The organism is Dyella flava (assembly GCF_016904955.1).
In the GTDB taxonomy this organism is placed as follows: domain Bacteria; phylum Pseudomonadota; class Gammaproteobacteria; order Xanthomonadales; family Rhodanobacteraceae; genus Dyella_B; species Dyella_B flava.
Map to the genome: position 1 here is coordinate 57,672 of NZ_JADIKE010000032.1, position 115,343 is coordinate 173,014.

The 115,343-nt window shown below is 60.8% G+C and carries 92 protein-coding genes and 3 pseudogenes (2 of these 95 cut by a window edge); 43 read left to right on the top strand and 52 right to left on the bottom strand.

The window, feature by feature from the left end:
* Nucleotides 1–876: the 3' portion of a UDP-3-O-acyl-N-acetylglucosamine deacetylase gene (gene lpxC / locus ISP19_RS07660; protein ID WP_204680780.1), read on the top strand. 39 nt of this gene lie to the left of the window's left edge; the window shows 876 of its 915 coding nt (coding positions 40–915); its start codon lies off the left edge, out of view; its stop codon occupies nucleotides 874–876.
* Between the two features lie 204 nt (nucleotides 877–1,080).
* Here lpxC and ISP19_RS07665 read toward each other — a convergent pair whose 3' ends face one another.
* Entirely contained in the window at nucleotides 1,081–1,560 is a 480-nt protein-coding gene (locus ISP19_RS07665) for a DciA family protein (protein ID WP_204680781.1), read from the bottom strand.
* Between the two features lie 28 nt (nucleotides 1,561–1,588).
* Here ISP19_RS07665 and ISP19_RS07670 point away from each other — a divergent pair, with 28 nt between their 5' ends.
* Nucleotides 1,589–2,521, top strand: coding sequence for a M23 family metallopeptidase (locus ISP19_RS07670; RefSeq protein WP_204680782.1), 933 nt, complete (start codon nucleotides 1,589–1,591; stop codon nucleotides 2,519–2,521).
* A 187-nt stretch (nucleotides 2,522–2,708) separates the two neighbouring features.
* Nucleotides 2,709–5,432: a preprotein translocase subunit SecA gene (gene secA, locus ISP19_RS07675; protein WP_204680783.1), complete on the top strand. Its 2,724-nt coding sequence runs from the start codon at nucleotides 2,709–2,711 to the stop codon at nucleotides 5,430–5,432.
* A gap of 64 nt (nucleotides 5,433–5,496) precedes the next feature.
* Here the strand turns inward: secA and ISP19_RS07680 are convergent, their stop codons facing one another.
* The 6 genes from ISP19_RS07680 to ISP19_RS07705 form a co-directional block, all read right to left on the bottom strand.
* On the bottom strand, nucleotides 5,497–6,348 hold the full coding sequence (locus ISP19_RS07680) for a symmetrical bis(5'-nucleosyl)-tetraphosphatase (RefSeq protein ID WP_204680784.1): 852 nt from the start codon (nucleotides 6,346–6,348) through the stop codon (nucleotides 5,497–5,499).
* A 52-nt stretch (nucleotides 6,349–6,400) separates the two neighbouring features.
* Nucleotides 6,401–6,784, bottom strand: coding sequence for a Co2+/Mg2+ efflux protein ApaG (apaG, locus tag ISP19_RS07685; protein WP_204680785.1), 384 nt, complete (start codon nucleotides 6,782–6,784; stop codon nucleotides 6,401–6,403).
* Nucleotides 6,785–6,858: 74 nt separating this feature from the next.
* Complete coding sequence (gene rsmA / locus ISP19_RS07690; RefSeq protein WP_204680786.1) at nucleotides 6,859–7,647, bottom strand: 16S rRNA (adenine(1518)-N(6)/adenine(1519)-N(6))-dimethyltransferase RsmA; 789 nt, start codon at nucleotides 7,645–7,647, stop codon at nucleotides 6,859–6,861.
* A 4-nt stretch (nucleotides 7,648–7,651) separates the two neighbouring features.
* Nucleotides 7,652–8,656: a 4-hydroxythreonine-4-phosphate dehydrogenase PdxA gene (pdxA, locus tag ISP19_RS07695; protein ID WP_204680787.1), complete on the bottom strand. Its 1,005-nt coding sequence runs from the start codon at nucleotides 8,654–8,656 to the stop codon at nucleotides 7,652–7,654.
* A gap of 25 nt (nucleotides 8,657–8,681) precedes the next feature.
* Nucleotides 8,682–10,046, bottom strand: coding sequence for a peptidylprolyl isomerase (locus ISP19_RS07700; protein WP_204680788.1), 1,365 nt, complete (start codon nucleotides 10,044–10,046; stop codon nucleotides 8,682–8,684).
* Nucleotides 10,047–10,152: 106 nt separating this feature from the next.
* Nucleotides 10,153–12,636, bottom strand: a complete 2,484-nt coding sequence (locus ISP19_RS07705; RefSeq protein WP_204680789.1) for an LPS-assembly protein LptD — start codon at nucleotides 12,634–12,636, stop codon at nucleotides 10,153–10,155.
* Between the two features lie 83 nt (nucleotides 12,637–12,719).
* Between ISP19_RS07705 and msrB the strand changes: the two genes are divergently transcribed.
* A complete protein-coding gene (msrB, locus tag ISP19_RS07710) occupies nucleotides 12,720–13,121 on the top strand; it encodes a peptide-methionine (R)-S-oxide reductase MsrB (protein ID WP_204680790.1) in 402 nt (133 codons plus the stop codon).
* A gap of 175 nt (nucleotides 13,122–13,296) precedes the next feature.
* On the opposite strand, the gene ISP19_RS07715 is transcribed toward msrB, so the two are convergent.
* The 3 genes from ISP19_RS07715 to ISP19_RS07725 are packed head-to-tail and all read right to left on the bottom strand — an operon-like array spanning nucleotide 13,297 to nucleotide 15,391.
* Nucleotides 13,297–14,220 (bottom strand): histone deacetylase family protein, encoded by a 924-nt coding sequence (locus ISP19_RS07715; protein WP_204680791.1) that lies wholly within the window; start codon nucleotides 14,218–14,220, stop codon nucleotides 13,297–13,299.
* An 8-nt stretch (nucleotides 14,221–14,228) separates the two neighbouring features.
* Complete coding sequence (locus tag ISP19_RS07720) at nucleotides 14,229–14,795, bottom strand: cob(I)yrinic acid a,c-diamide adenosyltransferase (RefSeq protein ID WP_204680792.1); 567 nt, start codon at nucleotides 14,793–14,795, stop codon at nucleotides 14,229–14,231.
* A complete protein-coding gene (locus ISP19_RS07725) occupies nucleotides 14,795–15,391 on the bottom strand; it encodes a hypothetical protein (RefSeq protein ID WP_204680793.1) in 597 nt (198 codons plus the stop codon). The genes ISP19_RS07720 and ISP19_RS07725 overlap by 1 nt, the downstream gene beginning before the upstream one ends.
* Nucleotides 15,392–15,494: 103 nt before the next feature.
* Between ISP19_RS07725 and ubiH the strand changes: the two genes are divergently transcribed.
* From ubiH to ISP19_RS07745, 4 genes are all read left to right on the top strand, one after another.
* Nucleotides 15,495–16,721 carry a 2-octaprenyl-6-methoxyphenyl hydroxylase gene (gene ubiH / locus ISP19_RS07730; RefSeq protein ID WP_204680794.1) on the top strand — a complete coding sequence of 409 codons (1,227 nt, stop codon included), beginning with the start codon at nucleotides 15,495–15,497 and terminating at the stop codon, nucleotides 16,719–16,721.
* Entirely contained in the window at nucleotides 16,718–17,920 is a 1,203-nt protein-coding gene (locus ISP19_RS07735) for a UbiH/UbiF/VisC/COQ6 family ubiquinone biosynthesis hydroxylase (protein ID WP_204680795.1), read from the top strand. Before ubiH ends, ISP19_RS07735 begins: the two co-directional genes overlap by 4 nt.
* Before the next feature lie 52 nt (nucleotides 17,921–17,972).
* A complete protein-coding gene (locus tag ISP19_RS07740) occupies nucleotides 17,973–18,767 on the top strand; it encodes a dienelactone hydrolase family protein (protein WP_204680796.1) in 795 nt (264 codons plus the stop codon).
* A gap of 125 nt (nucleotides 18,768–18,892) precedes the next feature.
* Nucleotides 18,893–19,207: an RcnB family protein gene (locus ISP19_RS07745; protein WP_204680797.1), complete on the top strand. Its 315-nt coding sequence runs from the start codon at nucleotides 18,893–18,895 to the stop codon at nucleotides 19,205–19,207.
* 81 nt (nucleotides 19,208–19,288) lie between these two features.
* Here the strand turns inward: ISP19_RS07745 and ISP19_RS07750 are convergent, their stop codons facing one another.
* Entirely contained in the window at nucleotides 19,289–20,311 is a 1,023-nt protein-coding gene (locus tag ISP19_RS07750) for a polyprenyl synthetase family protein (protein WP_379945941.1), read from the bottom strand.
* 261 nt (nucleotides 20,312–20,572) lie between these two features.
* Here ISP19_RS07750 and ISP19_RS07755 point away from each other — a divergent pair, with 261 nt between their 5' ends.
* The 6 genes and pseudogenes from ISP19_RS07755 to ISP19_RS21630 form a co-directional block, all read left to right on the top strand.
* Nucleotides 20,573–21,379 (top strand): DeoR/GlpR family DNA-binding transcription regulator, encoded by an 807-nt coding sequence (locus tag ISP19_RS07755; RefSeq protein ID WP_204680798.1) that lies wholly within the window; start codon nucleotides 20,573–20,575, stop codon nucleotides 21,377–21,379.
* 198 nt (nucleotides 21,380–21,577) lie between these two features.
* Nucleotides 21,578–23,086 carry a glycerol-3-phosphate dehydrogenase gene (glpD, locus tag ISP19_RS07760; RefSeq protein WP_204680799.1) on the top strand — a complete coding sequence of 503 codons (1,509 nt, stop codon included), beginning with the start codon at nucleotides 21,578–21,580 and terminating at the stop codon, nucleotides 23,084–23,086.
* Nucleotides 23,087–23,244: 158 nt separating this feature from the next.
* A complete protein-coding gene (locus ISP19_RS07765; RefSeq protein ID WP_204680800.1) occupies nucleotides 23,245–24,075 on the top strand; it encodes an MIP/aquaporin family protein in 831 nt (276 codons plus the stop codon).
* A 67-nt stretch (nucleotides 24,076–24,142) separates the two neighbouring features.
* Complete coding sequence (gene glpK, locus ISP19_RS07770) at nucleotides 24,143–25,639, top strand: glycerol kinase GlpK (protein ID WP_204680801.1); 1,497 nt, start codon at nucleotides 24,143–24,145, stop codon at nucleotides 25,637–25,639.
* A 368-nt stretch (nucleotides 25,640–26,007) separates the two neighbouring features.
* Nucleotides 26,008–26,541 carry a single-stranded DNA-binding protein gene (ssb, locus tag ISP19_RS07775; RefSeq protein ID WP_204680802.1) on the top strand — a complete coding sequence of 178 codons (534 nt, stop codon included), beginning with the start codon at nucleotides 26,008–26,010 and terminating at the stop codon, nucleotides 26,539–26,541.
* Between the two features lie 440 nt (nucleotides 26,542–26,981).
* A pseudogene (locus ISP19_RS21630) lies at nucleotides 26,982–27,107 on the top strand (TolC family protein); the annotation flags it as partial.
* Nucleotides 27,108–27,236: 129 nt separating this feature from the next.
* Here the strand turns inward: ISP19_RS21630 and ISP19_RS07780 are convergent.
* Nucleotides 27,237–27,815, bottom strand: a complete 579-nt coding sequence (locus tag ISP19_RS07780; RefSeq protein ID WP_204680803.1) for a cupin domain-containing protein — start codon at nucleotides 27,813–27,815, stop codon at nucleotides 27,237–27,239.
* Between the two features lie 39 nt (nucleotides 27,816–27,854).
* Complete coding sequence (locus ISP19_RS07785) at nucleotides 27,855–28,598, bottom strand: dienelactone hydrolase family protein (RefSeq protein WP_204680804.1); 744 nt, start codon at nucleotides 28,596–28,598, stop codon at nucleotides 27,855–27,857.
* Between the two features lie 119 nt (nucleotides 28,599–28,717).
* Here ISP19_RS07785 and ISP19_RS07790 point away from each other — a divergent pair, with 119 nt between their 5' ends.
* Nucleotides 28,718–29,641: a LysR family transcriptional regulator gene (locus ISP19_RS07790; RefSeq protein WP_204680805.1), complete on the top strand. Its 924-nt coding sequence runs from the start codon at nucleotides 28,718–28,720 to the stop codon at nucleotides 29,639–29,641.
* A gap of 81 nt (nucleotides 29,642–29,722) precedes the next feature.
* Here ISP19_RS07790 and maiA read toward each other — a convergent pair whose 3' ends face one another.
* The 4 genes and pseudogenes from maiA to ISP19_RS07810 form a co-directional block, all read right to left on the bottom strand.
* Complete coding sequence (gene maiA, locus ISP19_RS07795; protein ID WP_204680806.1) at nucleotides 29,723–30,361, bottom strand: maleylacetoacetate isomerase; 639 nt, start codon at nucleotides 30,359–30,361, stop codon at nucleotides 29,723–29,725.
* 155 nt (nucleotides 30,362–30,516) lie between these two features.
* The gene (locus tag ISP19_RS07800) at nucleotides 30,517–31,215 is read right to left on the bottom strand and encodes a fumarylacetoacetate hydrolase family protein (RefSeq protein WP_204680807.1); all 699 of its coding nucleotides are present in this window, start codon (nucleotides 31,213–31,215) and stop codon (nucleotides 30,517–30,519) included.
* A 353-nt stretch (nucleotides 31,216–31,568) separates the two neighbouring features.
* Nucleotides 31,569–31,823, bottom strand: a pseudogene (locus ISP19_RS07805) (integrase core domain-containing protein); the annotation flags it as partial.
* Nucleotides 31,824–32,306: 483 nt separating this feature from the next.
* The gene (locus tag ISP19_RS07810) at nucleotides 32,307–36,902 is read right to left on the bottom strand and encodes an RHS repeat-associated core domain-containing protein (RefSeq protein WP_204680808.1); all 4,596 of its coding nucleotides are present in this window, start codon (nucleotides 36,900–36,902) and stop codon (nucleotides 32,307–32,309) included.
* A 715-nt stretch (nucleotides 36,903–37,617) separates the two neighbouring features.
* On the opposite strand from ISP19_RS07810, the gene ISP19_RS07815 reads away from it, so the two are divergent.
* A complete protein-coding gene (locus ISP19_RS07815; protein ID WP_204680809.1) occupies nucleotides 37,618–38,769 on the top strand; it encodes a muconate/chloromuconate family cycloisomerase in 1,152 nt (383 codons plus the stop codon).
* 40 nt (nucleotides 38,770–38,809) lie between these two features.
* Here the strand turns inward: ISP19_RS07815 and ISP19_RS07820 are convergent, their stop codons facing one another.
* Together ISP19_RS07820 and ISP19_RS07825 are read right to left on the bottom strand one after the other, a co-directional pair.
* Nucleotides 38,810–40,207 carry a heavy metal sensor histidine kinase gene (locus ISP19_RS07820; RefSeq protein ID WP_204680810.1) on the bottom strand — a complete coding sequence of 466 codons (1,398 nt, stop codon included), beginning with the start codon at nucleotides 40,205–40,207 and terminating at the stop codon, nucleotides 38,810–38,812.
* Nucleotides 40,208–40,888: a heavy metal response regulator transcription factor gene (locus ISP19_RS07825; protein ID WP_204680811.1), complete on the bottom strand. Its 681-nt coding sequence runs from the start codon at nucleotides 40,886–40,888 to the stop codon at nucleotides 40,208–40,210.
* A 161-nt stretch (nucleotides 40,889–41,049) separates the two neighbouring features.
* Between ISP19_RS07825 and ISP19_RS07830 the strand changes: the two genes are divergently transcribed.
* Genes ISP19_RS07830 through ISP19_RS07840 form a run of 3 tightly spaced genes read left to right on the top strand, consistent with a single transcriptional unit; the run spans nucleotide 41,050 to nucleotide 46,888 of the window.
* Nucleotides 41,050–44,256 (top strand): efflux RND transporter permease subunit, encoded by a 3,207-nt coding sequence (locus ISP19_RS07830; RefSeq protein WP_204680812.1) that lies wholly within the window; start codon nucleotides 41,050–41,052, stop codon nucleotides 44,254–44,256.
* Between the two features lie 15 nt (nucleotides 44,257–44,271).
* The gene (locus tag ISP19_RS07835; RefSeq protein WP_204680813.1) at nucleotides 44,272–45,414 is read left to right on the top strand and encodes an efflux RND transporter periplasmic adaptor subunit; all 1,143 of its coding nucleotides are present in this window, start codon (nucleotides 44,272–44,274) and stop codon (nucleotides 45,412–45,414) included.
* A gap of 19 nt (nucleotides 45,415–45,433) precedes the next feature.
* The gene (locus tag ISP19_RS07840) at nucleotides 45,434–46,888 is read left to right on the top strand and encodes an efflux transporter outer membrane subunit (protein ID WP_204680814.1); all 1,455 of its coding nucleotides are present in this window, start codon (nucleotides 45,434–45,436) and stop codon (nucleotides 46,886–46,888) included.
* A 21-nt stretch (nucleotides 46,889–46,909) separates the two neighbouring features.
* Here the strand turns inward: ISP19_RS07840 and ISP19_RS07845 are convergent, their stop codons facing one another.
* The 5 genes from ISP19_RS07845 to ISP19_RS07865 all read right to left on the bottom strand — a co-directional run bounded on the left by ISP19_RS07845 (nucleotide 46,910) and on the right by ISP19_RS07865 (nucleotide 50,722).
* Entirely contained in the window at nucleotides 46,910–47,515 is a 606-nt protein-coding gene (locus ISP19_RS07845; RefSeq protein WP_204680815.1) for a protoglobin domain-containing protein, read from the bottom strand.
* A 60-nt stretch (nucleotides 47,516–47,575) separates the two neighbouring features.
* On the bottom strand, nucleotides 47,576–48,400 hold the full coding sequence (locus ISP19_RS07850) for an oxidoreductase (RefSeq protein WP_204680816.1): 825 nt from the start codon (nucleotides 48,398–48,400) through the stop codon (nucleotides 47,576–47,578).
* Between the two features lie 61 nt (nucleotides 48,401–48,461).
* Nucleotides 48,462–49,181 (bottom strand): SDR family oxidoreductase, encoded by a 720-nt coding sequence (locus tag ISP19_RS07855; RefSeq protein WP_204680817.1) that lies wholly within the window; start codon nucleotides 49,179–49,181, stop codon nucleotides 48,462–48,464.
* A 116-nt stretch (nucleotides 49,182–49,297) separates the two neighbouring features.
* On the bottom strand, nucleotides 49,298–49,876 hold the full coding sequence (locus tag ISP19_RS07860; RefSeq protein WP_204680818.1) for a carboxymuconolactone decarboxylase family protein: 579 nt from the start codon (nucleotides 49,874–49,876) through the stop codon (nucleotides 49,298–49,300).
* A gap of 96 nt (nucleotides 49,877–49,972) precedes the next feature.
* Nucleotides 49,973–50,722 (bottom strand): SDR family NAD(P)-dependent oxidoreductase, encoded by a 750-nt coding sequence (locus ISP19_RS07865; protein WP_204680819.1) that lies wholly within the window; start codon nucleotides 50,720–50,722, stop codon nucleotides 49,973–49,975.
* A 334-nt stretch (nucleotides 50,723–51,056) separates the two neighbouring features.
* Between ISP19_RS07865 and ISP19_RS07870 the strand changes: the two genes are divergently transcribed.
* Nucleotides 51,057–51,593, top strand: coding sequence for a carboxymuconolactone decarboxylase family protein (locus tag ISP19_RS07870; RefSeq protein WP_204680820.1), 537 nt, complete (start codon nucleotides 51,057–51,059; stop codon nucleotides 51,591–51,593).
* A 24-nt stretch (nucleotides 51,594–51,617) separates the two neighbouring features.
* On the opposite strand, the gene ISP19_RS07875 is transcribed toward ISP19_RS07870, so the two are convergent.
* Nucleotides 51,618–52,586 (bottom strand): AraC family transcriptional regulator, encoded by a 969-nt coding sequence (locus ISP19_RS07875; protein ID WP_204680821.1) that lies wholly within the window; start codon nucleotides 52,584–52,586, stop codon nucleotides 51,618–51,620.
* 168 nt (nucleotides 52,587–52,754) lie between these two features.
* On the opposite strand from ISP19_RS07875, the gene ISP19_RS07880 reads away from it, so the two are divergent.
* A complete protein-coding gene (locus ISP19_RS07880; RefSeq protein ID WP_204680822.1) occupies nucleotides 52,755–53,252 on the top strand; it encodes a YkgB family protein in 498 nt (165 codons plus the stop codon).
* 181 nt (nucleotides 53,253–53,433) lie between these two features.
* The gene (locus tag ISP19_RS07885) at nucleotides 53,434–54,102 is read left to right on the top strand and encodes a peroxiredoxin-like family protein (RefSeq protein ID WP_204680823.1); all 669 of its coding nucleotides are present in this window, start codon (nucleotides 53,434–53,436) and stop codon (nucleotides 54,100–54,102) included.
* On the opposite strand, the gene ISP19_RS07890 is transcribed toward ISP19_RS07885, so the two are convergent.
* Nucleotides 54,103–55,017: a LysR family transcriptional regulator gene (locus ISP19_RS07890; protein WP_204680824.1), complete on the bottom strand. Its 915-nt coding sequence runs from the start codon at nucleotides 55,015–55,017 to the stop codon at nucleotides 54,103–54,105.
* Between the two features lie 369 nt (nucleotides 55,018–55,386).
* Here ISP19_RS07890 and ISP19_RS07895 point away from each other — a divergent pair, with 369 nt between their 5' ends.
* The 12 genes from ISP19_RS07895 to ISP19_RS21485 all read left to right on the top strand — a co-directional run bounded on the left by ISP19_RS07895 (nucleotide 55,387) and on the right by ISP19_RS21485 (nucleotide 65,047).
* Nucleotides 55,387–56,124 carry an SDR family NAD(P)-dependent oxidoreductase gene (locus tag ISP19_RS07895; RefSeq protein WP_204680825.1) on the top strand — a complete coding sequence of 246 codons (738 nt, stop codon included), beginning with the start codon at nucleotides 55,387–55,389 and terminating at the stop codon, nucleotides 56,122–56,124.
* A 29-nt stretch (nucleotides 56,125–56,153) separates the two neighbouring features.
* Nucleotides 56,154–57,293, top strand: a complete 1,140-nt coding sequence (locus tag ISP19_RS07900; RefSeq protein ID WP_204680826.1) for an NAD(P) transhydrogenase subunit alpha — start codon at nucleotides 56,154–56,156, stop codon at nucleotides 57,291–57,293.
* Nucleotides 57,294–57,303: 10 nt separating this feature from the next.
* Nucleotides 57,304–57,615 (top strand): NAD(P) transhydrogenase subunit alpha part 2, encoded by a 312-nt coding sequence (locus tag ISP19_RS07905; RefSeq protein ID WP_204680827.1) that lies wholly within the window; start codon nucleotides 57,304–57,306, stop codon nucleotides 57,613–57,615.
* Nucleotides 57,612–57,767 (top strand): hypothetical protein, encoded by a 156-nt coding sequence (locus ISP19_RS07910; RefSeq protein ID WP_204680828.1) that lies wholly within the window; start codon nucleotides 57,612–57,614, stop codon nucleotides 57,765–57,767. Before ISP19_RS07905 ends, ISP19_RS07910 begins: the two co-directional genes overlap by 4 nt.
* Nucleotides 57,764–59,143: an NAD(P)(+) transhydrogenase (Re/Si-specific) subunit beta gene (locus tag ISP19_RS07915; RefSeq protein ID WP_204680829.1), complete on the top strand. Its 1,380-nt coding sequence runs from the start codon at nucleotides 57,764–57,766 to the stop codon at nucleotides 59,141–59,143. The genes ISP19_RS07910 and ISP19_RS07915 overlap by 4 nt, the downstream gene beginning before the upstream one ends.
* A gap of 224 nt (nucleotides 59,144–59,367) precedes the next feature.
* Nucleotides 59,368–59,793, top strand: a complete 426-nt coding sequence (locus ISP19_RS07920) for a hypothetical protein (protein WP_204680830.1) — start codon at nucleotides 59,368–59,370, stop codon at nucleotides 59,791–59,793.
* Between the two features lie 226 nt (nucleotides 59,794–60,019).
* Nucleotides 60,020–60,289: an XAC0095 family protein gene (locus tag ISP19_RS07925; RefSeq protein ID WP_204680831.1), complete on the top strand. Its 270-nt coding sequence runs from the start codon at nucleotides 60,020–60,022 to the stop codon at nucleotides 60,287–60,289.
* 15 nt (nucleotides 60,290–60,304) lie between these two features.
* Nucleotides 60,305–60,541, top strand: a complete 237-nt coding sequence (locus tag ISP19_RS07930; protein ID WP_204680832.1) for an XAC0095 family protein — start codon at nucleotides 60,305–60,307, stop codon at nucleotides 60,539–60,541.
* Between the two features lie 566 nt (nucleotides 60,542–61,107).
* Nucleotides 61,108–61,740, top strand: coding sequence for a glutathione S-transferase family protein (locus ISP19_RS07935; protein WP_204680833.1), 633 nt, complete (start codon nucleotides 61,108–61,110; stop codon nucleotides 61,738–61,740).
* A 166-nt stretch (nucleotides 61,741–61,906) separates the two neighbouring features.
* Entirely contained in the window at nucleotides 61,907–62,659 is a 753-nt protein-coding gene (locus ISP19_RS07940; RefSeq protein WP_379945961.1) for an SDR family NAD(P)-dependent oxidoreductase, read from the top strand.
* A 271-nt stretch (nucleotides 62,660–62,930) separates the two neighbouring features.
* Entirely contained in the window at nucleotides 62,931–63,881 is a 951-nt protein-coding gene (locus tag ISP19_RS07945; RefSeq protein ID WP_204680835.1) for a TIGR03571 family LLM class oxidoreductase, read from the top strand.
* 479 nt (nucleotides 63,882–64,360) lie between these two features.
* Nucleotides 64,361–65,047 (top strand): ankyrin repeat domain-containing protein, encoded by a 687-nt coding sequence (locus ISP19_RS21485; protein ID WP_204680836.1) that lies wholly within the window; start codon nucleotides 64,361–64,363, stop codon nucleotides 65,045–65,047.
* A 161-nt stretch (nucleotides 65,048–65,208) separates the two neighbouring features.
* Here ISP19_RS21485 and ISP19_RS07955 read toward each other — a convergent pair whose 3' ends face one another.
* Nucleotides 65,209–65,370: an SDR family oxidoreductase gene (locus ISP19_RS07955; RefSeq protein WP_239556651.1), complete on the bottom strand. Its 162-nt coding sequence runs from the start codon at nucleotides 65,368–65,370 to the stop codon at nucleotides 65,209–65,211.
* 157 nt (nucleotides 65,371–65,527) lie between these two features.
* Here ISP19_RS07955 and ISP19_RS07960 point away from each other — a divergent pair, with 157 nt between their 5' ends.
* Nucleotides 65,528–66,217: a transposase gene (locus ISP19_RS07960; RefSeq protein ID WP_204680837.1), complete on the top strand. Its 690-nt coding sequence runs from the start codon at nucleotides 65,528–65,530 to the stop codon at nucleotides 66,215–66,217.
* 89 nt (nucleotides 66,218–66,306) lie between these two features.
* On the opposite strand, the gene ISP19_RS07965 is transcribed toward ISP19_RS07960, so the two are convergent.
* The 7 genes and pseudogenes from ISP19_RS07965 to ISP19_RS07990 all read right to left on the bottom strand — a co-directional run bounded on the left by ISP19_RS07965 (nucleotide 66,307) and on the right by ISP19_RS07990 (nucleotide 75,255).
* Nucleotides 66,307–66,501, bottom strand: a complete 195-nt coding sequence (locus ISP19_RS07965; RefSeq protein WP_204680838.1) for a hypothetical protein — start codon at nucleotides 66,499–66,501, stop codon at nucleotides 66,307–66,309.
* A gap of 93 nt (nucleotides 66,502–66,594) precedes the next feature.
* On the bottom strand, nucleotides 66,595–67,059 hold the full coding sequence (locus ISP19_RS07970) for a hypothetical protein (protein WP_204680839.1): 465 nt from the start codon (nucleotides 67,057–67,059) through the stop codon (nucleotides 66,595–66,597).
* Between the two features lie 16 nt (nucleotides 67,060–67,075).
* Nucleotides 67,076–70,207, bottom strand: coding sequence for an RHS repeat-associated core domain-containing protein (locus ISP19_RS21270; protein ID WP_284384870.1), 3,132 nt, complete (start codon nucleotides 70,205–70,207; stop codon nucleotides 67,076–67,078).
* Nucleotides 70,208–70,900: 693 nt separating this feature from the next.
* A pseudogene (locus ISP19_RS21635) lies at nucleotides 70,901–71,710 on the bottom strand (DUF6531 domain-containing protein); the annotation flags it as partial.
* 1,069 nt (nucleotides 71,711–72,779) lie between these two features.
* Nucleotides 72,780–73,490 carry an SDR family NAD(P)-dependent oxidoreductase gene (locus ISP19_RS07980; protein ID WP_204680841.1) on the bottom strand — a complete coding sequence of 237 codons (711 nt, stop codon included), beginning with the start codon at nucleotides 73,488–73,490 and terminating at the stop codon, nucleotides 72,780–72,782.
* A 456-nt stretch (nucleotides 73,491–73,946) separates the two neighbouring features.
* Entirely contained in the window at nucleotides 73,947–74,801 is an 855-nt protein-coding gene (locus ISP19_RS07985; RefSeq protein WP_204680842.1) for an oxidoreductase, read from the bottom strand.
* A gap of 37 nt (nucleotides 74,802–74,838) precedes the next feature.
* Entirely contained in the window at nucleotides 74,839–75,255 is a 417-nt protein-coding gene (locus tag ISP19_RS07990) for a VOC family protein (protein WP_204680843.1), read from the bottom strand.
* Nucleotides 75,256–75,628: 373 nt separating this feature from the next.
* Between ISP19_RS07990 and ISP19_RS07995 the strand changes: the two genes are divergently transcribed.
* On the top strand, nucleotides 75,629–75,832 hold the full coding sequence (locus tag ISP19_RS07995) for a DUF3311 domain-containing protein (protein ID WP_239556653.1): 204 nt from the start codon (nucleotides 75,629–75,631) through the stop codon (nucleotides 75,830–75,832).
* Nucleotides 75,822–77,324, top strand: coding sequence for a monocarboxylate uptake permease MctP (gene mctP, locus ISP19_RS08000; RefSeq protein ID WP_204680844.1), 1,503 nt, complete (start codon nucleotides 75,822–75,824; stop codon nucleotides 77,322–77,324). The genes ISP19_RS07995 and mctP overlap by 11 nt, the downstream gene beginning before the upstream one ends.
* A gap of 99 nt (nucleotides 77,325–77,423) precedes the next feature.
* Here mctP and ISP19_RS08005 read toward each other — a convergent pair whose 3' ends face one another.
* Genes ISP19_RS08005 through ISP19_RS08020 form a run of 4 tightly spaced genes read right to left on the bottom strand, consistent with a single transcriptional unit; the run spans nucleotide 77,424 to nucleotide 82,273 of the window.
* The gene (locus tag ISP19_RS08005) at nucleotides 77,424–77,966 is read right to left on the bottom strand and encodes a MarR family winged helix-turn-helix transcriptional regulator (protein WP_204680845.1); all 543 of its coding nucleotides are present in this window, start codon (nucleotides 77,964–77,966) and stop codon (nucleotides 77,424–77,426) included.
* A gap of 22 nt (nucleotides 77,967–77,988) precedes the next feature.
* Nucleotides 77,989–79,581, bottom strand: coding sequence for an efflux transporter outer membrane subunit (locus ISP19_RS08010; RefSeq protein WP_204680846.1), 1,593 nt, complete (start codon nucleotides 79,579–79,581; stop codon nucleotides 77,989–77,991).
* Nucleotides 79,582–79,610: 29 nt separating this feature from the next.
* Nucleotides 79,611–81,191, bottom strand: a complete 1,581-nt coding sequence (locus tag ISP19_RS08015) for a DHA2 family efflux MFS transporter permease subunit (RefSeq protein WP_204680847.1) — start codon at nucleotides 81,189–81,191, stop codon at nucleotides 79,611–79,613.
* Nucleotides 81,188–82,273, bottom strand: a complete 1,086-nt coding sequence (locus ISP19_RS08020; protein ID WP_204680848.1) for an HlyD family secretion protein — start codon at nucleotides 82,271–82,273, stop codon at nucleotides 81,188–81,190. Before ISP19_RS08020 ends, ISP19_RS08015 begins: the two co-directional genes overlap by 4 nt.
* Before the next feature lie 224 nt (nucleotides 82,274–82,497).
* Here ISP19_RS08020 and ISP19_RS08025 point away from each other — a divergent pair, with 224 nt between their 5' ends.
* Nucleotides 82,498–83,019, top strand: coding sequence for a MarR family winged helix-turn-helix transcriptional regulator (locus ISP19_RS08025; RefSeq protein ID WP_204680849.1), 522 nt, complete (start codon nucleotides 82,498–82,500; stop codon nucleotides 83,017–83,019).
* A gap of 364 nt (nucleotides 83,020–83,383) precedes the next feature.
* Here the strand turns inward: ISP19_RS08025 and ISP19_RS08030 are convergent, their stop codons facing one another.
* Nucleotides 83,384–85,306, bottom strand: coding sequence for an esterase/lipase family protein (locus ISP19_RS08030; RefSeq protein WP_204680850.1), 1,923 nt, complete (start codon nucleotides 85,304–85,306; stop codon nucleotides 83,384–83,386).
* Nucleotides 85,307–85,382: 76 nt separating this feature from the next.
* Between ISP19_RS08030 and ISP19_RS08035 the strand changes: the two genes are divergently transcribed.
* Nucleotides 85,383–86,378: an Lnb N-terminal periplasmic domain-containing protein gene (locus ISP19_RS08035; protein ID WP_379945923.1), complete on the top strand. Its 996-nt coding sequence runs from the start codon at nucleotides 85,383–85,385 to the stop codon at nucleotides 86,376–86,378.
* 113 nt (nucleotides 86,379–86,491) lie between these two features.
* Here the strand turns inward: ISP19_RS08035 and ISP19_RS08040 are convergent, their stop codons facing one another.
* From ISP19_RS08040 to ISP19_RS08060, 5 genes are all read right to left on the bottom strand, one after another.
* The gene (locus ISP19_RS08040; RefSeq protein WP_204680852.1) at nucleotides 86,492–88,474 is read right to left on the bottom strand and encodes a M1 family aminopeptidase; all 1,983 of its coding nucleotides are present in this window, start codon (nucleotides 88,472–88,474) and stop codon (nucleotides 86,492–86,494) included.
* A 258-nt stretch (nucleotides 88,475–88,732) separates the two neighbouring features.
* A complete protein-coding gene (locus ISP19_RS08045) occupies nucleotides 88,733–89,950 on the bottom strand; it encodes an AGE family epimerase/isomerase (RefSeq protein WP_204680853.1) in 1,218 nt (405 codons plus the stop codon).
* Nucleotides 89,947–90,924, bottom strand: coding sequence for a carbohydrate kinase family protein (locus ISP19_RS08050; protein ID WP_204680854.1), 978 nt, complete (start codon nucleotides 90,922–90,924; stop codon nucleotides 89,947–89,949). The genes ISP19_RS08045 and ISP19_RS08050 overlap by 4 nt, the downstream gene beginning before the upstream one ends.
* Before the next feature lie 184 nt (nucleotides 90,925–91,108).
* Nucleotides 91,109–92,338 (bottom strand): L-fucose:H+ symporter permease, encoded by a 1,230-nt coding sequence (gene fucP / locus ISP19_RS08055; protein WP_239556671.1) that lies wholly within the window; start codon nucleotides 92,336–92,338, stop codon nucleotides 91,109–91,111.
* 109 nt (nucleotides 92,339–92,447) lie between these two features.
* Nucleotides 92,448–93,515, bottom strand: coding sequence for a LacI family DNA-binding transcriptional regulator (locus ISP19_RS08060; RefSeq protein ID WP_379945920.1), 1,068 nt, complete (start codon nucleotides 93,513–93,515; stop codon nucleotides 92,448–92,450).
* Nucleotides 93,516–93,904: 389 nt separating this feature from the next.
* On the opposite strand from ISP19_RS08060, the gene ISP19_RS08065 reads away from it, so the two are divergent.
* The 4 genes from ISP19_RS08065 to ISP19_RS08080 all read left to right on the top strand — a co-directional run bounded on the left by ISP19_RS08065 (nucleotide 93,905) and on the right by ISP19_RS08080 (nucleotide 100,314).
* Complete coding sequence (locus tag ISP19_RS08065) at nucleotides 93,905–96,241, top strand: GH92 family glycosyl hydrolase (protein ID WP_204680856.1); 2,337 nt, start codon at nucleotides 93,905–93,907, stop codon at nucleotides 96,239–96,241.
* A 197-nt stretch (nucleotides 96,242–96,438) separates the two neighbouring features.
* Entirely contained in the window at nucleotides 96,439–98,232 is a 1,794-nt protein-coding gene (locus ISP19_RS08070) for a sensor histidine kinase (protein WP_338082371.1), read from the top strand.
* On the top strand, nucleotides 98,229–98,675 hold the full coding sequence (locus ISP19_RS08075) for a response regulator (RefSeq protein WP_204680858.1): 447 nt from the start codon (nucleotides 98,229–98,231) through the stop codon (nucleotides 98,673–98,675). The genes ISP19_RS08070 and ISP19_RS08075 overlap by 4 nt, the downstream gene beginning before the upstream one ends.
* A 79-nt stretch (nucleotides 98,676–98,754) precedes the next feature.
* Nucleotides 98,755–100,314 (top strand): response regulator, encoded by a 1,560-nt coding sequence (locus ISP19_RS08080; protein WP_204680859.1) that lies wholly within the window; start codon nucleotides 98,755–98,757, stop codon nucleotides 100,312–100,314.
* 738 nt (nucleotides 100,315–101,052) lie between these two features.
* Here ISP19_RS08080 and ISP19_RS08085 read toward each other — a convergent pair.
* The 8 genes from ISP19_RS08085 to pgmB all read right to left on the bottom strand — a co-directional run.
* Entirely contained in the window at nucleotides 101,053–102,486 is a 1,434-nt protein-coding gene (locus ISP19_RS08085; protein WP_204680860.1) for a sigma-54-dependent transcriptional regulator, read from the bottom strand.
* Nucleotides 102,487–102,566: 80 nt separating this feature from the next.
* A complete protein-coding gene (locus ISP19_RS08090) occupies nucleotides 102,567–103,628 on the bottom strand; it encodes an alpha/beta hydrolase (protein WP_204680861.1) in 1,062 nt (353 codons plus the stop codon).
* 255 nt (nucleotides 103,629–103,883) lie between these two features.
* Nucleotides 103,884–105,539 (bottom strand): trehalase family glycosidase, encoded by a 1,656-nt coding sequence (locus tag ISP19_RS08095; protein WP_204680862.1) that lies wholly within the window; start codon nucleotides 105,537–105,539, stop codon nucleotides 103,884–103,886.
* 90 nt (nucleotides 105,540–105,629) lie between these two features.
* Nucleotides 105,630–107,456 carry a tetratricopeptide repeat protein gene (locus ISP19_RS08100; protein ID WP_204680863.1) on the bottom strand — a complete coding sequence of 609 codons (1,827 nt, stop codon included), beginning with the start codon at nucleotides 107,454–107,456 and terminating at the stop codon, nucleotides 105,630–105,632.
* Between the two features lie 21 nt (nucleotides 107,457–107,477).
* A complete protein-coding gene (locus tag ISP19_RS08105) occupies nucleotides 107,478–109,724 on the bottom strand; it encodes a glycoside hydrolase family 65 protein (protein WP_204680864.1) in 2,247 nt (748 codons plus the stop codon).
* A 45-nt stretch (nucleotides 109,725–109,769) separates the two neighbouring features.
* Nucleotides 109,770–111,032 (bottom strand): MFS transporter, encoded by a 1,263-nt coding sequence (locus ISP19_RS08110; RefSeq protein ID WP_239556655.1) that lies wholly within the window; start codon nucleotides 111,030–111,032, stop codon nucleotides 109,770–109,772.
* A gap of 322 nt (nucleotides 111,033–111,354) precedes the next feature.
* Entirely contained in the window at nucleotides 111,355–113,922 is a 2,568-nt protein-coding gene (locus ISP19_RS08115; RefSeq protein ID WP_204680865.1) for a TonB-dependent receptor, read from the bottom strand.
* 54 nt (nucleotides 113,923–113,976) lie between these two features.
* On the bottom strand, nucleotides 113,977–115,343 hold the 3' end of the coding sequence (gene pgmB / locus ISP19_RS08120) for a beta-phosphoglucomutase (RefSeq protein WP_338082372.1). Its footprint extends 1,669 nt past the window's final position; the window shows 1,367 of its 3,036 coding nt (coding positions 1,670–3,036); its start codon lies off the right edge, out of view; it ends in the stop codon at nucleotides 113,977–113,979.

Genomic DNA, 115,343 nt, shown 5'->3' on the forward strand with positions numbered 1-115,343 from the left:
ACCGGCGTCGGGCTGCATACCGGCGACAAGGTCTACATGACGTTGCGTCCGGCAGCACCGAACACCGGCATCGTTTTTCGTCGTACAGATCTGAATCCGCCGGTCGACATACATGCTCGTCCCGATCACGTAGGTGACACGCGTTTGTCTACTACGTTGGTGAATGGTGACGTTCGTGTGTCGACGGTGGAACATTTGCTGTCGGCGATGGCGGGTCTGGGCATCGACAATGCTTATGTCGATCTGTCTGCACCGGAAGTGCCGATCATGGACGGCAGTGCCGGTCCGTTTGTCTTCCTGCTGCAATCTGCCGGCATTGAAGAGCAGCCGGTAGCCAAGCGCTTCATCCGCATCAAGAAGGCGGTGAAGGTGCAGGAAGGCGATAAATGGGCCAGTTTTGAGCCGTTTGAAGGGTTCAAGGTTGGTTTCTCGATTGAGTTCAATCATCCGATCATCTCCAAGCGCACCTCGCGCGCCGAGATCGACTTCTCGACCACTTCTTTCGTCAAGGAAGTGAGTCGCGCGCGTACCTTCGGCTTCATGCGTGACATTGAAATGCTGCGCGAACACAACCTCGCGCTTGGCGGTTCGATGGATAACGCCGTGGTGCTGGATGACTACCGCGTGTTGAACGAAGACGGTCTTCGCTACGAAGACGAGTTCGTCAAGCACAAGATCCTCGACGCGATCGGTGACCTGTATCTGCTCGGTCACAGCCTGATCGGTGCGTACTACGCACACAAGTCGGGTCATGAGTTGAACAACAAACTGTTGCGTGCACTCATGGCTGATGCTTCTGCATGGGAAGAAGTCAGCTATCAGGACGATCCGGCGACCGCACCGATCTCCTACGCCCATCCAGCTCAGGCGATCTGAAAATCGCCCGTCTACCCCCTCGCAAGCCGGGCCTTCGGGTCCGGCTTGTTCGTTTTGTGACGTAGATCACATTTTTGCTGACATCATCTTCACGCCGCCGAGACAGGCCCTAAAGACCTGGGTGGGGGTATGCGTGGTATAAATCCGGCTTCCCGCCTCGGGGGCTGGCTTTGGCCGGCTGACTGCCCGGGTAGACGCTTCAGCTCAGGGCGTTCCGTCGGGAGTGGAATCCGCAGGTTTGGCGACGGACGCCAGCTCCAGAAATAGGGCCCGCAATTCGGGATCCGGGATCGATTTCGCGGCAGCTTTCAAATGAAGCGCCGCCGCGATTGAAAGCGGTTTTGATTGCTCCGGCTGGGGATCGGGCGGAGGAAGGGGGGCCACTTTCACGGTAACTGAGCCGGCATTCGCGCCAATGGCGCGTGCGGCAGCGAGGATCTGCGCCTGTTGCAGGCGAAGCCGCGATGCCCAAGCCGGGGAAGAGGCCAGGAACACAAGGCGGTCGTCGCGGAAATTGGCAAATCTGACCTGCTCACGCAGGGGCGACGGCAACGTCTGGCGTAGCGCGCGGTCCAAGGCTTCCAGCTTGCTGGCTTTCTTGGACAGGGCAGCGACAGGGCCGACATCGGTAATGGACTGTGGTCCATGGCCGGTGCGGTGGGGTACTGGAGCGTCGCGCTGCATCAGTAAAAACTACAAAATTGGTAATGACATGCAAATCATACTCGTCTCACGCGCAGGGAAGGTGCCGAAAACACTGGACCTAACCAACCAGCGGCTGCGCTGGCGCGTTCTGGGTACTGTCGCTGTCGTGGTGCTGGCACTGGCCAGCCTGGGCGCTGGCGTGGCATTGGCAGTAGCCAGTCCTCGCGGCCGCGCCGTTGCCGAAATCGATGCCTTGCATCAGCAGGTCAGGCAGCAGGACAAGCAGTTGGGCGATTTGCGCGAAGACGCGCACCGGCAGCTCGATGCCCTGGCCATCAAGCTCGGTCAGCTTCAGGCCCAGGCCACCCGCTTGAATGCCCTGGGAGAGCGGCTGGCGCAGGTGGGCAAGCTCGACAATGGCGAATTCAATTTCGACCAGCCGCCACCGGTCGGTGGCGTGGAAGTCAGCAGTGGCGGCAGCGCCTATGCCTTGCCGCAAAACCTCGACGTCAGCATCGATCAGCTGGCCGCCGAGTTTGATACCCAGCAGGCCCAGCTCAGTGCGATGCAAAGCCTGTTGATGAACGCCCGTATCGACTCGAATCTCAAACCGACCGGCATGCCGGCGGATGGCTACATTTCCTCGTATTTTGGCGTGCGTGCCGACCCTTTTGACGGCAAGTCCGCGATCCACACCGGTCTTGATATCGCCGTGCCCTACGGCAGTGCGGTGCGGACCGTAGCTGAAGGCATGGTGACCTATGCCGGCGTTCGCAGTGGCTATGGCAACGTGGTCGAGATCGACCACGGCAACGGCTACATGACCCGCTACGCGCACAACAGCAAGCTGCTGGTGCATCCCGGCCAGCATGTGCGGGTAGGCGAAGAGATTGCCGAGGCCGGGTCCACCGGTCGCTCCACGGGCTCCCACGTGCATTTTGAGGTCTGGTACAACGGCCGCGTGGTCAACCCGCTGGCGTATGTGAAGAACCATCGCTGAGCGCGCCTTCACCGCGCCCTTGAAAGCGCAACACGCTACCGCCACCCCTTGGCCAGGCGGTAACGATGTGCAGGGGCGCCGCAGGTTCCCACGTTTGGGATACCTGCAGGACCCTAGTATCATCAAATCTTTGTCCGTCCGGATTGGTCCGGATGGGCTTCCCTAAGTTTCCTGATCCGGAAGATCGATGTTCAACCGTGCCCTGACGAGCCTTTTTGGCAGCCGTAACGACCGCGTGCTGCGCCAGCTTTCCAAGACCGTCGCGCGCATCAATGCGCTCGAGCCCGAGCTGGAAAAGCTTAGCGACGAAGGCTTGCGCGGCAAGACCGCCGAATTCAAGCAACGCATTGCTGGTGGTGAAGCGCTCGACAAGCTGCTGCCGGAAGCCTTCGCCGTGGTGCGAGAGGGCGCCAAGCGCGTGCTCGGCATGCGCCATTACGATGTGCAGCTGATCGGTGGCATGGTGCTGCACATGGGCAAGATCGCCGAAATGCGCACCGGCGAGGGCAAGACCCTGGTGGCGACTGCCCCCGTGTACCTCAATGCCCTGGAAGGCAAGGGCACCCACGTGGTCACGGTCAACGACTACCTGGCCAAACGCGATGCCGCCCAGATGGGCAAGCTGTATAACTTCCTGGGCCTAAGCGTGGGCGTGGTGTGGCCGGGCATGGATCATGCCGACAAGTTTGCCGCCTATGCCGCCGACATCACCTACGGCACCAATAACGAGTTCGGCTTCGATTACCTGCGCGACAACATGGCACTGTCCAAGGACCAGCGCTGCCAGCGCGGCCTGCATTACGCCATCGTCGACGAAGTGGACTCGATTCTGATCGATGAGGCGCGTACGCCGCTGATCATTTCGGGTCCGGCCGAAGATTCGCCGCAGCTTTATATCGCTGTGAACAAGATCGTGCCGCGCATGGCGCGGCAGGAAGTCGAGGACGGCGCGGGCGATTATTGGGTCGACGAAAAGCAGAAACAGGTACACCTGTCCGAAGAAGGCATGCAGCATGCTGAAGAGCTGTTGCAGCAGGCAAAGGTGATCGACGAGGAAAGCAGCCTTTACGATGCGCGCAATCTTGCCATCGTGCACCACCTCAACGCCGCCTTGCGCGCCAACGCCATCTATCAGCGCGATGTCGATTACATCGTGCGCGATGGCGAGGTGATCATCGTTGACGAATTCACCGGCCGTACCCTGGCGGGCCGCCGCTGGTCCGATGGTCTGCATCAGGCCGTGGAAGCGAAGGAAGGCGTGCCGATCCAGCGCGAGAACCAGACGCTGGCCACCGTCACCTTCCAGAACCTGTTCCGCATGTACAAGAAGCTGGCCGGCATGACCGGCACGGCCGATACGGAAGCCTACGAATTCCAGCAGATCTACGGCCTGGAAGTGGTGGTGATCCCCACGCACAAGCCGATGATCCGTCAGGACAACGCGGACATGGTGTTCCTGAGCCAGGAAGTGAAGTACAAGGCGGTCATCGAAGACATCAAGGATTGTCACAAGCGTGGTCAGCCGGTACTGGTGGGCACCGCCTCGATCGATGTGTCGGAGCTGCTGTCCGATCTGCTGCGCAAGGCAAAGATTCCGCACGAAGTGCTCAACGCCAAGCAGCACGAACGCGAAGCGCATATCGTGGCTCAGGCAGGCATGCCGGGTTCGGTGACCATTGCCACCAACATGGCCGGACGTGGTACCGACATCGTGCTCGGCGGCAGCCTGGAAGCAGCGCTGGCAGCGCTGCCGGAAGATGCTGCGGAGACCGATCGCGCCCGCGTCAAGTCCGAGTGGAAGAAGCGCCATGAGCAGGTGCTGGCCGCCGGTGGCCTGCATATCGTCGGCACCGAGCGCCACGAGTCCCGCCGTATCGACAATCAGCTGCGCGGCCGCTCCGGTCGTCAGGGTGACCCTGGATCCTCGCGTTTCTACCTTTCGCTGCAGGACAACCTGCTGCGCATCTTCGGTGGCGAAGGCCTGGTGCGCTGGATGAAGCGCTTCGGCATGAAGGAAGACGAGGCGCTGGAAGACCGCATGATCAGCCGCCAGATCGAAAAGGCGCAGCGCAAGGTCGAGCAGCATAACTTCGACATCCGCAAAAACCTGCTGGAATACGACGACGTCGCCAACGATCAGCGCAAGGTTATCTATCGCCAGCGCGATGAGCTGCTGGAAGAAGATGACGTTTCCGCGACGGTGGCCGATATCCGCGAAGACGTGGTCGATAGTCTTGTGCGTCGTTACGTCCCGGCCGACAGCATCGATGAGCAGTGGGATGTGGCTGGCCTGGAGCGCGAGCTCGAAAGCGATTTCGGTCTCTCGGCCCAGCTCAAGCATTGGCTTGAGCACCAATCCGAGGCTGATGCCGGCACCGTGCTGGAGCACGTGCGCACACTCATCAACGAGATGTTCCAGGCCAAGGAAAAACAGATCGGCCCCGAAACCATGCGCCAGCTTGAAAAGCACATCATGCTGAGCGTGGTGGACAATGCCTGGAAGGAACACCTTTCCAGCATGGATTACATGCGTCAGGGCATTTATCTGCGCGGATACGCGCAGCAGGATCCCAAGCAGGCATTCAAGCGCGAATCGTTCGACCTGTTCTCGCAGATGCTGGCGCGCATCAAGACCGAGGTCACCCAGATGCTGGCGCGCATTCGCATTCGCAGCGAGGAAGAAGTTGCTGCGATGGAAGCCGAGCAACAGCGCATGGCCGAGCGCATGCAGCGCCAGATGCTGGCCAGTGGCGGTGGCGCGCCGGTGGGAGCGCTGGGCGCGGAAGCGGCGGTGCAGCAACAACCTGCGTCGCCCGAGCAGGTGGTGAATGGTCCGAAGGTGGGGCGCAACGACCCTTGCCCGTGCGGTTCCGGCAAGAAGTACAAGCACTGCCACGGTCAGTTGAGCTGACCGTGCGCAATTTGATGTAGGTCGGGTTAGCCCGACTTACGTCAGTGCCGGGCCGGGTGTGGATTTAGTCGCCGTCGCCTGCCAGGCGCTTGCGATGTGGCTCGGCATCCACGGTGATGTACTGCGGTTCTTCACCATCAAGGCGTAGCGCAGTGAGCTTGCCGCCCCATACGCAGCCCGTATCGATGCCGTAGACGCCCAGGCCGGCGAAGCGCCCCAGCGCGGACCAGTGTCCGCACACGATGCGCATGTCGCGGCGGCGCATGCCGGGTACTTCGAACCAGGGATACATGCCCGGCTTTTGCGTGCCGGGGGCACCCTTGCCTTCGAAATCGATGCGCCCGTTGACGTCACAGAAGCGCATGCGCGTCAAAGTGTTGATCGCGGCGCGCATGCGTTCGATGCCTTGCAGCCGGCTCGACCATGCAGCCGGACGATTGCCGAACAGGTTTTTCAGCAGCCTGGGGTGGCGCGGGCTGGAAAGCTCGCGTTCGATTTCCAGCGCACAACGCTGCGCCTGCTTGAGTGTCCAGGTTGGGGCCAGGCCGGCATGAACCATCGTCCAGCCCAGGGTTTCGTCGTGATGCAGCAGTTTCTGGCTGCGCAGCCACTCAAACAGCGTGGGCGCATCCGCGGCGAACAGCACTTCGCGCAGCTCGGGGTTGACCCGCGCCTGTGCGTCCTCTTTGCGTAAAGCGATGGCGAGCAAACTGAGGTCGTGATTGCCGAGCGTCACGATGGAGCTCTCGCGCAAGGAATGCACCAGGCGCAAGGTATCCAGTGATTGTCCTCCGCGATTTACCAGATCACCGCAGAACCACAGGCGATCATGCGTCGGATCGAAGCGCAGCTTCTCCAGCAGCCGCTGCAATTCCGGATAGCAGCCTTGTACATCGCCGATTGCATAGGTAGCCATCAGCGCGTCGCCTCAAAGGTCTGCTGCGCGCCGCGCATCATGTCGGTTCCTCTCAATGGAGCGTGCGTGGGATGGAAAGAGTGAAGGTCGGGATAGGCGCCTCGAAACGCGTGCCGTCGTCGGCGACCATCTGGTAGCTGCCGTGCATGGTGCCCACCGCCGTTTCCAACACTGCGCCGGAGGTGTATTCGTAATCGTCGCCGGGGCGCATCCATGGTTGTTCGCCAACCACGCCTTCTCCGTGCACTTCCTCGATCTTGCCGTTGGCATCCGTGATCACCCAATGACGGGTGAGCAAGCGGGCGGGAAGAACGCCCGCATTATGCAGTTTGATCGTGTACGCGAAGACGTAGCGATTCTCGCCAGGAGCCGATTGGTCCGGAACGAAGCGAGTCTGGACGCGCACGTCGATCGAGTAGGGGGATTTCTCGTTCATGATGCCATTGTAAGGGCTAAGCATGCTCATGGGCAGCGTGGCTCACGCCGCTTTGCTCGGGCCCGACTAGGGTGTCATGAAGCCACTTCGACTTTGGCGAGTCGCACAAAATCCTGGGGCGAGAGTGTCTCTGCCCGCGCCTTGGGATCGACATCGGCCTGCCGGATCGCGTCAGCATCCATCCATTGCCGCAACGCGTTGCTGAGCGTCTTGCGACGCTGAGCGAAGGCGGCTTTTACAATCCCATATAACCGTTCCGGATCCGCATCGTGGCGTGCCTCGGGCGCAAGCGGCACCAGGCGAACCACGGACGAATCGACTTTCGGGGGTGGACGGAAAGCGCCAGGCGGTACATCGAACAGCGGCTCGACTCGACATGCGAGTTGCAGCATGACGGATAGCCGTCCATACACCTTGCTGCCCGGTTCGGCCGCCATACGATCGACCACTTCCTTTTGCAGCATGAAATGCATATCGGTGATGGCCGCTGCATGGTCGATGCAGTGAAACAGGATCGGGCTGGAGATGTAGTACGGCAGATTGCCGGCAATACGCAGACGCGAAACGCCTTCGCGATGCGCCATGGCGGTGAAATCAACCTTCAATACATCCGCGTGCACGATGGCCAGTTCGCCGATGCCGGCGGCATGGGCGTGCAGGTTAGGGATGAGGTCGGTATCCAGTTCGATTGCGGTGAGCTTGCCTGCGGCAGCCAACAAGGGGAACGTCAGGGCGCCTTCGCCGGGGCCGATTTCCACCAGAAAATCATCGGGGCGTGGCGAGATGGCATTGACGATGCGCTCGATGTAACGACGTTCGTGCAGGAAGTGCTGGCCGAAGCTTTTTTTGGGACGGGCGCTCATGGGATTACGGCTGGATGACTTTACGGCTGCGGGCGACAAGATCCAGCGCCAGATTGGCCGCAGCGATCAGGCTGGATGGATCGGCCTTGCCGCTACCGGCCAGGTCCAGGGCGGTGCCGTGGTCGACAGATGTGCGGATGAAGGGCAGGCCCAGCGTGAGATTCACGGTGCGATCGAACGCTTCGCTTTTGAGTACCGGTAACGCCTGGTCGTGATACATCGCGAGTACGGCGTCGTAGCGCTTTCGCTGGGCGGGCACGAAGGCGGTGTCGGCCGGCAAGGGGCCAAGCAACTGCATGCCTTGTCCACGGAGCTTTTCCAGCACGGGGATGATCGTGTCGATTTCCTCGTGTCCGATATGGCCGTTTTCGCCAGCATGCGGATTGAGGCCGAGAACGGCGATGCGCGGTTCGGAGAAGCCAAACTTCGCGCGTAGTTCGGCATGCACGATACGCAGTGTCCGCTCCAGCGAAAACGCGTCAATGGCAGCGGAGACCGCGTGCAAGGGCAGGTGCGTGGTCGCCAGGGCGACACGCAGCTCGGGGCTGGCCAGCATCATCACCACGTCGGCATGGCTCTGCGCGGCAAAAAATTCAGTGTGACCGCTGAAGGGGATGCCCGCCTCATTGATCGAGGACTTCTGCAGCGGTGCCGTGACCACGGCGGCATAGCGTCCCTCGGCACAACCACGCGCTGCTTCGGACAACGTGGCGAGCACGTGCTGGGCATTGCTTGGATCGGGTGTGCCAGGGACTTCTGGAGCGGCCAGCGGGATATGCCGCACGCGCAGGCTACCTGCGGCACGTGTTGCGGTATCTGCACCGTCATCATCGATCAGCGTGATGGTGGTGCCGCAGCGCGCGGCGGCGCGTTCAAGCAGCGAACGATCGGTGATCGCAACGAAATTGGCCGCCAGCGAGGTGGCGGCCAATCGGACAAGCAACTCAGGACCCACCCCAGCCGGCTCGCCTGCAGTCAGGGCGAGCCGCGGTAGTGCGGAACCGTTCACGGCGCTCTCGCGAATGGCGAGGCCATTACGGAGACGCCTTTTCGACCGGGCCGTTGTTGTTCGAGTCGTTGGACTCTTGCAGTTCCGGTACCAGGATCTTTACGTAGGCGTCGGAGCGCAGCTGGCGCAGGAAGTCGTCGTAGGCCTGGTCGGCTTTGCGGTTGCCGATCGCCTGGCGGGCCTGATCGCGAGCCACTTCCGTGGTCATGTCGGTGCTGCGCGTACCCAGGCGCTGCAGGATGTGCCAGCCGGCTTCGCTCTGGAACGGCTGTGAAATCTCGCCATCTTTCATCTGGTCCACTTTCTGGCCGATCAGCGTGCCCCAATCGCCCTGCTGGAACCAGCCCATGTCACCGCCGGCGTTGGCGGTCGTGTCGTCATTGGAGTTGTCCTTCGCCAACTTGGCGAAGTCCTCGTGCTTGTTGACGATGCGGTTGTAGAGATCCTCGGCTTTCTGCTGGGCCTGGGTCGGAGACAGCAATTCGCTCGGACGGATCAGGATCTGGCGTGCGTGGTATTCGGTCACCATCTGCTTGCTGGGTGCGCGTGTGCCGATCAGCTGCAGGATGTGGAAACCGGTCGGACCATGCAGGATGCCACTCACTTCGCCGGGCTTCAGGGAGTCAATGGTGTCCACGAAAGCCGGCGGCACTTCGTCCATGCGGCGCCAGCCCAGGTCGCCGCCGTCCAGTGCGTCCGGGGCGTCGGAGAAGCGGATGGCGGCGGCCTTGAAGTTCATGCCGCCCTTGATTGCGGCACGCGCCTGCTCAGCCTTGTTCTCGGCCGCCTGAATATCGGCAGCGCTGGCGCCGCTGGGAATGCTGACCTGGATATGCGCCAGATGCACTTCGCCGGCCTTGTAGGTGGGGCTGTTGAGGAGGTTGTCGATTTCGCTGTTGGTGACCGAAACCGAGTCACGCACCACGTTCTGGTGCAGCTTCTGCACCACCAATTGATCATGCAGCTGCTGGCGGAAGGCCTCGAAGCTCAGGCCGCTCTGCTCCACCGCGGCGTGTAGCTGGTCGGGCGTCATCTTGTTCTGAGCCGCGACATTCTGCACAGCCTGGTCAACTTCGGCGTCGGACACGCGAACACCCTGGTCGTCAGCGCGCTGCAACTGCAGCTTCATCAGGATGAGGCGATCCAGTACCTGTCGGCGCAGCACATCGAGGGGAGGCAGCTGGCCCGGCTGACTGGCGTACTGCTGCTGGATGGCGGCGACGGCGTCGTTCAGCTCGCTCTGCAGGATGACATCGTCTTCCACCACGGCGACGATCCGGTCGATCGGCTGCGGACCGGAAGAGTCCTGCGGCGACAAGAGTTGAGCCTGGGCGAGCGACGGGATCGCCGTGACGATCGTCAGCAGGAACAACGCAAAAATCTGCTTCATCAGTGAACAGCCTTCTGTCGCCGGTGGCGAAGGAAATGAATGGTAAGTCCGAATGGCGGCCGGGCCGGCCGCCGTTCAGTGCACGCCCGACCCTGCCTGGGCGCGCTTATTGATAGCCAAGGATATCACGCCGCAGGATGCTGTCCGTCTGACCGCTGAACGCACCCATGCCCTTGAATTCCAACTCGAACATGACGGCGGTGTCGCTGCCTGGCGGGATTTGGCCTGGCAGCAGGCTGGTGACGATCCCGTCGTAACCCGTCACATAGCGGCGCGCTATCACGCTCAATTTTACGCAGCAACCCTCATATTGCACGCCGGCCACAGCCTCCACCGTGCGCTTGTCCAGGACTGAATACGTCCAGTCGCCGATCAGGCGCCAGCGGTCCGTGAGCGGATAGACCGCGGAGATATCGTATTGTTCCACCGTTTTCTGGTAGGTCTCGGCCGTTGAGGCAGAGGGGGCAACGAGTGCGAGATTCTGACGGAGGCGGTAGGAGAAATTGAGCACGCCGTCGAAGCCGAGGCGGCGCTGGATTGTGAACGTGCCTAGCTCGGTCTTGCGGGTGTTTGGATTCCACAGGTATTCCGAACTCATCGTCCATTGGTCGTTTAGCTGGCTGCTCAATTCAGCCACGTAGTCGGAACCGGCCCAATAGGTGGGTGGGGTATAGGTCTGCTGTACCAGCTGTGGCGTGAAATAACGGATCTGTCCGAATGTCGCCGTAAGCCGCTCCACACCGCCTTCGTCGAGCAGTCGGCTGGTGACCGCGGCGGTTAGGTTGTTGGCATTGATCTGGCGGTCGGCGCCCGCAAACTGGTTCGGCGCGAACAGCATCCAGTCGTCGAAGTCCATCAGACTTGTATCGAACAGTGGCAGGTTGTTCTGGTTGCGGTAGGGCACGTACAGGTAGTACAGGCGCGGTTCGAGCGTCTGCGTGTAGTTTGTGCCGAACATCGACATGCTGCGATCGAAGATCAGGCCCTCGTCCAGGCTGACGATCGGCAACGAGCGGCTCGGATTGGCGTCGGTGTACTTGTAGGTGCTTATCGTTGTCGGGGTCGTGATGGCGTAGGTGTAGTCCTGATATCCCGCGTCCAGCCAGTAATCCGTATAGCGATAGGCGATTTTTGGCCTGATGAACCACCATGAGCCCTGGTAGTCCGCGTCGACATAGGGATAGAGATCCAGACGGCTGCCTTCCACGCTCTGGGACCTGTGGAACGATACCGCTTCGCTGTTCAGTCCGAAGTCGTACCAGTGCCAGAAAGGGATATCCAGATTGAGGGTGGCGCGAGGGAGTCGCTTGTACGGCTCCACAGAGTTCGGTTCCGATGGATCCACGTTCTGCCACATGTCGCCGCCGACCGAAGCGCTCCACCAGTTGCCCCAGCCGTTCAAATAAACGCTTGAGTACAGCAGTTCTGTGGAGATGGAGAAAAGGTCATCGCCAAAGTCGTGCAGGTAGTTTTGATCCGAAGCACGCGTGATATTGGTGTTGAGCGACCATTGAGGCCAAAGCGAATAGCTGTTGACGAATCTGTAGAGATAGCGTTGCTGGCCCTGCGTGTCGAAAGACGAGGGCGTGATTTTCTGGTCGTTGTACAAGTCGCTGGGCAGGAACTCGAAATCGAATTCGCCTTTCGTCTTGGGGAACATATAACGCACATCGCCGGACAGCATGGCGCCACGCAAAGAGTAGTAGCGCGGAATCAGCGTTGCGTCATAGTTGGGTGCAAGATTGAAGTAATACGGAATCCTGAACTGATAGCCCGCCTCGCCGGTATGCTCGAAGTACGGGTAGAGGAAACCGCTCTGGCGATCGTTGTTCAACGGGAACGACATGTACGGCGTATAGAAGAACGGGACGCCGTAGAGATTCATGGTCGCATCGTGCGCCACCCCGCGGCCCACGTTCTGGTCCGTGTCCATCTTCTTGGCGCGTATTTCCCAGATATGGCGGCCGATATCGCAGGTCGAATAGGTCGCTACGCTATAGCGGCTGCGATTGGCGTCGAGCATCTGGCCGCGTACCGCCGTGCCGTTGCCGTGCGAATCGAGCATCTGGAAACGCACGTTGCCGGTGGCGACGCCGGTACTGTTATTGGTGTTGCCGACGATGTGATCCGCCGACACCAGGTTGTCGTATTCCTGGTAGTGCACGTGACCGCGTGCATCGTAATCCGACGTATCGCTGTTGTAGTCCGCGACATCGGCATGCAGCTCCTGATCGGCGCGAACGGTCTTCACGTTGCCGGTCAGGTGGTAGATGGTCTGGTCCGGACTCTGCACATGGTCGGCCCAGACATAGGTCTTGGCGGTTTCGCGCAGCGACGAGTCCTTGCTCAGGAACGGATCGTAGAACTCCAGCAGGCCGTTGGGCCGGCACAAGGCGAAGTTATCCGGGCGAGGGGGGCAGAGAAAGGTGCCCAGCGGGCAGACCACCTCCGCGCCATCCAGGCTGGCCTTGGGCTTCCTGTTTTGGCTTCCGGCATAAACGGCAGGGCTGCTGCTGAGCAGCGCAGCAGAGGCGGCGATTGCCAGCAGGCGGCGTGGAGGCAGATAACGCAAGGGCGGCGTAGGCTTCACGTAGGCAGTCAATCGGAGGCGAAGGGGCGTTAAGCTAACAGAAAGGCCCTTCAATCGGCACGGGCTCTGGATGGAGATTCAACATGAGCGAGCACAAGCCTGACAAGACCGACGAACAATGGCGAGAAAGCTTGAGCCCGGAACAATATGCGGTGTGCCGTTGCTCAGCCACCGAGCCGCCTTTCAGCGGCAAGTGGTATCGGCACAAGGAGCCGGGTACTTATATCTGTGTGGCCTGCAAGGCCCCCGTGTTTGCTTCCGAAACCAAGTACGACTCCGGTTCGGGCTGGCCCAGCTTCTTCCAGCCGGTGACACGTTCCGCCGTCAGCCTGTTGCAGGATGACAGCCACGGTATGCATCGTACGGAAGTGCGATGTGCGGCGTGTGAGTCACATCTGGGACACGTTTTTCCGGACGGCCCCAAGCCCACCGGTCTGCGCTATTGCATCAACTCGCTGGCGCTGGATTTTGTGCCATTGAAATGATGTTTGCGGAGAGGGTGCTTTGGATCTTCTCCCCTTGGGGCGGCTTGGGGCGGCGCGCAGGGACTGACCATCATGGTCACGGTTTCGATACAGATTTGCGCAAGCACTGGCCCCTCACCTCAATCCTCTCCCCAAAGGGGAGAGGAAGCGAAGGTCGGCGCTCTGCGCCGGTTTGTTATGAGTCTAAGAGCGCGCTCACATGGGCGCTTGTGCAAGCGGCCAGCGCGCTCAGCTCATAACCGCCTTCCAGGGTCGACACCAGCCTGCCGCCCGCATGTGCGCGAGCTACATCGACCAGCCGCTCGGTAATCCAGGCGTAATCTTCGGTTTGCAGGCGGATATCGGCCAGCGGGTCGTTGCGATGCGCATCGAATCCAGCCGACACCAGCACAAGTTGCGGCTTGAACGCATGTAATCGCGGTAGCAGCGCGCCGTCCCACAGTTCCCGAAATTCGTAAGAACCATCGCCAGGAGAAAGCGGGGCATTGATGATATTTCCTGCGCCGTGCTCATCCTCGCGCCCGGTGCCCGGGTAGAGCGGGGATTGGTGGCTGGAAATGAACAGCACCTGCGGCTCGCGCTGGAAAATATCCTGGGTGCCATTGCCGTGATGCACATCGAAGTCGGCGATCGCTACCCGCTTCAAACCATGCGCCGCGATGGCATGGGCGGCACCTACCGCGATGTTGTTGAACAGGCAAAAGCCCATCGCGGTATCGGGCGTGGCGTGATGGCCTGGCGGACGGACCGCGCAAAAAGCGTGCGAGACGGGCCCCTTCATGACGGCATCGATGGCAGCGATCACCGCACCGGCGGCGCGCAGTCCAGCTTCAGCCGAGGCCGGCGACATCAAGGTGTCTTCATCCAGCCGGACCGTGCCCGATTCCGGCGTGGTGGCAAGGATCCGGTCCACATGGGCCGCGGTGTGGACCCGGAGCAGTTGCTCGCGGGTAGCACGCGGCGCTTCCACCCGATCCACGAGGGCAAAGCGGTCCTGATCCAGGGCATGTAGTACCGCGCGAAGCCGTGCGGGGGATTCGGCATGGCCCGGGCCGGGGTCGTGCTGCAGGCAAACGGCGTGGGTATAGAGCTGCAGCATGTGGCGGCTCAGGGTTTGGGCTTGCGGCGGCGCTCGTGTTGCCAGAGCACTTCGCCATGTCCGCCAGCGCGAGCCAACACACGTCCCAGCACGAACAGCAGGTCCGACAGGCGGTTGAGATAGCGCTGTGCCTGCGGCCGGATTTCCTCCTGCCGACCCAGCGCAATCACCTGCCGCTCGGCGCGGCGGCATACCGTACGTGCCAGATGGCAGCACGATGCCGCCATGCCGCCGCCCGGCAGGATGAAATCCTTCAGTGGCGGCAACGGCTCGTTGAAGCTGTCGAGCGAGTTTTCCAGGCGGGTGATGTCCGCATCCTCGATCATCGCCATGCCGGGAATGCACAGCTCGCCACCCAGGTCGAACAGCTCATGCTGCACCTGGACCAGCGTTTCGCGGACGGCATCGTCAACGTTGTCGCTGGCCAGCACCATGCCAATGGTGCTGTTGAGCTCATCGACGGTGCCGTAGGCTTCGACGCGCAGTGAATCCTTGGGTACCCGCGAACCATCGCCAAGACCCGTGGTGCCATCGTCACCGGTACGGGTGTAAATCTTCGAAAGCCGGTTGCCCATCAGTGCAGGGCCTGGCCCTGATGATGCTGGGTGATGCGCGCCATCTGTACCGCCAGCACATGCAGCACCGCACCAAGGCCGACATACAGCGCGGTGGTCTGCAGGAACGGCAGATACCAGTCACCCAGGTTCTCGAACCAGGCGCCGAAACTGCGCGGGGTCGGCACATGGCTGCTCAGCCAATAGAAGCTGCCGTTGGAGATCAGGTAGCACAGGTTTTCGCTGACCAGCAGCGCCACCGCAGCCAATGCCAAGGTGGACAGGCGCAGGCCCATCTGATGCTTGGCCAGCCAGCTGCCACCCAGCCACAGTGCGCCATAAGCGGGGATCAGGAGCCAATAACCCGCCGACATGCAGTATTGGGTCCAGAAGCTGATGCCCATCATGTGCGTGATCACGACGTAGTCGGTCAGCACGGCCGCGACCATCAGCAGCGGAAACGCCCAGCGGGCAGAACCGCGAAGCCAGAAGCCGGCCAGGAAGAAAATGCCCCAGCTTGCATCGGGCAGGGCGTTGAAGTGATGCATGCGGGTCGCCGCCATCACCAGGGCTAGCCCGGCGAAAATGCCGAAGCGCCGGGTCTGTGTCGTAGTCATAAGAAACTCCCTGAGAAACGGACGACCAATCGAAGGTGCCAAGTTTAGCCCAGCGCCACCTCGACATGCGAAGAATGCCGTCCTACCGCGTATCATCTCGCGCATGAATCCCTCCGCTCCCTTTGATGCCAACGGCAACATCCTGATCGTCGGCGGTGGCCTGGTCGGCGCCAGTCTCGCCATTGCACTGGATGCCGCCGGCTGCCGGGTCACCTTGGTCGAAGCCGCGGCACCTCGCGCAGATGCCCAGCCCAGTTACGACGAGCGCAATCTTGCGCTCGCGCGTGCCACCGTGAATGGGCTGACAGCGATTGGTGTATGGCCGCTGGTTGCCGCGCAAGCCACACCGATTCGTCATATCCATGTCAGTCGCGCGGGCGAATTCGGCAGCGCGCGCCTGGATGCGGCACGGCATGGCGTCGATGCACTGGGCTGGACTTTGCCGGCACGCGAGCTGGGCGCGGGCCTGCTGCGGCGCCTTGATAGGTGCGAACGTCTCGTGCGGCTTGCTCCCGCCAGCCTCATCGGCCTGGAAAAGCACCCCGAAGGCTGGCGCGCGCAGGTCAAGACCGGTCAAGGTATCCAGTCCATCGATGCGGCCTTATTAGTGGGCGCCGACGGCACCGAATCCTTTGTGCGTGCCCAGCTCGGTATCGACGTTGATACGCACGATTACCAGCAGACCTTATTTGTCTGCACGGTAACGCCGGAACGCGATCCGGCCCATCGCGCCTGGGAACGCTTCTCCGATGAAGGCCCCATCGCAATGCTGCCGCTGGCAGAGCGCCGCTGCGGTTTGGTGCTGACCGTGGCGTCGGATCAGGCCGCAGACGTTACGGCACTGGATGATGCAGGCTTTCTCGCACTGGCCCAGCAACGCTTCGGCTGGCGCCTGGGAAAGCTCACTCGTCCCGGCAAGCGTCATCCCTATGCCATCCGGCGCGTCGCTGCGCGCCAGCTGATCGCATCGCGTGCCGTGCTGGTCGGCAACGCGGCGCAGACCGTGCATCCCATCGGCGCGCAGGGCTTCAATCTCGGCTTGCGCGATGCATTGACACTCGCCGAGCTGGTGGCGGATGCCGCCGATCCGGGTTCCGTGGCGTTGCTCGAACGTTACGCGGCGCGTCGTGCGCCGGATCGCGAAGGCACCATGGCGATGAGTCACGACCTGGTGCGTCTCGCCTGCATGCCGCAACCGTTGCTGGCGCCATTCCGCTCCCTCGCCTTGCTGGCTTATGACCGGGTGCCGCCGCTGCAACGGGCGCTGGCGCGGCGCGGCATGGGTTTTCGTGGTGAGCCGCCACGCGCGGTGTTGGAGCGCCTGCCATGAGAACCGTACCGACCACCCAACGCCGCGGCCCGGCCTTGGATATCGCCGTCGTTGGCGGCGGCATGGTGGGCGCAGCCGCCGCGCTGGCATTGAGCCGGGCTGGGTTCAAAACGGCCTTGCTTGAGGCGCGTCCGCCCAGCGAGTGGCATGCACAGGATGAGGTGGATCTGCGTGTCGTCGGTCTGGCGCCCTCTTCCATCGCCTTGCTGGATGATCTGGGTGTCTGGACGTCCATTCGCGACGCGCGCGCCTGCCCTTATGCGCATATGCATGTATGGGACGCCGAGAACGGCGCAGCGATCGATTTCGATGCCGCCGACGAAGGTCGCGATCTGCTCGGCTACATCGTCGAAAACAATCTGGTGCAGTGGACGCTGTGGCAGTCGCTGGAAGCGGCCGGCGTGCAACGCCTGTGTCCGGCCACGGTGAAAGATTTTGAGACCCGTTCGGATCGCGTCGTGCTGGAGCTTGCCGATGGCGAAAGCCTGACGGTTCGTCTGCTGGTGGCCGCCGATGGCGCCGGTTCGCCGCTGCGCGAACGTGCGGGCATCGCTGCACGCGGACGGGATTACGGGCAACGCGCGATCGTGGCGCACGTCCACACCGAACGCGCTCATGCGCATACCGCATGGCAACGGTTCCTGCCCACCGGCCCGCTCGCGCTATTGCCGCTGGCTGATGGCCGCAGTTCGGTGGTGTGGTCGCTGCCGGAAGCGGAAGCGAGGCGCATCCAGGCGCTGGATGACGCTGCATTTTGCAACGAGCTCAGCATCGCGAGTGACTTCCGCCTGGGCCGAATCACCGCGGCCACGCCACGCGCCGCCTTTCCTTTGAAACTGCAACTCGCCGATACCTATCAGGCTGATCGCTTTGTCTTGCTCGGTGATGCCGCGCATGTCGTGCATCCCTTGGCGGGGCAGGGCGTGAATCTCGGTTTGCGCGATGTGGCCGAATTGCGCGACACGCTGGTCGCTGCGCGCGAGCAGGAACGCGACATCGCCGGCACGCATGTGCTGCGCCGTTATGCGCGTCGCCGCCGCAGCGCCGATACGCTGGATGCCTACGGTTTTGATGCGCTGGCGCGCATCTATGCCTGGCAATCGCTGCCGCTGGTGACTGCGCGGGGACTAGGCGTGCGGATACTCGATCATCTGGTGCCGTTGAAGCGGCGGATTGCTGCGCACGCTGCCGGCAGCTGATCGTCCGCCACCCCGATGTTGCATCTGATGACCCAAACTGAGGAATCACATCATGCGTTTCGTTCGACTGGGTTGTTTCGCGTTGCTTGCCGTTTTCAGTGTGGCCGTGCAGGCGAAGATGGTTCATCGCACGGTGGAATGGACGCAGGACGGCACGCGCTTCAAGAGCGTGCTGGTCTATGACGATGCCAGCAGCGCCAAGCGTCCGGGATTGGTGATGGTGCCGAACTGGTACGGTGTGAATGATGCCGCCGTGCAGAAGGCCGACATGATCGCGGGCAAGGACTATGTGATCCTGCTCACCGATATGTACGGTGAAAATGTGCGACCGCAGCCCGGTAATGCTGATCAGGCGAAGGCCGCCACCAAGCCGCTTTATGCGGATCGCACCCTGATGCGCAAGCGTATCAACGAAGCGCTGGCGCAATTGAAAGCACAGGCTGGAACGGCGCCAGTCGACCTTGCCAGGCTCGCCGCCATCGGTTTCTGTTTTGGCGGCACCGCCGTGCTTGACCTGGCCCGCAGCGGCGCCGATGTGGCGGCGGTGGTCTCGTTTCACGGTGGTCTGACGACCGACGATCCCGCCCTGGCCAAGAACATCAAGGCGCGCGTACTGGCCATGAATGGTGCTGACGACAAGGGCACCATGCCCGATGCCGACAAGTTCATGGACGAAATGCGCGGCAGTCCGGCCGAATGGCAGTTTGTCGTGATCGGGCATGCCGTGCATTGTTTTACCGAGGTCGGCGAAAACGCGCCGGGCTGCAAATACGACGCGGGTGCCGCGGCGCGCAGTTACCGCCTGATGCACGATTGGCTGGGTGCGGCATTCAGCGGTACCCCCTGAGATTTCAGGGGTGATAGGCTGACGCCGCCAGAGATAAGCAAGCAGTCCAAACCATAACGTAGAGATGAATTTGCCGGATAGGTTCGCTAGCTAGTACGTCGTGACAGTCACAAGGAGATATGTTCATGAACGTGTATGCGAGAGTATCGCTGGTCAGCTTGGCGTTCGTGTCGTTCGCTACTTTTGCGCAACCTCGGGAAGTGTCGGGGCGCGATGATCTGCAGTACTACCACACCGGCCAACCCGTGCCTGCCTACATGCTTGCCGACGATAATGTCGTGCTGAATTACCAGCACTATCACCTGGACAAACCCATGCTGGGCTATGAATGGGTGCGCGGTATCGAAGGCGAGTATCTGCTGGTTTCGACCAAATCGGCGATTCTCCGACGTATCGAATACCGGCCGAATGTTCCCGTCGAAACGGCTTTGCGCGATTGACCTTTGTCAAAGGCGGGGCGAGATGCGAAAGCTACTCGCCCTGTGAAGGCGAGCAGGCCATCGATCGGACCTTCTGCACGATCAGAACGTGCGCTGCACCGAATAATCCGCCAGCGTAGCCAGCGCATCGCGATAAGAAGATGCCGGCAAGGAGGCCAGTGCATCGCGTGCCGCATAAGCATGACGTAGCGCGCATTCGCGCGTGCGCTCGATGGCGCCCGAGTCGCGGATCGCGGCGAGGATGTGATCCAGCGAATCCAGGCCGCCGTGTTCGATGGCGTGGCGCATTTCGCGCGCCTGTTCCGCGCCGACCCGCTGCATGGCATAGATCAGCGGCAGGGTGGGTTTACCTTCGGCCAGGTCGTCGCCGATGTTCTTGCCCAGGGTGCCGGCATCGCTGACGTAATCCAGCAGGTCGTCGGCGATCTGGAAGGCATAGCCGAGCTGCATGCCGTAGCGGCGCAGCGCGGCGACCTGGGTGTCGGGCAGGCCGCCCAGCAGGCCGCCCAGTTCGGTGGCCGCGGCGAACAGCACGGCCGTCTTGCGTTCGATCACCGCGAGATAAGCGGCCTCGTCCACGTCGGCATTGCCGATATTCAGCAACTGCAGCACTTCGCCTTCGGCGATGGTGTTGGTGGTATCGGCAAGGATGCGCATGATGCGCATGTCATCCAGTTCAACCATCAACTGGAACGAGCGGGAATAGAGAAAGTCGCCCACCAGCACGCTGGCGGCATTGCCCCAGAGCGCATTGGCGGTCTTGCGGCCGCGGCGCAGGTCCGATTCGTCCACCACATCGTCGTGCAGCAAGGTGGAGGTGTGGATGAATTCGATCACCGCCGCCAGCTTGATGTGCTTGTCCGCGCCGTACCCTGCGGCCCGGGCGGCCAGGGCATGCAGCATGGGGCGCAAGCGCTTGCCGCCACCGGCGATGATGTGATCGGCGATCTGGTTGATCAGCACCACGTCCGACGCCAGCCGCTGACGGATCAGTGCATCGATACGCTGCATATCGCCTTCGGCTAGCGCACGCACGCTGGCAAAGTCGCGTATGGGATCGATGGTCTGGAGAACAGATGAGCTCATGCGGCTGGAACTGGACATAGATCCCCAATTATAGAGGCCGCGGCCGCTTTACGTGTGAGTAGAAACATAGCGTTCGCCCCTCGCGCCTCCCACGGGTCCTCACAGGGAGGTGCGGATGGCTTGCCAAGGTCCGGCGCCGGGGTGGGTAAACCCGGTCAAGCCTCGCGGAAAGGCCCGGGTAGGCTCCAGGCGGCACGGGCTCCTTGATCAAGGAATTAGCGCACAGATCGCCGGTTGCCCTCATGCGCCATGGCGGCGCCTCTTGGCGGTCACGCTACCATGAGGCCAGTTGTCCGGATGGAAGCCATGATGAGTGACCTGGTACTCAATCGCAGGCAGGAACTACTCGTGTCGCGCGTACGCGAGGAGGGCTTCGCCACCGTAGAGGATCTGGCCGGACACTTCGACGTTACCCAGCAGACGATTCGCCGCGACCTGGCCGCCCTGTGCGATGCGGGCTTGCTGCGCCGTTATCACGGCGGCGTCAGCATGCCTTCCAGTGTCGAGAACCTGGCCTACGCCAAGCGGCAAAACCTGTTGCAGGAGGAAAAGACCCGGATCGCCGCGCTGCTGGCCACGCATATTCCGGACGACGCTTCACTGTTTATCAACCTGGGCACCACCAACGAGGACGTGGCGCGCGCCCTGATGAACCACAAGGGTCTGCGGGTCATCACCAATAACCTCAACGTGGCGATCATGCTGAGCGAGAACCCGAGTTTCGAAGTGATCGTGGCAGGCGGTGTGGTGCGCGGCCGTGACCATGGCGTCACCGGCCAGCCGGCCATCGAGCTGATCCGTCAGTTCAAGGTCGATTTCGGGGTGATCGGCATTTCGGGTATCGATCCGGACGGCACCCTGCTTGATTTCGATCTGCACGAAGTGCGGGTGGCGCAAGCCATCATCGAGCACTCGCGGCAGGTCTACCTGGCCGCCGATCACAGCAAGCTGGGGCGTAATGCGCTGGTTCGCCTGGCGCCGATTTCGGCGGTCCATGCGTGGTTTACCGACCGTGCACCGCCGCCGGAGATGGTGGTGGTGCTGGATCAGGCCGGCACCCAGCTGCACGTGGCTGACGCCTCCTGATGCCGCGCTGCGTCGCGGCGTGCACTACCTGGAAATGTTTGAATACGCTCAAATATTCGAGTTGAAGAGCGTATTTGCGTGAGTTTTATGACAGAAATGTTCGATTTTGACCTTATATGAGTGAATTCGGTCATCTTTGCTGGACAATCTAACGAGGCCCATCCGTGGCAGGTCAGGAAGCAAGTCAAGGGACGAACGATGACTGAGCACTTCGATCTACTGGTCGTTGGCGGTGGTATCAACGGCGTTGGCATCGCCCGGGACGCGGCCGGGCGCGGGCTTTCGGTCTGCCTGTGCGAACGCGACGATCTGGCGGCGCATACCTCCAGCGCCAGCACCAAGCTGATCCACGGCGGCTTGCGTTATCTGGAGCAATTCGAGTTCGCCCTGGTCGGCAAGGCCCTGGCCGAGCGCGAGGTGCTGCTGCGCGCCGCGCCACACATCATCTGGCCGTTGCGCTTCGTCCTGCCGCATCAATCGCACCTGCGGCCGGCCTGGATGATCCGTCTGGGCCTGTTCCTCTATGACAACCTCGGCCGCGGCCGGCGCACCTTGCCTGGTTCGCGGCGGGTGTCCTTGAAACGCCATGAGTCCGGCCCGCCGCTGCGCGATGAATTCCATACCGGCTTTGTCTATTCCGATGCCTGGGTGCAGGACGCGCGGCTGGTCGTGCTCAATGCGATGGACGCGATGGAGCGTGGCGCGACGATCTACACCCGCACCCGCTGCGTGAGCGCCAGTCGCGATGATGACGGCTGGACGGCAGAGCTGGAATTGCCGCGTGGCGAACGTTCCACGATCAGGGCCAAAGTGCTGGCCAACGCGACCGGTCCGTGGGCCGTGCAGTTTCTCGACCAGGTGGCCAAGGTGGGGCACGATCACGCGTTGCGTCTGGTCAAGGGCAGCCACATCGTCGTGTCACGTCTGTTCGATCACCAGCACGCCTATATCTTCCAGCAGCCTGACCGGCGCATTGTCTTTGCGATTCCCTACGAACACGACTTCACCCTGATCGGCACCACCGATGTCGATTACCGCAGTGATCCGTCCGCGCCGCACATCGACATCGACGAAACGCGCTATCTCTGCGATGCGGCCAATCGCTACTTCAAGCGCAGCATTGGGCCTGCCGATGTGGTGTGGAGTTATAGCGGCGTGCGTCCCCTGCTGGACGACGAGCAAGGCAACGCATCCGAAGTGACGCGCGATTATCTGCTGGAGCTGGATCGGCAAGGCGCACCGCTGCTCAACGTGTTCGGCGGCAAGCTCACCACCTATCGCAAGCTGGCGGAAGAAGCCATGGACCGCCTGGCGCCATTGTTTCCGCATGCATCGGAAGCCTGGACGTCCAAAGGGCATCCGCTTCCCGGCGGTGAACGCCAGGATGTCGACACGCTGCAGCGCGAACTGCAATCGGCGCATCCGTGGCTGCCGGAGACATTGGTCTGGCGTCTGGTGCATAGCTACGGCAGCCGCAGCATGCATATCCTTGGACAAGCGCGTTCCCTGCAGGACCTGGGTGAACATTTCGGCGCGGATCTGTATCAGGCCGAAGTGGATTACCTGCGCGCGCTCGAATGGGCTGTGGATGCCACCGACGTGCTATGGCGCCGCAGCAAGCTCGGTCTGCGCTTCAGTCCGGAGCAAGTGCTGCGGTTGAGTGCGTATCTCGCCGATGTGCCGCTACGCCGGGCGTCATTTACCTAAGCTAACTTTTCCCTTGCACAAAGGGACGCAGCGAACAACACAAGGCCGGGCCAGGTACACAGCCGGCTACAGGGTCACCTCGGGAGGAGCGTCATGTTGAACCATGCAGTGAGTCCGTGCAGTGCAGTGCTGCCGTGGCGATGGCCGGAGGTGCAGCCATGAGCCGCCAAGCGATCGGTGAGCTGATTTCCGAAGCGATCGCCGTGTTCATCATCATCGCCTTCGGCGATTCGGTGGCCTGCATGTACGTGTTGTACGACCCAAGCCCCTACGTGAATGCGTATTGGGGCGTGTGCATCGCATGGGGGCTGGCCGTGACGCTTGCCATCTACGTGACAGGTTCGGTATCCGGCACCCATGCCAATCCGGCGGTGACCCTGGCGTTGGCCGTGTTTCGCGGCTTTCCGTGGAAAAAGGTGATTCCTTACAGCATCGCGCAGGTCATTGGCGCGTTTCTCGGCGCGGCCCTCGTCTATCTGCTGTTTTCACCGGTCATCGATCACTACAACCAGGTGCATCAGCTCACGCGTGCAGCAGGCGGTGCAGCGGGTGTGTTCTTCACCCATCCCGGATTGGCCATCACCCCGATGCACGCCTTGGTGGATCAGGTTGTACTGACCGCTTTCCTGTTGTTCGGCATTTTCGCCATCACCGAGCAGTACAACGAAATGGCGCCGGGCGCGAATTCCGGCGCGCTCATCATTGGTTTCCTGGTCGCCACGATTGGTGCATGCATGGGCTATCTGGAAGCGTGGGCGATCAATCCTGCGCGTGACTTCGGCCCGCGTTTGTTTGCGTTCGTCGCCGGCTGGGGTTCGTCTGCCTTGCCGGCACCGGACAACTACTGGTGGATTCCGATCGTCGGTCCGCTGATCGGTGGTGTCGTTGGTGGCGCGGCGTATCAGTGGCTCATCTATCCATTCCTGCCGGCGCGTCAGCGCGCGCTGCAAACCACCGGCGACCGCGTAGCGGCCGATTCCACCCGTTGAATTCATCGATGACACGGGCCTCGCATGCTGCGGTCCGCGACTGACCTTCCTTCACAGGAGCCGTTTCATGGACAAGTCTTACATCCTGGCCATCGATCAGGGCACGACCAGCTCACGCGCGATCCTGTTCGATCGTGAGGGAGGCATCGTCGGCGTCGCCCAGCGCGAATTCGGGCAGATCTTTCCGCACCCGGGCTGGGTGGAACATAACCCGCGCGAAATCATGACCAGCGTGCTGACCACGATTACCGAAGTGATGAACAACGCGCAGGTGGATGCGAGGGCCGTCGCGGGCATCGGCATCACCAACCAGCGCGAAACCACGGTGGTGTGGGACAAGGCGACCGGCCAACCGATCTATAACGCCATCGTGTGGCAATCGCGACAGACCCGCGAGATCTGCGACGAACTCATCGCCGCCGGTCATGAGCAAATGGTGCGCGCCAAGACCGGCTTGCTGATCGACGCCTACTTCTCCGGCACCAAGGTGAAGTGGATACTCGATCGCGTTGACGGCGCGCGCGAACGTGCCAGGCGTGGCGAGCTGCTGTTCGGCACCATCGACAGCTGGCTGATCTGGAATCTCACCGGCGGCAAGGTCCACGTCACCGATTACACCAATGCTTCGCGCACGTTGATGTACAACATCCACGAGCAGCGCTGGGACGACGACCTGCTGCACATGCTCGATGTACCGAAGGCGATGCTGCCTGAGGTGCGCTCCTGCAGTGAAATCTACGGCAAGACCCTGGGGCAGCATTTCTTCGGCCACGAAGTGCCGATCGCCGGCGTTGCCGGCGACCAGCAGGCCGCGCTGTTCGGCCAGGCCTGCTTCGAACCGGGCATGGCCAAGAACACCTATGGCACCGGCTGCTTCATGCTGATGAATACCGGCGACAAGGCCGTCGCCTCGCATAACGGCCTGCTCACCACCATCGCCTGGGGTGTGGACGGCAAGGTGGAATATGCGCTGGAAGGCGCGATCTTCGTCGCCGGATCCGTGATCCAGTGGCTGCGTGATGGCCTGCGCATGCTCGGCAAGTCCAGCGACTCGCAGGAATACGCCGAACGTGCCGGCACCAACGAGGGCGTCTACATGGTGCCGGCCTTTGTCGGCCTCGGCGCGCCGTATTGGCGCAGCGATGTGCGCGGCGCGGTCTTCGGTCTCACGCGTGGCACCACCAAGGAGCACTTCGTTCGCGCCGCCGTCGAGTCGATGGCCTATCAGACACGCGATGTGCTGGCCGCGATGGAAAGCGACGCCGGTATCAAGCTGAAAGAACTGCGCGCGGATGGTGGCGCGATTGCCAACGCATTCCTCGGCCAGTTCCAGAGCGACATCCTCAACGTGCCGGTGCTGCGCCCCAAGGTGGCTGAAACCACCGCGCTCGGCGCCGCGTATCTCGCCGGCCTGGCCACCGGATTCTGGTCCAGTCGCGAAGCTATCGCCCGTCACTGGGCCGTCGATCATCGCTTCGAGCCCGCCATGCCGGAAAGCCAGCGCGAGGCGCTCTACGCAGGCTGGAAGCAAGCGGTGGAGGCCACCATGGCCTTCAAGATTTGAGGTTCATGGTGACGAGCGAGCAGGCGGATCTGTTCGATAGCAGGGAGGTGGCCCAGCCCGGCTGCCGGGCTGCGGCAGCGCTCAAAACGACGACGCCGTGGCGGGGCTGTCGCCGGTGGTCAAATTCCAAGCCGGCGTTTGGGGCGGGCATGTATGATGGGGCCCAAGGAGCTTATGCTTGCTAGCTCCAGCGGGTCCGAACAAGCGTCGAGTACTGATCCTGCCCCGCGTCGTCCCGGCGAAGGCCGGGATCCAGTGGCCGTCCCTGTCACCGGGACGCTGGGCCCCGGCGGTTGCCGGAGCGAGGGGCAAAAGAACCGGCTCCCATTTCGAAAACCTTTGTCCAGATTCAGTTTTTGAGGTCATTCATGGCACGCGGTATCAATAAAGTCATCCTGGTCGGTAACCTTGGCGCTGATCCCGAAGTCCGCTACACCGGCGGCGGCACCGCGATCGCCAGCCTGAGCATCGCCACGTCCGAGCAATGGACCGACAAGCAGAGCGGCCAGAAGCAGGAGCGCACCGAATGGCATCGCGTGAAGCTGTTCGGCCGCCTGGCGGAAATCGCCGGCGAGTACCTCAAGAAAGGCCGTCAGGTCTACGTCGAAGGCTCGCTGCGCACCGACAAGTACACCGGCAAGGACGGTGTTGAACGCTACTCCACCGACATCATCGCCAGCGATCTGCAGATGCTCGGCGGCACCGGTGGTGAAGGCGGCGGCGCCAGCGGCGGTGGTTATCAGCGTTCACAGGGCGGCGGCGCGCAGCGTCGTGGTGGTGAGGACTTCGGCGGCGGCGGCGGCGGTGGCTACGGCAATGCGCCGCAGCGTCAGCCAGCGCCTGCGCAGGACAGCGGCCCTGCCTTCAACAACAATTTCGATGATGACGATATACCGTTCTAGTGAACACCTAAGAACCTTTTGTAAGGTTTCAAGGAATAAGCCCCTGAATAATCGGGGGCTTATTTATTTTCAAAACTTGCTTTTTTTGTTCCTGGGGTCGAACTAATTTCACCTCTGATGCACCTTGAGATTTGGTGCGTTTGTGGTGACGAAAGATGTGTCTTTGCTACAAAAAAACGCGGGATTGTTTTGCGATCCAGAGAGCGGTATCACCTCCCCGTCGATCGCGAAACCGAGATGCCCTTATTCAACCCCAATCTCTACATCACGAGCCGGGTCAGAAATAGATCGCTCTCCGCCTCCTCCATGGACGCCGGGGCAACGTCAATAAACGTGCTGCTTACTTTTTGCGCAACACAAAAATTGATCAGAAAGTGCGAATACACAAGCGCTAGGCGACAACGCTAACGTGCCTGAAGCTACCGTCACGCATGTATGAAGTCAGACCCGCGCTGAGCCTGCCGATTTTCGGCGGTGGTCGCCTGCGTGCCAACCTGGCTGCCGCCAACGCGAGTTGCGATGAAGCCGTTGCGCGTTACAACAGCTTGCCCATCGGAGTTGGGCGCCCACATCCTCGTTGTCTACCATCTGCCGGAACACATCAGCTTCCAGCTGCAGTCGGAAAACGGCATGCCCGGCGTGGGCCCCTCCCTCGTACTATTGAGCTTATGTACTCGCCGGGATGCCGCCCCACGTCATGGTTCTTGCGGGCGTTTGCCCTCGACCATGTGGAAGATGTTGCCAACGGGTTCTTCCCAGATCAGGTTCCGCTCCATCGCGCGTGCGGGCATGTCCTGAATCACGTATTGGATCGCGACCTCGGTGCCGGTGTTGATGTGCTCGTGGAAGGCCATCGGCGGACAAGCGAACGTATCGCCACGCTTCCAATCGAAGCGCTTGCCGTTCAGGACCGAATAGCCCTCTCCCTGCAAGATGTGATACAGCGCGTAGGAGTTGTGACGATGCGCAACGATGTGTTCGCCGGGGTTGAGCCCCTGAATGCCCAGGAAGATTGACGGGAACACGCCACCCGCTTCGCCGGTATCGCCGTGGACCAACGAAATGAAGCGGCGATCCGCATTGCGCAACGGATCTTTCAACACCACGTCCAACCGCTCCGTCACGTCCTGCCAGCGCCAGATGGCGGGGCGCAGATCCTTCTTGACGAGGAACGGATAGTACTCGTCGTCCGTCATCATCTGAGCCCATTCGGTCCGGTCCACCACTTCAGTCACCGGTGCCGTTTTGTGTTTAACTGCGTTGCCATCACTCATGTTGCTCTCCTTACCTCAGGTAAAGCGAAAGTGGCTTGCCTAGTGCGTGCCGATGTCGCCGCGCAGGTGCCAGTTAAGGAAATTCAGTGTGCGCTCCCAGGCGGCGCTCGACGCAGCTGGCCGAAAAATTGCGGGCCTAAACCACTCGTCGAACGCGTGCGGCGCGCCGTTGTAAATGAAAAGCTCGTACGGCTTCTGGGCCGTGCGCAGCTTGCCGGTAAATCCGTCAATTTCCTCGCGGCTGACCAGGCGATCCCAGTCGCCGTAGTGGCACAGCAACGGCGCTTTAAGGGACTCGGCGACATCAACCGGCGCCATGGGCTTGCGCTCGGTGCGCGATGCATAGTTGAGCTGACCGTAGTAGTCGACTGCGCAACCGACTGCATACTGTGCACTCCCCAGTGCTGCGTAGGTTCCGCCGATACAGAAACCGAACAGACCCACTTTCGAAAGCGGAAAGCCCTGGGTACGCGCCCATTCCAGGATTTCACCAAGGTCGGCGAGTACACGCCGATCGTCCAGCGTGGCCACAGCCACGCCAATCAGCTCCGGCGTGGAAATATCCGGGGCCACGCCTTCCCGTCCGAAGTAATCGAGCACCGCAACGGTGTAACCCTTCGCGCAGAGGGCTCGCGCCCGCGTGACGAGGTAGTCGTTGACGCCTGCAATGGCCCCCATCATCACCACGAACGCCGGCGCAACCTGCGTGGTCTGGACTGGCCGCAGAAGGAGGCATGACGCGCCATTTGGAAACGAAAGTCGCTCAATATCGCTGCTGTTCATGGGGATACCTAACCCTTGTCTCGGTGGTCTCAAGTGTCACTGGCGTGACCTCGTGGCACAATGCACATAACTTAGTTCTCACTATTCAGAAAATGAATGAGCGCCCACAGTCCCTGGACTTGAATCTGCTCGTCGTATTCCGCGCGATATGGGATCACCGGAATGTCTCCCGGGCTGCAGAGGCCCTCGGTGTGTCACAGCCGACCGTCAGTCACGCTCTGCGCACGTTGCGAGAACACTTCAATGACCGGTTATTCGTGCGGTGCGCCGGTGGCGTGATGCCGACGCCGCTGGCTCAATCCCTGTCCAACCGGATCGCGCAGGCATTGGCATCGCTCGAACAGGGGCTTGAGATGCGCGATCAGTTTGATGCGCGTACCAGCCGTAAGCGGTTCACGATCGTCATGACGGACATCGCCACCGCGATCATCCTGCCCCGGATCATCGACATCTGCCGTGAAGAAGCCCCCTTCATCAGCTTCCAGGCGATTGAGTTGCCGACCGAATCGGTGCTGTCGACGTTGCGCGAAGGCACTGCTGATCTCGCTGTCGAGTTCAATCCTGCGCTTCACACGAGCCTGCTTCACAAGCCGCTATTTAAGAGCGAATACGTGTGTATCGTCAGCGCGAAACATCCACGTATCGGACGCCGGCTTTCGCGCAGTGACTTCATGCGAGAACGTCATGCGGTAGCCCAGGCGCAGGGAACCGGCCATCACGCGGTCGAATCGACGCTACAGCGCCTCGGTCTGGTCCATCAGATCGGCGCCAGGGTGCCGCATTTCCTGGCACTGCCGTTCATCATCACGTCGAGCGACATGATCGCAACCATCCCGCGACCACTGGCGGAGGTGATGCTCGGTGTCGCACCAGTGAAGATTTTTCCGACGCCCGTTCGTCTGCCGAAGCTGACCATTGATCTCCTATGGCATGAGCGACTACACGATGACATGGCTGCCCGCTGGCTGCGCGAACTTCTGCCGCGCGCAATGAAGCCCATCTTCGCCTCGGGCTTCAGCGGGTTCGGTCACGCCTCAGAGTGATCCAGGTTCGCAACAATGCATGCTGATTCCCAACTGCCGGCCAGGGGTGTGCGCGTAACGGGAATCTGAATCTGCTGACCCTTATTCGGAGTCGGGTTGCCGGTCAGGATGCGCGGCGCGGAAGGCTTCGATCAGCTGGCAGCGTTCATCGATCGCTTGAAGCCGCGGAAAGCGCGCCACGTCAACGCCAAAGCGCCGCGCGTTGTAGAGCTGCGGCACCAGGCAGCAATCGGCCATCGTTGGTGCATCGCGATAACAGAAGCTGCCTTCCTCCACCGCGAGTTCCCGTTCAAGCACGGTGAGTCCGGTCTCAAGCCAGTGACGAATCCAGCACAGCTTCTGCTCCTCGGACAACCCCAGCGGACCAGTCAGGAATTTCAGGACACGCAGATTGTTGAGCGGATGAATCTCGCAGGCGATGTACTGCGAGAGCGCCCTGACTCGCGCGCGCCCCTCAATGGAGTCAGGTAGCAGCGGACGGTCGTGATAGCGTTCGTCCAGGTACTCGATGATCGCAAGCGACTGCGACAGTGCGAGCCTATCCTCCTGCAACACCGGCACGGTTTGCTGCGGGTTGACCTCGAGGAAACTGTCCGAATATTGCTCGCCACCATTGCGGTTGAGATGAATGGCGACATAGTCGTAGGGCAGGTTCTTGAGATTGCATGCGATGCGCACGCGATACGCCGACGAACTGCGGAAGTAGCTATAGAGTTTCATCTTGGTCCGTCATGTTGAATACCCGTGGGCCAACGCCTGGCCATTTGGGCTGTTCGCGCGGGCGGCGGAAAGAAATCGGCTCGCGCCCGGATCCGTAGCTCGCCTGTGCCTCGAGCCGGCAGCGCTTCCTCGTTTCCTGTCCGCTTGCCGGCTGCCTATTGCCCGACGCGCACGACAATCTCGCCCAGACGGTCGATGGAGCCACGCATCACGTCGCCCTCCTTAACAGCGTTCACACCTTCCGGCGTACCGGTCATGATGATGTCGCCTGCCTCAAGCGCGTCGTATTGCGATAGATACGCAATAGCTTCGGCCACAGACCAGATGAGCTTCGAGATGTCCGACGACTGGCGCGGTTGTCCGTTGACGGTCAGCGTGATGGCGGCCGAAGAGAAATGACCTAGATCCGCTGCACAGTGAATCGGCCCGATGGGAGCCGACTTGGCGAACGACTTCCCAAATTCCCAGGGACGTCCCTTGTCGCGCGCTTCGAGTTGGAGGTCGCGGCGAGTCATGTCCAGGCCAACCGCATAGCCGTACACATGGTCAAGCGCCCGCTCGACCGGGATGTCGGTGCCGCCCTTGCCAATGGCAACAACCAGCTCAATTTCGTGGTGGAAGTTGGTCGTTTGGGGAGGAAAGGGAATGCGGATCTCGGCGTCTCCAGCCTGGACAACCGCATTCGCCGGCTTCATGAAGAAAAAGGGTGCTTCACGTTCAGGATCTTTGCCCATCTCACGCGCGTGCGCAGCGTAGTTGCGTCCGACACAGAAAACTCGGTTGACCGGGAATGTTTCGGCTCGGCCCGCGATGGCCAGCGTGTAGATGGGAGCGGGACTCACTGCAAATTTCATTTTATCCTCCGTAACTATCGACGCCTCTGCTCTAGCCACAACCTGGCCGTGAGGGGGCAGAGGCCCCGCAGAGAAACGAATGTGAAGCGTGCCGATGCCAGGCGCTACGGTATGTACGTCCGGCCCTCTTGCCGCTTGCGAGCTACGGCCTGACGAAGTGTGTTTTCAAACGGCAGCCATCTCAAGCCGGATAACTTAGTAAGTACTATTCTAAAATTGAATAATCGGTTTAGTAGGCCGTGGGCGTTCCCAAGCCGGTACTTTTGGGTATAAAACGCGGCTTTTCGAATTCAACGAATCGCAGCTGGACCCTGAAGTGACTCCCGTTCAACCCACGCATGGAGCCCCGGATGTCACGCATCCTTTAACTGCTTTGCGTAGGTGGAAGGTGTCAGCCGGCCCAGCGCTTTCTTGGGTCGCTTTTCGTTGTACTCCCGACGCCAGGTTTCGATCCCGGTGCGTGCATGAAGCAAGCTAGGGAACCAGTGTTCGTTGAGGCATTCATCGCGGAAGCGCCCATTGAACGATTCAATGTAGGCGTTCTGGTTGGGCTTGCCTGGTTCGATCAACCGAAGCTGCACACTTCGCTCGTGCGCCCATGGGAGCACTATGGCTTACTCGTTGATCGATTGGCCGGCGTTCCACTATCCCCGTTTTCTCTCCGGCGCTTTTCATCACGACATGAGTTCGGAATGCCGGACGTCAAGCAAACACCATCAGCACTTATCGGCCACTGCACCGAATGGGTCGTCGTTACCTTGGAACACGTGATCGCCACGAAACGGAAATCTCCCAATAGCTTCAAAAGTCTCGGGTTAGTACCTTATGACGTTTTGGGAGCCTTAGTTCTTGTGGGCAGTTCAGGTTAAGCCACCACAAATTGCACCAAAACCGGAACTATCACAGTTTACGATCGGCGTTTACCTGCATTGTAGGCTGTGCTTATTTGCCGAGTCTTTCGGCAAGTAAGCGTAGCGCCACCAGATAGAGGATCGCACTCACGAAGAAGACGGGCTCACTCGTATGCGCTCTGACGGTATCGTAGAAGTACCCAAAAGGCGCAATCCCGATGAGATAGATCCAATACCTTCTCATGGGCAATCATCGTTCTCCCGGGCATGGCTTGCCCATTTGGCGAGTGTTTTAACCCCCTGAACACCCAGCTGCGTGCCGACAACGTCTGCGATGGCCGACTGGTGGTTGGCAATGCGTGACTCCAACTTCGCGACACGAGCCGCGGCTCGTGCACCCTCTAATTGGGCGGTCAACGTCTTAAGTGCTTGCCCGGAGGTTTTTGCGGTTTTCGCAACTGCGCCCCAGCCAGGCGCAATGGCGCTGGCTGCAGCAGCGATGCCCACGTCCGTCCAATTGTAATTATTGACGTCGAACGCGTCGTTGCCGGCCATGTAGTTACCGGCCGCTTGCAGACCAAGTTCCACCGCCGCGCCAATCGCTGCCCCCACAAGCCCAAATTCGCCCGTGGGATCCGTCGCTGAAAGTGGATCGGCACCGACATAGCCATACAGACTCCACTGCCCACCGGCGAAGCTGAGCGGATCTACTTGTCGATAACGTCCGATCGCCGGGTCATAGTGTCGCTGGATGTTGTAATGCAGTCCCGTTTCTACATCAAAGTATTGCCCCGGGAAGCGCAGGTTATAGACATAGCCGGTTGTCGCGTTCGGTTGGTGCTCACCAAAGGGACTGCCCAGCACCGACCAGCTCCAAAGCGTGTTGCCGTGTGCATCTTCTACGGCTCGTGGGGTGCCGAGTTCATCCCCGATGACGTAACCGATGCTGCTGCCCTGGCCGGCGAGGTCGATCACTGCCACCGGCAACGTGCCCAACCACAGATAGTCGCGGTCAGTGCTACCGCGTTCGGCGATCAGTTGGCTTTGCTCGTTGTAGATGAAACGCGCGCTTACCATTTGCGGCAGCGCCACGGTTTTCGCCACTCGTTCGCCGAAGGCGTTGTAGGAGTAGGTGGCGACGGTGCTGCCGTTGCGACGGACTGCAGCTACGCGGTTCCTGCCATCGTACTCGTAGCCCCAGGTTTCGCCCGCCACGCTTTCGCCAGAAGTATTGCCGTCCAAATCGTAATGGCGAGTACTTGTGCCGGTGGCAGTGAGCCAATGGGTGTTAGGCGCGTATCTGTAGGTGCCGGTGGCCAAGCCGCCGCCGATTTTACTCAGGCGGTCCCCAGCCTTGGAGTAGCTATAGCTTTCCAACTGTTGACTGTTGGCATCGCGGACTTCGGTCAGGCGACCCAGCTTATCGTAAGTGAAGGCGCCACTCCGGTCACCTTCGGTGAGTCTGGTGACCTGGCCAGCCACATTGCGGGTGTAACGCAGGGAGAGAGCATTGCTGACTACATCCGTCAGGCGGTAGTTGGCGTCGTAATCGCGGGTGACGCGATGGCCGTTGCCGAGCTTATAGCTGGCGATCGGGCCGAACGGTAGGTACGTGACATCGCTGATCACGGTAGTGGGGGCGCCATTAGGAGGCGTCACGGTCATGGCTGTCACTTGCCCGGCCTCATTGCGCGTGTAGCTGATCTGGTTGCCAGTCGGTTGAGTGATGGCGCGTAGACGACCTGCGGGTGTATAGGCGTAGAGGGTAATGTCGGCGTGTGCCCCTTGCGTCTGGTGCTTGGCGATCACCGCGCCGCGTGCGTCATAGCAGTACGAGGTTGTGACAGCCGTTTCCACCACCCGGGTCAAGCGACCAAGCGGATAGGAGCCAGTGCATCCGGTGAGCGTATCGGGCTCGTCGTAGACATAGGTGACCGCGTCGCTGGCCGTGCCGGTACTGAAACTAGTCACCCGATTGAGCGCATCATATGTATATGAACGCGCGATGCTGCGCGCGTCGACGCTCTGTGTCAGGTTGCCGGCGGAGTCGTAAACGTTGGTAGTGGTGCCGCTGTCCGGACTGGTGTGTTGGATGAGGTTGTCCAGCCCATCGTAGGCGTACGTGGTTGCCAAGCCATCGGGGTCAACGACGCGATCCAGGCGATCCAGGGTGTCGATGTTAAACGTGCTTCGAGTCTCGGTCCAGTTGTTATCTCTGTCGACGTATGTATTGATGGTTTGTACGCGTCGGTTCAGTGCATCGTAACTGTGCTGGCTGGAGACTTCTTGCGCGTTCCAACTCCAGACCAAATTTCCGTTGGCATCGTAACCATTGTCGTACGGAGCACTAAACACTTCATTTTGCAGACCATCTAAGGCGGTAAAGAGTTGACCACGTGAGTTGAAGTAATTTTCAATGCTTTTCTTGAGCTGACCATTCTTTGCATAGGTAGATTCAACGATTCTATTTCCGGCAAGGTCAAGGGTGTATTGAACGTGGTTACCTAACGGATCAGTCACCTTGGTCAACCGATGGGCCTTATCATAGCTGTAGGTAGTGACAGCGCCATCCGGATCAGTGATGGTTTGCACGGCGCCGTAGGGTGTGTAAGTGAAGTTGGTGGTCGCGCCACCAATCGTGCGCGAGGCTAGCCAGCCACGTGGAGTATACGTAAGGTCGATAGTGACGCCGTTGGCGTCCATGATTCGGTTGATCCTTCCGTTGATATCGTACGACACGATCGTGGTGACGTGCCCTAGAGCATCCGTCACGGTGTGCAGGTCGCCAGCTTGGAAGCACGCCGCGCCGGGTGTGCTGCAGTTTACTGCGCTACTCGTCAAGTAGTAGCTGTACCTCGTGGTCTGACGGAGGTCAGTGCGAGGTCCGGTCGCGGCGAGTAACAATCCGGGTAACGGGCATCGCATCGCATCGGTAGCCGTACAATACGAGTAGGTCCATCGACGGACGCCACCGGGTACGTCCCCTGCATCCGCACAACTGTAATGTGCCGCGGCGTCATTCGTCGGATCAACGTCGCATCGTGCAATCGTTTGGCCGTTGGCATTGTAACGCCAATGCGTCGCGCTAACGGGGCGATCTGCGGCGTCACTCACTGTTCGCGACGTGGGGACGTGCATGACGCTATCCCATTCCCAGGTCGTCGTTCGCTCGCTCGCCGTCCCCTTGGTTTCTTTGAGCTGCTCAAGCAGCCCTTCCTCGTTGTAACGCGTGGCGACTGTGCCACCGTTAAAGTCCGTGTAGGTGGCTGGGTAGCCCAACGTATCGTATGTACGTTTCTTCCAGGGTTGTCGGCACTGTGTGCTGCACGGGCGGGAACTTGCGCTGACTTGATATCGGCCGAAGGCGTTTGTGAACGAAATATCCGTCCCTGCACCGAGTGGCGTTTGTAGTGACGCGGAGCCGTCTTCGTTGTAGTAAATAAATGTTTCGTCTGCGCTTCCCGCGAAACTCGTCTTAGTGGCGCGGCCCCGTTCATCATAGTTCGTTTCCTCAAATCGCTCTCCCGCTTCATCGATGACGGCAACCAGTGCATGGATGCGTTGGGTGTCGTAGCGATACGAGCGGCCTTTGCCATCCGGATAGCGAACGCTACTGAGATTGTTGCTCGCGTCGTAGCCATACTCGATAGCCCCGCGGTCGGGAAGGACGATACGAGAGACGCGCTTCTGATCGTCGTAGTAAAACGCGAGGGAACGCCCGTACGGGTCTGTCGCTGTCAACAACAAGCCCGACGCTGGCGCACGACTCTTGGGTGTGTCTGCTACGCTGTACCTAAACGACATGCTTTGCCCGGATTCGTCGTGAATCGATTCTAAGAAGCCCCGTAAGGAATACGTCTCAAATTGTCGAGTTCCGGCCACGAACAGGCTATAGCCGCTGACCTTGCCGTCCGCATCCTCGAGCTCGACCAGTACGTCCGACACCATAGGGCTCGTCGTCCACCACCCATCTTGCTTGGTAAAGGTCTCGCGCTTGCCGTCCGGCCGGGTCACGATCGCACGCTGCCCTGCATCGCCGTTGGCCACCTGAACGAATCGGTCAAAGGAGTGGCGCCAGTGAGCACCTAACGTGGCGGATATCACGCCATCATTGCTGTTGTAAAAACGGCGAAAGGTCAGCCAGGGCCCCAACTCAAGATCCGTGTCTTGCTGAAATTTATTACCGATGGCCAGATTAATCGGATCCCCTTCCATGGGCGCGCCATCACGACAGCGGGATGCGGTGTTGTTGAAGCTCCCAGATGGCGTGGATTCATCGCTATTGTCACCGACGCCACCGTCACAATCTCTGCCACTGCCCAGGTTTTCGCCGGTATCGGCTGTATCCGCCGGATCCGACGGATGTGTCGGGTCCGACGCATCGGGGGATTCGAGCATCAGAATGTAAGCATCGTGATACCCTGGGAAACCTGGATATGAAAAGAAAGTGTCACGGCACAAAAAACCGTCAAAGCCTGTTTCATCAATGCCGGGATACACCTGTAACAGCGCTTTGTACGTCCCATCGCTGTAGTTGATCCATCGATCTTCCCATATTATTTCGCAGATATCGGGCACATCTGGCGCTTCCGCGAGCACGTAGTCGTCTACCGCCTCCTGCACGCCCTGAAAGGGGCCGTGCACGGCTCCTGTAGGATGCCAATTCCAGTCCAATAGCTGCCAGAAGTAAGGTGGCTTCTTGACACCGATTGCAGTCGGAGTGACCTGAGCCGTGGTATGTGACGGACGCGAGTAACCGGTGGCGTGAGCCGTCGACATGGACATGTTGATAAGCACCGTGATCGCGAACAACGAAGAAATGAATCTGCAAGGCATATGGAATCCTCACCGGCCGGCTGTAACGGGCAACGTTCGGATCATGATCGGGGCAGGACAGGCCCTTCGAAATCAGCGCATGCCGCACATGTGTGTGCGTCTGTTGCTCATGCTTGAGTCAGGCAAGTCTCAGGCGCATACCTCGGGCGTAACGAGTTGGACCTTGCGGGAGAAGGAATGAAGCGCATATGTCAAAGATCAGGGACAGTCGTTTCGGAACTCTTCCCGGTGAGTGCTTGATTCTCTTTTTCATGGCCTGTAGCGGTAAGTGCGCAATTGGAGGGAGCCCCTGTACCAAACCTCACGTACGTGGCCTCGGGTTCACAGGCGCCCTGATGGTGCCATTTGAAGATCGGCGATCTTCCTGTAACTAAGACGCCAGTGCTGGCCGTGACGAAACCAAAGCGTTGCCTATTTAACCCTACGTGTTACTAAACATGACAAAAGTACGCAATTTCTAAAATCTTTAGAAAAAATGCGGCCAATGATCAAATGCTTATGTCGTGGGTGTTGATATCAGCTAGTGGTTGATCAGCTGACGGCGTGGGCTAGTCCTGATTTCACGGACACCTGAAAGCGAGGACGTATCCCTTTTCCATTCGACCCTCTTCACCTTCTTACCACCCAGGTTCGGAGCCGCTCCATGCCATTGAGGTACGGTTTGAGATCGGTATAGAGTTGGACCCTCTCCCCATGGGCTCAAATCATTGGCCCCATGAACGACACCTCTCACAACTTGACGACGAGCAGCGCATCGCGCATCGAGCGCGTTGAAACGTTGTTGCTCGATATCCCCACCATCCGCCCGCATCGCCTGTCCGTGGCCACGATGCACGGTCAGTTATTGATGCTGGTTCGCGTATACACCGCCGACGGAATCGTCGGCCTGGGTGAAGGCACAACTATCGGTGGACTTGCTTATGGGCCGGAAAGCCCGGAAGGCATGAAGCTGACCGTCGATCGCTACATCGCGCCACAACTTGTGGGTGCTGACAGCGATCGAGTGCAGGCGCTGATGGATCACCTTGGTAAGTTGGTCAAAGGCAACAACTTCGTCAAATGTGCGATAGAGACGGCCTTGCTGGACGCTCGCGCCAAACGGATTGGCGTGCCGTTGTCCGAGCTTCTCGGTGGCCGCCGCCGTGACACCCTGCCAGTGGCATGGACCTTGGCATCGGGCGACACCGGTCGTGATATCGAAGAGGCCGAGCACATGTTGGAGATGCGCCGGCATAACATTTTTAAGCTCAAGATTGGCTTGCGCACGGTGGATGCCGACGTGGCTCACGTGGCTGCGATAAAACGCGCACTAGGTTCGCGCGGTAGCGTACGCGTAGACGTAAACATGGCCTGGAGTGAAACCGAGGCTATACGGGGTATGGCAGGGTTGGTCGACGCTGGGTGTGAGTTGGTCGAGCAACCCGTGAAGTCGGCTTTCACCCTGGCGCGGCTGGTGCGACGTTTTCCGATTGCTCTGATGGCTGATGAGTCGGTGCATGGTCCGGACAGTGCATTTGAGCTCGCACGTGCTGCAGCGGCGGACGCGTTTACCGTAAAGATTGAGCAGTCGGGCGGCCTGTTTGCTGGAGGGCAGGTTGCGGCTATTGCAGATGCGGCAGGCATTGAATTGTATGGCGGGACAATGCTGGAAGGCGCCATTGGAACCATCGCCGCAGCCCAGCTTTTCTCGACGTTCCGTCAACTCCAATGGGGAACGGAGTTATTCGGGCCGCTACTTCTAACTGAAGAAATTCTCACCGAGCCGTTGCGCTACGAGAACTTCCAATTGCATTTGCCGAATGGTCCCGGCCTTGGTATTGCCCTGGATGAGGAGCGCGTCAATTCCCTCCGGCGTGACCGTGACTAGCCTTCCACTGTGCCCGTCAGTGATTCCATATCCCGTGCAACTACACGGAACGCTGGATGTGCGGGAAATGCAGCGTGAAACGCGTGCAATCGGCCTGGCTTTGCACCGACACCGAACCGCCATGCAATTCCATGATGCTTTTGACGATCGACAAACCCAGCCCGGTGGAGTTGGCCGAATCGCTGCGTGAGCGATCCACGCGATAGAAGCGGTCGAACAGCTTGTCCAGGTGTTCTGGGTCGATACCCTGGCCTGGATTTTCCACGATGACATCCACGCCCTGTTCGGTGTTCGCTGCGCGCAGATCAATCGTCTGACCCGATGGCGTGTAGCGCAGCGCGTTGGAAAGAAGATTGTTCACGGCGCGGCGGAACAGGTCGCGGTCGGCGTGGACGATAGCTGAAGCATCCACGCGAATGGCGACCCCGGCTTCGGAAGACAGGCCTTCGAAATAGTCGGCGATGCGATGCAGTTCCTGTTCGGTGTCGAGCTTCACACGCTGCAACGCAAACTGCGGGCTCTCGGCGCGGGCCAGAAACAGCACGCTTTCGATGGTGCGGCTGACGCGATCACATTCTTCAATATTCGAACCGAGCAGCGCTTCGTACTCGGCGGTGGAGCGGTGTCGGTTCAGTGCCACTTCGCTGGCCCCACGCAGATTGCCGATCGGCGTGCGCAGGTCATGGGCCAGGTCCACCGTGAACTGCCATACGCGCGCAAAGCCCTGTTCCAGACGGGCCAGCATGTCGTTCAACGAAGCCGCCAGTGCGAGCAATTCCGTCGGCGCATCCTGCAGCGGCATGCGCGTGCTCAGGCGCTGGGCGGTGATGGCCGACGCGCTTTCCGCCATGCTTCTGAGCGGGCGCAGTGCGCGACGCACCAGCAGATAGCTCAGCAGCACGGCAACCAATAAACCGGTGAACAGGGAAAGCGCGACATCGACGCGATACTTGTCGAGCAAGGCTGTGCGATCGGCCAGCGAGCGCGCCACGGTGATGGTGATCGATTCGCCGTCTTGCAGCGTGGCCGCCGTGGCGACGCCGCGGATCTCGTTGCCGTCGTGGTCTTTCCAGGATCGGATGCTCTCGGGAACGATGCGCTGGTCCGCCGGAACCACGGGTTGCGCGGGCAACTCGTAACCCATGGGCACATGATCGACCAGCGCATGACCGTCGCGATCGGTGACGTGCAGTCCTTCGGCATTGTCACCCAGTACCAGCGCTATCAGGCGGTCCTTATGCGCGACGACGTCGGCAGGCGATGCCATCTCTTCCGCCAGCCGGCGCAAATGCCGCGCGTCCAGCATGATATTCGTCTGGTCGTGAATATAGATGCGCCGCGACACCGCCTGGAACAGCAGAAAGCCCACCACGCTGAAACAGGTCACCGTGATCACCACGAAGGTAATGGTGAGCCGCGCGGTGAGCGAGTGGCGCATTCATTCCTCCTCGTGTTCGAGATCGAGCACGTAGCCCATGCCGCGTACAGTGTGGATCAGCTTCACCTCGAAGCCGTCGTCGATCTTCGAGCGCAGGCGGCGAATCGCGACTTCCACCACGTTGGTGTCGCTGTCGAAATTCATGTCCCACACGAAGGAGGCGATCTGCGTACGGCTGAGTACCTCGCCGCGCCGGCGTGCGAGCAGTTGCAGCAGCGAGAATTCGCGCGGGGTGAGATCGACGCGCTGGCCGCCACGCCGCACGCGCCGGCGCACCGCATCGATCTCCAGGTCGCCAATATGCATGTGCTCGATGTCGCGCGGCGGACCACGGCGGAGCAGGGTGCGGATGCGGGCCAGCAATTCGACAAAAGCAAACGGCTTGGCCAGGTAATCGTCGGCGCCCAGTTCCAGGCCCTTCACCCGTTCTTCCAGCTCGTCCATTGCGGTAAGAAACAGCACCGGTGTGTCACGTTTCGCGCGCAGGCGCTTGAGCACCTCCCAGCCGTCCATGCCCGGCAGCATGATGTCCAGCACGATCAGCGCATAGTCTTCCTCGAGCGCATTGTGCAGGCCGTCGACGCCGTTGGTGGCGATGTCGACGGTAAAGCCGGATTCTTCGAGGCCTTTCTTCAGGTACTCGCCGGCTTTCTTTTCGTCTTCGACTACAAGCAGACGCATGGCAGTCCTCATCGTGCTTGAGCTGCATCATAGCCACATGCGCCGCGCGCCACGATTACAGAATTGTCAGGTGCTCGTCAGTATCCGGCAAGCGCCCGGAGCCTAGCCTTCCAAGCGTCCTCCGACTCACCAGGCCCCAGGGGCCGGCAACGAGGTTCGCCATGTGGATTGTCTTACTGGCCTTACGCCGACCGTACACCTTCATCGTGCTGGCCCTGCTGCTGGCGATCATCGGCCCGCTGATGATCCGGCGCACGCCCACCGACATCTTTCCCAACATCAATATCCCGGTGCTGAGCATCGTCTGGACCTACAACGGTTTCTCCGCCGATGACATGGCCAACCGGATCACCACGCCGTTCGAGCGCGCGCTGACTTCCGACGTGGACAACATCGAGCACATCGAATCGCAGACCGTCAACGGCACGGCGGTGATCAAGGTGTATTTCCATCAGGGCGCGGACATCAATCGCGCGGTGGCCGAAGCGGTATCCAGCGCCCAGTCGATCATCCGCGTGCTGCCGCCGGGCACCTTGCCGCCCTTGGTGATCGCCTATAACGCGTCCACCGTACCGATCCTGCAGCTGGCGCTGTCCAGCCACACGCTGTCCGAGCAGCAGCTTTACGACCTCGGCAACAACTTCATCCGCACCCAGCTGGCCACGGTGCAGGGCGCGGCGGTGCCGCTGCCGTTCGGCGGCAAGGTGCGCCAGATCATGGTGGACATCAACACCCAGGCCATGCAGGCGCGAGACCTCTCGCCGCTGGATGTGGTGAACGCGGTCAACGCGCAGAACCTGATTCTTCCGGGCGGCACGGCGAAGATCGGTGCGCTGGAATACAACGTCAACATGAACGCCAGCCCGGGCACCGTGGCCGAGCTCAACCAGATGCCGGTGAAGGCGACCCCGGGCGGCGTGATCTATTTGCACGACGTGGCGACGGTGCGCGACGGCTTCGCGCCGCAGACCAACATCGTGCGCGTGAACGGCACGCGTTCGGCGCTGCTGCAAGTGGAGAAAAGCGGCGATGCGTCGACCCTGGACATCATCCGCAACGTCAAGGACCTGTTGCCGCAGATCGCCGCGGGCTTGCCGAAGGCGCTGCAGATCAAGCCGGTATCCGACCAGTCGATCTTCGTGAGTGCCGCGGTGGATGGCGTCGTGCGCGAAGGCTTGATCGCGGCCGGCCTGACCGCGGTGATGATCCTGCTGTTCCTGGGCAGCTGGCGTTCCACGCTGATCATCGCCATCACCATTCCGCTGTCCGTGGTGACTTCGCTGATCGTGCTGTCCGCGCTCGGCCAGACCATCAACATCATGACGCTGGGCGGCCTGGCGCTGGCGGTGGGCATCCTGGTGGACGATGCCACGGTGGCGATCGAAGCCATCACCCATCATCGCGAATCGGGCAAGCCGCTGATGCAGGCGATCATCGATGCGTCCGCGCAGATCGCCTTGCCGACCCTGGTATCGACGCTGTCGATCTGCATCGTGTTCCTGCCGATGTTCCTGCTCTCCGGCGTGGCGCGCTATCTGTTCGTGCCGCTGGCCGAGGCGGTGGTGTTCGCGATGCTGGCGTCGTATTTCTTCTCGCGTACGCTGATTCCGACGCTGGCGATGTACATGCTCAAGCACGAATCGCTGCAGAAGGAAGGTCGGGCAGGGCGATTCCAGGCGCTGAGCCGCCTGCAGCAGCGGTTCGAGCACGGCTTCGAATCGATACACGGCAAGTACCAGCGAGCCTTGCAGTTTGCGATGGCGCATCCGAAGCGCGTGGTGCTGACCTTCTTGCTGGTGTGCGGCGGCTCGCTGTTACTGATTCCCTTCCTCGGTCGCGACTTCTTCCCAACCTCCGATACCGGCGAAATCCGGCTACACATGCGGGCGCGTACCGGCACGCGCATCGAACAGACCGCGCGCCTGGTCGATCTGGTCGAGCAGCGCATCCGCAGCGTCATTCCCTCCTCCGAGCTGGACACCGTGCTGGACAACATCGGCCTGCCGGTGAGCGGCATCAACATGACCTACGATTCGTCGTTGCCGGTCGGCTCGTCCGATGCGGACATCCTGGTCAGCCTGAAGGCCAATCACCGACCGACCGACCAATACGTCACGCTGCTGCGTGATCGTCTCAACCGGGAATTCCCCAGCATCACCTTTTCGTTCCTGCCCGCCGACATCATCAGCCAGACCCTGGATTTCGGCCTGCCGGCACCAATCGACGTGCAAGTGGTCGGCAAGGACAGCGCCGGCAACCGGGAGGTGGCGGACAGTCTTCTGCGTTCGTTCCGCACCGTGCCCGGCCTGGTCGACCCGCGCATCCAGCAGCCGGACGATGCACCGTCGATCAATGTCGATGTCGATCGCGTCAAGGCGATCGAGGCGGGTTTCCAGCAGCGCACGATCGCGCAGGATCTGTTGATCGCGCTGTCCGGCAGCTCGCAGACCTCGCCCAATTTCTGGCTCAATCCCAAGAACGGCGTGAGCTATCCGCTGATGACGGAGGCGCCGCAATACACGATCGATTCCCTGCAGGCGCTGCGCAATATCCCGTTGAGCACACCTGTGGGTGCGCGCCCGCAAGGGCTGCCACCGATTCTGGGTTCGCTCAGCACCTTGTCGCGTACCGCACAGGACGCCGTAGTCTCGCATTACAACGTGCAGCCGGTGATCGATGTGTTCGCCGGTGTGCAGGGGCGCGATCTCGGCTCAGTCGCCAGTGATGTCGATTGCCTGGTCAAGCAGGCCCGGACGCATCTGCCGGCCGGTTCCAGCATCGTCGTACGCGGCGTGGTGCAGACCATGCAGTCCTCGTTCGAGGGCTTGCTGTTTGGCCTGCTGTTCGCGGTGATGCTGGTGTACGCACTGATGGTGGTGAACTTCCAGTCGTGGATCGATCCGCTGGTGATCATCAGCGGCTTGCCGGGCGCGCTCGCGGGTATCACCTGGATGCTGTATGTCACGCACACCACGGTCAGCGTGCCGGCCTTGACGGGCGCGATCATGTGCGTGGGCATCGCCACCGCCAACAGCATCTTGGTAGTGAGTTTTGCGCGCGAACGCCTGGCCGCCGGCGCCTCGCCGCTGGAGGCCGCACTCGAGGCCGGTGGCACGCGCTTCCGCCCCGTGCTGATGACCGCGCTCGCCATGCTGATCGGCATGTTGCCGATGTCGCTGGGCCTGGGTGATGGCGGCGAACAGAACGCACCGCTGGGGCGCGCCGTGATCGGCGGCCTGATGTTCGGCACCGTTGCCACGCTGGTGTTCGTGCCGGTGGCATTCGCCGCCGTCCATCAGTGGCTGCGTGCGCGCCAGGGCAATCCAGGTGGCGTGCCGGCACTTCCCGCACCGCATCCGTCGGTTTGATTGGAGCAGACGCTCATGACTCGCTTACGTCCCCGAAAGTTTGTATTCGTTGCCGCTGTCGTGGTGTGTACGGCGCTGGTGATCGGCGGCGTGCCGCGCCTGGTAGCGCGCGGCAAGGTTGCCAGGCAGACCCAGATGCTGAGCAAACCCACGGTTTCGGTGGTCACGCCCACGCGTGCGCCTGCACAGCAACTGCTGGTGCTTCCCGGTGATATCCAGGCCTATCAGCGCGCCGGTATTTATGCGCGTACCAGCGGTTACCTGAAGCACTGGTACGCCGATATCGGCACTCACGTAAAAAGCGGTCAGCTACTGGCCGACATTGAAGCCCCCGAGATCGACGCGCAGCTCGACCAGGCACGTTCGGATGCGGCCATGGCATCGGCCAACTATCAGATCGCCAAGGTCACGGCGGAACGCTGGGAAGACATGCTCAGCAAGAACGCCGTGTCGAAGCAATCGGCCGAAGAGAACGAGAGCATCATGCAGGCCAAGCAGGCCACGTTGGCGGCGGCGCTCGACAATGTGAAGCGGCTGGAACAGTTGCAGTCGTACGAAAAGGTGTATGCCCCATTCGATGGCGTGATCACGGTGCGCAACGTCGACGTCGGCGCCTTGATCGATGCGGGCAACAGCGGTCCACCCGCTGCGTTGTTCGAACTGGCGGAAACCGATCGCCTGCGCATCTTCGTCGACGTGCCTCAGGACGATGCCGCCTACATTGCGCCGGGCACCAAGGCACAACTCACGTTGCCGCAGTATCCCGGACGCAGCTTTGCCGGCACGGTGGCGCGCACAGCCGGTGCGATCGATCCGCGCAACCGCACGCTGCGCGTGGAAGTGGACATGGCCAATCCCGATGGCACGCTGCTGCCCGGCGCATTCGCCCAGGTCAGCCTGACGCTCACCAGCGCCAGCCCAGGTCTTTCACTTCCGGCCAATACCTTGCTGTTCCGCCCGCAGGGCGTGCAAGTCGCGGTGGTCGATGCCAGTGGCGTGGTGCGTCTGCGCACGGTGACGCTGGGGCGTGACTTCGGCACGCGCGTGGAAATCCGCAGCGGTCTGACCGGCAGCGAGCAGGTGGTGGTCAATCCCAGTGATGCGATCAGCGCAGGGCAGGCGGTCAGCATCGATCGCCAGCCTTCTCCATCAGCCTGATGGCGCGGAGAGAACACTCATGAACATGCGCAAGCAACGAATCAGTCGTGTATGCCTTTTCGTCGCAGGTCTGAGCCTTGCGGGTTTGGCCGGATGCACGCCCGGTCCCGCCTACGTGCGGCCATCGGTGAGTGTGCCGGCGCATTACAAAGAGGTATCGCCGGTTGATGCCAAGCCGCCACAAGGCTGGCTTTCCGCGCAGCCGAGCGACGCCGATCGCGGTGAATGGTGGGACGTGTTCGGCGATCCTACCTTGAATGCGCTGGAAGCCAAGGTCACGGTTGGCAACCAGACGATCAAGAAGAGCCTGGCCGATTTGCAGCAGGCGCAGGCGATGGTCGGCGTAGAGCGGTCCGCTTACATGCCGTTCGTCACCGCCGACGTCAGCGCTGACGTCAATCACACCTCGAAAGACGTGGTCGGACGTTCGCTGGCCGGAAAAACCGTGCAGGACTATGCCATGGGCGTTACCGCTTCATGGGAGCCCGACCTGTTCGATCGCATCGGACACGCGGTGGATGCCGCCAAGGCGCGCGAGCAGGCGAGCGAAGAGGATCTGGCCTCGGTCAGCCTGAGCATGCATGCGGAGCTTGCGCTCGATTACGCCGACCTGCGCCAACTGGATGTGGAGGCGGCGTTGCTCGGGCAACTGGTGAACGATTACACGCAGGCCAAGGCGCTGGTGCAAACACAGTTCGACGGCGGCATTGCTTCCGAGTCGGAACTGCAGCAAGCCGAGACGCAACTGGAAGTGGCCAAGGCGCAGCTGATCGACCTGGGTGAAGCCCGCGCGCAGCGCGAACATGCCATCGCGGTATTGATGGGTATTCCGCCGGCGGATTTCACGCTGGCGCCGGTCCAGCAGCCCTTGCCGCTGCCGGTCATTCCACCGGGCCTGCCTTCCACTTTGTTGGAACGGCGCCCCGATATTGCCGCGGCCGAACGCAGGGTGGCTGCGGCCAATGCGGATGTGGGCGAGGCGACATCGGCGTTCTTTCCCGACCTGGTGCTTTCCGCCAGCGGCGGTTTCGAGTCGTCGAAGTTCGCGCAATGGGCCACGCTGCCCAGCCGTTTCTGGGCGATCGGACCTGCGCTGGTCGGCACCTTGTTCGACGGTGGCCGCCGGCGCGAGGAGCTGTCCGCTGCGGAAGCGCGGCAGGATGCAGCGGCCGCGGACTATCGCCAGACCGTGCTGAGCGCATTCCAGGAAGTGGAAGACAACCTCGCTTCTGTGCACGTGCTTGCTGACGAATCGGTCGCCCAGCAACGCGCGGTCGATGCTTCCTCGCAGGCCGCGCAACTGGCGATGACGCGCTATCAGGATGGCGCTACCGATTACCTCGAAGTGGTGTCCACGCAAAGCGTGAACCTCGCGCAGACGCGCGCGCAGGTGGAACTGTCGCGACGCAGGTTCGCGGCGGATATACGGCTGATCAAAGCGCTGGGTGGGACGTGGAGCGGGCGCGATGAGTAGTGCGAACGTGCGATGCCGCCATCACCATTCCATGTCGGTGCTTTCGACTTCCATATACGTCCTGGCCCAAAGCGCCATCTGAATGTGCATCGATTTGCACCAGGCCTTGTGCATGGGAATGACATCGGATTCCTGATGCTCTTTGGCTTGCAGATAGGGCTTGATGGTCTCGTTCAGAACCGCCACGAAGGCGACGATATCGCTGTAAGGCACATACGGCGTGGAAACGACGTTGTCCGTTTGATTCTTCTTGAGGCTGGTGTGCCTGATCGCGATTTCCTGCTGGTAGTTGAGCCAGTCCTGGTCGTAGGGACGCAGGCAGGTATCCAGGATCCATTGCTGGAAGCGGCGATTGCTCCGCGCCAGGTAGTCCGGCAAGGGGGAGCCGTCGAGGCTTCGCGAATGCCGGGCGAGATGCGGGATGCCGGCAATGATGTTGGCGCGCCAGTGATTGACGATCTTCTCGACCTGATCTTCCAGCACCGCTCCGGCCATCCGCAGATAGTGCTCGTCCTGCTCGGTGAAACCCGCCGATATCCTTAGCCGCCGCAGATCATCGAGCGTGGCGGAGGCGACGGCGGACGCGCCATAGGTATAGCCGGGTATATCGTGCGCATTGCCATTCATGCGAAACCCTCTTGAGTGAGGTGAGGCATGTGTCGCGGCGCCTGCTTCCGTTGGCTGTGCTTACTGATCGAATTGTGTCGCGGATGCGATCTCCCGCCAGCTGTCGATATCGTTTTTCAGTCGCGACAGCTTGACGTCAATGCGCGCATAGCAGTCTGGTCCAAGCGGCAAGCGCAAAGGCGGAGAAGGGGACTCCACGGCCTGGATGATGACGCGCACGGCTTTTGCGGGATCACCGGGTTGATTGCCGCTGCGGGAAGAAATATTGTCGCGCGCTTTCCCCGCGGTTTCGGCATAAGCGCCAACCAGCTTGCCGGCTTTTTTAATCGAGTCGGACGAAAGAAATTCAGTGCGGAAGTATCCGGGCTCAACGATGGTGACCTTGATGCCGAATGGCTTGAGTTCCAGATCAAGTGCCTCCGACAAGCCTTCCACGGCAAACTTCGCGGCGTTGTAAATCCCGAATCCCGGCGACCCGGTGATACCCCCGACGGAGGAGAAGTTCACGATGTGACCGGCATGGTTCGCGCGAAAGTGCGGCAATACCGCACGGATCACATGAAGTGTCCCAAAGAAGTTGGTGGCAAACGTGGCCTGCGCTTCTTCAGCAGAAACTTCTTCAACCGCGCCCACCATGCCAAATCCCGCATTGTTGACGACGACATCAATACGGCCGAGCTGCACAATGGCTCGCTTGATAACGTGTTCGGTCTGCTGCTCATCGGTGACATCCAGCTGCATCACCGTCAGGTTGTCGTGTGCCAGATCGGACGAACCATTGCGGGTGGTGCCCACCACGCGGTGACCACGCTTAAGCAGTTCCTCGCAAAGCGTCTTTCCAAAGCCGCGCGAAATGCCGGTGACAAACCAATGTTCGGTAGGCATGACTGACTATCCTTATGGTAAGCGCGTACGCGACTGTACCACCGAACCATCGGGGCGAAGGCTATTCGGAGTTGCTGGCTCCCAGGCTGGCCCCGCCGTCGGCATAGATGGTCTGCCCGGTAATGAAGCCCGCTTGATCGGAACACAGGAACGCAATCAGCGCGGCAATCTCCTGCGGTTTGCCCACACGCTTCATCGGAATTTGCGCGAGATAACGCGCTTCACCTTCGCTGCCAACCGGGTTGTTGCTACGAAACAGTTCCGTTTCGGTAGGGCCGGGTGCCACCGCATTGGCGGTAATGCCACGCGCAGCCTGTTCGACCGCGATCGTGCGCGTCATGCTCTCCAGTGCTGCCTTCGAGGCGGCGTAGCTGGTGCGAAACGGCAGGCCCTTGGTAACCAGGCTGGTGACGTTCACGACTCGTCCAAAGCCCGCTTCACGCATGTTGGGAAGAATGGCTTGGGTCAGGACCAGCGCAGGGCGCAGATTGATATCGAGCATGCTGCTGAAATCGCTCGCTGCGATAGCGCCGAACTGCTCCTGACGGGCTATCCCGGCATTGTTCACGATGCCGACCACGTCGCGTCGGGCCGCCAGCTGCTTGGCCAATTGTTCTGTCGCGGAGACGTCGGCCAGATCACAGCTCAGAAATTCTCCGGGGAAGTTATCGGCCGCATGACGCGCAACGCCGATGACGTGCCAGCCGGCGGTGGCGAGCATGTCGGCTGCGATGCGGCCAATACCCTTGGAGGCTCCGGTAACAACAATGCTTCGATGCATGAAATTTGAACTCGACGTGAGATAGGCGCGGGTTTTTCGAGAACCGCGCGTGCAAAAGAATTCGAGCGCTCCCGTAGCTGAGGGGAATCAGTCACGAGAGCGCTCGATCAGCTTGGTCAGGCCGCGGCCTTGAGCTTGCCGGGGGCTTTCCATTCGGCGCCCTTCATGAAGTCGTCGAGCGGCGTTTCAGCAAGATGGTTGGTGTAGTTGGAGATCAGCTTGGTGGCCGCGATCACGAGCACGTCCAGCACCGCGCGATTGTCATAACCGGCCGCCTTGAACGCTTCCACCTCGGCCTGGCTCACCACGCCGCGGTTGCGCGTCACGAGAGCGGCAAAATGACGGAGGGCTTGCAGCTTGGCATCCGCAATCGGACGGCCTTCACGCACCGCGGCGATCGCGGCGTCTTCCACTTTGGCCATGCGTGACAGGTTGGAATGACCAGCCATGCAGTACACGCACTCATTTTCATAGATCACCGACAGGTACGCGATATTGCGCTCCACCGGCGTAAAGCTGGTCTTCTCGGCGATCGTCCACAGCGTTGCGTAGGCTTCGAGCGCAGCGGGGCTCTCCGCCAGAACGCGATGCAGATTCGGGACAAAACCCCAGGCTTCCTGGACACCCTTCAGGATGTCTGCCGAACCGGCAGGAGCGGTAGCGATGTCATGAACCTGGAATGCATTGATAGTCACGGGATTTCTCCTCAGATTTGTAGGCTGGTAGTGAGAGTGGTGGTTGAATGTGCTTCGATCAGCTTGGTGTGCAGGGCTACTGTGTAACGGGTCGCATCACTGCGCCGTATAGCCACCGTCGACGGCGATGGATTGACCGGTGAGATAGCGAGCCTTGTCGCTGGCGAGGAAGAGAATGGTCTGGGCGATTTCATCGACCGTTGCGGCGCGCTTGGCCGGCATGGAGTTGAGGAAATTGGCCTTCGCGTCGCTATCGTGGCCGGAGAAACGCTCCAGCATCTCCGTCTCGACCGGACCCGGTGCCACGGCGTTGACGCGCACCCCGGCGGCCGCGCCTTCCAGCGCCACGCTCTTGGTAAGACCTTCGACCGCATGCTTGCTGGCCGCGTAGATCGCAGCACCCGGAATGCCGACATGGCCGGCAATGGATGAGAGGTTGATGATCGAGCCGGCACCCTGCGGGAGCATCACACGCATCTCGTGCTTGAGCGAGAGCAGCGCGCCAAGCACGTTGGTGGAAAAGGTGTTTTCGTAGGCCTCGGGGGTTTGATCCACCACCGGGCCAAGCTCGCCTTCGGTGCCGGCGTTATTCACGGCCACATCGAGACGGCCAAAGCGTTCAATCGTCCGGTCGATCAGGTTGCGCACATCGGCTTCGTGGCGCACGTCGGCGCGGACGAATTCGACTTCTGCACCGAGCGCACGCAATTCGCCTGCCAGCGCATGACCGGCTTCTTCGCGGCGGCCACTCACGACCAGGCGGGCGCCTTCTTTCGCGAAGGCAATTGCCGTGGCGCGGCCAATGCCAGCCAGGGCGCCCGTGATCAGAACGACTTTGGTATTCATGTATCGACTCCGTCAAAGTGAGGAATTGGATGGAACGCACTTTGGATGAGTCCTTATTCTTCAACTAGAAGGCAGCGGGGAATACCAATTAGTCGCAAGGGGAATAGGGGACACCTGCGCTGCACGTTCTTCTTGGCCCATCCATAGGGAAGCCATCGGACAGCATGCGCGCATCCAGGGAAATGGAATGTTCAAAGATGCGAGTACGCGGGCTCATCGTCCGCGCTACCACGGCGTGATACTTTTGAGCATAAAAGATGAACTTAACAGTATTAAAAGAATCGAGTTCGCCGCCTAAAGTGACTCCACCTCAACGCCATCTCTGGAGTCCACCATGTCTCGTATCCTCACTCCCGCCGCGGAAGCGGCCACCGGTCCCGCTGCCGACGTTTTCGAGCAGATTCGTAAAGTCGCCGGCAGTGTGCCCAATACCTTTGCAGCGATCGGTGCACTGAACCCGACCGCACTCAAGGCCGTTCTGAATGCCGATGGTGTGCTGGCTTCCGGCAGCTTGAGCAAGCAGGATCAGGAAACCATCAAGCTGATCGTCAGCGTCGTCGCCGGTTGTGACTACTGCGTGGCCGCGCACTCCTTGCTCGGCAAGCTGACCGGGCTGAAGCCCGACGTGCTGGCCAGGATCCGTGCAGGCGAGCCGACCGGTGATGCCAGGCGCGATGCGCTGGCCCACTTCGTTCACACCCTGGTGCATACCTCCGGCACGATTGCCGAAACCGAACTCAGCGCGATCAAGCAGGCCGGCTACACCGACGCGCAGCTGGTGGACATCAGCCTGGCCATTGCGCTCACCGTTTTCACCAACGTGTTCAATCGCATCAACGATACGGCGATCGACTTTCCGCCGGTGAAGTAAGTCCGTTGTCCGGGAGCGCTGGAACTACGGCGCTCCCGCGTCATCCTGCAGGTGCGCCGCACGGCGCCAGTGCGCCGGCGTCACACCCATGTGGAGTTTGAACGCACGCTGGAACGCCGCTTCGGATTGATATCCCACGCTCTCCGCCACCGCACCGGTGGATGCCGACGAAGTGCGCAATTCATTCGCCGCCATGGTCATGCGGATGTCGGTCAACAAGTCACTGGCAGAGCACCCAAGCTTCTCCTGGAACAGACGCACGAAGGTGGCTCGCGACATGTTGCATTTGCGTGCGAGCAGCGGCAGCGTCCACGGCTGGCCCGGATCATGAAACAGGGCTTCCAGTGCGGGAGCGAGGCGCGGGTAACCGGCCAATGCGAGTAATCCCGCCGGCGCTTCTTGCGATTCACTGGCACAGCGCAGGGTCAAGGCGAACAGCGCGGTAGACAGCCCATTGAGCAGGGCGCGGCCACCCAGGCCATCGACGCCGCTCTCCGAACGCATCAGCCCGATGAGTCCGCCCAACCGCGGACCGGTTTCATGCGTCTCCACCGATGCGTCGTCGCCGACGCGTATCACCAGATGCGACGGCAGATAACGTCGCAATAGCCGCGCATGCGAAGGGGCAAGTGCAAACCGGCCGCACAGCATGTCGAGGCGCGCGCCGGCGCCGGCGTTTTCGCTGAACACCACGTTCGCCGCCGTTCGCACCATCGATGGCTTGGCCCGTTTGCCGCTGCCATCATGCAGCGCGTGGGCTTCGCCATTGGCCAGCAGCAGGATGTCGCCGGCGGCCAGCTGCAACGGCGGTCCACCGGCTGGATCGTCCAGCAAGGCCGAGCCATCGAGCACGATGTGATAGGGCATTTCGCCGGCGGCCGATGCTTCCTGATCGATGCGCCACGGCGCGCCGTATTGGCAGCGCAGATCCAGCTGGCCGCGCACCGGCGTCATTTCCAGCAGACGACTCAACCAATCCAGGGGCGGGGACATAAGGCTCTCCGGTGAGACTTATTGGCATAAATGTGAGCGAACACGACATTAACATGCTCAATTCTGCCTCGTAAAGTGACAGCCAGTTCTTCCACCGCGTCAGTGCAACGCCGATCGATGTCCTGGTGTTCGCTCGATGCCTTCCAGCTGACTATCGAGGTAAAAATCATGAACACGCTCATCCAGCTTTTCGCAAAATCAGGTCTTCTGAAGAAGGATCTGGATTACCACTTGGTACGCGCCTCCATGGTGATCATTTTCTTCTTCTTTGGTTATCAGAAGTGGTTTGAATATGAGGCGCAGACGCTCATTCCGTTTATCAGCAACGGTCCACTCATCTTCTGGCTGTACCCCCTGTTTGGCGTACGCGGAGCCACCTGGTTCCTCGGTGTCTCCGAATGGACGTTTGGTGCACTGATCCTGGCCGGTTTCTTTAACAAGCGCCTGGGTGTGCTCGGCGCGCTCGGCTCGGTGGCTACCTTCGTCGGCACCGTCACCATCATTCCGTTCATGCCCAATGGCTGGGCGGCTTCGGCCGGTGGCTTCCCGGCGATGGTGGGCAATGTGCCGTTCCTGATGAAGGACGTGGTGTTGCTGGCGGTATCGGTCTATCTGCTGAAAGAAGACGTGGTGCGCGCCCTGGCCTATGAGGCCGAACACGCCTGAGCCTGAATCAGCTTGAACGCCGGGGAGCCTATGGCTCCCCGTTTGCGTGTGTAACCCGCCAGGCTGGTTGTTGCGCCGACAATTCCTGCCGGGAATGAGAGCTATGTGTATGCCGTGGGTTCCGCGCTGCGTGCCGCGCATCGACCATAGCGTCAACTCATTCATACGTTGCAGCAACGCCATGTCTCTCCAAGCCACCTTAGACGCATTCAAAGCGGACTTCCGCTCGGGCAAGCCGCCTTACAACGCAGCACCCGAGATTCATGCCATCACGGAGCGCGCGACGGCCGAGCTGATTGCATCGGGTCAGGCAACCCGCGCGGCGAAAGCGTGTGACATCGCACATACGTTTTCCTTGCGCGATGGCCACGGCAATTGGGTGTCTTCATCGGAGCTGTTGAAAAAAGGGCCTCTGGTAGTGAGTTTCTATCGCGGCGTGTGGTGCCCTTACTGCAACTTCGAACTGCAGGCTTTAGAGGCCGCACTGCCGATGATTCGAGAGTTTGGGGCGAACCTGGTTGCGATCTCGCCGCAGCTGGCGGCCAGCAACCAGAAGTCAGTGCGCGTGAATCATCTGAGCTTCCCCATTCTCCACGATCCCCAAAATCTGGTGGCCGCCAGTTTCGGCCTGCGTTACGCCTTGCCGAGTTATCTCGTGGATCTCTACAAGAGCCGGAAAATCGACCTTCCAGCTTTCAATGGTGACGACAGCTGGACGCTGCCGATGCCATCGCGTTACGTGATCGCGCCGGATCGCACCATCGTGTATGCGGAAGTCAATCCGGATTACACCAAACGTCCCGAACCGGAAGACCTGCTGCCGGTGCTCAAGCAATACCGTAATCCCTGATCAGGAGTTGCCTTCGTCATGAGGTGGAGTGATCTCCTGCAAGGTCGCCTCCACAAAATCGGCGAAGGCGCGCGCCTTGGCACTCACCATGCGCCCGGTGGGAAACAGCGCCCATATGTCGATCGGCGGCAGCGTCCAATCTTCGAGCACCATCTGCACTTCGCCTTGCTGGATCTCCGAGGCAAACATCCACTCCGAGGCGATGGCAATGCCGATATCCGCCAGCACCGCCGCGCGCACACCTTCCGCCGCGGAGACCTGGACGCGCCCGGTGACCATCACGGATGCGACCGTGTCGCCGCGTTGAAAGTCCCACGCGGTATTGCCGCCGGTAGGGCTGTACACCACGATTTCGTGCTGAGCCAGCTCGGCCGGTGTCTTGGGCTTTCCATGCGCCTGGATATAACGTGGCGTTGCCACGGCGTGACGTCTGGTTTGGGCGAGATGCCTGGCGGTCATGCTTGAGTCGGGCAGTGTGCCCATGCGCAAGGCCACATCGATACCTTGCTCGACCAGATCGATATTCTGGTCGTCCATCCGCAGGTCGATCTGCAGATCCGGATGTGCGCTCAAAAAGGTATTGAGCCGCGGAACGATATACAACCTGGCAAACGTGACGGCCGCACTCACCCGCAACTTGCCGGACAAGCCTTTGCCCTTGCCGCGCGCGAGCAACTCGGCTTCATGCGCTTCCTCGATGGAACGCTTCGCCCGTTCGTAATAGTGCTGGCCGGCCTCGGTGGGCGTCAGGCCGCGCGTGGAGCGCAGGATCAGGCGTACGCCAAGCCGATCTTCAAGCTGGGCGACGGACTTGGAAACCGCCGGCTGGCCGACATTAAGCCGCCTTGCCGCAGCGGAAAACGAGCCTGTTTCCACCACACAGATAAAGGTTTCCATGACTGCAAATCGGTCCATAGTCCTCGTTCTCGCGTGGGTTGAAGGGCGTGGGGTGGAGGGCGACGTCACGACGTTGGTTGGCGTCTTTGTCGTTCAAAATAATGTAGCAGTGTCGGCGGCGCATGGCACAGAAAGATGAATGTCGTGCCGAAGGCCCATCGGCGTATCCCGCCCGCGCGGCCACTGCATCGCGCCATCGGCGTATCCGCTCCCGCGTAAATCACGCATCGGTCCGGGGCATTCCTCTCAAGAATATCCGTTAGTCGCCTCACCTATCTGGTGGGTTTTCTGTGTGTATTTATCTTTGACCTCGGCTTAGTCATCCCGTCCGCGCAGCCAAAGTTCCATCGATACGCGGCACTTATCCCAATCCAAGCGAGGTTAATCATGAGCAAGAAATTATCCGGCAAAGTGGCAGTCGTCACCGGCGGCAGTGCCGGCATCGGTCTGGCCACGGCCAAGCGTTTCGTCGAAGAGGGCGCCAAGGTCTTCATCACCGGTCGTCGTCAAAACGAGCTCGACAAGGCGGTAGCCGAAATACATGGCGACGTCACCGCGATCCAGGGCGACACCTCCAACCTTGACGACATCCAGCGCATTTACGAAGTCGTCGACAACGAGGCTGGCCACATTGACGTGTTGTTCGTCAACGCCGGCTTCTACGAATTCGGCAAGTTCGGCGAGATCTCCGAAGATCACTTCGACCGGACCTTCAACACCAACGTCAAAGGTCTGCTGTTTACCGTGCAGGAAGCGCTTCCGCTGCTGAGCAAGGAAGCGTCCGTGATCCTCAACGGCTCCATCGCATCGCTCAAGGGCCTTCCCTCGTTCTCGGTGTATGCGGCGACCAAGGCAGCGGTACGTTCGTTCGCGCGCAGCTGGATTCTCGATCTCAAGGGCACCGGCATCCGCGTCAACGTGTTGAGCCCGGGTCACACGGAAACGCCAGGCCTGGCCAACCTGTGGCAGGAAGGGACGCGTGAGCGTGTCGTTCCCACCGTTCCGCTGGCACGCATGGGCCAACCCGAGGATCTGGCGAAGGCCGCCGTATTCCTCGCCTCGGATGAAAGCAGTTACGTGACTGGCGTCGAGCTGTTTGTCGACGGCGGCGCTGCGCAGTACTGACCGACACCCAACGACTTGGAGTGACTCCCATGAATGCAGTAGCAAATGAAAAGACCGCGCCGTCGCCGCCCGTCGTCATGGGTGTGCCGCGCGAGACCTTGCCCGGCGAACGGCGCGTTGCCCTGACCCCGGCTGATATCAAGCGCCTGGGACCGGCCTTCGACATCATCGTCGAGGCCGGCGCCGGGTCGCTCGCTGGATTTCCCGATAACGACTACGTCCAGGCCGGCGCGCGCATCGCGGATGTGAGCGTGTTGCAGCGAGAAGCGAGTGTCATCGTGAGCGTCCGCGCTCCCGAATGGATCGCCCATATCAAGGAAGGCGGCGTCCTGATTTCACTCGGCGCACGCGATTTGTCGCTGGCCAAGGCGCTGGCGGAAACGTCGGTCGTCCATCTTGGACTTGAGCGGCTCCCGCGCATCACCCGCGCGCAGAGCATGGATGTGCTGTCCTCGCAGGCCAGCATTGCCGGTTATGCGGCAGTACTGGAAGGCGCCCGCCACTTGCCGGTCATCCTGCCCATGCTCACCACCGCAGCGGGCGTCATCAAGCCGGCGAATGTGATGGCGTTGGGCGCCGGCGTGGCGGGCTTGCAGGCCCTGGCGACGGCGCGCCGAATGGGCGCTCTCACGCATGGCTTCGATGTGCGCGAGTCCGCTCGCGAACAAGTAGAGAGTGTCGGCGCGAGCTTTGTCGCGCCGAACGTCTCGCTGGCCTCGGCGGAAACCAGCGGCGGCTATGCGCGCGAGCAGAGTTCGGATGAGCAGGCGCAACTGCGTCGCGCGCTGGCCGAGCATTTGCGCACGATGGATCTGATCGTCACCACCGCGCAGATTCCAGGCCGCCCCGCGCCACTGCTGATCGATGACGAAACCTTTGCCGCCCTGGCGCCGGGAACCGTCATCGTCGACATGGCGGCCGAATCCGGTGGCAACACGTCACGCACGCGGCCGGATGTGGAGGTCTCGTTCGGCGGCGTCACCGTCCTGGGCCCCACGCAGTTGCCAAGTCATGCGGCGGGCGATGCAAGCCGCATGTACGGCGGAAATATCCGCCATCTGCTGGAACACCTTGGCACCAAGGACGGTGCGCTCAAGCTCGACCCCTCCGATGCGATTACCTCAGCCCTGCTTGGTCTTCCGAAGCCAAGCGAAGTCACGACTGCTTAAGGAGACCACCATGTCCACCATGACCATCATCCAGATGTACGTGTTTGTACTCGCGGCGTTCACCGGGTTCCTGACCATCAGCCGCATCCCCCCACTGCTGCACACGCCGTTGATGGCAGCGACCAACGCCGTATCGGGCATTTCGCTGGTCGCCTCGCTGATCCTCGCCGGCGCGAAAGTTGGCGTACTGCCGACCGTGCTTGGCACGATCGCCGTGGCCTGTGCCATGACCAATGTCGTCGGTGGCTTCCTGATCACCGATCGCATGCTGGCGATGTTCAAACACGACACGAAGGGCGCTTCGCGCGCGAACAAGTCATGAACTACGTCATCGATATCACATACGCGGCCGCAGCCGGCTGGCTCTTCGTGGTCGGGGGCATCCTGATCAACATGCTGGCGGGCCTCAAACGAGTCACCACCTCGTCAATCACTTCCAACCCGGAGGGCGCCGAAGGCGCAAACAAGTCATGAACAGTCTGATCGAAACTGCTTATCTCGCTGCGTCGGTGATGTTCATCTTCGCCCTGCGCAGCCTCGGCCGCCCCGAAACCGCCCGGCGCGGCATGCATCTCGCCGCGGCAGGCATGGCGATCGCCATCGTTGCAACGCTGCTGCAGCAACGCATCGTTTCCTATGAATGGATCGCCGTGGGTTCGGCGATTGGAGCCATCGCCGGCTACCCGCTTGGCATGTGGGTGCCGATGACGGCGATGCCGCAACGCATTGCACTCAGCCATGCTTTCGGCGCCATGGCGGCAACCCTGGTAGGTGTCGGCGAGTATTGGCACAGCCTGCACACGGGCACGCTGCAGACCTTTCAAGTCGGCGCGCTGGGATTTGAAGTGCTGCTCGGCTCGCTGACCGTCACCGGAAGCCTGATGGCCTTCGGCAAATTGCAGGAAGTGCTGCCCGGACGCCCGATCACCTTTCGCGGGCAGAACGTGATGAACCTGAGCATTCTCGCCGCCGGTTTTGCAGCGCTGGTCTGGGTGATCGTGGCACCGACCGCCGAGAGTGCGTTCTTCGGTATGGTCGGCATCGGACTGGCCGTGGGCATCCTGATGGTGCTGCCGATCGGCGGTGCCGACATGCCGGTGGTGGTGTCCCTGCTCAACTCCTATGCGGGCCTGGCTTCCTGTGCCACGGGTTTCGCTACCGACAACAACATCCTCATCATCGTGGGTGCGTTGGACGGTGCCAGTGGCCTGATCCTGTCCATCATCATGAGCAAGGCGATGAACCGTTCGTTCGCCAATGTGCTGTTCGGCGCCTTTGGCTCGACACCGGAAGCCAGTGCTCAGTCGGCGGCGGGCGGTGAAATGTCCGCGGTGGCGCCGGATGATGCCGCGCTGCGCCTGGCGTTCGCCAAGCAGGTGGTGGTGGTTCCGGGCTATGGCCTGGCTGTCGCACAAGCCCAGCATCAGGCACGCGAATTGGGCGAGGAAATCGAGAAGCGCGGTGGTGAGGTGCGTTATGCGATTCACCCGGTCGCGGGCCGCATGCCTGGGCACATGAATGTGTTGCTGGCGGAAGCGGGCGTTCCCTACAACAAGCTCATCGAGATGGACGATATCAACGAGAAGTTCCCGGAAACCGATGTGGCCTTGGTGGTGGGCGCCAACGATGTGGTCAATCCGGCGGCACGTACCAACCCGGCTTCGCCCATCTACGGCATGCCGATCCTGAAGGTAAGCGATGCGAAGAGCACCATTGTGCTCAAGCGCGGACGCGGAACCGGCTTCTCCGGTGTGGAAAACGATTTGTTCTTCGCACCCAAGACGTCGATGTTGTTTGGTGATGCGAAGCAGTCGCTGACCAATCTGGTCACGGAAGTGAAAGCAGCCTGAGCGGCGTGATGGATCAGAGTGCTAGTCATTCCCGCGCAAGCGGGAATGACTGTTTGGAAAACGTGGAGAGGCATCAAGCGCAGGTGCGATGTCGAACAGCCATCGATGTCAGCGCGTGGTGTTACACGTACAGCAAGTATCATCAAAACCCTACATGACACCTGCAGCTGCACTTCGATAAAGTGGTGGGGTCATCAACGCACTTCGTGAAGTAGGAAGCGTTGATGACCCAGGCAGCAATGCTTGAAGGCGCGGATCGTGAGAGCTACCAACTCCCACGACCCGCTAAACCAAAACCAACAGAGAGAGTGTTGATAATGGCCTCCATTAATCATACGGCACGCGCGCACGCTTCGGTTCGCAACGAGCCTCGTACTAATTCCACCCGATCGATCGACGGCACGCTCTATCCGCTGAGTTTGGCGCGGGAACGGCGGCTGACCCACGTCCAGCGACTGGCCGGCACGGCCCTCGCCGCGACGGTGATCCAAGGGATGCTGCACACGCATCGTGCCTTCCAGAAAAACCATCAAAACGACGAAAAAAGCGGCCTTCTGCCGCTCGATCCGGCCCAGCTCAACGGCCTCAACGCCGCCCTCTACTTCCTGCGTCACTACGTCGACACGCTCCGCTCTGAGCAGGGTGGATAACCCGCGCGTGTCCGTATGACGGCCCTTTGCGGCACGCTGCCCCCACGGGGCGTGCCGCCTTTTTCAGAAATATTCGAAGATCGATGCCCATCGATGCTTCGCCATCGCGGCGGCCGTCGTTCATCCCACTACTGAAGCCAGCGATGGCGAATACATCGTGGCCGCGTCCAGGCGCCTGCGCGTTGGGGCCGCTGTCCGGGACTTCATCACTTGCAAGAGAGATCGCATGCCAACAAAACACACCTCGCCGTACACCAGCGAGCCGAACTACTGTCTCCCCGAATCCGCCATGGCCGAGCTGGGCCGGATTCGCCACGAATTGGACATGCTCGCCGAACTCATCCTGTGCGCCTGCTCATGCGATGAAAGCATGCACATGACCTCGTTGGCGTTTTCGCAGTACTTCCTGGAGATGTCCGTGGGCATCGCCGAAGCCATGGATGCGTGCGGCGTATCGGCCGATCACGTGGATCCGGTGAGCCGATCGCGTCATTAACAATGGAGTGATGCCATGAATCAAGCAAAGCGGGCGGGTTTGCCGGGCCCCGGCTATCTGCTGACGAGAGAAGGTCGTCGCCAGCTGGAAATGTTGCGCGATCAGTTTTACCTGATGGCCGAAATCGCCTTTGTCACCACGCAAAGCGAAAACGACGAGCCCTTGCAGATCACCCGCTCATTGCTCGGCATGTGTTACGAAAACCACGCCAGGCAGTTGCACGAGATCCTCGACGCCATCAAACCCACTTGATGTTTATCGCTTCGACCAAATTCCGTTGGGTTACGCTTCGCTAACCCAACCTACACCAGTCGCATGTGTTACCCATGTCTCCAAACGGTGTGTGATGCGTAGGTTGGGTTAGCTCCGCGTAACCCAACGATGTTTATCGCTTCGACCGAATTCCGTTGGGTTACGCTCCGCTAACCCAACCTACGCCAGTCGCATGTGTTACCCATGTCTCCGAACAGTGTGTGGTGCGTAGGTTGGGTTAGCCCCGCGTAACCCAACGATGTTCATCGCTCCGGCCGAATGCCGTTGGGTTACGCTTCGCTAACCCAACCTACACCGGTCGCATGTGTTACCCATGTCTCCGAACGGTGTGTGGTGCGTAGGTTGGGTTAGCCCCGCGTAACCCAACGATTCAACCTCAAAAACACAGGGATACCCCAATCCCGAACCCTGCCATTTTCCCCCGTCGGCCAGCACACCCATTCCACCCGGGAATGAATGTTATCCCCGCCCTCAATCTGCCGCCGCCGCAATCGGTTTGGCACAGTGACGCGCGCCGGGATGTCCGGTATCGACGATAAAAACCCATGCTCAATCTCTACACATTCGCGACACCCAACTCCATCAAGCCGGTGATCGCGCTGGAGGAACTCGGTGTTCCCTATCAGTTGAATTCGGTCAATGTGCGCGTCGGCGAGCAAAAGAAACCCGAGTTCCTGTCGTTGAACGCCAACGGCAAGGTCCCGGTGCTGGTCGACGATTCGATGCCGGGTGGCGATTTTGTTCTATCGGAGTCCGCGGCGATCTTGGTACATCTGGCGGAGCGTCACGGAAAGCTCCTGCCCGCCAACGGCCCGTTCCGTGCGCGCGTGTTCGAGCAATTGTTCTTCCACGCGTCGGGTCTGGGCCCGGCCTTTGGACAATCCGGATTCTTTCAAAAAACTGCGCAGGAGGTGCTTCCCCTGGCGATCAAGCGCTTTCATGACGAAGCCCTGCGTACCGCCAGGCTGTTAAACGACATCCTGCTGCGCAACGAATACGCCGCAGGCCCGGAGTACACGATCGCCGATATCGCGCATTTCGGATGGCTGTGGCGGCGTGCCTTTGCCAACGTCGAACTGGAAGACATGCCCGGGCTCGCACGCTGGTACGCGCAGATGCTGCAACGCCCGGCGGTGGCGCGTTCGATCAGCATCGTCGAGGCACTCATTCCTGCATAACGCTTTGCCCTGATACGCCGAGCGAGGCGATGCCAGCAGCTGGCATGCCGGCAAAGAATAAAGCCTATGCTGCCGTGCCCACTTCTTGGCGCAGCAGCGCGGAACCACACTTGGTCACAGCTGCAGCAATCGCGTCGCAGCACATTCCAACTACTTTGAGGATCACATCATGTCCAAGCTAAATGGCAAGGTTGCAGTCATCACCGGCGGCAGCAGCGGTATCGGTCTGGAGACGGCGAAGCTGTTCGTCGAGGAGGGCGCCCATGTATTCATCACCGGACGCCGCCAGTCCGAACTCGACAAGGCCAAGGCCTACATCGGCAAGAACGTCACCACGGTGCAGGGCGACGTGGCATCCCTGGAAGATCTGGACCGCCTGTACAAGACCGTCAAGGACACCAAGGGCCAGGTCGACATCGTGTTCGCCAATGCCGGCTTCGTCGAACACCAGACCATCGACGTCGTCACGCCGGAACACTTCGACAAGACCTTCAACATCAACGTGCGCGGTCTGCTCTTCTCGGTGCAGAAGGCGTTGCCGCTGATGAAGAGCGGCGGGGCGATCGTCCTGAACTCGTCCATCGTGTCGGTGAAGGGTCTTGCCGCACACGGCGTCTACGGTGCCGCCAAGGCTGCCGTCCGCTCGTTTGCGCGTACGTGGACGACTGAGTTGAAGGATCGCGGCATCCGCGTCAACGTCCTGAGCCCCGGCGCTACCGATACGCCGATCATCGACGGTCAGTTCACCTCCAAGGAGCAGTCCGACTCGGCGAAGGATGCGTTTGCCGCCGCTACCCCGATGGGCCGCATTGGCCGTCCGGAAGAGCTGGCGAAGGCTGCGCTGTTCCTGGCTTCGGACGACAGCAGCTACATCACCGGCATCGACCTGCAGGTCGACGGCGGCCTCGTCCAGGTTTGATCGGGCGATAGCAAGCCGGGGCCATCTGCACGGCGCGGTTGTGCAGATGGCCCAACGGGTTCCACCACGCAAACATACACAGGCGCAGCAAGATCCTTTTAACGGCTTGACTTCGCTTGGCGCGCAAAATCAACCGTTGACGCACCGACCATCGTCGTCATGGATGAAGGGCAGGGCGATCGGCAACCATTTGCCGGTTCGCCGCATGCCGGCGGAACGGGCCGCTTAAGCGTGATGCTGGCGAAACCGGCAGCGAAGACCTGAGGTCGTCATGACAGTGTTCAATGCGGGCTATCACCGGGTGTTTCTCAACGAAGGCATCAGCCTCGGCATCATGACGCCCATTGCACGCGCACTCGACGCACCCGCCGACATGCAACAGGAACACGCATTGGCGGCACGCGCCGATCGTCTGGGCTTCGCCGCACTCTGGACCCGGGACGTGCCGCTGATCTTGCCGCAAGGTAGCGACAACGAAGCCGCCGTGCTGGACGATCCGTTTGTCTGGCTCAGCGGTTTGGCCGCCGCAACCAAGACGATTGCCCTGGGCACGGCAGCGCTGGTGCTTCCAGTCCGACATCCACTCCACGTCGCCAAACTTGCGCTGTCGATGGATCGACTGAGTGGCGGCCGTTTCTTGCTGGGCATGGGCTCGGGCGATCGACCGGCAGAATTTGCCGCGTTCGGCGTCGATGTCGAGGAACGCGGACGACAGTTCCGCGAGGCCTGGCCTATCGTGCGCGCCGCCTTGATGACCAAGGCCGCCGACCGCGAACCGTTGTTGCAGGCGACAGCTGGCGTAGATGTACTCGCACCACCGCCGGCGCGCATACCCATGCTGGTGGTGGGGACGAGTCGCCAGACCTTGCAATGGATCGCCTCCCACTCGGAAGCATGGGCCACCTATCACCGCGAAGAAGATCGCCAGGAAGGACGCATCAACCTATGGAAAGCCGCGCTGCGGACCGCGTCGCCCGGTGAATACAAGCCCTTCGTGCAATCGCTGCAATTGGTTCTGCTCAAAGATCCCGATGCGGTTCCGGAGCCGATTGAGCTGGGCATGCGCACGGGGCGGCACGGATTGCTTGCGTATCTGCAACGCCTCGCCAGCATGGGCGTCAGGCATACGATCCTCAACCTGTCGCGGGGCGATAGGCCCATGGCGGAGGTCATCGATGAAATTGGTGAACACGTGTTGCCGGTGTTGAATGCCAGCGCCTGACGCCACGCGAATGCGTCTATGGCGTTAGTGCCACTGCTAACTATACGGCTGCTCAATTACGACTAGGCCCTGCGGGGTCAGCTGCGCCGAAACCAAACAACACAGCATTGGCGATCCCGATTCGGGCAGACAATCCGATCGACATTAGTTATGGGTCGCCAGTTGCATCTGCCAGCGAATTTGGCGATGTGGGAGGTTTTGCCGAATTTCCGAACCTCACATTTGGGCTCGACGTAGTGCTAGATTCTTTAAGCCAATACACTCTCGCCTACTATTCGGTATCACAATTAATCAAACTTGGTCGTCCAACAGCTCTGCAGCTCTGTCAAACACACTCTTCGGCCTCGATATGTCTTCGCGACAGCTTCGGCTACAAAATTAGTAGATCTAACAACAGCTCAAGATTTACAAATAATAGCCGCATTTGCATGGCAGGAAGGTTTTAAACCAACAGGGTGCTAATCCATGGGAGGTGCTACGTGAATACGGACGTAAAGAGATTTTGGACAGCGCTTGCTGGCGTTGCCTGCGCGGCGATGTATCTCAACGCTTCCGCCGCCTCCTGCCTGCAGGGCAAGGATGAAGTGCAACACTACATGAGTTACTTCAAGAGCCATCTACAAGCGAGCAACCCTGTTGAAACCAATAATGAACTTCTTTTAGCTCAAGAAATCTTGTCTGGGCGCACAGCGGACGTAAAGGAGGTCATGAGTAAAGGAGTTCTAAATCCCAATACCACTTTTTATTTAGGGTCAGATAAGAAGATGTCGCTGCTGGGCCTTGCGCTTGTGGGCTGCCAAAGCGACATCGCAAAAGCCTTGGTTAATGAAGGTGCTGACGTTAATGGCTCCCCAGATTTCCGTCCGCTCGCTATCGCTGCCGGAAACGGAAACTCCATCATGGCTACTTTTCTCCTGCAACATGGTGCGCTCATAGACGCTGTTGACTCGTTGGGACGCACACCTTTGGAAGTAGCAGTGCGTCAACGTCAACTTTCAACCGTGAAATTACTCATCTCTCAAGATCCCCAACTGAATCGTAAATTGGTTGGAGGGCACACACTTCTCGATTTGGTCGCACCTTCGGAAGACCCCGGCGATCTGGCCATTGCTAACGAGCTCCGGGCCCATGGTGTGAAGAGCGGCAACCAAGCGAATACCAATTGAACAAAAAAGGCGATCCATCAACACAGTTCGGCATGGCGACGACTGTCTTGGGGCATGTGCGACTAAATGGCAACAACCAAATAAAAACCCCCTGAACGTTCAGGGGGGTATGGATCCAACGCCGTTGCATGAGGGCGAGCATGACGCTCGCCCCATAGTCATCAGTGACCGGCGCTCTGGCCACCGTCAACGTGCAGGATCTCGCCGGTGACGAAGCCGGCGGATTCCAGGAACAGCACGGCTTCAACGATGTCGCTCATCTCGCCCATGCGACCGACTGGATGCAGGCCGGCCAGCGCACCGTGGGTTTCCGGCGCATGCATCGGGCTCTTGATGATGCCCGAAACCTCAGGGTCAGAACACTTTTCCTGAAACCTCAGGGTCAGAACACTTTTCCTACAAGCAGTCACGGTGTCCGCCGCCTTACGCCCCACAACGGAACCGGTAAAGCTGCCTCATTCCCCTATCGGCACCCCCATCATGCCACGCCAACCTCGTCTTGATCTGGCAGGCCTCCCGCAACACGTGGTTCAACGTGGAAACAACCGGCATCCTTGTTTTCTTCGCGAACAGGATTATCGCTGCTATCTACAGCTTTTGCGCGAAGCCGCTAAACAAGAAAGCTGCCTAATCCATGCCTATGTATTGATGACCAACCACGTGCATCTACTCATCACTCCGACAGCCAAGAGTGCGCTATCTCGATGCATGCAAGCGCTAGGACGACGATACGTTACCTACTTCAATAGAACCTACCACCGTACCGGCACATTATGGGAAGGTCGATACAAGGCTGGGCTGGTCGATAACCAGACGTATCTACTGACATGCCACCGATATATCGAGTTGAACCCAGTGAGAGCCGCCATGGTTGCCAGTCCAGAGGATTACCCATGGAGCAGCTTCCACGCTAACGCTTTGGGCGCGAGCGACCCATTGATACATCCCCACAGCGAATACCTGGCTCTCGACGCCGACGCCACGCAAAGGCTGGAAGCCTATCGAGAGTTATTCAAAACCGCTCTCAGCGATGACCAACTACTTGATATCCGCTCACACCTTCAACAACAGCGAGCATTGGGAACCCACCGTTTTCAAGCTGCTATTGAGGCCGAGCTGGGGCGCGTTGCGAAAATCCGCCCTCGCGGCCGTCCTAGAAAAGTGTTCTGACCCCTTTGTTGCGACAGGATGGTCAGCGTCCGCAACATGCAGCGGACGCTGGCCCCGGTTTCGGCAGCCAGCGCCGCGATGGAGGCCAGCTAGGTCGCGGCGATCGTGCGGAGCAAGGTGCGGTTTTCATCACTTAGCACGCCGGCCGCCGCCTTCATCGACGTGAACCAGATTTTGGGGTCGCTTGCCTTGGGCCTATAGTCACTACGTGCAATCGCCAGCACACGTTCGCGCAGCTTGGCTTGCGGCATCACGCCGATCGCGATGGTTTTCGAGGCTCTCATGAGCGTATCGCCTCACTTCATCATGGCTTGCCAAACACAAAACGGAACCTGAAACCGTTATCTGTCACGCCCCTTAAACGCGTTGTCATCGCCTCAATCTTTGTTCGATTTCGGTGACCCGCGGTGAACCTCATAGGAGACATCACCTTTCTTCAATATAAGCGATGGCGCCTCTCCACCCCTTGACGCAAACTCGATCGCTTTTTCCCACACCTCGACAATTGCGGCATCACAAGGATCTCCATTCAACACTGACATCTTTTTTATCAGACTACCAACATCCCTTTGATTGGCCTGATACATCTGATTCAAGAAGTTAGACATCGCTGCGTAAGCCTGTTGTTCCGTTAATGTGCCTTGACCTACATCGATGCCATTAGCAGAACGCTTAACCGACTCTTCCCAATCTTCTAAAAGAGCCTCGTCAGCAGGAATGCCATCAATTAACGACATACTTCCAAGCAAAGGCCCAAGCTCTTTCCAGCCAAACTTGCTGTGCATCATGTCTAAAAAATAGAACATCGCTGCGTAAGCATGCTTATTTGTCATGTTGTACATAAGTCACCCAAAAATTTTATGGCCTCACGAGACCACGCCCAGGAACGAAATTCCACGGAACTTGATTTACACCACCATTTTGGATGGTGCCATTTTGCGTAGTAGTCCACGCCTGCGTTCCGTCAGGTAGCGTCTGTGCACTCCACGTATTGCCATTGCCGTCTGTGCCGAGTTCGTAATCAGGATTGTTCGCCGTCTCCAAGAGAAGCTGTTGATTGTCCAGTGTATTAGGAATATGCCCACCACTATCCCGAAAAATATGGCCCAACTGGGAAGGATCAGAGGGCAACTCATTCCTATAGCACTGTCCTTGCTTCGCCTCTTGTTGCTCCGTCGAATCAGGCGGACTCATGGCCTCATTCGCACCAAGCTGCCTTGGAAAAACGGTCTCCATCCCTTCCTCCCCCTCTTCACCCGGAGGAGGAAACAGACCCATTGGATCATTATGCAAAAGTGGATTGTTCAGGCCGTAGATGTACAGACCGATACCACCCAACTGACCGATCGGATCGGGCTGATCGTAGCCGCCACGACCGGCGTCGTAGTAGCGATTGAGGTTGTAAAACTGCCCCGTCTCCGCATCGAAGTACTGCCCGGGGAAACCCAGGTTGTACACATAACCGTTGGACGTCGGCGCAACCTCGTTCCACGGATTGCCCTGGTATGGACGCTGCCAGATGGTGTTGCCATTGACGTCAGCGATGGCTCTGGCCGTGCCGAGTTGATCCGCCGTCACGTAGCTAATCGTGCTTACGCCATTCACCGTATCGATATTGGCCACCGGGATGCCACCCATCCAGATGTAGTCACGGTTCGTCGCACCATATTCACCGAGCAATTGACCGGCTTCGTTGTAGTCGTAGCGTTCCATCGCCGCGCCGGTGACCTTCTGGATACGCTCCCCGAGGGCGTCGTAAAGGTACGTAGCGATCGTGCTGCCACCTAACTGCGCGACGGTCATGCGGTTACGGTCGTTGTAGCCGAAGCCGTAAGTGCTACCGGCCTGGGTCATCGCCGTGGTGTTGCCGTCGGCGTCCACGCTGAAAGCGTTGTTGCCGACGGCATTGAGTTGGTGCGTGTTCGCGTTGTACGTGTACGTACCCGCATCCAAGCCGGAGCCCGTCTTCGTCAGGCGGTCGCCCGTGGGGTTGTACGTGACGCTTTCGAGGACTGAACCGTTGGCTTCGGTGACGCTCAGCAAGCGGTACAGCGGATCGTACGCATAGGTTTCAATTGCCGGGTTCGCACCGGGCGCACTGCCGATCGCCGTGATGTCGCCCATCGCATCACGGGCAACGTGCAGATTGAATACTGGGCTTGTGAGGTCCGTGAGCCGGTAGTTCGCATCGTAACTTCGAACGATGACCTGCCCATTGCCCAGCGTGTAGCCGCTCACCGGCCCGAAGGGCTGGTAGGTGAAGGTACTGGCGACGGTACTCGCGGTGCCGCCCGCTGGCGTCGCGCTGATGCTTTGGATGCGCCCGTCGCCGTCGCGGGTGTAGCTGACCATCGAGCCATCGGCATACACGACACCGCTGAGTCGTCCTGCTGTGGTGTAGCTGTATCCGCGCGTGTCGGTGGCCGTCGCCGTAATGGTCTGCCTTTGGATCACCCGGCCGAAGGCGTCGTGGCAAAACACCGTGGTGACGCTGTTTTCGACGATGCGGGTCAGCCGTCCGATCGGATCGCTGGTGCTGCACCCCGTGATGCTGTTGCCCTCGTCGTAGGTGTAGGTGATGTTCTGCGTGCTATCCGGATAGCTGGTGCTGGTGAGACGGTTTTGGGCATCGTACGTGTTCGTCGCGGTGATGCCCTTGGCATCGGTGCGAGTCAGCACATTGCCGGCCGCATCAAAGGTGCGACTGGTCGCATCGGTATCCGGGCTGCTCTGACCGGTAGCGTCTGACAGGCCATCGTATTGATACGTCGTGCTGAGATTGCTCGGATCGGTGACCTGCGTCAGGCGATCCAGACTGTCGTATTGATACCCGGTCGTGGTGTTCTGCGTGGCCGGATCGGAGCCGTTGTAGTTGTCGATGGTCTGCACCAGGCGGTTCAACGCGTCATAACCCAGCTGGCGCTGGATGCCCAAGCCATCGCTACTCTGGATCAGGTTACCGTTGGCGTCGTAGCTGCCAGTGGCGCTGGCGTTGAAGACGGTGTTGCTGAGGCCGTCGACCACGGTGGTGAGCTGGCCCAGGGTGTTGAAGGTGCGGGCGAGGCTTTTGTGCAGGGTGCCGCTTGAGTCGTAGATCTGTTCGGCGGTTTTATCGCCAGCGGCATCGAGGGTGTACTGGATATAGTTGCCCAGCGCATCGGTGATGCTGATCAGGCGGTGAGCCGTGTCGTAGCCGTAGGTGGTGGTGACGCCATCCGGGTCGGTGATGGTTTGCACGGCACCGTAGGCGGTGTAGGTGAAGCTGGTTTGTGCACCGCCGACCGTGCGCGTGGCCAGCCAGCCGCGCGGGGTGTAGGTCAGGTCGGTGTTGACGCCGTTGGCGTCGGTGATGCGTGTGGGACGGCCATCGGCGTCGTAGGAGGCGATGGTGGTGACGTGGCCGAGGGCGTCGGTGATCTGGTAGAGATCGCCGGGCTGGTAGCAGGCCGCGCCGGGCGTGCCGCAGTTGGTGGTACTGCTGCTGGTGTAGTAGCTGTAGCTCGTCGTCTGGGTGAGGTCAGTGCGTGGGCCGGTGGCGGTGAGCATCAGGCCGACCAACGGGCAGCCGGTGCCGACGGTGGTGCAGTAGGTGTAGGTCGAGCGGCGTACGCCGGCGGGAACGGTGCCGGTGTTGCTACAGCTATAACCGCTATCAGCACCGTTGGTCGGGTCGATGTCGCAGCGGGCCAGGACTTGGCCGAGGGTGTTGTAGACCCATTGGGTGGAACTGATGAGGGTGCCGCTGGCGTTGCTGACGGTGCGGGTCAACGGGACGCGCAGGGTGGTGTTCCAGGTGAGGTTGGTGGTGCGTTGGCTGGTCGAACCTTGCGCGTCGATCTGCTGGGTCAGAAGGCCAATGCTGTTGTAGGTGGGGGTCGTGACATTACCGTTGAAGTCTGTATAAGAAGATGGGTAGCCGTTCGAATCATACTTGCGGCTTGCCCATGGCTGATTGCACTCATTTCCACAGGATTGACTGATGGTGCCCACCCGAGCAACCCCCGGTCCTGCAGTCACAATCCCCATGGAGACCGTGGCACCTAACGGATACTGTACGGTCGACGATGCGCTGTTGTTGCTAGCATTTGTACCGTAGGGGTAGCTAATGCTTGTCGTGCCAATATTTCCGGCGAAGCTTGATGACGTAGCCAAGCCAGCACTGTTGTACGTCGTGCTTTCATAACGGCCCCCCGCTTCGTCGATGATCCCAGTCATCGCGTTTGGAAGACTAGCTCCACCTGTCAACGCTGATTCGTTATATACGTACTGGCGCGTGTTTCCGTCAGGATACTGCACAGATAATAGGTTGCCATTGCTATCGTACGCGTAAAGTAGTATGCCACCGTCCGGGAGTGTGACCTGACTTAACTGACCAGCGCTGTTGTAGTTGAAGTTTAGTTCTCGCCCATTGGGATCGGTCACTGTCAGCAGGAGTCCTGGACTCGAAGCGATGGTTGCTGGCGTGGATGTGGTGCTATAAGTCAGTGTGATGCCTTGGCCAGTGTCATCGGCAACCGAAAGCAGAAGACCGCTGGAGGCATCATAGGTTTCGAACTGATGAAGTGCTGCTATAAAGACGGTATAGCTCGTAACGGTGCCTTGAGCATTGGTGTTCGCGGTTAGCACATCCGAAATGTTCGAGGGGGCTGTCCAGACGCCGTTCGAGTTGGTGAATGTTTCCTCTTTACCATCCGGACGGTACATCCGAATGATCGTCATCGGAGTGCCTAGAAATTCAAGTGACCGATCAAAGCTATGGCGCCATTGCGTACCCATGGCGGTTGACTCCACGGCATTCGAACTGTTGTAGAAGCGTCGAAAAGTCAGCCACGGACTGCCGAGGTAGTCGTCATCCTGCAGGAATCTGTTGCCTGTTGAGACATTAATCGGATCCCCCACCATGGGCGCACCTTGTGTATCCGGACATGATGGCCCGGAGGTTGCGCCATTACCACCAGTGCCGCTGCCACTACCACCTCCGTTGGTTCCTTCTCCACCATCACAACCTGCGGCATTACCTAAATTCATACCGGGGTCGTAACTGTAAATGGTTGCTCGTAGAGTAATGCGATCCCAAGTAGGTGTTGTGGTGCACCAGGCTTGTTCGCCTGCCGGTTGCTGGTAGGTCTCGCCCGTTGCATAAGGGCCCACATCCAAAGTCTTCGCCACCCATAGATAAGTTGTGTCATTGTCGTAGTCGAAGTCATTTAATGGCGGATCCATCATTTGTACGCCGCCAAGCTGGCAGATTGTTGCTGGAATAGTGTTGGCATTAATACCCTCCGCCATTTCAGACACATCGCACGCTGCCGCTTGGGTGAGCGTCGGGAATGGCTCACCAGGCGAAGGTGAATTGGGAAGAGAACAAGCACCGTAATACGGAGCTCCCCACCCTGTGTAGAACGGCTCAGATTGCGCACGAGCATTGCCAGCGCAAATGATGCTAAACGTGCATATGCACAACATCAGTTCTAAACGTTGAATCAAATCCATTGACTACCTCCAAAATACTTAAGAGAGATCCCTCGCTTGTGCCGGGGTGGCAGTAACAGCTTGATGTTTACAGGTGCATCAGTGGACGTAGAGTTCGCGAATGTATGGCTATGGACTCGGTGGCGCGATTTCCGCTTTTGAAAGTGTCAGATCGGCGTCGATGTATACGCGCTAGCTCTTGACTCTCCACTGCAAAAAGGTCCCCTTCGACAGCCTCCCCAGCTGTGAAAGCCACCGGCACACTGGCACCCCGGATCACCGAGATTTTTTCCTGGACCGTAGGAGTAGCCCGTTTCTTCGACCCGTGCGTCTTGAGTGTTGTTACAGGTCGATGTGGCCTCGTAGGGCCAATAATTTGGCCCATACACATCAGGCGATAACGTATAGGAGCAGTTGCTAACGCCAAGGCAATAATAGCTATCAGCGTAATACGCGGCTTTAATTGCGGCATCGGGTGTGCTTTGAGCGGGTGTATCTTCTGGCTGCCCGCACTGAAGGTTCGTGAAGCCGAAATAAGGCGGCCCGTAATTGGGGGAAACCTCAAAGGTTGTTTGGGCCTGCGACATCCCGATCGCGCCTGTAACCAGACCCAACACCACCATCGCAAAGCATAAGAAACACATACAGTTCCCCTTACTTCGCGTCACAAGACGCGTCCATGTGACTCGGCTTGCCCCCGCTACGAAGGCAGCGGCGCCAATTGAGCGCTTGGAAGTGTCACTGATCTGTGAAGCCAGGCTCACGATTTATGTAGGTGGATTGCCTGAAGTTCTGTAGGGTTTTTCTGATATGGAGTGCAAGTAATTGTGCGATTTTCAGGCCGAACGAGAATTTAAGTGAAGATCACTCTGTAACTCTCGGATGTCTATTAGCCATGTCCTCGCACACCTGTCCACCATGTGCCCGGTCCACACAGATCGCCGAAGCGTAGCTTCCGTCCAAGCGTCTAAGTTTGGGACGCCAGCTACCAAATGGCGCAATCTAATAAAAAAACCCCGAAAATTCAGGGGGTTTTTTAGGGGGCAACGTCGTTGCATCAGGGCGAGCATGGCGCTCGCCCCCATGCTCATCAGTGACCGGCGCTCTGGCCACCATCGACGTGCAGGATCTCGCCGGTGACGAAACCGGCGGATTCCAGGAACAGCACGGCGTCGACGATGTCGCTCATCTCACCCATGCGACCGACCGGATGCAGACCAGCCAGTGCACCGTGGGTTTCCGGCGCATGCATCGGGCTCTTGATGATGCCCGGCGCCACGGCGTTCACGCGGATGTTGCGCTTGGCATATTCGATCGCCAGCGACTTGGTGGCGGAGTTGATGCCACCCTTGGTCAGCGAAGCCAGCACGGACGGCACGCCGTCGATGGCGGATTCGGCCAGCGTGGTGGTGATGTTGACGACGTTGCCGCTGCCCTGCTTTTCCATCTCGGCGATGGCGAGCTGCGAGATGTTGTAGAAGCCGGCGACATTCACCGACAGGATGCTTGCGTAATCTTCCGCGGTGTAGGCCGTGAACGGCTTGGCGATGAAGATGCCGGCGTTGTTTACCAGCGAGTCGATGCGACCGAAGCGCGCGAGGGCTTCCTTGACGACGCGCTCGGCCACGGCGCGGTCACCGATGTCGCCGGCGATGGCCAGCACGTCCGGATCGTTGGACTGCTTGATGGAACGCGAGTTGGCGACGACGCGATAGTCGCGGTCACGATAGGCCTTGACGAGGGCGGCGCCGATACCCTGCGAGGCACCGGTGATGATGACGACTTTACGTGGGCTGTTCATGATGTGTATCTCTCAAAAAGTTAGGGGATGAAAAAGTTAATGGGGGCCAGCGGGATGCTGATCGGGCCGGCGGCGCCGATGGACGTAATTTAGGCGTGCATCGTGGCGATGCGAATCCCTGCTAATCGGCAGACACTCTTCCGATTTTCGGTGGAATCAATGTTTTTGCCTTGTTTTTTTGCCTGTTTTGCCAGACACGCGAATGCCGCGCGCAGGCACGGCAGCGTGACATCGACGAACGCACTGACATTGAGTACGGAAAGGATGCACCAAGAAAATGGGCGTTATTGCTCGGTGAGTGCGATGCGCAGCAAGCCTTGCGTGGCTTCCGCAATGACTTCTCTCACGTGGCTCGACGCGCGCTGCGACTGACGCTTTCGATCAGGACAGAGACAAGCTTGCGCAACGGTTCGCTGATGCGACCGTTGCGTAGTTAAACATGATGTGTCGCGGCACTTATGAAAGCGTCGATGAAGCGTCGGTAGAACGGCTGAGAGGTTCGAAGGCGTCGATTTCATCGTTCAATGCAGCGAGCTGTTTGCGCACGATGGACAGCGCATCGTCGCCGAGCAGCAGATGCACGGGCGGATTTTCCATATCGACCAGTTCCAGCAGCGCCTGCGCGGCGAGCGCGGGGTCACCAGCCTGCTTGCCGCTCTTGTCGTGGCGCGCCTTTCTGATCGGATCGAACAGCGGGTCGTAGTCGGCAATGGAGCGTTCGCTGCGAATCATCGAACGGCCGGCCCAGTCGGTGCGGAAGGAGCCGGGCGCCAGGGAGGTCACCTTGACGCCGAACGGTGCGACTTCCTTGGCCAGCACACCCGAGATACCTTCGACTGCGAACTTGCTGCCCGCGTAATACGCGATACCGGCCAGCGGCGTGTAACCGGCCATCGAGGAAAGGTTGATGATGTGCCCGGAGCGGCGCTCGCGCATGCCCGGCAGCACGGCCTTGATCATGGCGACGCTACCGAAGACATTGACGTCGAACTGGTGGCGCATGGCCTCCAGCGGCGACTCTTCGAGGATGCCTTCGTGGCCGTAGCCGGCGTTGTTGACCAGTACATCGATCCGCCCGAATTTGGCAAGGATCGAGGCGACCTTGCCCTCGATGGCATCAAAGTTGGTGACATCGAGCAACACGGCGAGCGTACGCAGTGGATCGATCGCTTCGAACGCCGCGATATCGCTCTCACGGCGCACCGTTCCCACCACGGTATGGCCGGCACGGGCCGCCGCTTGAGCAAAAGCGCGGCCGAAGCCGCTGCTTACGCCGGTTATCAGGAAGACTTTGTTGCCGCTGTGCTTCATGTTGGTCACGCAAGGCTATGGACAGCGTAGAAAAAGCTCAGGCCGCCGGGATGAAGATGAATTCAATGCGCAGGCCGCTGGGCTCACGCACCATGAAATGCATGCGAGGTCCCCCGGCGGCCGGCTCCGGCGCGAACTCGACGACCACACCGGGCCACGCCGCCACGCGCGCAAACAGGTCTTCCAACTCGGCCAGGCTGGCCACCTTGAGTGCCAGGTGATGCAGTCCCGCGTTTTTTCTGCGATCGAATTCCACGTAGCCACTGGATTTGTCGACTTGCCACAGGGTCAACCGAACGTGTGCATCGGCTACGAATACCGCCGGATAGTCCGGCCGCCCGCCTACCACCTTCCAGCCCAGGCATTCGACAAAGAAGCGGCGCGCCAGCTCCAGATCGCTCACCGCGAGCCCAACGTGGTCGATGCCGATTGTCAAAGCGTTCTGATCTTGCATGGGGATGTTCCTGGTGACCTGATGATCGATGTGGAGGGCAGGCTAAGCGATGCCGGTAGCGCTGCGAATCCCCGCCAGGCGGCAGACACTCTTCCACGTTGCGGTTGAATATCCCGTTGCGGCCGTCGTGATGGGCAGGGGGTGACGGGGCGTGGCGGACCCCCGGCAAGCGTTGAATAAAAGGGGCGTCGCAGAAATTTTTCCGCATTGCAAAAAAATGATTATCGAAACTGCCTATTCGCGCGCCGGCCGAACCGGCGTACATTTGTCTCACTCAGGCTGCACAGGCCACCCCCGGGCTTTCCCTCCATCCTGCCCTTATCCCTTTTTCGTCACCGAAAACGTTCCGAAATGAACGTAGGGAGTGCTGCTGATGACCACGAACCGCTTCAGGCTACATCCCATCCAATGGCTGCTGCTGGTGCCCTTCCTGGGCTTGCTGGATGTGTCCTTCTACAACCTGGACGAACCACTGCTGCTCGGATTCCCGTTTTTCTACTGGTACCAGCTGCTATGGGTGCCGATCACGGTGTTGCTGATGTGGGTGGTCTACCGGAGTACTCCTCATGACGACTAAGCCCGACTATGTGGCGATCGGTATTTTCGTCGCGTTCTTCCTGCTGGTCGTCGTGCTGGGCTTCTGGGCGTCTCGCTGGAAGCGGTCGTCCGAGGCGACGAATCTCGACGAATGGGGGCTGGGCGGGCGCCGTTTCGGGGTGTGGATCACCTGGTTCCTGGTCGGCGGCGACTTCTATACCGCCTATACCATCATCGCGGTGCCGGCGCTGGTGTATGCGGTGGGTGCGTACGGCTTCTTTGCGCTGCCTTACACCATCATCGTGTATCCGTTCGTTTTCTTGATCATGCCGTTGCTGTGGAAGACCGCCAAGCAACAAGGTCATGTCACCGCGGCGGACGTGGTGTACGGGTATTACGGTTCGCGGGCACTGGAACTGGCGGTTGCGCTCACCGCAGTGGTGGCGACGATGCCCTACATCGCGCTGCAGCTGGTCGGCATGATCACCGTGCTCGGCGCGCTGGGTCTGCGCGGTGAAGTTCCGCTGATCATCGCGTTCCTGGTGCTTGCGGTCTATTCGTATTCATCGGGTTTGCGCGGCCCGGCGTTGATTGCGGTGCTCAAGGACGTGATGGTCTACATCGCCGTGATTGCGGCCGTTGCGGTGATACCCGGCAAGCTCGGCGGTTACGGTGCGGTGTTTGCCGCCGCCGAGCAGGCCTTCAAGGCGAAGGCCGCCGGCGGCATTCTGCTCAAGCCCAGTGAATTCGTGCCGTACGCCTCGCTGGCACTGGGTTCCGCGCTGGCCGCTTTCATGTACCCGCATACGCTCACCGGTGTCTTTGCCAGCAAGAGTGCCAACACCGTACGACACAATGCCATGCTGTTGCCGGCGTACACCTTGTTGCTGGGCCTGCTCGCGCTGCTGGGCTACATGGGGCATGCCGCGCACCTCAGCATCACCAACAACAACGATGTGGTGCCGGCCTTGTTCAAGGCGCTGTTCCCGAGCTGGTTTGCCGGCTTCACCTTCGCGGCCATCGGTATCGGTGCACTGGTGCCGGCGGCGGTGATGAGCATCGGTGCGGCCAACGTATTCACGCGCAACTTCTGGAAAACCTACGTCAATCCGTCCGTTTCGCCGGAAGCGGAGGCCGGCGTGGCGAAGATCGCATCGCTGGTGGTGCAAGTGGGTGCGCTGCTCGCGATCCTCTACTTGCCGATACAGTTCGCGCTGCAGCTGCAACTGCTGGGCGGTTTATGGATCTTGCAGACGCTGCCGGCGGTGGTGTTCGGTTTGTTCATGCAGCGCCTGAAAGCCTCTTCGCTGCTTGCCGGTCTGATTGCCGGCCTGGCCAGCGGCACGTGGTTCATCTGGTCGGATGGATTGAAGCCGATTCACCATGTCGCCCTGGGTACGTTCTCGGTGTCGCTGTATACCGGCCTGCTGGCGCTGGTCATCAACCTGGTGGTGCTGGGCATCGTGCATCTGGCTACCAGCTTTGGGGCGAATCGCTCGGATGTGTCAGGTTCGCTGCCGACGCGGGAGTGAAGGCACATAGGCGCGTATAAAAAAGCCTGCATGCATGCAGGCTTTTTTTTTGGAGCCAAGACAGCGTTGCGATGGCTGTCGGTTGCGGCGGCATGCGCTTTACATGCGTGGTGCCTGCCATGGCTTATCGTTGCTGGCCATCCGGTCGACGAATTGCTCCAGCGATAAACCGAGGCAGTTCATGGCATCAAGCTGGGTCTGGTCGATCCGTTCGCCCAGGGAAGTGAGCAGCCGGCGCGCCGATTCCCGGCCTGCCTGCGTAAGCGCCAGTACGATCTGTCTTCGATCCGAGGGGGACCGATGCCGGCGTACCAGCCTGCGGTCGGTGAGTTCATCCAACAGTCTCGTCAAGTGAGCAGGAGCGATGCCGGTGGTGGACTTCACATCGAGCTGCTTGCTGGACGACTCGCATGCCAGGTGAGCCAGGACCGCCCAATGAAGCAGCGTCAGATCGTCGGTTCCGGAAGCCGCATGCACGGTTTTCTCCAGTGCATTGGTTGCGTTTCTCAGCTCCCGGCCGAGCCTGGCCATGGTGAGGATGCCTTTGCACGCGTCTTGCAGTGCTGTGCCGGCCGGCGCGTGCGAGGCACCCGGTGGATGAAGTGTTTGCCCATCGGGTTCATGGTAGGAACGGTTTTTCATCGGTCGCTGCTCCTGCCTTCAACTACGCGTGTGATGGCTTGCCGCTGGTTTGAGCCTGCGCGGGTGTGGAAGAGCTGTCGGCCGTGGTGCTTTCCGGGTAGGTGGATTCCCAGCCGCCGCCGAGCGCCTTGTAGAGCGACACCAGGGTGGTGGAAATCTGCGTGGTGTTATCGGTCAGATTCTGCTGGGCCGAAAGCAGGCTGCGCTCGGCGTCGAGCACTTGCAGGAACGAACCCGTCCCGGCGGTGTATTGCGTCTGCGCCAGCTTCAGTGCCTTTTGATCGTCCACCACGGTGGCTTGCAGCTGATCGTGGCTAAGCTGCTGCGAGGAATACTCAGTCAGCGCATTGTCGATGTCATGCCAGGCGGACAGCACCACACGCTGATAGTTGATCGCCGCTTCCTGCTGCTGTTCCTTGCGCAGATTCAACGTCGCCTTCAGCCGGCCGCCTTCGAAGATCGGCAGGCTCAGCGAAGGGCCGAAGGAAAACTGGCGCGATCCCCAGTTGCCCAGTTGACTGAATTGCAATGCCTGCAAGCCGGCGCTGCCCGAGAGGGTGATGCTTGGATAGAAATCGGCCGTGGCGACGCCGATCTCGGCGGTGGCCTGATGCAGGTTGGCTTCCGCCTCGCGGATATCCGGGCGGCGACGGGCCAGATCCGAAGGAATGCCCAGCGGAACGGCAGGCGGCACCGGCGGAATCGGCTTGGTCGCTTCCAGCTCCGTGCGCAAGGCACCGGGCGCTTCGCCGAGCAGGAAGCTCAGGCGGTTGATCGTCTCGTCTTCCTGCTGGGTGAGTGACGGCAGCAAGGCACTTTCGGCAGATACCTGCGAGGCGGCCTGCACTACGTCCAGCTCGCTCGCCAGTCCGTTGGCCTTGCGCTCGCGGGTTACGCGCTCGATGTCCTTGGCGGCGTTGAGGTTGTCCATGGTGATGGCGTAATCGGTCTGGGTGCCGCGCAGCTGGATGTAGTCGCGTGCCACTTCGGCCATGGTGGACATCAACAGATCGCGGCGCGCATCTTCCTGGGCGGTGACGGAAGCATCCGCCGCTTCGACTTCGCGGCGCACGCGGCCCCACAGATCCAGTTCCCAGGAGGCATCGAAGCCGGCCTGGAACAGGTTGAACGGCGCGATGCCCGAACCTTTGCCTTTGGCTGGAAACGCCGCCACGCCGGCGCCGGTTCCGTTGGCAGCGGTGCCTTGGCTGGAAGCCGGATCGATCGCACCGGCAAGGCCCAGCACGCCGTTGGAGCTCGCTTGCTCGCGCGTGGCGCTGACATTGCCATTGACGGTGGGGTATTCGTCGGCGGCGGTGATGGAGCGTTCGGCGCGGCTTTCCGCCAGCCGCAGGGAGGCGACTTTCAGATCCAGGTTGGAACTGGCGACGCGCTGTTCCAGCGCGACCAGTTCCGGATCATTGAACGACGTCCACCATGCCGCGTTGATGGGCGCGGCAGTCGGTGCGCTGGGCACGCTGCTCTTTGTCGCCTGGCAGTTGCTTGCGCACCAGTTGCCCGGCAACTTGGCGTCGGGCTTGGTGAAGTTCGGGCCGACAGTGCATCCGGCCAGCAGAATCGTGGCCGCCGCAATCTGATATTTGAAGATGTTCATGGTTTTGATCCTCAGTTATCTGGGGGCTGTTAATGCACGGGCATCGATGCGTGACCGCCGTCCTTGATGGGCGACAGCAGCATGGCGAGCGGGATCATCACAGCGGCCAGCACTGCGAAGTAGATAAAGGTGTCGGCGTAGGCAAGCACCGCGGACTGCTGTTGGAGCATTTGGAAGGTGTAGGAGACCGCCTGTTGGTGCAGCGTGCTGGTTGCGCGGCCGAGCGAACGCAGCGCGGCTTCGTTCTGCGCGACGAGCGCGTTGTACGCCTGGTTGAGCGGCGTCAGCCACGTCGACAGATGCGCCTGCCGGGCCTGGGTGCGTTCGGTCACCGTGGCGGTGGCAATGGAAATGCCGATCGAGCCCGATACGTTGCGGAACATCACGAACAAGGCGGCGGCATCCGCGCCGAGCGACTTGGGCAAGCTGTGATACGCCATGATGCTGATCGGCACGAACAGGAAGCCCAGCGCCGCGCTTTGCAGGCAGCGCATGGTTGCCAGCGTGTGGAAGTCGATCTGCGGCACCAGCTTGTTCGAGTACCACAGCGCAAACACCATCACTCCGAAGCCGGCGGCGATCACGTAGCGCAGTTGCACGACCTTGATCAGTCGTCCAACCGGCGGAATCAGCAGAATGATCGCGACGCCACCCGGTGCCAGTACCAGCCCTGCCCAGGTTGCGGTGTAACCGATCGTGGTTTGCGCGAATTGCGGGATCAGCACGGCCGTCCCGTACAGGACGATGCTCATGCCGGAGATCAGTATGGAACTGACGGCAAAGTTGCGGTCCTTGAACACCCGCAGATCGACCACCGGCTTCTTGGCCGTCAACAGCCAGATCACCGCGCCAACCAGACCCAGGCCGGCCAGGATGGCCAGATGCACGATAACGGGCGATTGCAGCCAGCCGTCATCCTCGCCACGGTCCATCAGCACCTGCAAGCAGCCGAGGCCGAGCGTAATCAGGGCAAGACCGATGTAATCGATGGAACGTTTTTGTTTCTTCGCCCACGGCGGATCGTCCACCAGCGCGGCAATCGCCACCAGCGCAAACGCACCGACCGGAATGTTGATGAAGAAGATCCAGCGCCAGGAAGCGTGGTCGGTGATGTAGCCGCCGAGTACGGGACCGATCACCGGCGCAACCACCGTGGCAATCGCCGTGATGGCAAAAGCAGCGGCGCGTTTGCGCGGCTCAAAGGAGTCGAGCACGATTGCCTGCTGATTCGGTTGCAGACCGCCGCCGAAGAAGCCTTGCAGCAAACGGAACACGATCAGCTGCGGCAGGCTTTGCGCCAGACCGCACAGCAGCGAGAACACGGTGAACATGGCGATACAGATCAGGAAGTAACGCTTCCTGCCGATCACGGCGCCCAGCCAGCCGGAGATGGTCAGCACGATGCCATTGGCGACCAGATAGGAGGTCAGCGTCCAGGTCGCGTCGTCGGAACTGCTGGAAAGACTGCCGGCGATGTGCGGTAGCGCGACATTGACGATGGTGGTGTCGAGAATTTCCATGAAGGCGGCGAGTGTCACCACCACCGCGATCAGCCAGGGATTGGCGCGTGGCTTCCATGCTGCGTCATGGGTGTCGGCCGCGGCGCTCATTGCAGTTGTACCGTGGGTTCCACCGAGAGATTGAGCGGCAGCGGCTGCTTCGGATCCATGCCGGAATCGATCACGATCTTCACCGGCACGCGCTGCACGATCTTGACGAAGTTGCCGGTGGCGTTTTCCGCCGGGAACGCCGTGAACTTGCCGCCTGAGCCAGCCTGGATGCTGTCGACGTGGCCTTTCAGCTTGAGGTTCGGATACGCATCCACCGCGATGGACACCGGCTGTCCGGCGCGCATATGCGTCAGCTCGGTTTCCTTGAAGTTGGCGGTGACCCAGACTTCCGGACTGACGATCGAGAACAGTTGCTGGCCCACCTGCACGTAGTTGCCTTTCTCCACGCCGCGCTTGGTGATCCATCCATCCTGCGGCGCGGTCACGTCACACCAGCCGACGTTGAGCTTGGCCTGATCCAGATCGGCCTGCGCGAGCTTGAGCTCGCCCTGCAGCTGTTCGACGTTCGCCTGCGCCTGCTCGATATTGAGCTCGACCGGCTGGGCGATACGCGCCTGCGCCTGGGCCTGGTCGACCGCGCCTTTGGCGGCGTTGCGGTCGGCGGTGGCGTAGTCGACATCGTGCGAGGTGGTGGCTTCCTTGGGAATGTCGTGCTGGCGCAGGAATTCCGATTGCGCCTTGAACAGATCGGCCTGTTGCGTGGCGAGCGTGGCCTGAGCCTCGGCGTACTTGGCGGGGTAGGTGATCCTGGCCAGCGCCAGACTGGATTGCGCCGCGGCCAGCTGTCCTTGCGTCGATTGCAGTTCGCCCTGGGCGTGATCGCGCGCGGCGACATAGTCCGTGCATTGAATCCGTATCAGCACCTGTCCCTGGTGGACGAACTGGTTGTCGGTGACATCCAGGCTGGAGACGTAACCGGCCACATGCGGGGCGACCACGATCGCGCGGCCATCGGTGTAGGCATCGTCGGTGGATACGCTGCGGTCGCCGACCATCGCGTAGGCGATACCGCTGGTGACGAGCAGCGCGCCGGCGGCGACGGCTACTGTGATACGGGTTCTGCGGGACAAGGGCTTCCGGGTGGGGAGGACCTCGCCCTCCTGGGGTGCTGTGTTGCTCATGTCTGACTCCTCACTTTTGGGGCTGGACCCGCGCCGACCGCGAGCCGCGTTGCCATTTGTATGGCGGCAGACAATAATGTTCGTCAACAAACAAGTCAACAAGTAAATTATCAGTCAACATACATATGTTGTATGTCTTTGTTTTTAAATGAGCTATTGGCTCCTTGCTAACTGTCAATTACCATACAATCCGCGTCGTAAATCGTTCTGAAGAGGGATAGTTCTTGGAAAAACAGATTTCCACCGAGCAGCCGCCCTTTCCCCCATGCTTTTTGCGGGATGCCTACCTGAGTCGCTTCGACGCCGCGGCGGTGCTGCGGCTGGAGACGGTGTTCGCCCTGAAGGCCGCCACCCAGCAGATCACCAATGTGTTGAACGGGTGGCTGGAGGGCACGGCGGGTACGCCGGCGAGATTCCAGACGCTGGCCTTGCTGTGGGCTTCCGGTGACACGCCGCTACCGCATCAGGAAATCATCACGGCGCTGCAGGTGAAACGCGCGACCGTTTCGGCGCTGATGTATTCGCTGGAGAAAGAGGGGCTGGTGCGATCGATCGGCGATCAGAAGGATCGTCGCCGCCTGCTTGCAACGATTACGGAAGAGGGCAAGCAAATCATCGAGGCGGCCATGGGGCGCAACGCGGTTCGCGTCGAAAAGGCGCTCGCCGGTTTTTCTCCGGAAGAGCTGGTGTTGTTTCAGAACTTGTTGAATCGCGCCAAGGATGGTTTTTTGCAGGCCGACGCGTAGACCATTTCGTAAACACGAACGCACAGGTTGAATCGACGCGATCCCGCTTTGCTCCCTCTCCCCTTCGGGGAGAGGGTTGGGGTGAGGGGCTGGGCTTGCGGGAAAATCCACAGCTTGCTTGATGTTTCTTTTGGGGCTCGTCGCGAGGCTTGCCCCTCATCTAGCTTTACTCCCTCTCCCCCCGGGGAGAGGGTTGGGGTGAGGGGGCGCGCTTGCGGTGATCTCCGTAGTTTCTTCGATGTTTCTTTGTAAGTTCATCGCGAGGTTGGCCCCTCCCCTCGGTCCTCTCCTCGCTCCTCATAGCCGAGCACATCCATGTGCTCTCCCCGCGTGCCCCGGAGGGGAGAGGAAGAAAAGCTTTAACTCACGGCGCACTGGAGCATTGAACTTGCGGGCCACTTTCTGGCTGCAAGCAATGCAATGCGTTCGCATGTACGCGCAAGATGCGACGCAATTCGATAATCGCCTGCGGTGTCTCCTGCACATCGTGCCACGACGGAACCGCCAGTTCAGAATCAGCCCCGTCGAGATGTGAACTGGTGTAAGGCACCACACCATCATCGGAATCAGACAACGGCCCCTTCGCCTTATACACACCGACGATCGTGTGATAGTGAACGTTCGGCGAAATCGGCAGCGTGCTGGAGGCCTTGATAAAGGGATCGGTATCGCTGAGGTTGTCGATGCTGTTAGGCAGATGCGTCGGCGTGCCGGGCACCGCATTTTTGCCCTGCATGCTGTCGGTGATGTTTTTGCCTTCTTCCAGCAGGGTCAGCGGAAGGCGGATCAGGCTGCCGATCCAGCGTGCGAGTTTCCAGCGTGCCACCGGTGTGCCGCGATGTGGCGCGGCGAGAAAGATGGCGCGTGTTACCTGCGGCATGGGCGAGAACTGAAGATAAGGCGCAAGGCGTTGCCGCAGTTTCTGCTTGTCGGCGGCGGAGAGATCCGCGCGTTGCGGCACAACGCCCCACAGCTTGTCATCGCTGGAGGACACCAGCAGGCGCGCAATCACGCCGCCCATGCTGTGACCGATAAGCACGATGTGGTTGGACGCCACGGCGGTGCCGGATGGATCGAAGTGATGCAAGGTGTCATCGAGTGCGCGGCGGATCTGCGCCAGATTCACGGCCACGGGCACATTGGTGGGGTAGTACACCTCCCACACCTGATACGTGCGGCGCAGTTGTTCGTCACCCATCACTTCGTTGACGACGTTGATCCACGCTTCCGGACTGCTGGCCAGGCCATGCAGCATGATCACGGTCAGCCGATTGGGATCGTAAGGCTGCATCAACAGCACTTCCGGTTTGCTCAGGCCGCCGCGTCCGAACAGGGAGCGGATGGATTGCTGCGCAAAACCGGAGCGTGCCAGCCATATGCCGTAGGGTGCGGTGAAGTTGGCGGCGAGCGGAATGGTCTGGTTGTCGAACAGGATGCTGTTGTCGAGATAAGGATTCTTGGCGTACAGGCGCACATCGGTGGTGCTGAGTACGCTGGCGAGGTTGTCACCGGGAAACTCCAGCACCGCCGTCAGCGGCACATAGTTGGGTTCACGCCACGGCTGGCCGGTGTCGGCCGGGGTGGCGCCGATGGCGACGAATTCCGAGCCGAAGCCATCGCGACGATAGATGTTGCGCAGGCCGCTGAAGCGCAGTCCTTCGGCGGGAATCAATTCCTTGGGAATGTAATCGCCCGAACCGAGATACACATCGGTGCTGGGCTTGAGCAGGTTCCATCCTGCCACCGGCGCGCTGGTCCAGTTGGTGCCCAGTTGCGGCAAGCGCTGGAAGAAACTGCCGACTGCTTGCTGCACGGCGTAGTTATAGAAATCCAGCACCTGCGACTGGCGGGTTTCGAAAGCGCGCTCGCCCGGATCGCGGGCGGTGTAGAACAGATACGCGTAGGCGTAGCGCGCCGATTGCAGGTAAGCGCTCAAGGCCTGGTCGCTGACGGGCGTGTTCTTGTCGGTCTGCTGCAAGCCGTACGCCAGCCACAGTTCGGACAAGGCGGACAGGCGGCGCTCGTCGTCCAGGCCCTCGGAATAAAGGATGGTCTGCGTACAGTGTGGAAAATCGGCGGCGCAACCGTCACGGCTCAATGCCACCACGTTCAAGGTCTGGACGGTGCTGTCGCTCAGGGCACGCGTGTTGAGCACATCGCTGCGGCGCTGGGCGATGTATTCCTTGGGTGTGACGTGCTTGACGCCCACCATGCTGCAGCCGGTGGCCAGCAGCGCGATGGCCAGCAAAACGACGCGAATGATCCCTATTGGCGTGCGGCCCTTCATCGGTTCTTCTCTGGCAAGAAAGCAGGATGAGCGGTCGTTGCCGTTCTATTATCCATGTCGCGATGGTTCTGGGGAGATGTCCGTGGTGCTGCGATGGATGCTCTACGTGCTGATCGTTCTGGTGGTGGTGCTGTCGGGTGGCTGGGGTGCGCTGGCGCTGTGGTACCAGTTTCCCGGCGGCATAGCGGCCCGCTGGGCGGTCAGTGTGATCTGGACGCTGGGTGTTTTGGCCGCCCTGGTCCTCACTTTCGTTCGCCGCAGCGGCTTGCCGGTCGGCGTTTACGCGCTGGCGTTCCTGGTGCTGCTGGCGTGGTGGAGCACGATCGCGGCATCCAATCATCGGGATTGGGCCGATGATGTCGCGCGCCTGTTGACCGGCAGTGTCGAGGGCGATCGTGTCACCTTGTACAACGTGCGCCATTTCAACTGGCGTTCTGACGAAGATTACGATGCGCATTGGGAAACGCGCAGCTACGACCTCGATCAGCTGGCTTCCGCCGATCTGATTCTTTCCTCATGGGGTGTGCCCGGCATCGTGCATGCCTTGCTGTCGTTCGGTTTCGATGACGGCTCGCACGTGGTGTTTTCGGTCGAAATCCGCCGGCAGCGCAATCAGTCGTTTTCGGCGCTTGGCGGCTTCTTCAAGGATTACGAGCGCACCATCGTCGCTGCCGATGAGAGCGACGTGATACGTGTGCGTACCAATGTGCGCGGCGAGACGGATCATCTGTACCGGTTGCAGATGAGCCGGCCGGCGATGCGCGCGTTGTTCCTCTCTTATGTGAAAGAAGCCAACGAACTGGCGGCGCAGCCGGCGTTCTACAACACGGCGACATCGAACTGCGTGAGCATCGTGTACGACATGGCCAGGCAGATCGATCCCGGTTTGCCGTATGACTACCGGTTGCTGCTGACGGCGTATTTGCCGGGATATCTGTATGAAGTCGGGGCGCTGGACAAGCGCTATCCGTTACCGGTGTTGACCGGGCAGGGCGATATTACGGCGCGTGCGCGGGCGGTGGGGCCCGACGGTGATTTCTCGAAGGCGATCCGCACACCGCCGGAGCCGTAGGTTGGGTAGGTTGGGTAGGTTGGGTTAGCGCAGCGTAACCCAACTGATCTTCATCGAAGCGACAACCATCGTTGGGTTACGCTGCGCTAACCCAACCTACCCAACCTACAAAGCTAAGACTTCACAGTAAACGTGTTGTTGCTGCGATCGACATCCGGAATCACATGCTGCGGATCGATGGTGGCGGATTTCACCGGCTTGTTGCCATCGACGTGGATCACGAAGCTGCGATGCTGCATCCAGGTTTCCACCGGTACGCGGACGTCCTGCTTGCTGCCATCGGTGTACACCACTTCCAGCGTGGACGGCATCACCAGTTTGTCGAGGTTGGCGACCGTCACCTCGGCGCCTTTGCGCCAGTCGCCGTCGGATGCCGTGACGTTCTGCACGGCCAGATCCAGCTTCCAGTTGTATTCGTACCAGCCGCGCCAGAACCAGCTCAGGTCTTCGCCGGTTTCGCTTTCCATGAAGCGGAAGAAATCCGAGGGGCTGGGGTGCTTGTACGCCCAGGTCTGGATGTATTTGCGGAAAGCGGGGTCGAAACGTTCCGGGCCGATGATCTGCTCACGCAGCAGGATCAGGCCGTAGGCGGACTTGAAGTAGGTGACCGGGTGGCGGTACTTCTCCTGGATCTCGTCGGCACGCGTGAGCAGCGGCGGCGCGTCCGGATCGGTCAGCACTTTCACGATCTCGTCGGCGGGATTGCCGTGGCCCGGCGCGTATTCCGGATCGCGCTTGGGCGCGTATTCGCCGTGGTTGAAGTTGTCCGCTTCATACACGTCGATAAAGGTGTTGAAGCCTTCGTCCATCCACGCGTTGCGGCGCTCGTCGGTGCCGACGATCATCGGGAACCAGGTGTGGCCGATCTCATGTGCGATCAGGGCGTGCAGGTCACTGCCCTTGGCCTCCTTCGAGTCGAAGGTGATGCTCGGGTACTCCATGCCACCGGCCGAACCGGCTTCGTTGATCGCCACCGGATAAGGGTAGGGATACCACTGCCTGGAGAAGTATTCGGTCGAAGCCTTTACGTACTCGGTCGCGCGGCCCCAGGCGCCGTTGCCGGCGCTTTCCACCGGATAGGCGGATTCGGCCAGCGCGGTTTTGCCGTTGGGTAGATTGATGCGCGCAGCATCCCAGATATAGGCTTTGGAAGCGCCGAACACGGCGTCGCGGCTGTTCTGGATGCGGAAATGCCAGGTCAGCGTACCGCTCTGCTTCGGACGGCTGTTGGGGTCGTTCACTTCGTCGGCCGAACGGATCATCACCGTGGTGTCGCTATGCCGTGCCTGGTCCAGGCGCTGCATTTCAGTCTTGGTGAGTACGTCCTGCGGATTGAGCAGTTCGCCCGCGCCGACCACGATCATGTTCCACGGCACGGTCACGGAGTAATCGTAGTCGCCGTATTCAAGATAGAACTCGTTGTTGAGATACGGATCGGTGTTCCAGCCGCGCAGGTCGTCGTAGACGCACATGCGCGGATACCACTGCGCAATCTCGAAGATGTCGCCGTTCTTGGTCGGGTTGACGTCGGTGCGGCCGCCGAATTCGCCCGGCACGGTATAGCTGTAGCTGATATGCACGCGCACTTTGCCATCGCGGGCCTTCAACGGCTGCGGCAGGCTTATCTGCATGCGCGTGTCGGAAATGACCCAGCCGGCTTTCTGCAACTTGCCGTCGGCGCCTTCCACCGCGACGGACGCAATGTGCTCGCCATCGGTAAATTCTTTCGGGAAGTGGCCGGCGCCGAACGCACCGCGCGCATCTTTCAGATAACGGTTCTGTTCGACCTGCAGCCACAACACGTCGAGATCGTCGGGGCTGTGATTGGCATAGGTGATGACTTCGTCCGCCGTCAGCTTGCGCGTGTCCGGGTCCAGCGTGGCCTTGATCTGGTAATCGGCGCGGTTCTGCCAGAACAACGGTCCGGGCTTGCCGCTGGCCGAACGATAGGCCGTGGCCGGTTGCGGATAGACGAAGGGCGCGAAGGTTTCGAACGGGTTGTAGCCGGCTTGCGGCGCATCGGTAGCGCTAACCATGCTGGCGGAAAGACATAGTGCGGATAGCACCGCGCCGCAAAGCATCGGGAAGGTTTTCATGAGTGGCCCTGTAAGATGGGGAGCGCGCCATCCTGGCATCGAGCGATCGACGATACTGCAAGCCTGTAAAGCGATGCCAGTGGTGCAACTTGATCGCTGCGCTGCAACTGGCCGTCTATTTGCAGTTTGCCCCGGCGTGGAGCGGGGCATCATGACTTATGGCATAGAAGACGTTTGCCCCGGCCTTGCGCACTCCTCAAAGCCGGGGCGGCGGTGATGTGAAACGCTGCACCGCGCAGCGTGGACAGCTACCAACGATTACGGCGTTCCGCCGTCGCGGATCAGCGCCATCACTTCGTAGCAGGCGCCCATGGTGTGGTAATCGACCTTGCCGGCAGGACTCTTTTCGTCGTCGTATTTCTGATTGTCCTGGGTAAGGATGCGATACCAGGCGCCGTACTTATGGTCGATGAAGTGTTCCCAGGCGTAGGCCCAGAGCTTGCCGTACCACTCGTCGTATTTCGCCTGTCCGGTGCGCGCGTGCAGCAGCGCGGCGGCGGCCAGCGATTCGGCCTGCACCCAGAAATACTTGTCGCCGTCGCAGACGCTGCCATCCGGCGCGAAGCCGTAGCAGATGCCGCCATGCACCGGATCCCACGCGTGCGCCAATGCGGTATCGAACAAATGCTGCGCGGTCGGCACCAGCCATTTTTCCTCGCGATTGCGTTCCAGCAACAACGATTCGAGGATCAGCAGCAACTTCGCCCATTCGGTCTGGTGGCCGGGCTGGAAGCCCCAGGGGCGGAACAGGTGCTTGGGATTGTCGCGGTTGTAATCCCAGTCGATGCTCCAGTCGGTTTTGTAGTGCTCCCACACCAGGCCATCGGCCAGCTTGGCCTGGCGCTGCGTCATGGTGTGGGCGAGCGTGAGGGCGCGATCGAGATAGCGCGGTTCGTCGCTGGCCTGGTACGCCGCCAGCATCGCCTCGCACATGTGCATGTTGGCGTTCTGGCCGCGGTAGCTGCTGAAGTGCCACTGCGCATCGGCTTCGTCGCGATACAGGTTTGCGTCCGCATCCCAGTAGCGCTGCTCAAGCAAATCCCAGGTTTCATCCATCCACGCCTTGGCTTCCTGGATGCCGGCCTTCAGTGCGGTTGAATAGGCGAGCAGCACGAAGGCCACGCCGTAGGCGTGATTCATGCGGTCTTCCGGCTTGCCGTCGCGGATCGTCCAGACGTAGCCGCCGGTGTTGGCATCGCGGTGCACCTCGCGCAGATAGCGCAGGCCGTGGTGTGCGGCCTTGAGGTAGTCCTCATGGCCGAATTCGATCGCGGCCATGGCGTAGTTGAAGACAAAACGCGTGCTGCTTACCAGATGACGATGGCTGGTGTCGTAAATCGTGCCGTCATCGCGGAAGTAGTGGAAAAAGCCGCCGGCCGGATCGATCGCGCGCGGATGATAGAACGCCATGGTCTTGGCGATGTGCTCGCGCAGGAAAGTTTCGGAACGGACGTCGGGTAAAGCGGGCGTGCTCATGCGTGGATCTCCATAAACTGTTCCACCTCGGTGGTATTGGGCATCGCCGCAAACGAGCCGTGCCGCGTGACGGCCACCGCGCCGCAGGCGCTGGCATAGCGCAGGGCGGCATGCAGGCGCGGCAGGGTGGCGATCCAGGCGTCGATGTTGTCGCGGGTGATGTTCTGTTCGGCCAGCTGCTGCAGCAGTCCGCCGACGAAGGCGTCGCCGGCGCCGGTGCTGTCGACCATCGGCACGTTGTAGCAGGGCAGTTCGCCCTCGGCGTCCGGGTGATACCAGCGCAGCGGATGCGGGCCATCGGTCACCACCAGCAGGCGCGCGCTGCCGGTCCACAGGCGATCGAGCAGCGCCTGCTCGCCGTCGGTGGCCAGCCAGTCGAATTCTTCCGCGCTCACTTTCACCACGTCGGCCATCAGCAACGCCGGCCACACTTGCGGGCGGGGCTCGCTGCCGCGCGGCCACAAGGCCGGGCGCAGATTCAGATCGAAGCTCACCAGCGCGCCGGCGTCGCGCGCGCGCTGCATGCCTGCCAGCGTCGCGGCGGCCAGGCCCGGATCGGTCAGGCTGTTGGAACAGATGTGGAAAATGGCGGTGTTGTCGAAGGCTTCCATGCGGAAGTGCTCGGCGCGGAACAGCAGATCGGCGGACGGCGGACGATAGAAGCTGAAGCTGCGTTCGCCGCGCGCATCCAGCGTCACGAAGGCCAGTGCCGTATTCGCTTCGCCGGTACGTGCGACGTCGACGGTGTCTACGCCGGCCTGTTGCAGGCTGTGCAGCAGGAAATCGCCGAAGCGGTCCAGTCCCAGCATGCCGGCGAAGCGCGCGTGACATCCGAGTTTGGCGAGCGCCACCGCCACATTGGCCGGTGCACCGCCCGCGAAGGGCAGGAAGTGTCGGGCAAAGCCGTGGTCATCACTGCCTTCGCCGTGCATGTCGATCAAGGCCTCGCCGAAGCAGAGGATGGAGCGTGTCATCAAGAAACCCCTTGGGGTAAATGCGGGTGAATAGTGGGAGATGGTTTTGCTTTCTCTTCCCGTGGGGAAGGTTTGGGGTGAGGAAGTAGGGTTGCTTTGGCTGGTGTCGAGGCGCGCCTTGAATCACTCATCTCGCAAGCTCGGCCGATCATCCAGCCCTCTCCCTGCGGGAGAGGGATTGACGCTATTCGGTGTGAACGGGGGCGTTGCGGATTTTTGATCCGCTGATGCCGTAGAAAACGATGTATCCGTAGCACAGCAGCGGCAGTACGAACGCATGTTGGATACCGATGTTGTCAGCCAGGACGCCTTGCAGATAAGGCACCAGCGCACCACCGACGATCGCCATGATCAGCAGGCTCGACGCCTTGCCGGTCAGCGGTCCCATCCGCTCGATGCCGAGCGCGAAAATGGTGGGGAACATGATCGAGTTGAACAGGCCGATCGCGACGATGCTGTACATCGCCGTGACACCGCTGCTCGACATGGTGGTCAGCAGCAGCACGATGTTGATGGTGGCGAACATCGCAAGCAGCTTGCGCGGCGAAAGCTTGGCCAGCAGCCAGGATCCGAGGAAACGGCCCACCATCGCACCGCCCCAATACAGCGAGACGTAATGGGCGGCTTGCTGCTCGCTCATGTGGCCGATGCTGGGCTGCGACAGGTAATTCACCATGAAGCTGCCGATCGATACTTCCGCACCCACGTAGAAGAAGATGCCCAGCACGCCGAACAACACGTGCGGATAACGCAGGGCGTCGAGCAGGTTGTGCTTGCTGCTGTCGGCTTTTTCGGTGCTTTCTTCGAGCGAGGGCATGCGGAACACCCACACGAACACCGCCAGCAACACCAGCACCACCGCCAGTCCGATGTACGGCATCTGCACCGACTGGGCTTCCTGGGTGCGGTAAAGCATTTGCTGGGTGGCGGAAAGACCGGCGATTTCCGTGGTGCTCTTCACCTGGGTGGAAAGAATCAGCAGGCTGCCAAACCACGGCGCGAGAAACGTGCCGAACGAATTGAGCGCCTGCGCCAGGGTGAGGCGGCTGGAGCTGGTTTTCTCCGGCCCCAGCAGGGCGACATAGGGATTGGCCGCCACTTGCAGCAGCGTGATGCCGGTTGCCAGCACGAACAGTGCGCCGAGAAAGGCCGGATACAGGCGCAGGCCGGCGGCGGGCCAGAAACCCACGGCGCCGATGCCGGCAATGATCAGCCCGGTGACGATGCTTTTCTTGTAGCCCAGATGCGCTACCACGCGTCCAGCCGGCAGTGACATCAGGAAATACGCGCCGAAGAAGGTGAACTGCACCAGCATGGCTTGTGCGTAGTTCAATTCAAAAACGGCTTTGAGATGCGGAATCAGGATGTCGTTCAGGCAGGTCAGGAAGCCCCACATGAAAAACACCGCCGTCATCACGCTTAGCGCCAGCGGGTAATAGGTGTAACGGCTGCTTTCGGAACCCGTCGTCGAGCCTGCAGACGGTATGGAAGGTGCGGTAAAAGCCATGATGATTTCCAGTGGATCAGGGCGGACAGCTGCTGGCGCGCACCAGCAATTGCACCGGAACAATGGTCTGGCGCGGCGCGGCGGAGGGGTCCTGCAACCGTTGCAGGATCAGCTCTGCGGCCTGGCGTCCGCGCGCGCGCGGCGTGACGGCGAGGGTCGTCAGCGGCGGGGCGCTTACCGCGGCTTCGGCGATGTCGTCGAAGCCGGTGAGTGCGAAGTCACGGCCCGGTTGCAGGCCGCGTTGATGGAGTCCGAGCATCAAGCCCAGTGCGACCGCGTCGTTGTAGCAAACGGCAGCGGTGGGTGCGCTGTTGTTGGCGAACAGTCGATCGCTTTGCGCGACCGCATCGAGACGATTGGGGGCGCACTCCACCATCCAGTGCGTTTCGATCGGCAAGCCTGCGGCATGCATGGCATCCATGTAGCCGGTGCGGCGCTGTTTGCATGAGCTGGAACTGCTGTGGCCGCCGTAGAACGCAATGCGCTTGTGGCCTTGCGCGATGAGATGTTCGGTGGCCAGGCGTGCACCGCGCTGGTTATCCAGGAACAGCCGGTCCCAGTGATCGCAGGCAGCGAGATCGCCGCCGACTTCGCGGTTGAACAGCAGCAGCGGCGTCTGTCCGCCGACCGCGCTGAGAATCTGTTCCGCATCGCCGCCTTCGGCCGGCGAAAGAATGATGCCGGCCGGTCCGTGCTCCATCAGCGAGCCAAGCACGGCAAGTTCGCGCTCGGTCGATTCGCTGCTGCTGCCGAGCAGGGTGACGTAGCCGGTATCGCCCAGTACTTCGTCGACGCCGGCGGCAAATTCCGCGAAGAACGGGTTGGCCAGGTCGTTGAGCACCAGCGCGATGCTGGAGGAGGTGCGGCGGCGCAGATTGGCGGCGGCGCGGTTATACACATAACCCTGCCGCCGCAGCTCTTCTTCGACGCGCGCGCGTGTGTTTTTGTTGACCAGCGGGCTGCCCCGCAAAACCAGCGAAACGGTAGCGCGCGAGACGTCGCAGCCTGCGGCGATGTCGCTAAGGGTGACCTTGCGGCCGACCGGCGGTGTATTCCCCATTAAGAGCCCGTCCTCATAGTCCATGTGGTCCGCGTTGTTGCTGACCGGCCATTAGCGGGTAAGCCGTGGCCCGGCCAGACCGCCAGTCTGGCTGGTACCCCATACGACTACCTAACGGCCACTCGGCGGCAGCCCGAAAGGCCGGGTCCCGCCCACATGGTCGTGCCATCTTTTGCTTAGGTATCGACATACACCTTGCTCACTCTTCCTTGCCCCGTATGCAAACGGATACCGGCGGGCCGTGTGGACCATAAAGGGGGGTTTTGGGCCCCACCCCTTACTTTTGGAACGATCCAAATTTACCCGAATCAGCAAAAATGGGATCACGCAGTGCAGCATGCCAAGCGCTCGCGCCGATGCTAGCTTGCAGCGTTTGTAACGATCCAAACCTCCACCTCCCGGATCAGAGCCCCATGAATCGTCGTCACCTGCTGTTTTCCTGCCTTTCCGTGCTGATGATGACACCGCTGGGGGCGCTTGCCGCGACCTCGACCGGTGCGCCGCACGCCTCGGAAGTTGATCCTCGCATAGGTACCGGGGGGGATGGGCATCTGTTTCCGGGCGCTGTGGTGCCGTTCGGCATGGTCCAGCTGTCGCCCGACACGAACATGCCGGATTTCAAGCACGCCTATAAATGGGCGGCGGGCTACCAGTACAACGACCCGACCATCATGGGGTTCTCGCATACCCACTTTTCCGGCTCCGGCCATTCGGACCAGGGCGATGTGCTGGTGATGCCGGTCGCCGGTGACGTAAAGCTGGATCCGGGCGATGAAAAGGTCCCCGGCAGCGGCTACCGCTCGCGTTTCGACCACGCCACCGAAGTGGAGCAGCCGGGCTATTACGCGGTCACCCTGGCCGACTACGGCGTGCGCGCGGAACTGACCGCCAACCAGCGTGTGGGCTGGCACCGCTACACCTTCCCGGCCGGCAAGCCGGCGCATCTGCTGCTGGACTTGCGTCCGAGCATCTACGACTACCCGGGCAAGGTGCTGTGGTCGAACCTGCAGGTGCAGGCCGACGGCACCGTGGTCGGCTGCCGTACCACGCGAGGCTGGGCGCCCGGTCGCGAGCTGTGCTTTGCCATGCGCTTCAACCAGCCGATGACCTCGCATGAGCTGTACAACCGCGAGACGGATCTGACCTACAAGGGTTTCAAGGGCCCGGGCTATCAAGCGCAAGATGCCAATGCGCAGAACGGCCGCGCGCTGGAAGGGGTGTTCGATTTCGGCGAACTCAAGCAGCCCTTGCTGGTGAAGGTGGCGATCTCGTCGGTCAGCGAAGCCAATGCCATCGCCAATCTGGACAAGGATGGACAGGGCTGGAATTTCGATGCGCAGCGCGCCGATGCGCTGGCGGCCTGGAACAAGGCGCTGGCGCCGATCGACGTGGACGGCACGCCGGCGCAGCGCACGCAGTTCTACACCGCGCTGTATCACGCCATGATCTCGCCCAGCCTGGCCATGGACGTCAACGGCGAATTCCGGGGGCCGGATTATCAGGTCCATCACGCTGACGGCTTCAATTTCTATTCAAGCTGGTCGATGTGGGATGTGTATCGTGCGCAGCAGCCGCTGCTGATCCTGCTGCATCCGGATCACACCGTGGATTTCGTCCGTTCGCTGATTGCCGCGCAACAGGCCAGTCCGTTCGGCATGTTGCCGGTGTGGGCCTACCAGGGTCTGGAAACCTGGTGCATGACCGGTTACCACGCGGTGGCGATCATCGCCGATGCGTACGTGAAGGGTATTCGCGGCTTCGACGCCGAGAAGGCGATGAAGGGCATGGTGCACACCGCCACCTATGGCGACTACGGCGACCTGGCCGACTACATGAAGCTTGGCTACGTGCCGATCGACAAGGAAGTGGAGGGTGGTTCCAAGACGCAGGAATACGCGTACGACGACTGGGCCATTGCGCAGATGGCCAAGGCGCTGGGCAAGCAGGACATCTACGCGACCTTTGAAAAGCGCGCCACCAACTGGCGCAACGTGTGGGATCCCCAGACCAAGTTCATGCGCGCGAGGTTGAGCAACGGCAAGTTCCGCGAGCCGTTCGATCCCACCAGCGCCGGCTATGGCGATGACTACACCGAGGCGAATGCCTGGCAGTACTCCTGGTACGTGCCGCAGGACGTGGCCGGCCTGATCACGGCATATGGCGGCGACCAGGCGTTTACCGACAAGCTCGATCAGATGTTCGACGCCAAGGTCGATCCGGCCATCTTCAAGGATGTGGAAGACATCACCGGTCTGATCGGCTGGTACGCGCACGGCAATGAGCCCAGCCACCACATCGCCTATCTGTACGATTACGCCGGTGAGCCGTGGAAAACGCAGGCGCGCCTCAAGCAGATCATGGACAACGAGTACGGTCCCGGTCCGGCCGGACTGATCGGCAATGATGATCTTGGCCAGATGTCTGCCTGGTACATCTTTACTGCGCTCGGCTTCTATCCGGTCACGCCGGGCAGCGTCGAATACGCCATCGGCCGGCCGTTCGTGCCGCGCGCAGCCATCCACCTCAGCAATGGACACACCTTCACCATCACGGCATCGCCGATGGATGCGGCGCATCCCTACGTGGGCTCGGTAACGCTCAACGGCAAGCCGCTGGATCGTGTGTATCTGCGTCACGCCGACATTCTTGCCGGCGGCGAACTGCACTTCACCATGCAGGCCGAGCCGAACAAGACCTGGGGTACGGCGATTTCGGCCCGTCCGACCTCGATGAGTCAGTATTCGCACTAAGCTTGCTGCTCCCTCCCCCGATTGCGCGGGGGAGGGACGTTTCTATCGCACTGACGCAGTGCGATGACATCTCCAAATGCAGGGTAGCTATCGAGTATTGATCGCCTCAGACTGGTCAGTAAGGTCAAACATGCGCAGAATGCAGGCATCGTGCCAGGGCGCATGCACATCAAGGGCGGTCGATGATCCGGGGGAGGGTGCGACAAGTAGCAGCGTTACGTTGGCGCACGGGCGGTCTGCTGTTTGCCGTAGTCGTCATTGTCGCGCTGCCTTACATGATCACCCGCGGCGGCTCGCAGCAATCCCTGGCGGCAGGCGAACTGGTTACCCGTTCGGCCGAAGTCCAGACGCTGGTCTACCGCATCGCCGATCTGACCCATGACAGCGAATCGGCGATCCAGTATCTGCTGGCAGACGATCCCGCCAGGCAAGGTGAGGCGATTGTCACCGGCACCGAAAGGCTGGTGCCGCAGTTGCTGGATCAGCTGCAACACGTGGCGGCGGACGACCCGGCGCAGCAGCATCTGGTCGAACAGTTCAGCGCCATGGAAAACGGCCGGCTTGCGCTGTTGCACCAGGCCATGCAGCGCTACAAGCAGAACGATCTCGCGGGCGCCCGGCAGGCATTGCGTGATGCGGGCGGACTGTTTCGCATCGATGACATCGCCGACAAGATCGCCACCCATGCCGAGCAGCAACTGGAATTGCGCCGCGAGGGTGCCAGGAAGCAGTCCGATGACAACCGCGCGGTGCTGGCGCTGACCGCGATTGCACAGTTGCTGATGCTGACGATCGTGGTGGTGGTATCCGAGCGACAGATCGGCAAGCGCCTGCGCGCCGAAGTCGGCGAACGCCAGGCGGTGCAGCGTTCGCAGATGATCCTGCAAGCGGTACGCGAACCGATCGCCCTGCTCGACAATCATCTGCGCACCTTGCTGGTGAATGCGGCTTTCAGCGAGTTGTACGGCGTCTCCGAAGACAGCCGCGCGGAATACCTGGATGACATCGGCCAGGGCGCGTGGGCCGATGAAGTCTTGCAGCAGCGCCTGCGCGACGTGCTGCTGCGCGATCGCGAACTGTGGGATTACGAACTCAACCAGCGCACCATGGACGGTGTCGAGCGGCACGTAGTGATCAACGCGCGGCGTCTGCAGCAACAGGACAGTGAGAATCCGGTGTTGTTGTTGACGGTGAGCGACGTCACGGCGCGCGCCCTGGTCGAACAACAGGTGAAGGAACTCAATCACCAGCTCGAAGGCAAGGTGTCACAGATTTCCGACGTGAATCGGGAGCTGGAAGCCTTCAGCTATTCCGTATCCCACGATCTGCGCGCGCCGTTGCGGCATATCTCGGCCTTCGCGCAGAAGCTGGAGGCGTACCTGGGGACGGAGGCCGATACGACCACCCGCCATTATCTGGGCGTGATCCGCGACGCTTCCCAGCGCATGGCGCAGCTGATCGAGGATCTGCTGGTGTTCTCGCGCCTGGGGCGCGGCGCGTTGCGGCTGCAGGCGGTGGATATGCGCTCGCTGGTGGAGGATGCGCGCACGGTGGCTGAAACGGAGGCGGCAGGGCGCCAGATCGTGTGGCAGATCGAGCCGCTGCCGGTGGTGGTCGGCGACGAAAACATGCTGCGCACCGTTTGGCAGAATCTGATCGGCAATGCGGTCAAGTACACCGGCCAGCGCGAGACGGCACACATCGATGTCTCGGTGCGGCACGACGATGCCGGTGATTACGAATTCACCATTGCCGACGATGGCGCCGGATTCGATATGCGTTACGTCGACAAGCTTTTCGGCGTGTTCCAGCGCTTGCACAAAGCCAGCGAATTTCCCGGCAACGGCATCGGCCTGGCCAACGTGCAGCGCATCGTGATGCGCCACGGCGGCCGGGTCTGGGCAGAAGGCGAGCCCGGGCGCGGCGCACGGTTTCATTTCACGATATCGGGGGTTGAACCACCGTCATCCAGCGGATGGTTGTCGCTATGAGCCGTGGTCCATTGCGCACGATCCTGCTGGCCGAAGACAGTCCGGTGGATGCCGAAATGACCATCGACGCCTTGCGCGAGGCCAATCTTGCCAACCCCGTGACGCATGTCGAGGATGGCGAGGAATGCATGGACTGGCTGTATGCACGTGGCGCATTCACCGATCGTCAGGGCGACGATCCGGCCGTCGTGCTGCTGGACATCAAGATGCCGCGCATGAACGGCCTGGATGTGCTCAAGCAGATGCGCTCGGACGAACGGTTCCGGCGTACGCCGGTGGTGATTTTGTCGTCGTCGCGTGAAGACAGCGACCTGGCGCGCAGCTGGGACCTTGGCGTCAATGCCTACGTCATCAAGCCGGTCGATGTATCCCAGTTTTTTCAGGCGGTACGCACGTTGGGGCAGTTCTGGGCGGTGTTGAACCAGGCGCCGGAACAGGGGTAGGGGGCCTTTGCAAGCGCGCGCCCCCTCCTCGCTCGGCCCTGAACTATGATCACCGGGGATCAACCAAGAAGGCGCAGGAATGCCGGACAAGTCCAACCATCAACGATCACTGCCGCGCATACGTGTCCTGCAGGTCGAGGACAGTTCGCTCGACGCCGAGCTGATCCTTACCGAGTTGCAGGCGGACGGTATTGCGTACGATGTGCAGCTGGTTGATGACGAGTCCGCATTCGTCGAAAGCTTGCAGGTGTTCCAGCCGCACATCGTGCTATCGGACCTGAGCATGCCCGGGTTTTCCGGGCAGCGCGCACTGGAGCTGTTGCGCGAACACCGTCCGGAAACGCCTTTTATCTACGTATCGGCCACGCTAGGCGAAGAAGCGGCGATTGCCGCGTTGCGCGAAGGTGCCACCGACTACATCCTCAAGCAGAACCCGGCACGCCTGGCCAGCGCGGTGCGCCGCGCCCTGCGCGAAGCAGAAGAACAACGTGCCCGCGCGCATGCCGAGGCCGAGCTGATCCGCGTGCAGCGCTTCGAAAGCCTGGCCATGCTGGCCGGCGGCTTGAGCCACGATCTGCGCAATCTGTTGCAGCCGTTGTTGCTGGCCGGCGACAGCTTGCAGGATTACCAGGATGATCCGCGTCTGGCGCGGCTGGGCACGCTGGTGCGCGACTGCGGACGCCGCGGGCTGGAGATGGTGCAGTCGATGTTGTCGTTCGCGCGCGGCGCGCGTCGTGCAGAGCAGGTGCGGGCGCAGGCGCTGGTCGATGCGCTGGCCTTGCTGCTGCAAGGGAGCGTGCCGCGCGCCGTGCAACTGGATATCGAAGTGGTCGATCCGGAGCTGAGCTTCGAAGGCAATCACACCGAATTGCAGCAATGCCTGCTCAACCTCTGTCTCAACGCGATCCAGGCGATGCCGGACGGCGGCGTGTTGCGGGTGGTGACCAGCAAGGTGAGGCTGGATACCGACTTCTTCCTCGAGCACGAAGAAGTGCAGCCCGGCGACTATGTGCGATTGTCGGTGAGCGATACCGGTTATGGCATGTCCGAAGACGTGCGCAAGCGCCTGTTCGAACCCTTCTTCACCACCAAGGAGGGCGGCACCGGGCTTGGCCTGCTTTCCTGCCGCCGCATTGTCTACAGCCATGGCGGCGTGATGCGTCTGGACAGCATTCCGGGTGAGGGCAGCTGCTTTGATCTCTACATCCCGATAGTGCGCCTGGCCACCGACGCATCGGCGCTGGTCGATGACGACATCAGCCTGCACGGTAACGCCGAGCACGTGTTGCTGGTGGTGGAGGAAGCCGGTCAGCTCACCTTGCTGACCGATACGCTGGATACCTGGGGCTATGAAGTCCATGCCAGCCAGAGCGGTACGGCGGCCCTGCAATGGATTGAAGCCTGCGGCCTGCCCGATCTGGTGGTGATGGACGCCGACATGAGCCTGTTCACCAGCGAGCGCACGCTGGCCGCATTGAGTGAATACGGCTATCGCCAGGGTGTGCTGGTGCTAAGTCGTGCGGATGATCCGGCTGATCGATCGATTTTCCAGGTACCTGGGCGCCTGCGCCGTTTGAACAAGCCGGTCAGCACGAAGGTGTTGTTGCAGGCGGTGCGTGAAGCGCTGCATAAGAGTTGAGGATGGTTGGTGGGGTGTGGCCTGGCTTGCTTTGAGGTGCGTGGCGTGGATGGGTGTTTCGTAGTTTGAACCATTGCCTGCGGCGCTTTCGGCCTAAAGGCTGAGTCACTTTTCTTTGCTGGCGCGAAGAAAAGTAACCTAAAGAATCCGTAGTACGCCTGTTCGGTTGATCGCGGCGTAATTTGGCGTATTTTTGCAACATTGTGCATTTCGCTGATTGGGCCATTGCCTGCGGCGCTTTCGGCCTAAAGGCCGAGTCACTTTTCTTTGCTGGCCCAAAGAAAAGTAACCCAAAGAAATGGCCTGAAAGGCTCGTGCGCGGGAGGGATAAAAGCCTGAGCGATGGCGGCTATGAAATGCTTAATCGCCCATGGTTATGCGCTCCCGCTATACCGCGAGCATCGAGGCGCTGAGGGCTTAAAGCTCGCGCGGCGATAAGTCGAGCTTTCCCGTATTTGTTTTGTCGCCTCACCGCTTCGACGCCTCGCGGTATAGCGGCGTTGTGTAAGCGTGGCCCGTTAACCAGCAGGGCATGGCGTAATCGTTCAGGCTTGTAACCTGCACTGTGCCACGAGTTCTTGAGGCCATTTCTTTGGGTTACTTTATCTTTGGGCCAGCAAAGAAAAGTGACTCGGGCCCTTTAGGGACCGAAAGCGCCGCAGGCAATGGTTCGGATTACGAAACACCCACCCACGCCACGCACCACAAAACAAGCTAACTTACGCCACGCCCCCCACCTCAATCGATACCCAGCTTTTTCAGCTTGTACCGCAACGCCCGGAACGTGATGCCCAGCTTTCTCGCCGCAGCGGTCTTGTTGTAGCGCGATTCTTCAAGCGCTTTCATGATGGCAGTGCGTTCGAGGTTGCTGATGTAGTCGTCCAGACCAAGTTCGCTGCTGGAAGGTGCCGGAGCCGGTGGTGCTGGCGCAGCGGTTGCCTGGGCGAAGCCGGCTGGCGCATGGGCATGCCCTGAAGTGGCTGGTGCGTCCGCGTTGCGTGGCGGGCGTTGCGGCAACATCAGGTCGCTGGTGTCGATGCGGTCGCCATCGCACATCGCCACGGCGCGCTCGAGGATGTTTTCCAGTTCACGCACGTTGCCGGGGAAGTCGTAATCCTCCAGCGCCTGGCGCGCTTCCGGCAGCAGGCGGGCGGGGGTGTCGCTCTTGCTCTTGACAGCAAGCTGGCGCAGCACGAAATCGGCCAGCAGCGGTACGTCGCCGCGGCGTTCGCGCAGTGGCGGCACCCGCAGCTCGATCACATTGATGCGGTAGAACAGGTCCTGGCGGAACTGGCCCTGGTCGACCAGCGCGGCCAGGTTCTTGTGCGTGGCCGACAGGATGCGGACGTCGACCGCGATTTCCTCGCGCGCACCGATCGGGCGCACGGCTTTTTCCTGGATCGCGCGCAGCAGTTTCACCTGCATGTGCAGCGGCAGCTCGGCGACTTCATCGAGGAACAGCGTGCCGCCATGCGCGGCCTGGAACAGGCCTTCCTTGTCGGCGACCGCGCCGGTGAAGCTGCCTTTGCGGTGACCGAAGAATTCGCTTTCCATCAATTCGGAAGGAATTGCGCCGCAGTTGACCGGCACGAACGGGCCGCTGGCACGCGGGCCTTGTTCGTGGATCAAACGCGCCACCAGTTCCTTGCCCACGCCCGACTCACCGGCGATGTACACCGGTGCCTGGTTGCGGGCCAGCTTGCCGATGGTGCTGCGCACCTGCTGCATGGTGGTCGAGTCGCCGATCAGACGATTGCCGGCGGCGGTCGTGGCACTGCTCGGGCTGGCGCCCGTGCGCTTTTCCTCGGCCAGCTTCAGTGCGGTGCGCACCAGCCGGCGCAGCATCTGGATGTCGACCGGCTTGGAGACGAAATCGAAGGCGCCGGCCTTCAGCGCGGTGACGGCGGCATCGACGTTGCCGTACGCGGTGATCATCGCTACCGGCGTGTCGTCGTAGTCGGCCGCGATCAGCTCGATGATCTCCTGGCCGCTGCCGTCAGGCAGACGCATGTCGGTGAAGCACAGGTCGTAGTGATGCTCGGCCAAGGCATGGCGCGCTTCAGCCACGGTGCCTACGGCATCGACCTTCAGGTCCATGCGGCCAAGCGTGATAGTCAGCAGTTCGCGGATGTCGCGTTCGTCGTCGATGACCAGGACGGTCTGTTGGCTCATGATTCGGAGGCGAAGGTGGGTTAACGTTCAGGATACTCGCCGCACTCGCAAGTGGCAAAGCGCCGTATGTATACGTCGCGTCAATGCCCGAGGTGGCGTAGGAAAAACTGCACGATCACGCGGTAGGCGTCCTTGGATTCGGGTAGCTCAGGGTCGGAGAAGAAGGAGTGCCACATCCCTTCCCACACGTGCAGCTCGGTCTGTACGCCGGCCTGGTCGAGCCGTTGCTGACTGTCGATCACCGAGCTCATCGTCATGTCGCGGGTGCCGGTGATCAGCAGGGTTGGCGGGAACTTGGCCAGCAGGCTCGGCGACATGCCCGGCTGCACCAGCGGATCCTTGGGATTGGCGCCATGGAAGTAAGGCAGGGAGGCGAACGTCAGCAGATGCGCCGGTACGCCTTGGCCATTCAGTAACGGGGCGATATAGGCGGAGTCGCCTTCGACATCCATCACTGAGCCGCAGAAGGTGCCGATGGCGCCCGGCACCGGCAGCTGGTCATGAATGATGCGGGCCACCGATTCCGCGGTGAGGATGCCGCCGGCCGAGCAGCCGTAGATGCCGATGTTGGCCGGCTTGTACTGCTTGAGCAGCGCCTTGTAGACGGCCTCCACATCATCGCTGGCGGCCGGGAAGGTGTATTCGGGACCTTGCCGGTAGTCGACGCTGATGACCTTGATGCGGCCGATGCTGGCAATCGGGATGGATTCCACCAGCCCGCCACTGTGTGCGCCCCACAGAAAGGCGCCGCCGTGCAGATTGATCAGTACGCGATCGCGATTCTCCGGCGCGATCGCCTGCGCAGGCAGCACCACATCCGTCCTGACGCCGGCGATCGTCTCGCTGTGGATCTTCACCGGGTACAGCTTTTCCATGCGCGCGGCGCGGTCGCTGTTCATGCGGTCGTAGAAGCTGCGGCTTTGTTCGATCGGCGCAGTGATCGGCGGCGCCTTGCTACCGGCAGCGAGCATCTTGGGGAAGAACGCGCGGGCTTCGGGCGAAGCGAGGCTGGAATAGGGCACGGTCACGGCGGGCGAGGTGACACTGCCGTCGGCGTTGAAGCCGGGCGCGGTAGTTTGGGCGGAAACGGTTGCCGACAACAAAAGTGCGGTTAAAACATAAGCCAGGTGTGACACACGCATGCTGCTTTCCCCTCGTGACCAGCTGCAAGATTGTAGGTTGGCGGTAAGCGAAGCGCACCCCGACATCACGTGCATCCCAACGTCATGTGCATCCCAACGTCATGTGCATCCCAACGTCATGTGCATCCCAACGTCATGTGCATCCCAACGTCATGTGCATCCCAACGTCATGTGCATCCCAACGTCATATGCATCCCAACGTCGTGTGCATCCCAACGTTGGGGTGCGCTTCGCTTACCGCCAACCTACGTTGTTTTATTTCACTGTTTCGGGTTGTTTGGGAGGTGTGGCGCTCAAGATCTGCCGCAGCTTCAGATACACGCCGTTGGTCCAGCCAAAACCGATGACGTTGGCGGTGTAGCCAGCGCTGACTTTCACATCCGCATTGCCAAGCGCCATGTTGTATTTTTCGCGGATGGTGCCGTCCGTCGCAAAGCTGCGATCCACCGTGGCGTCGAATTTGCCGGCGATGCGGCGTGCATCGTCGTGGTAGCCATAAGCATTCAATCCCGACACGGCCAGCCAATTGGTCGGCGCCCAGCCGAAGGGGTTGTTCCATTGCGTGCCGCTGGGACGGTTGTCCATGGTCAGGCCGCCGGGCAGTTCGAAGATGGACAGGGTCTTGCGTACCGCTTCGGCTTGCTGCTGCGAGGCCGCGCCAGCCCATAGCGGATAGAACGTGGTGAGATACGGTGCGTCGGACGGTTTACCGGCGACAAAGTCGTAATCGCGATACATGCCCAGTTCCGGGCGCCACAAATACTTGTCCATCGCCGCCTTGCGTGCCGCGGCAGCCTGCGCCCAGCGCGCGGCGTCGGCGGTCTTGCCGAGTTGCAGGGCGAAATCGTGCAGATCCAGTTCGTAGCGATACAGCAGGCTGTTGAGATCCACCGCGGCGTAGTGGTGCGTGGAGCCACCGAACGGACCGAAATGGAAATTCGTATCGAAACCGGACTCACGCATGGCGCGATCGCCGTGATAGTAGTCGGCGGTCAAGCGATAACCATCCACCCAGTTGCCGGCGCAGACTTTCGATGCACGCACATCGCAGCTCTCGGTTTTCAGGCGTGCGGCCTCGGCGTCATCCGGATGCTCGGAACCTTTGATCAGATAGCCCGGGTTTTGCGCGGGATGCGCGATCAACCATTTGATCACGCCGTCGTAGAACTCGCTGTCCTGCGCTTCCAGCACCGGGCCGCTGCCCAAGTCGTAGTAGCGCGCCAAGCCGGTGTCGCCGGCCTGATGCTCAGGGCGGGTCCAGATGTCATGGTTGCGAACGGCCAGCGGATACGCCTGCTCCAGCCATGCACGTTTTTCTTCCGCGCTATGGAAGCTGGCCGGATCGTTGAGCACCGCGACCATCATGCCGGTGAGAAACGGTGGCTGCGAACGGCTGAGGTAATAACTGCGGTTCGCGTTGAGCACGCCACCGTAGTACTGCACTTCGAACAGCGCATTGTCGGTCATGTCGCGCGCCAGCTCGGTGCGGTGATCGGCCACCAGCCCCAGTACGATGAAATAGCTGTCCCAGCCGTACATTTCATTGAAGAAGCCACCCGGCACCACATACGGATGCGGCAGGTACAGCAGACCCTGCACCGGCAGCTTGGTGGCATCCACATCGCCCAATTTATCGATCACTTGCGGCAGCACATGCACGTCGACATTGCAGCGCTTCGCAGTCTGGGCAAGGTCCGCGGGCATGTTGAATTGTGCCGGTATATAGATCACCGGGCGTGCATGGATCTTCGGATCGGTCAATGACGCGCAGTTATCCATCGAGCGCGTGAGCGTGGTCCATGCCTGATCGATGTAGGTGCGTGTCTTGGCCGGATCGGGCTGCGCGGCCGAGGCCGTCGCAACGAGCGTTGCAGACAGGAGTAACGCCAGGGTTCGGATCGTGGTTTTCATGTCGCTTCTCCATCGTGATGCGTTCGGCCGGTCCGGATGCGGCGGGCCGATAAAGTGCTTGGGGATGTCATGGGGCATGGCATCGCGCTTTCATGCCGACGGCTCCGGCTCCGGCACCGCATCGAACGCCACCGTAAGCCGGGTTTTCTCGCTATGGAAAGGTACGGTGCCATGCCAGAAATACGAAGGGAACAGCACCAGCCTGCCCGGTTCGGGGCGGACAACGCGTTGCACCTGCAAGGGTGGATGTGTGGCGATGCTGGGCTGGCCGAACGCCAGGCATCCATCCTGGGTGGAGGCTTCAGCCATGCCTTCGGGCAGGTCGACGTAGAAGGCCGAAGAAATCCAGCCGCGCGGATGCACATGATTGGCGTGATAGCCCGCACTGCGCAGGCGCACCGACCAGCCGCCATTGAACCGGTAGGTACCACGATTGCGACGACGCAGCGGATCGGAGCCTTGGCCGATGTAGGCGATATAGTCGCGGATGGGCGCGTCGAGCGCCTTGAACAGGGCCTGGATGACCGGGTCTGTTTCACGCGTCAGATCACCGGTGGTTTCAGTGCCGTGGCGTAGCGACTGGAACAGCAGCGCATGGCCATGGGGATTGTGCAGGCGTTCGAGACTTTGTTTCAGATCGCTGAGGAAACCGGCCAGATCCGTCCAGGGCGAAGGTGCCTGCAAGGTGTACGGACGCACCAGATTCGTGTAATCACAACATGCGTCGTAGCGCGCATCACCCAGCAGCCGCCACGCCGTGGTTTGCAGGGCGATCAGATACTGGTCGTCGGGAGTCATGGCTAACAGCGCTTCGCAATGACTCAATGCCCGGCGCGCATCGCCAGTACCAAGCAAGGCCGCGGTCAACAGATTCCGTGAGGCGTTGTTATCCGGCGATATACGCAGCGCGCGCTCTGCCAAGGTCAGCGCCGTCGCGGGATCGAATTCCAATGCGGCCAGTCCTGCGCGCACGAGCAGCGCAGGGGTGGCCTGTGCGCGTGAAGCCGATGTTGCCAGGCATACATAGGCGGCGCGCACATCGCCGGCACCTTGCAGGATCGAGGCCTTTGCAGCGAGCAGGGCTTCATCGCCCTGAAATATCTGCAAGGCCTGGTCGAGCACGGCGGTGGTTTGTGCACTATCACCCGTGCGCATCCACACCAGTTGCGCCAGGTGATTGTGCGCGTCGATATGCCGAGGTTCCTGTCGCAGGCATTCGCGCAGGGACGTTTCTGCGCGCTCGAACTCGCCGAGTGCGATCAGGCTGTTTGCATGGGTGAAATGGACGGCTGCCGACTTGTGCCCTCGCGCCAGCGCATGCTGGGTGGCGCGCTCGGCTTCGGCGTGCCGGGAAGCTGCGGCCAAGGCGATGGCCAGTGCGTGTGCCGCGGCCGGATGATCGGGCGACGCGTCCGCCAGTGTGCGATAAAAGGTGACGGCTTCATCCTGGCGCCCGAGCGCAGCGAGTGCCACGACGTGCTGCGCGACCAGTTCTGCCGGTGCCTGTGCGGAACCGCACAACGGTGCCACGATGGCCAGGGCCTCGGCCGGACGCTGGGTGTCGTTGTAATGGCGTGCGAGCAATAGAGCAGCATGCGGCAGGCGTTGGGCGGCGCGTCGCAGCAGTGGCACCGCTTCATCCTGACGCCCGCTGTTCAACAGCAATTCGCCGAGTGTCGCCAGCGAGGGCGCCCAGCCGGGGTCCGCGGTTACGGCTCTACGCAACAGCGCTTCGGCGCCAACGGTATCGCCGAGTGCCAATTGCACGCCACCGAGCAGGCGCAACGCCTCCGCGTAGTCGGGGTGCTGTTCGACGATGCTCTGGAGCCGCGCATGCGCGCCGCGAAAATCGCCGGTTTGCAGCAGCGTGCCTACGTGCCTCATCGCGTCGATAACAGTGGGCGGTACGGTGGACATCAGCGCCTGTCAGGATGGTTGTTATAACGGCTGGCGAATCAGTTCTGGCTTGCCCGACGCATCACGCTGGACGGTGATGTCGTACAGCTTGCCCTGGAAACTGATGTGCCGAAGCGTCAGCGATTTCCATGATGGTGGAAGTTGTGGCGCATAGGCAGCATCCAGGCCCTTGTCGTCAATGCGCAGGCCGGTAAGTCCGTACAGCATGCTTTGGACGAAACCTGCCGACGTCGCAAGAATATAGCCCGCGTTGTTCGCGACGGTTTCAGTGCGCACGTTGAAGGGCGGTTTCAGGAATCCGACCAAGTTGCGCTGAATCCAGTCGCCGGCCGTCTTGGCATCGCCCAGTTCGGAAGCGCCGACGGCGAGCATTGCCATCATCATCTCGTTCGGATCGTCGCCGTGGACTTTCAGCTCATGCAGCTGGAAGTCGAAATCGTTGCGGCGCACCGTATCGGACATGGCCAGATCGAGGTTGGGATACATCAGCCACGCCAGCGACGAACCCATCCAGGTGATCTTGTCGTGCGGCACCGATGCGTCGAAATCGAGATGACGTTGTTCCTTGTCGAGGAACGGGATGTACATCTTTGCCGCGATCTCGTTCCACTTGGGATCGGCAGGTTCGCCAACCTGCCTGGCGGCTTCGATCGCTATCAACAGCGCCTTGCGCGCGGCAGCGTTGGTAAAGGAGTCGTTGGGCACATCTTCGTAGGCCTCGTCCGGCGAGGTGACGTGCAGGATTTCGTAGCGATCCTTGGCTGGGTTATAGGTGACACGGCTGGTCCAGAACCGGGCGACTTCGCGGATCACCGGCCAACCGTATTGCTTCAGCCATGCCTCGTCGCCGCTGGCGAGGTAGTACTGCCACTGCGCGATGGCGATATCAGCATCGACGTGAACTTCGCGGTACACGTGGTAGGCGAAATGCGGCGTGTTATCCACGCCCGTTTGCGGATCGGCTTCCCATGGATACATCGTGCCCTTGAAGCCGTACTGGATCGCGCGGTCGCGCGCCGGCTGCATGGTGCGGTTGCGGAACATCACGATCGGCTTGGCGCGTTCCGGATGCAGCAGGAGCAGTGCGGGAAACACCCAGGAGTCGCTATCCCAGAATGCATGCCCGGCATAGTTGGGCGTGAGCGCGCAGGCGCCCATCGGCCATGCCGTGCCGACGGTGGTGTTGGAGAGCAGGTAGTAGAGGTCGGAGTGAACCGCTTTCTGCACCTGCGGATCGCCATCGATCACGATGTCCGAGGTCCACAGTTGATGCCATGCGGCCTGATGGCGCGCGAGCAGGGTGGCAAAGCCGGTCTGTCGCGCCTGTTTGGCGAGTGCGACGTCATCGTTGGCCTTGCCGCCCCAATCCTGGCGGGATGCGGCGAGGTATTTGGTGAAGACGTAAGTGCTGCCTTGCCTGACCTTGGCGGTGATGTGCAGCGACAGCAAATCGCTGGTCTTGTCGAGCTTTACGCTCTCCACGTCCAGCGAAGCAGGTAGCTGGATGGCGGCGGCTTCGGCCATGCTCAGGCCCTGCTTGGCCCGGCCGTCGAGCCACAGGGTCAGGTCCTTGGTGCTGCCGTCGCTGGACAACACTTCGGTGTAGCCGGGATACCACACGGCGGCGCGGTCCGGAGTGGGGATCGGCTTGTTGTCCAGGTTCTGTCCGCTGGCGATCACGGCAGCGGTCATCTGGTCTTCGGTCATGCTGCCGATCGGAAAACGCGGCTGATATTCCGACCACAACCGGATCGGAAAGGTAAGTTCCACGCTGCCGTCGAAGTGCGGGGTGATCGAGATTTGCGTGGCCGCAAGATGGTTGTCGGCCTGGCTGACGAAGGTCACCACGTTCACGTCAGTGGATTTGTTCGCGTAATCGAAACGGTAGCTCGTGGTGAGCGTGCCGTCGTGCATGTCCAGCGTCTGCGCGTAATCGGCAAAGATCTTTTTGTCCAGGCGGGTGGAATTGATCCACCCACCGCCCGGGTTGTAATCGATCTCGCTCCAGCCGGGGATGGCGGCAGGGCGCGAAATATCGCCCTTGCTGTAATCCATGAAGGCGACCATGTAGGCGCGGGCAGGCTCCGTGCCGCGTGGCGAGGTCATGGTGGAGAAATAACCATTCGCCAGATAACTGGGGAAATAGCTGCCGAAGTTATCCGACGAAGCAGTGAGCAGAAAGCTTGGATCGGTGGCGGCCTGGGCCGTGAAAGCGGCTGTGCTGGCGGCGAGGAAAAGTGCGGTCAAACCGATGTTGCGAAAGCTCATGGAAACTCCAGCAATGACGCGTAGCGCGCCCCATCCCGTAGCGCGTCATTTGGCGATAAGTTTGATGCTTGCTTCACCGTTGCCGTGGCGGTCCGTCTCGCGCTTGAACAGGAACAGCGTGACGAGGATGAGCAACATCGGTACCAGCGAGAAGTAGAACGCATGGATGCCATCGAAGCGTGAAAACACGATGGCGGTAATGCGCGAGCCGAGCGTGCCGCCCAGCGCGGAGAAAATCACGATCAAGCCGGTCATCGCCGCGTGCGAAGGCTTGGGCAGCGAGCTGAGCGCCACCGAATTGATCACCGGATAGATCGGCGCCATCAGCAGGCCGATCAACGGAATCAGGTAGGCGGCAATCGGCGCGTCGAACCAGCCGACATCGGCCTGCGCGGTGATCCCATGCGCCAGCGGCAAGGTCAGCGTGACCAGCAGCCCCATGCCCACCACGCAGATATTCAGCAAGGCGTACCACGGCATGCGCCGCAGGACCTGTCCGGCGACGATGCGCCCGATCGCGGAGGTGGCGGCGAGAATCGTCGCGAGCTGGATGCTCATGGCATTGGGCAGCTTGAGGATCTCGTTGTTGAAGGTCGGCAGCCAGGTGCTGAAGCTCTGTTCGATCAGCACATAGAGAAACGCGGAAGCCAGGAACACATAGACCAGCGGCCGCAGGAACAGGTGCAGCATTTCCAGCAGCGAGCCGCGCACCGGCTTGGCTTCATCCGCATGCGCGGCCGATTCATCCATGCGTGATGTCGCCAGCAGCACGATCACCAGCACGCAGGCGACCGCCAGGACCCAGTACACGTTTAGCCAGGACGGATTGGCGGGTGCATCGCGATCGACGAAGGCGCTGAACAGCCATCCCGCGATCAGCACACCCACCATGAACAGGCCTTCGATGGTATTGGTGAGCCGTCCATGTTCACTCCGGTCGCTGGTCAACAGGCCGATCGACGAATAAACCGCGACCTTGGCCAGCGCGAACGAAACGCCGACGCAGGTAAACAACAGTTCCGCGGTGCGGAAACCAGGATAAAGCGGCATCAGCACGCAGGCGCAGGCCACGATGGTCAGCGCAAGTATCATCGCGCGCCGATAGCCGAGCAGGGGAAGGAAAGAAGCGACCAGGAAGGATGTGATCGCAATCGGCAGGTCTTTGAATAGTTCTAGCAGGCTGGCCTGCGGTTTATCGACGCCGAAGGTGTAGATCGATTGCAGGATCACCGTGCCGACGCTGTTGAGCAGGATCGCGAAGACCATGTAGATCAGGGCCAGCGCGGTGATCATGCGGAATCGGTTCATGGCAACCTGCTTTATGCCGCTTTGTTTGGGATTGAGTTTCCACCGTGTCTCGCCGTCGTCCCGACCTTGGCCGGTATAGCGGCAAGGTCGGATTTTTGGCGAAACGGAAGCACTCACTTGGAAACGCTGCTATCCCTTGCCAGCCAGACTTTACAACTTGCGCCGGGCGGAAAGTCCATGGCCGGGTTTTCACCCGGCCATGGGTGCCCCAGGGAGGGGAGGGCGACTAACTGCGGGGAGTGAGTGGAGAGGAGTGAGTGGTGGGAGAAAGGCAAATGCTTTCCGGGCCTTTCTCTCATTTCCCACTACTCGTTGCTTACTCCTAGAACTGGTACTTGATCTGGCCTTGGACCTCGCGGCCTTCAATGGAACGGGCCAGGATCACGCCTTCGCTGCTGGCGGAGCCGAACAGGCGCGCGTTGCCTTCGGTAATGCCGATCTGGTTGGTCAGATTGGTGCCGGTGACGCTGTACACCCAGTGCTGGCCAACGTTGGCGGCGACGCCGAAGCTCAGGTCGTAGTAGTAACCCAGCGGCTGCTGTTGAAGCAGGTCGCCGTAGCGATTGCCCACGTACTCATAAGTGAGCCACGCGCGCAGGCTGCCCCAGCTGGTTGGAAGGGTGTAAGCGGGCGTGAGACGGAACTGTACTCGCGGCTGGCGTTGCAGCATCTTGCCGTACAAGCTGGCGAAGGCCGTCTCGCCCGACTGCGTGGTGTATGACTCCAGCCCCGTGTTGGTGTAGTGACCATCCATGTAGTCACCGCTCAACGTCATGGTGAAGTGCTCAAACGGCTTGAACGTCGTGGTCAGATTCACGCCCTTGGTGTTGCTGCCATAGAGCAGCGAGGAAATCTGGCCCGTCGGTCCCACGTAGGAGTAAGGCACGCCGAAGAACAGGCGGTGATAGGCGCTGGCATCGACATAGACCCAGTCGGCTTGATACTTGAAGCCGATTTCCTGGTTGTGGACCTTTTCAACCGGCGTATCGGGCATATTGCGCAGATCGTCGAAGCCGGGGAAGTACACGCCGTCGTTGAGTCGTGCGTAGGCGCTCATGTTGGGCGTGAACTCATAGTTCGCACCAATCGTCCACGAGGGCGCGGACTTCTGATACTTGATGTAGTTCAGACCCGGCGCGAGCACCTGCGAATTGTTGTTGTACAGCGTGTACGGGTTGTTATCCAGATCGAGCGTCATGGTGTTCTGGATGCCGCCGCTCGCCTGTTCGCGCTCGTCGCGGATGCCGGCGTCGAACAGCCAGTTGTCCAGCTTCCAGGTGTCGGTCAGGAACATGGCGGTGTTGAAGCCGTTCCAGCGTTCGTAGATCGCCGTGCTCGGTCCGCTGACAAAGCCCTGGCTGCTGCTCAGCTGGTAGACGTTGCCGGCGGCGTTTTCGAGGTCGACCACGATCGGGCTCGGGTTGCTCATCGCCTGCAGCAGCATGTTGTTGCCCAGGTACCAGGTGTCGTGATCGTTGTAGACCGCGGTGTAGTTGCCCAGGGTCAGCGTGTTGCCGTCAAACAGCTCCTTGCTGATGTGGAACTCGTTGCTGATCGACGCAATGCGCTTGTGCACATACCAGAGTCCCTGGGTGGTGACACTCTGGTTCATGTTGGCCGACTGGCCGTTGGTGTATTTCGCCGTGGCGGTCAGGTCGGTCGGCAGGCCATCGGCCGTTTCCTCACTGGTGATGTACGACGACAGCGAGGTTGGATTGGCGCCCGTGCTGAAGAACGAGATCGTGTTCATCTGGCCGCCGGTGAAACCCAGCTTGTCCGAGAGTGACCAGCCGTTACCGAAATCCCAATCGAAATTACTGCCGAAAAGATGGATGTCCGCACCGCGGCCCTTGGCCAGATTCACGGGTATGCCACCGGGCGTGCAGCCTGGGGTATTGCAGGGCGTGGTTTCGATGGTCTCGTATTGATCGGCCTTGCTGCCGAAGGTGCCGGTCAAGGGGCTGTAACCCGGATAGGCGGAGAAGTTGCCTATGCTGGGGTTGAGGACCGGCGTGTCGGTGACGAACTGGTTGTGGTCTTTCAGTTCGCGCGCATAAAACATCAGCGAGCCGCTATCCCAGTCACGGCTTATCGTGCCAGTGAGCTGGCCGCCGTCGTCGGCGGCGAATTGCGGGTCGCGCACACCGTCGGACCGGCGCCAGAAGCCACCGAAGCTGCCATACCAGCCGGTGTCCTTGCCCAGCGGGAAGCCGACGAATCCGTCGATGCGATTCATGTCCTCCGAGCCGTACGTGTAGCCGAATTCACCGGAGGGAACGTCCGTGCCTTCCTTGAGAAGGAAGTTGGCGGTCGCACCTGGCTGGCCATTGCCGTACAGAACGCCAGAGCCGCCTTGCACGATTTCTGCGCGGTCAATGGTGTCATCCAGGCGGAACATGGATGAGTTGTCCAGGAACGACAACGACGACTGCGGATAAAGTGGCGTGCCGTTGAGCTGGAAGGTGACATATGGCGCATCGCCGCCGCTCGGGAAACCGGCTACTTCGATATTGGCGCCGGTTTGACCGCCGGAGGATTCCGGATAGATGCCGGGCGATGCCTTTAGCAGGTCCGCCGCACTCTTGGGATTTGCCTCCTTGATCTGCTGACTGGACAGCGATGTGATCGAGTAGGCTGCATCGATCTTCTTCACGCCGCCAAACGTGGCCGTACCGGTCACCACCACCTGCTGCAAGGTCGACGCATTCTTGGCATTCGCAGCTTGTTGCGCGCCAGGGCTCGCGGGTGCTGCCTGACTGGTGGGCGCCGTGGTGGTCGAGCTTTGCGTGGGCGTCGTCTGACTGGTTTGCTGCGCATACACGGCGCCGGACATCAGCGTGGCCGCGATCGCCGCAGGTAATGCTAAACGAGTTAAAGACTTGCTGTTCATCGATCGTTCTCCCCAAACGGTTTTTGTAGATGTTTGCGTGGCACGCCACGTCGCTTAGCCGCTTCTTATGTCCATCCTCGTAAATCGGCCGATGTCGAACGCGGCGACGTTCGGCAACAGCAGATCCGCCCCGGCCAAGGCCTCTGCTTGGCCAATTCCTACCGCTGTCATTCCCGCAGAGTGGATGCTGGCAATTCCCGCCGCGGCGTCCTCCACGCCGAGGCATTCGCCCGGTGCCAGGCCGAGGCCGCGTGCGGCGGCCAGGAAAATCTCCGGATCGGGCTTTGCGCGACTGATGTGATTAGCGTCGACCACATAATCGAACAAGTTCGCGATGCCGAGTTTTTCCAGCAAAAGTGGTGCGTTACGGCTGGCCGAAGCCAGCGCTGTCTTCAATCCTGCGCGGCGCACCGATTCGATCGCGGTGCGCGCGCCGGGCAACAGGTTTTGCGGTCCGAAACCTTCGATCTGCTGCCGGTAATACTCGTTCTTGCGGGTCGCCAGCGCCTCTTTCTCTGTCTCGGAATACGGCCGCGAGGCCTTTTCCAGCAGGATGTCCAGCGAGGCGCGGCGATCCACGCCTTTCAACCGCTCACCGACCGCATCGTCGAACGGGATGCCGATGTCGGCAGCAAGCTTCTTCCAGGCAGCGTGATGGACCACGGCCGTATCGGCGATGACACCATCGAGGTCGAAGATGACGCCCTTCAAGTTATGCGCCGATGAAGCTGGCATCAGCGGCATGTGGATGGTTTGTCCGGCGCGCAATGCAAGCAATTTGCCATGGTGAAGGACTTCCGCGCCGGCACCCTGGGTAAGCGTGTAGGCCACGCCGTTGGCCTCAACCGTGACGCGAATGTGTTGCCCCTGCCAGCGCAAGCCGAATCGATAGCTGCGCCATGCTGCGGGCAGCACCGGCGCAAAAGCGGGACGGCCGTTGACCGGACGCATGCCGCCGAAGCCCCATGCCAGCGACAACCAGCTGCCGGCCATGGCCGCCATATGCAGGCCGTGCGAGGTGTTGCCGTGCAGGTTGTCCAGATCTACCCGCAGGGTGTCGAGGAAGTAGCGGTAGGCCTTGTCGGCATAGCCCACTTCCGAGGCGACGATGCTGAAGGTCGATGCCGACAGGGTGGAGTCGTGAACGGTGACGCCTTCGTAGTAATCGAAGTTGCGGCGCTTGGCGTCGTGGTCGATCGCATTGCCGGCCAGCACGAAGGCCTGCAGCACATCGGCCTGCTTGCATACCTGATGGCGATAGATCGTCAGCGGATGCATCTGCAGCAGTAGCGGGCGATGTTCGTGTTCGCCGTGGGACGCAAGCGGCAGGCGCGGCTTGTCGAGGAAGTCATCGTCCTGCGGAAAGATGTTCAATTGCGCATCGACCGGCAGGTACATGGCGTCAGCCGCGGTCAGCCACG

Bases quoted from the DNA above. Each gene is read 5' to 3' on its own strand.
- ISP19_RS07665 (WP_204680781.1), bottom strand. From the start codon at position 1,560: ATGCAGCGCGACGCTCCAGTACCCCACCGCACCGGCCATGGACCACAG.
- ISP19_RS07670 (WP_204680782.1), top strand. From the start codon at position 1,589: ATGCAAATCATACTCGTCTCACGCGCAGGGAAGGTGCCGAAAACACTG.
- secA (WP_204680783.1), top strand. From the start codon at position 2,709: ATGTTCAACCGTGCCCTGACGAGCCTTTTTGGCAGCCGTAACGACCGC.
- ISP19_RS07680 (WP_204680784.1), bottom strand. From the start codon at position 6,348: ATGGCTACCTATGCAATCGGCGATGTACAAGGCTGCTATCCGGAATTG.
- apaG (WP_204680785.1), bottom strand. From the start codon at position 6,784: ATGAACGAGAAATCCCCCTACTCGATCGACGTGCGCGTCCAGACTCGC.
- rsmA (WP_204680786.1), bottom strand. From the start codon at position 7,647: ATGAGCGCCCGTCCCAAAAAAAGCTTCGGCCAGCACTTCCTGCACGAA.
- ISP19_RS07700 (WP_204680788.1), bottom strand. From the start codon at position 10,046: ATGAAGCAGATTTTTGCGTTGTTCCTGCTGACGATCGTCACGGCGATC.
- msrB (WP_204680790.1), top strand. From the start codon at position 12,720: ATGAGCGAGCACAAGCCTGACAAGACCGACGAACAATGGCGAGAAAGC.
- ISP19_RS07715 (WP_204680791.1), bottom strand. From the start codon at position 14,220: ATGCTGCAGCTCTATACCCACGCCGTTTGCCTGCAGCACGACCCCGGC.
- ISP19_RS07720 (WP_204680792.1), bottom strand. From the start codon at position 14,795: ATGGGCAACCGGCTTTCGAAGATTTACACCCGTACCGGTGACGATGGC.
- ISP19_RS07725 (WP_204680793.1), bottom strand. From the start codon at position 15,391: ATGACTACGACACAGACCCGGCGCTTCGGCATTTTCGCCGGGCTAGCC.
- ubiH (WP_204680794.1), top strand. From the start codon at position 15,495: ATGAATCCCTCCGCTCCCTTTGATGCCAACGGCAACATCCTGATCGTC.
- ISP19_RS07735 (WP_204680795.1), top strand. From the start codon at position 16,718: ATGAGAACCGTACCGACCACCCAACGCCGCGGCCCGGCCTTGGATATC.
- ISP19_RS07740 (WP_204680796.1), top strand. From the start codon at position 17,973: ATGCGTTTCGTTCGACTGGGTTGTTTCGCGTTGCTTGCCGTTTTCAGT.
- ISP19_RS07745 (WP_204680797.1), top strand. From the start codon at position 18,893: ATGAACGTGTATGCGAGAGTATCGCTGGTCAGCTTGGCGTTCGTGTCG.
- ISP19_RS07750 (WP_379945941.1), bottom strand. From the start codon at position 20,311: ATGTCCAGTTCCAGCCGCATGAGCTCATCTGTTCTCCAGACCATCGAT.
- ISP19_RS07755 (WP_204680798.1), top strand. From the start codon at position 20,573: ATGAGGCCAGTTGTCCGGATGGAAGCCATGATGAGTGACCTGGTACTC.
- glpD (WP_204680799.1), top strand. From the start codon at position 21,578: ATGACTGAGCACTTCGATCTACTGGTCGTTGGCGGTGGTATCAACGGC.
- ISP19_RS07765 (WP_204680800.1), top strand. From the start codon at position 23,245: ATGAGCCGCCAAGCGATCGGTGAGCTGATTTCCGAAGCGATCGCCGTG.
- glpK (WP_204680801.1), top strand. From the start codon at position 24,143: ATGGACAAGTCTTACATCCTGGCCATCGATCAGGGCACGACCAGCTCA.
- ssb (WP_204680802.1), top strand. From the start codon at position 26,008: ATGGCACGCGGTATCAATAAAGTCATCCTGGTCGGTAACCTTGGCGCT.
- ISP19_RS07780 (WP_204680803.1), bottom strand. From the start codon at position 27,815: ATGAGTGATGGCAACGCAGTTAAACACAAAACGGCACCGGTGACTGAA.
- ISP19_RS07785 (WP_204680804.1), bottom strand. From the start codon at position 28,598: ATGAACAGCAGCGATATTGAGCGACTTTCGTTTCCAAATGGCGCGTCA.
- maiA (WP_204680806.1), bottom strand. From the start codon at position 30,361: ATGAAACTCTATAGCTACTTCCGCAGTTCGTCGGCGTATCGCGTGCGC.
- ISP19_RS07800 (WP_204680807.1), bottom strand. From the start codon at position 31,215: ATGAAATTTGCAGTGAGTCCCGCTCCCATCTACACGCTGGCCATCGCG.
- ISP19_RS07810 (WP_204680808.1), bottom strand. From the start codon at position 36,902: ATGCCTTGCAGATTCATTTCTTCGTTGTTCGCGATCACGGTGCTTATC.
- ISP19_RS07815 (WP_204680809.1), top strand. From the start codon at position 37,618: ATGAACGACACCTCTCACAACTTGACGACGAGCAGCGCATCGCGCATC.
- ISP19_RS07820 (WP_204680810.1), bottom strand. From the start codon at position 40,207: ATGCGCCACTCGCTCACCGCGCGGCTCACCATTACCTTCGTGGTGATC.
- ISP19_RS07825 (WP_204680811.1), bottom strand. From the start codon at position 40,888: ATGCGTCTGCTTGTAGTCGAAGACGAAAAGAAAGCCGGCGAGTACCTG.
- ISP19_RS07830 (WP_204680812.1), top strand. From the start codon at position 41,050: ATGTGGATTGTCTTACTGGCCTTACGCCGACCGTACACCTTCATCGTG.
- ISP19_RS07835 (WP_204680813.1), top strand. From the start codon at position 44,272: ATGACTCGCTTACGTCCCCGAAAGTTTGTATTCGTTGCCGCTGTCGTG.
- ISP19_RS07840 (WP_204680814.1), top strand. From the start codon at position 45,434: ATGAACATGCGCAAGCAACGAATCAGTCGTGTATGCCTTTTCGTCGCA.
- ISP19_RS07845 (WP_204680815.1), bottom strand. From the start codon at position 47,515: ATGAATGGCAATGCGCACGATATACCCGGCTATACCTATGGCGCGTCC.
- ISP19_RS07850 (WP_204680816.1), bottom strand. From the start codon at position 48,400: ATGCCTACCGAACATTGGTTTGTCACCGGCATTTCGCGCGGCTTTGGA.
- ISP19_RS07855 (WP_204680817.1), bottom strand. From the start codon at position 49,181: ATGCATCGAAGCATTGTTGTTACCGGAGCCTCCAAGGGTATTGGCCGC.
- ISP19_RS07865 (WP_204680819.1), bottom strand. From the start codon at position 50,722: ATGAATACCAAAGTCGTTCTGATCACGGGCGCCCTGGCTGGCATTGGC.
- ISP19_RS07870 (WP_204680820.1), top strand. From the start codon at position 51,057: ATGTCTCGTATCCTCACTCCCGCCGCGGAAGCGGCCACCGGTCCCGCT.
- ISP19_RS07875 (WP_204680821.1), bottom strand. From the start codon at position 52,586: ATGTCCCCGCCCCTGGATTGGTTGAGTCGTCTGCTGGAAATGACGCCG.
- ISP19_RS07880 (WP_204680822.1), top strand. From the start codon at position 52,755: ATGAACACGCTCATCCAGCTTTTCGCAAAATCAGGTCTTCTGAAGAAG.
- ISP19_RS07885 (WP_204680823.1), top strand. From the start codon at position 53,434: ATGTCTCTCCAAGCCACCTTAGACGCATTCAAAGCGGACTTCCGCTCG.
- ISP19_RS07890 (WP_204680824.1), bottom strand. From the start codon at position 55,017: ATGGACCGATTTGCAGTCATGGAAACCTTTATCTGTGTGGTGGAAACA.
- ISP19_RS07895 (WP_204680825.1), top strand. From the start codon at position 55,387: ATGAGCAAGAAATTATCCGGCAAAGTGGCAGTCGTCACCGGCGGCAGT.
- ISP19_RS07900 (WP_204680826.1), top strand. From the start codon at position 56,154: ATGAATGCAGTAGCAAATGAAAAGACCGCGCCGTCGCCGCCCGTCGTC.
- ISP19_RS07905 (WP_204680827.1), top strand. From the start codon at position 57,304: ATGTCCACCATGACCATCATCCAGATGTACGTGTTTGTACTCGCGGCG.
- ISP19_RS07910 (WP_204680828.1), top strand. From the start codon at position 57,612: ATGAACTACGTCATCGATATCACATACGCGGCCGCAGCCGGCTGGCTC.
- ISP19_RS07915 (WP_204680829.1), top strand. From the start codon at position 57,764: ATGAACAGTCTGATCGAAACTGCTTATCTCGCTGCGTCGGTGATGTTC.
- ISP19_RS07920 (WP_204680830.1), top strand. From the start codon at position 59,368: ATGACCCAGGCAGCAATGCTTGAAGGCGCGGATCGTGAGAGCTACCAA.
- ISP19_RS07925 (WP_204680831.1), top strand. From the start codon at position 60,020: ATGCCAACAAAACACACCTCGCCGTACACCAGCGAGCCGAACTACTGT.
- ISP19_RS07930 (WP_204680832.1), top strand. From the start codon at position 60,305: ATGAATCAAGCAAAGCGGGCGGGTTTGCCGGGCCCCGGCTATCTGCTG.
- ISP19_RS07935 (WP_204680833.1), top strand. From the start codon at position 61,108: ATGCTCAATCTCTACACATTCGCGACACCCAACTCCATCAAGCCGGTG.
- ISP19_RS07945 (WP_204680835.1), top strand. From the start codon at position 62,931: ATGACAGTGTTCAATGCGGGCTATCACCGGGTGTTTCTCAACGAAGGC.
- ISP19_RS07955 (WP_239556651.1), bottom strand. From the start codon at position 65,370: ATGCATGCGCCGGAAACCCACGGTGCGCTGGCCGGCCTGCATCCAGTC.
- ISP19_RS07960 (WP_204680837.1), top strand. From the start codon at position 65,528: ATGCCACGCCAACCTCGTCTTGATCTGGCAGGCCTCCCGCAACACGTG.
- ISP19_RS07965 (WP_204680838.1), bottom strand. From the start codon at position 66,501: ATGAGAGCCTCGAAAACCATCGCGATCGGCGTGATGCCGCAAGCCAAG.
- ISP19_RS07970 (WP_204680839.1), bottom strand. From the start codon at position 67,059: ATGTACAACATGACAAATAAGCATGCTTACGCAGCGATGTTCTATTTT.
- ISP19_RS07980 (WP_204680841.1), bottom strand. From the start codon at position 73,490: ATGAACAGCCCACGTAAAGTCGTCATCATCACCGGTGCCTCGCAGGGT.
- ISP19_RS07985 (WP_204680842.1), bottom strand. From the start codon at position 74,801: ATGAAGCACAGCGGCAACAAAGTCTTCCTGATAACCGGCGTAAGCAGC.
- ISP19_RS07990 (WP_204680843.1), bottom strand. From the start codon at position 75,255: ATGCAAGATCAGAACGCTTTGACAATCGGCATCGACCACGTTGGGCTC.
- ISP19_RS07995 (WP_239556653.1), top strand. From the start codon at position 75,629: ATGACCACGAACCGCTTCAGGCTACATCCCATCCAATGGCTGCTGCTG.
- mctP (WP_204680844.1), top strand. From the start codon at position 75,822: ATGACGACTAAGCCCGACTATGTGGCGATCGGTATTTTCGTCGCGTTC.
- ISP19_RS08005 (WP_204680845.1), bottom strand. From the start codon at position 77,966: ATGAAAAACCGTTCCTACCATGAACCCGATGGGCAAACACTTCATCCA.
- ISP19_RS08010 (WP_204680846.1), bottom strand. From the start codon at position 79,581: ATGAACATCTTCAAATATCAGATTGCGGCGGCCACGATTCTGCTGGCC.
- ISP19_RS08015 (WP_204680847.1), bottom strand. From the start codon at position 81,191: ATGAGCGCCGCGGCCGACACCCATGACGCAGCATGGAAGCCACGCGCC.
- ISP19_RS08020 (WP_204680848.1), bottom strand. From the start codon at position 82,273: ATGAGCAACACAGCACCCCAGGAGGGCGAGGTCCTCCCCACCCGGAAG.
- ISP19_RS08030 (WP_204680850.1), bottom strand. From the start codon at position 85,306: ATGAAGGGCCGCACGCCAATAGGGATCATTCGCGTCGTTTTGCTGGCC.
- ISP19_RS08035 (WP_379945923.1), top strand. From the start codon at position 85,383: ATGTCCGTGGTGCTGCGATGGATGCTCTACGTGCTGATCGTTCTGGTG.
- ISP19_RS08040 (WP_204680852.1), bottom strand. From the start codon at position 88,474: ATGAAAACCTTCCCGATGCTTTGCGGCGCGGTGCTATCCGCACTATGT.
- ISP19_RS08045 (WP_204680853.1), bottom strand. From the start codon at position 89,950: ATGAGCACGCCCGCTTTACCCGACGTCCGTTCCGAAACTTTCCTGCGC.
- ISP19_RS08050 (WP_204680854.1), bottom strand. From the start codon at position 90,924: ATGACACGCTCCATCCTCTGCTTCGGCGAGGCCTTGATCGACATGCAC.
- fucP (WP_239556671.1), bottom strand. From the start codon at position 92,338: ATGACGGCGGTGTTTTTCATGTGGGGCTTCCTGACCTGCCTGAACGAC.
- ISP19_RS08060 (WP_379945920.1), bottom strand. From the start codon at position 93,515: ATGGACTATGAGGACGGGCTCTTAATGGGGAATACACCGCCGGTCGGC.
- ISP19_RS08065 (WP_204680856.1), top strand. From the start codon at position 93,905: ATGAATCGTCGTCACCTGCTGTTTTCCTGCCTTTCCGTGCTGATGATG.
- ISP19_RS08075 (WP_204680858.1), top strand. From the start codon at position 98,229: ATGAGCCGTGGTCCATTGCGCACGATCCTGCTGGCCGAAGACAGTCCG.
- ISP19_RS08080 (WP_204680859.1), top strand. From the start codon at position 98,755: ATGCCGGACAAGTCCAACCATCAACGATCACTGCCGCGCATACGTGTC.
- ISP19_RS08085 (WP_204680860.1), bottom strand. From the start codon at position 102,486: ATGAGCCAACAGACCGTCCTGGTCATCGACGACGAACGCGACATCCGC.
- ISP19_RS08090 (WP_204680861.1), bottom strand. From the start codon at position 103,628: ATGCGTGTGTCACACCTGGCTTATGTTTTAACCGCACTTTTGTTGTCG.
- ISP19_RS08095 (WP_204680862.1), bottom strand. From the start codon at position 105,539: ATGAAAACCACGATCCGAACCCTGGCGTTACTCCTGTCTGCAACGCTC.
- ISP19_RS08100 (WP_204680863.1), bottom strand. From the start codon at position 107,456: ATGTCCACCGTACCGCCCACTGTTATCGACGCGATGAGGCACGTAGGC.
- ISP19_RS08105 (WP_204680864.1), bottom strand. From the start codon at position 109,724: ATGAGCTTTCGCAACATCGGTTTGACCGCACTTTTCCTCGCCGCCAGC.
- ISP19_RS08110 (WP_239556655.1), bottom strand. From the start codon at position 111,032: ATGAACCGATTCCGCATGATCACCGCGCTGGCCCTGATCTACATGGTC.
- ISP19_RS08115 (WP_204680865.1), bottom strand. From the start codon at position 113,922: ATGAACAGCAAGTCTTTAACTCGTTTAGCATTACCTGCGGCGATCGCG.